General features: G+C 68.5%; 106 protein-coding genes and 1 pseudogene (2 of these 107 only partly in view). 59 read left to right on the top strand and 48 right to left on the bottom strand.

Features of this window, described 5'->3' with window-relative positions; genetic code table 11:
• From nuoE to ACSFBC_RS13810, 13 genes are all read left to right on the top strand, one after another.
• Positions 1-251, top strand: the 3' end of a protein-coding gene (gene nuoE, locus ACSFBC_RS13870) for an NADH-quinone oxidoreductase subunit NuoE (protein WP_435510908.1). The gene continues 274 nt to the left of window position 1, outside the view; the window shows 251 of its 525 coding nt (coding positions 275-525); its start codon lies beyond the left edge, outside the window; its stop codon occupies positions 249-251.
• Entirely contained in the window at positions 248-1,588 is a 1,341-nt protein-coding gene (nuoF, locus tag ACSFBC_RS13865) for an NADH-quinone oxidoreductase subunit NuoF (RefSeq protein ID WP_435510907.1), read from the top strand. Before nuoE ends, nuoF begins: the two co-directional genes overlap by 4 nt.
• A 19-nt stretch (positions 1,589-1,607) precedes the next feature.
• Entirely contained in the window at positions 1,608-3,794 is a 2,187-nt protein-coding gene (gene nuoG, locus ACSFBC_RS13860; protein ID WP_435510906.1) for an NADH-quinone oxidoreductase subunit NuoG, read from the top strand.
• Positions 3,791-4,867: an NADH-quinone oxidoreductase subunit NuoH gene (gene nuoH, locus ACSFBC_RS13855; RefSeq protein ID WP_435510905.1), complete on the top strand. Its 1,077-nt coding sequence runs from the start codon at positions 3,791-3,793 to the stop codon at positions 4,865-4,867. The genes nuoG and nuoH overlap by 4 nt, the downstream gene beginning before the upstream one ends.
• A 15-nt stretch (positions 4,868-4,882) precedes the next feature.
• Positions 4,883-5,395, top strand: coding sequence for an NADH-quinone oxidoreductase subunit NuoI (gene nuoI, locus ACSFBC_RS13850; protein ID WP_219217865.1), 513 nt, complete (start codon positions 4,883-4,885; stop codon positions 5,393-5,395).
• Positions 5,396-5,421: 26 nt separating this feature from the next.
• Positions 5,422-6,093: an NADH-quinone oxidoreductase subunit J gene (locus tag ACSFBC_RS13845; RefSeq protein ID WP_435510904.1), complete on the top strand. Its 672-nt coding sequence runs from the start codon at positions 5,422-5,424 to the stop codon at positions 6,091-6,093.
• Positions 6,090-6,398 (top strand): NADH-quinone oxidoreductase subunit NuoK, encoded by a 309-nt coding sequence (gene nuoK / locus ACSFBC_RS13840; protein WP_183026580.1) that lies wholly within the window; start codon positions 6,090-6,092, stop codon positions 6,396-6,398. Before ACSFBC_RS13845 ends, nuoK begins: the two co-directional genes overlap by 4 nt.
• Before the next feature lie 141 nt (positions 6,399-6,539).
• A complete protein-coding gene (nuoL, locus tag ACSFBC_RS13835; RefSeq protein ID WP_435510903.1) occupies positions 6,540-8,570 on the top strand; it encodes an NADH-quinone oxidoreductase subunit L in 2,031 nt (676 codons plus the stop codon).
• Positions 8,571-8,595: 25 nt separating this feature from the next.
• The gene (locus tag ACSFBC_RS13830; protein WP_435510902.1) at positions 8,596-10,071 is read left to right on the top strand and encodes an NADH-quinone oxidoreductase subunit M; all 1,476 of its coding nucleotides are present in this window, start codon (positions 8,596-8,598) and stop codon (positions 10,069-10,071) included.
• Positions 10,072-10,094: 23 nt separating this feature from the next.
• Complete coding sequence (gene nuoN, locus ACSFBC_RS13825) at positions 10,095-11,582, top strand: NADH-quinone oxidoreductase subunit NuoN (protein ID WP_435510901.1); 1,488 nt, start codon at positions 10,095-10,097, stop codon at positions 11,580-11,582.
• A 6-nt stretch (positions 11,583-11,588) separates the two neighbouring features.
• Complete coding sequence (locus ACSFBC_RS13820; protein WP_435510900.1) at positions 11,589-11,897, top strand: DUF2818 family protein; 309 nt, start codon at positions 11,589-11,591, stop codon at positions 11,895-11,897.
• A gap of 3 nt (positions 11,898-11,900) precedes the next feature.
• Positions 11,901-12,479, top strand: a complete 579-nt coding sequence (locus ACSFBC_RS13815; RefSeq protein WP_435510899.1) for an NUDIX domain-containing protein — start codon at positions 11,901-11,903, stop codon at positions 12,477-12,479.
• 22 nt (positions 12,480-12,501) lie between these two features.
• Entirely contained in the window at positions 12,502-12,942 is a 441-nt protein-coding gene (locus tag ACSFBC_RS13810) for a DUF1178 family protein (RefSeq protein WP_435510898.1), read from the top strand.
• 58 nt (positions 12,943-13,000) lie between these two features.
• Here ACSFBC_RS13810 and ACSFBC_RS13805 read toward each other — a convergent pair whose 3' ends face one another.
• Entirely contained in the window at positions 13,001-14,821 is a 1,821-nt protein-coding gene (locus ACSFBC_RS13805; protein ID WP_435510897.1) for an ABC transporter transmembrane domain-containing protein, read from the bottom strand.
• A 78-nt stretch (positions 14,822-14,899) separates the two neighbouring features.
• Here ACSFBC_RS13805 and ACSFBC_RS13800 point away from each other — a divergent pair, with 78 nt between their 5' ends.
• From ACSFBC_RS13800 to ACSFBC_RS13755, 10 genes are all read left to right on the top strand, one after another.
• Positions 14,900-15,427 carry a MarR family winged helix-turn-helix transcriptional regulator gene (locus ACSFBC_RS13800; RefSeq protein WP_435510896.1) on the top strand — a complete coding sequence of 176 codons (528 nt, stop codon included), beginning with the start codon at positions 14,900-14,902 and terminating at the stop codon, positions 15,425-15,427.
• Positions 15,424-16,905 (top strand): efflux transporter outer membrane subunit, encoded by a 1,482-nt coding sequence (locus tag ACSFBC_RS13795; RefSeq protein WP_435510895.1) that lies wholly within the window; start codon positions 15,424-15,426, stop codon positions 16,903-16,905. The genes ACSFBC_RS13800 and ACSFBC_RS13795 overlap by 4 nt, the downstream gene beginning before the upstream one ends.
• A 57-nt stretch (positions 16,906-16,962) precedes the next feature.
• Entirely contained in the window at positions 16,963-18,336 is a 1,374-nt protein-coding gene (locus ACSFBC_RS13790; protein WP_435510894.1) for an HlyD family secretion protein, read from the top strand.
• A gap of 20 nt (positions 18,337-18,356) precedes the next feature.
• Positions 18,357-19,925, top strand: a complete 1,569-nt coding sequence (locus ACSFBC_RS13785; protein ID WP_435510893.1) for a DHA2 family efflux MFS transporter permease subunit — start codon at positions 18,357-18,359, stop codon at positions 19,923-19,925.
• 184 nt (positions 19,926-20,109) lie between these two features.
• A complete protein-coding gene (locus ACSFBC_RS13780) occupies positions 20,110-20,880 on the top strand; it encodes an ABC transporter ATP-binding protein (RefSeq protein ID WP_435510892.1) in 771 nt (256 codons plus the stop codon).
• Positions 20,881-20,965: 85 nt separating this feature from the next.
• Positions 20,966-21,673 carry an ABC transporter ATP-binding protein gene (locus ACSFBC_RS13775; protein ID WP_435510891.1) on the top strand — a complete coding sequence of 236 codons (708 nt, stop codon included), beginning with the start codon at positions 20,966-20,968 and terminating at the stop codon, positions 21,671-21,673.
• 53 nt (positions 21,674-21,726) lie between these two features.
• The gene (locus tag ACSFBC_RS13770) at positions 21,727-22,923 is read left to right on the top strand and encodes an ABC transporter substrate-binding protein (RefSeq protein WP_435510890.1); all 1,197 of its coding nucleotides are present in this window, start codon (positions 21,727-21,729) and stop codon (positions 22,921-22,923) included.
• Between the two features lie 58 nt (positions 22,924-22,981).
• Positions 22,982-24,178, top strand: a complete 1,197-nt coding sequence (locus ACSFBC_RS13765) for an ABC transporter substrate-binding protein (RefSeq protein WP_435510889.1) — start codon at positions 22,982-22,984, stop codon at positions 24,176-24,178.
• A gap of 135 nt (positions 24,179-24,313) precedes the next feature.
• Positions 24,314-25,189 carry a branched-chain amino acid ABC transporter permease gene (locus tag ACSFBC_RS13760; RefSeq protein WP_435510888.1) on the top strand — a complete coding sequence of 292 codons (876 nt, stop codon included), beginning with the start codon at positions 24,314-24,316 and terminating at the stop codon, positions 25,187-25,189.
• A gap of 109 nt (positions 25,190-25,298) precedes the next feature.
• The gene (locus ACSFBC_RS13755; protein WP_435510887.1) at positions 25,299-26,288 is read left to right on the top strand and encodes a branched-chain amino acid ABC transporter permease; all 990 of its coding nucleotides are present in this window, start codon (positions 25,299-25,301) and stop codon (positions 26,286-26,288) included.
• Between the two features lie 3 nt (positions 26,289-26,291).
• Here the strand turns inward: ACSFBC_RS13755 and ACSFBC_RS13750 are convergent, their stop codons facing one another.
• Positions 26,292-26,900 carry a glutathione S-transferase family protein gene (locus tag ACSFBC_RS13750; protein ID WP_435510886.1) on the bottom strand — a complete coding sequence of 203 codons (609 nt, stop codon included), beginning with the start codon at positions 26,898-26,900 and terminating at the stop codon, positions 26,292-26,294.
• A gap of 149 nt (positions 26,901-27,049) precedes the next feature.
• On the opposite strand from ACSFBC_RS13750, the gene ACSFBC_RS13745 reads away from it, so the two are divergent.
• Complete coding sequence (locus tag ACSFBC_RS13745; RefSeq protein ID WP_435510885.1) at positions 27,050-27,499, top strand: Lrp/AsnC family transcriptional regulator; 450 nt, start codon at positions 27,050-27,052, stop codon at positions 27,497-27,499.
• Here the strand turns inward: ACSFBC_RS13745 and ACSFBC_RS13740 are convergent.
• Together ACSFBC_RS13740 and ACSFBC_RS13735 are read right to left on the bottom strand one after the other, a co-directional pair.
• Positions 27,496-28,563, bottom strand: coding sequence for a lipocalin-like domain-containing protein (locus ACSFBC_RS13740; protein ID WP_435510884.1), 1,068 nt, complete (start codon positions 28,561-28,563; stop codon positions 27,496-27,498). The genes ACSFBC_RS13745 and ACSFBC_RS13740 overlap by 4 nt on opposite strands.
• Entirely contained in the window at positions 28,563-29,639 is a 1,077-nt protein-coding gene (locus tag ACSFBC_RS13735) for a PLP-dependent cysteine synthase family protein (RefSeq protein WP_435510883.1), read from the bottom strand. The genes ACSFBC_RS13740 and ACSFBC_RS13735 overlap by 1 nt, the downstream gene beginning before the upstream one ends.
• A gap of 101 nt (positions 29,640-29,740) precedes the next feature.
• Between ACSFBC_RS13735 and ACSFBC_RS13730 the strand changes: the two genes are divergently transcribed.
• On the top strand, positions 29,741-32,236 hold the full coding sequence (locus ACSFBC_RS13730; RefSeq protein ID WP_435510882.1) for a penicillin acylase family protein: 2,496 nt from the start codon (positions 29,741-29,743) through the stop codon (positions 32,234-32,236).
• Between the two features lie 40 nt (positions 32,237-32,276).
• Here ACSFBC_RS13730 and ACSFBC_RS13725 read toward each other — a convergent pair whose 3' ends face one another.
• Positions 32,277-34,820 carry an FtsX-like permease family protein gene (locus ACSFBC_RS13725; RefSeq protein WP_435510881.1) on the bottom strand — a complete coding sequence of 848 codons (2,544 nt, stop codon included), beginning with the start codon at positions 34,818-34,820 and terminating at the stop codon, positions 32,277-32,279.
• 67 nt (positions 34,821-34,887) lie between these two features.
• Between ACSFBC_RS13725 and ACSFBC_RS13720 the strand changes: the two genes are divergently transcribed.
• Entirely contained in the window at positions 34,888-35,850 is a 963-nt protein-coding gene (locus ACSFBC_RS13720; RefSeq protein ID WP_435510880.1) for a threo-3-hydroxy-L-aspartate ammonia-lyase, read from the top strand.
• A gap of 4 nt (positions 35,851-35,854) precedes the next feature.
• Here the strand turns inward: ACSFBC_RS13720 and ACSFBC_RS13715 are convergent, their stop codons facing one another.
• The 7 genes from ACSFBC_RS13715 to ACSFBC_RS13685 all read right to left on the bottom strand — a co-directional run bounded on the left by ACSFBC_RS13715 (position 35,855) and on the right by ACSFBC_RS13685 (position 43,482).
• Positions 35,855-36,502 (bottom strand): ABC transporter ATP-binding protein, encoded by a 648-nt coding sequence (locus ACSFBC_RS13715; RefSeq protein ID WP_435510879.1) that lies wholly within the window; start codon positions 36,500-36,502, stop codon positions 35,855-35,857.
• Positions 36,499-37,449, bottom strand: a complete 951-nt coding sequence (gene miaA / locus ACSFBC_RS13710; RefSeq protein ID WP_435510878.1) for a tRNA (adenosine(37)-N6)-dimethylallyltransferase MiaA — start codon at positions 37,447-37,449, stop codon at positions 36,499-36,501. The genes ACSFBC_RS13715 and miaA overlap by 4 nt, the downstream gene beginning before the upstream one ends.
• On the bottom strand, positions 37,439-38,686 hold the full coding sequence (locus ACSFBC_RS13705) for a multidrug effflux MFS transporter (protein ID WP_435510877.1): 1,248 nt from the start codon (positions 38,684-38,686) through the stop codon (positions 37,439-37,441). The genes miaA and ACSFBC_RS13705 overlap by 11 nt, the downstream gene beginning before the upstream one ends.
• Positions 38,687-38,738: 52 nt before the next feature.
• On the bottom strand, positions 38,739-39,626 hold the full coding sequence (locus ACSFBC_RS13700) for an alpha/beta hydrolase (protein ID WP_435510876.1): 888 nt from the start codon (positions 39,624-39,626) through the stop codon (positions 38,739-38,741).
• Between the two features lie 108 nt (positions 39,627-39,734).
• Entirely contained in the window at positions 39,735-41,612 is a 1,878-nt protein-coding gene (gene mutL / locus ACSFBC_RS13695) for a DNA mismatch repair endonuclease MutL (RefSeq protein ID WP_435510875.1), read from the bottom strand.
• A 127-nt stretch (positions 41,613-41,739) separates the two neighbouring features.
• Positions 41,740-42,954: a dienelactone hydrolase family protein gene (locus tag ACSFBC_RS13690; protein WP_435510874.1), complete on the bottom strand. Its 1,215-nt coding sequence runs from the start codon at positions 42,952-42,954 to the stop codon at positions 41,740-41,742.
• A 27-nt stretch (positions 42,955-42,981) separates the two neighbouring features.
• Positions 42,982-43,482 carry a GNAT family N-acetyltransferase gene (locus tag ACSFBC_RS13685; protein ID WP_435511179.1) on the bottom strand — a complete coding sequence of 167 codons (501 nt, stop codon included), beginning with the start codon at positions 43,480-43,482 and terminating at the stop codon, positions 42,982-42,984.
• A 47-nt stretch (positions 43,483-43,529) separates the two neighbouring features.
• On the opposite strand from ACSFBC_RS13685, the gene ACSFBC_RS13680 reads away from it, so the two are divergent.
• Positions 43,530-44,192 (top strand): DedA family protein, encoded by a 663-nt coding sequence (locus ACSFBC_RS13680; RefSeq protein WP_435510873.1) that lies wholly within the window; start codon positions 43,530-43,532, stop codon positions 44,190-44,192.
• Positions 44,193-44,337: 145 nt separating this feature from the next.
• On the opposite strand, the gene ACSFBC_RS13675 is transcribed toward ACSFBC_RS13680, so the two are convergent.
• The 3 genes from ACSFBC_RS13675 to tsaE form a co-directional block, all read right to left on the bottom strand.
• Positions 44,338-44,601 carry a glycine zipper domain-containing protein gene (locus ACSFBC_RS13675; protein ID WP_435510872.1) on the bottom strand — a complete coding sequence of 88 codons (264 nt, stop codon included), beginning with the start codon at positions 44,599-44,601 and terminating at the stop codon, positions 44,338-44,340.
• A gap of 136 nt (positions 44,602-44,737) precedes the next feature.
• The gene (locus ACSFBC_RS13670) at positions 44,738-46,183 is read right to left on the bottom strand and encodes an N-acetylmuramoyl-L-alanine amidase (protein ID WP_435510871.1); all 1,446 of its coding nucleotides are present in this window, start codon (positions 46,181-46,183) and stop codon (positions 44,738-44,740) included.
• Positions 46,180-46,689, bottom strand: coding sequence for a tRNA (adenosine(37)-N6)-threonylcarbamoyltransferase complex ATPase subunit type 1 TsaE (gene tsaE / locus ACSFBC_RS13665; protein WP_435510870.1), 510 nt, complete (start codon positions 46,687-46,689; stop codon positions 46,180-46,182). The genes ACSFBC_RS13670 and tsaE overlap by 4 nt, the downstream gene beginning before the upstream one ends.
• Here tsaE and queG point away from each other — a divergent pair.
• Positions 46,675-47,742 carry a tRNA epoxyqueuosine(34) reductase QueG gene (queG, locus tag ACSFBC_RS13660; protein ID WP_435510869.1) on the top strand — a complete coding sequence of 356 codons (1,068 nt, stop codon included), beginning with the start codon at positions 46,675-46,677 and terminating at the stop codon, positions 47,740-47,742. The genes tsaE and queG overlap by 15 nt on opposite strands.
• A 4-nt stretch (positions 47,743-47,746) precedes the next feature.
• Here queG and ACSFBC_RS13655 read toward each other — a convergent pair whose 3' ends face one another.
• Both ACSFBC_RS13655 and ACSFBC_RS13650 read right to left on the bottom strand, forming a co-directional pair.
• Positions 47,747-48,574 carry a siderophore-interacting protein gene (locus ACSFBC_RS13655; RefSeq protein WP_435510868.1) on the bottom strand — a complete coding sequence of 276 codons (828 nt, stop codon included), beginning with the start codon at positions 48,572-48,574 and terminating at the stop codon, positions 47,747-47,749.
• A 129-nt stretch (positions 48,575-48,703) separates the two neighbouring features.
• A complete protein-coding gene (locus tag ACSFBC_RS13650; protein ID WP_435510867.1) occupies positions 48,704-49,282 on the bottom strand; it encodes a PadR family transcriptional regulator in 579 nt (192 codons plus the stop codon).
• Between the two features lie 116 nt (positions 49,283-49,398).
• On the opposite strand from ACSFBC_RS13650, the gene ACSFBC_RS13645 reads away from it, so the two are divergent.
• The 4 genes from ACSFBC_RS13645 to ACSFBC_RS13630 all read left to right on the top strand — a co-directional run bounded on the left by ACSFBC_RS13645 (position 49,399) and on the right by ACSFBC_RS13630 (position 52,783).
• The gene (locus ACSFBC_RS13645) at positions 49,399-50,058 is read left to right on the top strand and encodes a response regulator transcription factor (protein WP_435510866.1); all 660 of its coding nucleotides are present in this window, start codon (positions 49,399-49,401) and stop codon (positions 50,056-50,058) included.
• Positions 50,058-51,437: an ATP-binding protein gene (locus ACSFBC_RS13640; protein WP_435510865.1), complete on the top strand. Its 1,380-nt coding sequence runs from the start codon at positions 50,058-50,060 to the stop codon at positions 51,435-51,437. Before ACSFBC_RS13645 ends, ACSFBC_RS13640 begins: the two co-directional genes overlap by 1 nt.
• 93 nt (positions 51,438-51,530) lie before the next feature.
• The gene (locus ACSFBC_RS13635) at positions 51,531-51,932 is read left to right on the top strand and encodes a YgiW/YdeI family stress tolerance OB fold protein (protein WP_435510864.1); all 402 of its coding nucleotides are present in this window, start codon (positions 51,531-51,533) and stop codon (positions 51,930-51,932) included.
• A 167-nt stretch (positions 51,933-52,099) separates the two neighbouring features.
• Positions 52,100-52,783, top strand: a complete 684-nt coding sequence (locus ACSFBC_RS13630; RefSeq protein ID WP_435510863.1) for a pyridoxamine 5'-phosphate oxidase family protein — start codon at positions 52,100-52,102, stop codon at positions 52,781-52,783.
• Positions 52,784-52,958: 175 nt separating this feature from the next.
• Here ACSFBC_RS13630 and ACSFBC_RS13625 read toward each other — a convergent pair whose 3' ends face one another.
• The 6 genes from ACSFBC_RS13625 to ACSFBC_RS13600 form a co-directional block, all read right to left on the bottom strand.
• Positions 52,959-53,315: a DUF1801 domain-containing protein gene (locus ACSFBC_RS13625; RefSeq protein WP_435510862.1), complete on the bottom strand. Its 357-nt coding sequence runs from the start codon at positions 53,313-53,315 to the stop codon at positions 52,959-52,961.
• A gap of 94 nt (positions 53,316-53,409) precedes the next feature.
• Positions 53,410-54,108 (bottom strand): aspartate/glutamate racemase family protein, encoded by a 699-nt coding sequence (locus tag ACSFBC_RS13620; protein WP_435510861.1) that lies wholly within the window; start codon positions 54,106-54,108, stop codon positions 53,410-53,412.
• Positions 54,109-54,214: 106 nt separating this feature from the next.
• Positions 54,215-55,108 carry a DMT family transporter gene (locus tag ACSFBC_RS13615; RefSeq protein ID WP_435510860.1) on the bottom strand — a complete coding sequence of 298 codons (894 nt, stop codon included), beginning with the start codon at positions 55,106-55,108 and terminating at the stop codon, positions 54,215-54,217.
• Between the two features lie 239 nt (positions 55,109-55,347).
• Positions 55,348-56,442 carry a mechanosensitive ion channel family protein gene (locus ACSFBC_RS13610; protein ID WP_435510859.1) on the bottom strand — a complete coding sequence of 365 codons (1,095 nt, stop codon included), beginning with the start codon at positions 56,440-56,442 and terminating at the stop codon, positions 55,348-55,350.
• The gene (locus ACSFBC_RS13605) at positions 56,439-58,691 is read right to left on the bottom strand and encodes an FUSC family protein (protein ID WP_435510858.1); all 2,253 of its coding nucleotides are present in this window, start codon (positions 58,689-58,691) and stop codon (positions 56,439-56,441) included. The genes ACSFBC_RS13610 and ACSFBC_RS13605 overlap by 4 nt, the downstream gene beginning before the upstream one ends.
• On the bottom strand, positions 58,691-59,755 hold the full coding sequence (locus ACSFBC_RS13600; RefSeq protein WP_435510857.1) for an inositol monophosphatase family protein: 1,065 nt from the start codon (positions 59,753-59,755) through the stop codon (positions 58,691-58,693). The genes ACSFBC_RS13605 and ACSFBC_RS13600 overlap by 1 nt, the downstream gene beginning before the upstream one ends.
• Before the next feature lie 192 nt (positions 59,756-59,947).
• Between ACSFBC_RS13600 and ACSFBC_RS13595 the strand changes: the two genes are divergently transcribed.
• Together ACSFBC_RS13595 and cysE are read left to right on the top strand one after the other, a co-directional pair.
• Positions 59,948-60,697, top strand: a complete 750-nt coding sequence (locus ACSFBC_RS13595) for an RNA methyltransferase (RefSeq protein ID WP_435510856.1) — start codon at positions 59,948-59,950, stop codon at positions 60,695-60,697.
• A 32-nt stretch (positions 60,698-60,729) separates the two neighbouring features.
• Positions 60,730-61,506, top strand: coding sequence for a serine O-acetyltransferase (cysE, locus tag ACSFBC_RS13590; RefSeq protein WP_435510855.1), 777 nt, complete (start codon positions 60,730-60,732; stop codon positions 61,504-61,506).
• Between the two features lie 24 nt (positions 61,507-61,530).
• Here cysE and ACSFBC_RS13585 read toward each other — a convergent pair whose 3' ends face one another.
• Positions 61,531-63,231: an electron transfer flavoprotein-ubiquinone oxidoreductase gene (locus ACSFBC_RS13585; RefSeq protein WP_435510854.1), complete on the bottom strand. Its 1,701-nt coding sequence runs from the start codon at positions 63,229-63,231 to the stop codon at positions 61,531-61,533.
• A 226-nt stretch (positions 63,232-63,457) separates the two neighbouring features.
• On the opposite strand from ACSFBC_RS13585, the gene ACSFBC_RS13580 reads away from it, so the two are divergent.
• On the top strand, positions 63,458-63,880 hold the full coding sequence (locus tag ACSFBC_RS13580; protein WP_435510853.1) for an acyl-CoA thioesterase: 423 nt from the start codon (positions 63,458-63,460) through the stop codon (positions 63,878-63,880).
• Positions 63,881-63,902: 22 nt separating this feature from the next.
• On the opposite strand, the gene ACSFBC_RS13575 is transcribed toward ACSFBC_RS13580, so the two are convergent.
• Both ACSFBC_RS13575 and ACSFBC_RS13570 read right to left on the bottom strand, forming a co-directional pair.
• Positions 63,903-65,264 (bottom strand): ATP-binding protein, encoded by a 1,362-nt coding sequence (locus ACSFBC_RS13575; protein WP_435510852.1) that lies wholly within the window; start codon positions 65,262-65,264, stop codon positions 63,903-63,905.
• Positions 65,261-65,935 (bottom strand): response regulator, encoded by a 675-nt coding sequence (locus ACSFBC_RS13570; protein WP_435510851.1) that lies wholly within the window; start codon positions 65,933-65,935, stop codon positions 65,261-65,263. Before ACSFBC_RS13570 ends, ACSFBC_RS13575 begins: the two co-directional genes overlap by 4 nt.
• Before the next feature lie 125 nt (positions 65,936-66,060).
• On the opposite strand from ACSFBC_RS13570, the gene ACSFBC_RS13565 reads away from it, so the two are divergent.
• Positions 66,061-66,777: a phosphatase PAP2 family protein gene (locus ACSFBC_RS13565; protein WP_435510850.1), complete on the top strand. Its 717-nt coding sequence runs from the start codon at positions 66,061-66,063 to the stop codon at positions 66,775-66,777.
• Between the two features lie 46 nt (positions 66,778-66,823).
• Positions 66,824-68,575 (top strand): phosphoethanolamine transferase, encoded by a 1,752-nt coding sequence (locus ACSFBC_RS13560; RefSeq protein WP_435510849.1) that lies wholly within the window; start codon positions 66,824-66,826, stop codon positions 68,573-68,575.
• A gap of 76 nt (positions 68,576-68,651) precedes the next feature.
• On the opposite strand, the gene ACSFBC_RS13555 is transcribed toward ACSFBC_RS13560, so the two are convergent.
• The 3 genes from ACSFBC_RS13555 to ACSFBC_RS13545 all read right to left on the bottom strand — a co-directional run bounded on the left by ACSFBC_RS13555 (position 68,652) and on the right by ACSFBC_RS13545 (position 70,529).
• Positions 68,652-69,227 (bottom strand): peroxidase-related enzyme, encoded by a 576-nt coding sequence (locus ACSFBC_RS13555; protein ID WP_435510848.1) that lies wholly within the window; start codon positions 69,225-69,227, stop codon positions 68,652-68,654.
• Positions 69,228-69,325: 98 nt separating this feature from the next.
• A complete protein-coding gene (locus ACSFBC_RS13550) occupies positions 69,326-70,252 on the bottom strand; it encodes a DUF6279 family lipoprotein (protein ID WP_435510847.1) in 927 nt (308 codons plus the stop codon).
• Positions 70,253-70,280: 28 nt separating this feature from the next.
• The gene (locus ACSFBC_RS13545; RefSeq protein ID WP_183026515.1) at positions 70,281-70,529 is read right to left on the bottom strand and encodes a hypothetical protein; all 249 of its coding nucleotides are present in this window, start codon (positions 70,527-70,529) and stop codon (positions 70,281-70,283) included.
• Between the two features lie 139 nt (positions 70,530-70,668).
• On the opposite strand from ACSFBC_RS13545, the gene ACSFBC_RS13540 reads away from it, so the two are divergent.
• Positions 70,669-71,073: an FKBP-type peptidyl-prolyl cis-trans isomerase gene (locus ACSFBC_RS13540; protein ID WP_183026514.1), complete on the top strand. Its 405-nt coding sequence runs from the start codon at positions 70,669-70,671 to the stop codon at positions 71,071-71,073.
• On the opposite strand, the gene ACSFBC_RS13535 is transcribed toward ACSFBC_RS13540, so the two are convergent.
• Entirely contained in the window at positions 71,060-72,295 is a 1,236-nt protein-coding gene (locus ACSFBC_RS13535; RefSeq protein ID WP_435510846.1) for an MFS transporter, read from the bottom strand. The two genes, ACSFBC_RS13540 and ACSFBC_RS13535, sit on opposite strands and share 14 nt — an antisense overlap.
• A gap of 242 nt (positions 72,296-72,537) precedes the next feature.
• On the bottom strand, positions 72,538-73,476 hold the full coding sequence (locus ACSFBC_RS13530) for a DedA family protein/thiosulfate sulfurtransferase GlpE (protein WP_435510845.1): 939 nt from the start codon (positions 73,474-73,476) through the stop codon (positions 72,538-72,540).
• Positions 73,477-73,535: 59 nt separating this feature from the next.
• Between ACSFBC_RS13530 and ACSFBC_RS13525 the strand changes: the two genes are divergently transcribed.
• Positions 73,536-74,012 (top strand): ribonuclease HI family protein, encoded by a 477-nt coding sequence (locus ACSFBC_RS13525; RefSeq protein ID WP_435510844.1) that lies wholly within the window; start codon positions 73,536-73,538, stop codon positions 74,010-74,012.
• 18 nt (positions 74,013-74,030) lie between these two features.
• On the opposite strand, the gene ACSFBC_RS13520 is transcribed toward ACSFBC_RS13525, so the two are convergent.
• On the bottom strand, positions 74,031-75,623 hold the full coding sequence (locus ACSFBC_RS13520) for an OpgD/OpgG family glucan biosynthesis protein (RefSeq protein ID WP_435510843.1): 1,593 nt from the start codon (positions 75,621-75,623) through the stop codon (positions 74,031-74,033).
• 101 nt (positions 75,624-75,724) lie between these two features.
• Positions 75,725-76,339, bottom strand: coding sequence for a LuxR C-terminal-related transcriptional regulator (locus ACSFBC_RS13515; protein WP_435510842.1), 615 nt, complete (start codon positions 76,337-76,339; stop codon positions 75,725-75,727).
• Between the two features lie 90 nt (positions 76,340-76,429).
• On the opposite strand from ACSFBC_RS13515, the gene ACSFBC_RS13510 reads away from it, so the two are divergent.
• Together ACSFBC_RS13510 and ACSFBC_RS13505 are read left to right on the top strand one after the other, a co-directional pair.
• The gene (locus tag ACSFBC_RS13510) at positions 76,430-77,242 is read left to right on the top strand and encodes a CoA transferase subunit A (protein WP_435511178.1); all 813 of its coding nucleotides are present in this window, start codon (positions 76,430-76,432) and stop codon (positions 77,240-77,242) included.
• A gap of 92 nt (positions 77,243-77,334) precedes the next feature.
• On the top strand, positions 77,335-77,973 hold the full coding sequence (locus tag ACSFBC_RS13505; protein WP_435510841.1) for a 3-oxoacid CoA-transferase subunit B: 639 nt from the start codon (positions 77,335-77,337) through the stop codon (positions 77,971-77,973).
• Between the two features lie 40 nt (positions 77,974-78,013).
• Here ACSFBC_RS13505 and ACSFBC_RS13500 read toward each other — a convergent pair whose 3' ends face one another.
• Positions 78,014-79,663 carry a glucan biosynthesis protein G gene (locus ACSFBC_RS13500; RefSeq protein ID WP_435511177.1) on the bottom strand — a complete coding sequence of 550 codons (1,650 nt, stop codon included), beginning with the start codon at positions 79,661-79,663 and terminating at the stop codon, positions 78,014-78,016.
• Positions 79,664-80,031: 368 nt separating this feature from the next.
• On the opposite strand from ACSFBC_RS13500, the gene bglX reads away from it, so the two are divergent.
• Positions 80,032-82,320 (top strand): beta-glucosidase BglX, encoded by a 2,289-nt coding sequence (gene bglX / locus ACSFBC_RS13495; RefSeq protein WP_435511176.1) that lies wholly within the window; start codon positions 80,032-80,034, stop codon positions 82,318-82,320.
• Positions 82,321-82,352: 32 nt separating this feature from the next.
• Positions 82,353-83,732 carry a CoA transferase gene (locus ACSFBC_RS13490; RefSeq protein WP_435510840.1) on the top strand — a complete coding sequence of 460 codons (1,380 nt, stop codon included), beginning with the start codon at positions 82,353-82,355 and terminating at the stop codon, positions 83,730-83,732.
• Between the two features lie 53 nt (positions 83,733-83,785).
• Here ACSFBC_RS13490 and ACSFBC_RS13485 read toward each other — a convergent pair whose 3' ends face one another.
• The 4 genes from ACSFBC_RS13485 to ACSFBC_RS13470 all read right to left on the bottom strand — a co-directional run bounded on the left by ACSFBC_RS13485 (position 83,786) and on the right by ACSFBC_RS13470 (position 86,748).
• Positions 83,786-84,295, bottom strand: coding sequence for a hypothetical protein (locus ACSFBC_RS13485; RefSeq protein WP_435510839.1), 510 nt, complete (start codon positions 84,293-84,295; stop codon positions 83,786-83,788).
• On the bottom strand, positions 84,295-84,990 hold the full coding sequence (locus ACSFBC_RS13480) for a C39 family peptidase (RefSeq protein ID WP_435510838.1): 696 nt from the start codon (positions 84,988-84,990) through the stop codon (positions 84,295-84,297). Before ACSFBC_RS13480 ends, ACSFBC_RS13485 begins: the two co-directional genes overlap by 1 nt.
• Before the next feature lie 28 nt (positions 84,991-85,018).
• Positions 85,019-85,390 (bottom strand): hypothetical protein, encoded by a 372-nt coding sequence (locus tag ACSFBC_RS13475; protein WP_435510837.1) that lies wholly within the window; start codon positions 85,388-85,390, stop codon positions 85,019-85,021.
• Between the two features lie 74 nt (positions 85,391-85,464).
• Positions 85,465-86,748, bottom strand: a complete 1,284-nt coding sequence (locus ACSFBC_RS13470) for a hypothetical protein (RefSeq protein WP_435510836.1) — start codon at positions 86,746-86,748, stop codon at positions 85,465-85,467.
• On the opposite strand from ACSFBC_RS13470, the gene ACSFBC_RS13465 reads away from it, so the two are divergent.
• The 3 genes from ACSFBC_RS13465 to ACSFBC_RS13455 all read left to right on the top strand — a co-directional run bounded on the left by ACSFBC_RS13465 (position 86,747) and on the right by ACSFBC_RS13455 (position 89,895).
• Positions 86,747-87,064 (top strand): hypothetical protein, encoded by a 318-nt coding sequence (locus ACSFBC_RS13465; RefSeq protein WP_435510835.1) that lies wholly within the window; start codon positions 86,747-86,749, stop codon positions 87,062-87,064. The two genes, ACSFBC_RS13470 and ACSFBC_RS13465, sit on opposite strands and share 2 nt — an antisense overlap.
• A 187-nt stretch (positions 87,065-87,251) precedes the next feature.
• On the top strand, positions 87,252-88,532 hold the full coding sequence (locus ACSFBC_RS13460) for an acetate kinase (RefSeq protein WP_435510834.1): 1,281 nt from the start codon (positions 87,252-87,254) through the stop codon (positions 88,530-88,532).
• 7 nt (positions 88,533-88,539) lie between these two features.
• Positions 88,540-89,895 (top strand): sigma-54 dependent transcriptional regulator, encoded by a 1,356-nt coding sequence (locus ACSFBC_RS13455; protein ID WP_435510833.1) that lies wholly within the window; start codon positions 88,540-88,542, stop codon positions 89,893-89,895.
• Here the strand turns inward: ACSFBC_RS13455 and ACSFBC_RS13450 are convergent.
• A complete protein-coding gene (locus tag ACSFBC_RS13450; protein ID WP_435510832.1) occupies positions 89,879-90,778 on the bottom strand; it encodes a LysR family transcriptional regulator in 900 nt (299 codons plus the stop codon). The two genes, ACSFBC_RS13455 and ACSFBC_RS13450, sit on opposite strands and share 17 nt — an antisense overlap.
• Positions 90,779-90,885: 107 nt before the next feature.
• Between ACSFBC_RS13450 and ACSFBC_RS13445 the strand changes: the two genes are divergently transcribed.
• The 5 genes from ACSFBC_RS13445 (at position 90,886) to mmsB (ending at position 96,291) form a co-directional block, all read left to right on the top strand.
• A complete protein-coding gene (locus ACSFBC_RS13445) occupies positions 90,886-92,409 on the top strand; it encodes a CoA-acylating methylmalonate-semialdehyde dehydrogenase (RefSeq protein WP_435510831.1) in 1,524 nt (507 codons plus the stop codon).
• A 32-nt stretch (positions 92,410-92,441) separates the two neighbouring features.
• Positions 92,442-92,798, top strand: a complete 357-nt coding sequence (locus ACSFBC_RS13440; protein WP_435510830.1) for a lysozyme inhibitor LprI family protein — start codon at positions 92,442-92,444, stop codon at positions 92,796-92,798.
• A complete protein-coding gene (locus ACSFBC_RS13435) occupies positions 92,795-93,949 on the top strand; it encodes an acyl-CoA dehydrogenase family protein (protein ID WP_435510829.1) in 1,155 nt (384 codons plus the stop codon). Before ACSFBC_RS13440 ends, ACSFBC_RS13435 begins: the two co-directional genes overlap by 4 nt.
• Before the next feature lie 158 nt (positions 93,950-94,107).
• The gene (locus tag ACSFBC_RS13430; protein WP_435510828.1) at positions 94,108-95,223 is read left to right on the top strand and encodes an enoyl-CoA hydratase/isomerase family protein; all 1,116 of its coding nucleotides are present in this window, start codon (positions 94,108-94,110) and stop codon (positions 95,221-95,223) included.
• A 171-nt stretch (positions 95,224-95,394) separates the two neighbouring features.
• A complete protein-coding gene (mmsB, locus tag ACSFBC_RS13425; RefSeq protein WP_435510827.1) occupies positions 95,395-96,291 on the top strand; it encodes a 3-hydroxyisobutyrate dehydrogenase in 897 nt (298 codons plus the stop codon).
• Here the strand turns inward: mmsB and ACSFBC_RS13420 are convergent.
• From ACSFBC_RS13420 to ACSFBC_RS13410, 3 genes are all read right to left on the bottom strand, one after another.
• A complete protein-coding gene (locus ACSFBC_RS13420) occupies positions 96,276-96,845 on the bottom strand; it encodes a hypothetical protein (RefSeq protein WP_435510826.1) in 570 nt (189 codons plus the stop codon). The two genes, mmsB and ACSFBC_RS13420, sit on opposite strands and share 16 nt — an antisense overlap.
• A gap of 106 nt (positions 96,846-96,951) precedes the next feature.
• Positions 96,952-97,884, bottom strand: a complete 933-nt coding sequence (locus tag ACSFBC_RS13415) for a ZIP family metal transporter (protein ID WP_435510825.1) — start codon at positions 97,882-97,884, stop codon at positions 96,952-96,954.
• Positions 97,885-97,963: 79 nt separating this feature from the next.
• Positions 97,964-98,944 carry a ferritin-like domain-containing protein gene (locus ACSFBC_RS13410; protein ID WP_435510824.1) on the bottom strand — a complete coding sequence of 327 codons (981 nt, stop codon included), beginning with the start codon at positions 98,942-98,944 and terminating at the stop codon, positions 97,964-97,966.
• Positions 98,945-99,268: 324 nt separating this feature from the next.
• Here ACSFBC_RS13410 and ACSFBC_RS13405 point away from each other — a divergent pair, with 324 nt between their 5' ends.
• From ACSFBC_RS13405 to ACSFBC_RS13395, 3 genes are all read left to right on the top strand, one after another.
• Positions 99,269-99,844 (top strand): DUF3455 domain-containing protein, encoded by a 576-nt coding sequence (locus ACSFBC_RS13405; RefSeq protein WP_435510823.1) that lies wholly within the window; start codon positions 99,269-99,271, stop codon positions 99,842-99,844.
• Positions 99,845-99,928: 84 nt separating this feature from the next.
• Positions 99,929-100,492, top strand: coding sequence for a sigma-70 family RNA polymerase sigma factor (locus ACSFBC_RS13400; protein ID WP_435510822.1), 564 nt, complete (start codon positions 99,929-99,931; stop codon positions 100,490-100,492).
• Positions 100,489-101,241 carry an anti-sigma factor gene (locus ACSFBC_RS13395; protein WP_435510821.1) on the top strand — a complete coding sequence of 251 codons (753 nt, stop codon included), beginning with the start codon at positions 100,489-100,491 and terminating at the stop codon, positions 101,239-101,241. The genes ACSFBC_RS13400 and ACSFBC_RS13395 overlap by 4 nt, the downstream gene beginning before the upstream one ends.
• A 4-nt stretch (positions 101,242-101,245) precedes the next feature.
• Here the strand turns inward: ACSFBC_RS13395 and ACSFBC_RS13390 are convergent, their stop codons facing one another.
• From ACSFBC_RS13390 to ACSFBC_RS13370, 5 genes and pseudogenes are all read right to left on the bottom strand, one after another.
• Positions 101,246-101,662, bottom strand: coding sequence for a PIN domain-containing protein (locus ACSFBC_RS13390; protein ID WP_435510820.1), 417 nt, complete (start codon positions 101,660-101,662; stop codon positions 101,246-101,248).
• Positions 101,663-101,671: 9 nt separating this feature from the next.
• Entirely contained in the window at positions 101,672-101,929 is a 258-nt protein-coding gene (locus tag ACSFBC_RS13385) for an AbrB/MazE/SpoVT family DNA-binding domain-containing protein (RefSeq protein ID WP_435510819.1), read from the bottom strand.
• A gap of 74 nt (positions 101,930-102,003) precedes the next feature.
• Positions 102,004-102,657 carry a GAF domain-containing protein gene (locus tag ACSFBC_RS13380; RefSeq protein ID WP_435510818.1) on the bottom strand — a complete coding sequence of 218 codons (654 nt, stop codon included), beginning with the start codon at positions 102,655-102,657 and terminating at the stop codon, positions 102,004-102,006.
• A gap of 24 nt (positions 102,658-102,681) precedes the next feature.
• Positions 102,682-103,998, bottom strand: coding sequence for a sulfatase family protein (locus ACSFBC_RS13375; protein ID WP_435510817.1), 1,317 nt, complete (start codon positions 103,996-103,998; stop codon positions 102,682-102,684).
• Positions 103,999-104,236: 238 nt separating this feature from the next.
• A pseudogene (locus tag ACSFBC_RS13370) lies at positions 104,237-105,192 on the bottom strand (Bug family tripartite tricarboxylate transporter substrate binding protein).
• Positions 105,193-105,383: 191 nt separating this feature from the next.
• Between ACSFBC_RS13370 and ACSFBC_RS13365 the strand changes: the two are divergent.
• Positions 105,384-105,884, top strand: a complete 501-nt coding sequence (locus ACSFBC_RS13365; protein ID WP_435510816.1) for a MarR family winged helix-turn-helix transcriptional regulator — start codon at positions 105,384-105,386, stop codon at positions 105,882-105,884.
• 24 nt (positions 105,885-105,908) lie between these two features.
• On the opposite strand, the gene ACSFBC_RS13360 is transcribed toward ACSFBC_RS13365, so the two are convergent.
• Entirely contained in the window at positions 105,909-106,529 is a 621-nt protein-coding gene (locus ACSFBC_RS13360) for a LysE family translocator (protein WP_435510815.1), read from the bottom strand.
• Between the two features lie 116 nt (positions 106,530-106,645).
• Between ACSFBC_RS13360 and ACSFBC_RS13355 the strand changes: the two genes are divergently transcribed.
• From ACSFBC_RS13355 to ACSFBC_RS13340, 4 genes are all read left to right on the top strand, one after another.
• Entirely contained in the window at positions 106,646-107,122 is a 477-nt protein-coding gene (locus ACSFBC_RS13355; RefSeq protein ID WP_435510814.1) for an Lrp/AsnC family transcriptional regulator, read from the top strand.
• An 82-nt stretch (positions 107,123-107,204) separates the two neighbouring features.
• Entirely contained in the window at positions 107,205-107,720 is a 516-nt protein-coding gene (locus tag ACSFBC_RS13350) for a sigma-70 family RNA polymerase sigma factor (RefSeq protein ID WP_435510813.1), read from the top strand.
• Positions 107,717-108,724, top strand: coding sequence for a FecR domain-containing protein (locus ACSFBC_RS13345; RefSeq protein WP_435510812.1), 1,008 nt, complete (start codon positions 107,717-107,719; stop codon positions 108,722-108,724). The genes ACSFBC_RS13350 and ACSFBC_RS13345 overlap by 4 nt, the downstream gene beginning before the upstream one ends.
• Positions 108,725-108,816: 92 nt before the next feature.
• Positions 108,817-110,376 carry the 5' portion of a TonB-dependent siderophore receptor gene (locus tag ACSFBC_RS13340; protein ID WP_435510811.1) on the top strand. 957 nt of this gene lie beyond the right edge of the window, so 1,560 of the gene's 2,517 nt are visible here — the first part of the coding sequence; it begins with the start codon at positions 108,817-108,819; the stop codon falls past the right edge of the window.

Raw genomic sequence — 110,376 nt, 5'->3', positions numbered from 1 at the left:
CCAACCTGCCGTGTCTGCTGCGTGACGGCGCGACCGCGCTGGCCCACCTCGAAAAGAAGCTGGGCATCTCGATGGGCGGCACGACCGCCGACGGCCTGTTCACGCTGCAGCAGAGCGAATGCCTGGGCGCCTGCGCCGATTCGCCGGTGATGCTGGTGAACGACCGCACGATGTGCAGCTTCATGAGCAACGACAAGCTCGACCAACTCATCGACGGCCTGCGTGCCTCGTCGAAGGGAGACGCCGCATGACGCCCGAACAAGTCCTGTCGCAGTTCCAGGCGACCGGTGTCCAGACCTGCTTCCACGATCGCCACATCGGTGCGCAGATCTACGCGGGCCTCGACGGCACCAACTGGCGCCTGGCCGACTACGAAGCGCGCGGTGGCTACCAGGCCCTGCGCAAGATCCTGACCGAGGGCCTCACGCCCGACCAGGTGATCGCCGAAGTCAAGGCCTCGGGCCTGCGCGGCCGTGGCGGCGCGGGCTTCCCGACCGGCCTCAAGTGGAGCTTCATGCCCCGCCAGTTCCCGGGCCAGAAGTACCTCGTGTGCAATTCGGATGAAGGCGAGCCGGGCACCTGCAAGGACCGCGACATCCTGCAGTTCAACCCGCACATCGTGATCGAAGGCATGGCCATCGCTGCATACGCGATGGGCATCAGCGTGGGCTACAACTACATCCACGGCGAGATCTTCCAGAGCTACGACCGCTTCGAGGAAGCGCTGGAAGAAGCGCGCGCCGCCGGTTATCTCGGCGACAAGATCATGGGCAGCACGTACAACTTCCAGTTGCACGCCGCCCACGGCTTCGGCGCCTACATCTGCGGCGAAGAGACCGCGTTGCTCGAGTCCCTCGAAGGCAAGAAGGGCCAGCCGCGCTTCAAGCCGCCGTTCCCGGCCAGCTTCGGCCTGTACGGCAAGCCGACCACCATCAACAACACCGAGACCTTCGCGGCGGTGCCCTGGATCATCCGCAACGGCGGTCCGGCCTACCTCGAGTGCGGCAAGCCCAACAACGGCGGCACCAAGATCTATTCGGTGAGCGGTGACGTCGAACTGCCGGGCAACTACGAAGTGCCCATGGGCACACCGTTCTCCAAGCTGCTCGAACTCGCCGGCGGCGTGCGCAAGGGGCGCACGCTCAAGGCCGTGATCCCCGGCGGATCCTCGTCGCCTGTGCTGCCGGCCGACACCATGATGGCCTGCACCATGGACTACGACTCCATCGCCAAGGCCGGCTCGATGCTGGGTTCGGGCGCGGTGATCGTCATGGACGACAGCCGCTCGATGGTCGAGTCGCTCAAGCGCCTCTCGTACTTCTACATGCACGAATCCTGCGGCCAGTGCACCCCCTGCCGCGAAGGCACGGGCTGGCTCTGGCGCGTGGTCGACCGCATCCACAACGGTCAGGGCAAGGCCAATGACATGGACCTGCTCAACTCGGTCGCGGACAACATCCAGGGCCGCACCATCTGCGCACTGGGCGACGCCGCGGCCATGCCGGTGCGCGCCATGATCAAGCACTTCCGCCACGAGTTCGAGGCGCTGATCCCTGGCTACGTCCCCAAGACGCCGGCCCAAGCCTGAGCACGAAAACGCGACACATATGGTTGAAATCGAACTCGACGGCAAGAAGGTCGACATCGTCGAAGGCAGCATGATCATGCATGCGGCCGACAAGGCGGGGACCTACATCCCGCACTTCTGCTATCACAAGAAACTCAGCATTGCGGCCAACTGCCGCATGTGCCTGGTCGACGTGGAAAAAGCGCCCAAGCCGATGCCGGCCTGCGCCACGCCCGTGACCCAGGGCATGATCGTCCGCACCAAGAGCGAGAAGGCCATCAAGGCCCAGCAATCGGTGATGGAGTTCCTGCTCATCAATCACCCGCTCGACTGCCCGATCTGCGACCAGGGCGGCGAATGCCAGCTGCAGGATCTGGCCGTGGGCTACGGCGGCTCGACCTCGCGCTACGAGGAAGAGAAGCGCGTGGTCTTCCACAAGGACGTGGGCCCGCTCATCAGCATGGAAGAGATGAGCCGCTGCATCCATTGCACGCGCTGTGTGCGCTTCGGCCAGGAAGTGGCCGGCGTGATGGAGCTCGGCATGATCCACCGCGGCGAGCACTCCGAGATCACGACCGTGGTCGGCGAGACCGTCGACTCCGAGCTGTCGGGCAACATGATCGACATCTGCCCGGTCGGCGCGCTCACCAGCAAGCCCTTCCGCTACAGCGCCCGCACCTGGGAACTGTCGCGCCGCAAGTCGGTGAGCCCGCACGATTCCACCGGTGCCAACCTGATCGTCCAGGTCAAGAACCACCAGGTGATGCGCGTCGTTCCGCTCGAGAACGAAGACGTCAACGAGTGCTGGATCGCCGACCGCGACCGCTTCTCCTACGAATCGCTCAACAGCGACGAGCGCCTCACGCAGCCCATGCTCAAGCAGGGCGGCCAATGGCAGACCGTCGACTGGCAGACCGCGCTCGAGTATGTGGCCAACGGCCTGCGCCAGATCAAGACCGACCACGGCGCCGCCGCGATCGGCGCGCTGGTGAGCCCGCACAGCACCGTGGAAGAACTGGCCCTGGCCGGCGCGCTGGTGCGCGGCCTGGGCAGCGAGAACATCGACCACCGCCTGCGCCACGCCGACTTCACGGCGAGCAGCGGCGTCCGCTGGCTCGGCACCTCGATCGCCTCGCTGTCGAACCTGCAGCGCGTGCTGGTCGTGGGCTCGAACCTGCGCAAGGACCATCCGCTGTTCGCGCAGCGCATCCGCCAGGCCGTGCGCAAGGGCGCCGCCGTGAGCGTGATCGCCTCGTCGAACGAACTGGCCTCGCGTGATGCGTGGGCCCTGCCGCTGGCCGGCGTGACCACCGTCGCTCCCGGCGGCTGGCTGCAGGCCCTGGCCGACGTGGCCAGCGCCATCGGTGCAGAAAAGGGCGTGGCCGCGCCTGCCGCAGGCAACGCCACGGACGAGGCCAAGGCCTTCGCCCAGTCGCTGATCGGCGGCGAACGCAAGGCGATCCTGCTGGGCAATGCCGCCGCGCACCACGCCGACGCATCGCGCCTGCTGGCGATCGCGCAGTGGATCGGCGCGCAGACCGGCGCGAGCGTCGGCTACCTGACCGAGGCCGCCAACACCGTCGGCGCGCAGTGGGTGAACGCGCTGCCAGGGCAGGGCGGTCTGAACGCCGGCCAGATGCTGGCAGGCGGCCTCAAGGCCGTGCTGCTGCTCAATAACGAACCCGAATTCGATTCGGCCGCCGGTGCACGCACGGCCGCCGGTCTGGAGCATGCGCAGATGGTCGTGACGCTGAGCCCCTTCAAGGCCAACCTCGCGATCAGCGACGTGCTGCTGCCGATCGCGCCGTTCACCGAAACGCCGGGCACCTTCGTCAACGCCGAAGGCCGGATCCAGAGCTTCCACGCGGTGGTCAAGCCGCGCGGCGAAGCGCGCCCGGGCTGGAAGGTCCTGCGCGTGCTGGCCAACCTGCTGGGTGTGCCGGGCTTCGATTTCGAGACCGCACAGGAAGTGCTGGCCAGCGTGCGCGGCGCCGATGCGGCGACGCACGTGGCGTCCGAGCGCCTGAACAATGAAGCGCCCGCCGACCTCGACCTGGCTGCGCCCGGCAACGCCGCGGCCGTGCCGGTGACCGCCTCGATCTACCAGCTGGACGGCCTCACGCGCCGCGCCACCTCGCTGCAGTTGACCGCCGACGCACGCGGACGCCATGCGGCGACCGGTGTCCGTCCCGGCCCGCATCCCGCGGTGGAAGAGGTGGCGGCATGATCGATTCGATCTTCAACTTCGGCCAGGGCCTGATCTCGGCCCACTGGTGGACGGCGGGCGGCTGGCCCGTCATCTGGGCATTGATCAAGATCATCTGCGTGCTCGCGCCGCTGATGGGCGCGGTCGCCTACCTGACGCTCTGGGAGCGCAAGCTGCTGGGCTTCATCCAGGTGCGTCACGGCCCCAACCGGGTCGGTCCCTTCGGTCTGCTGCAGCCCATCGCCGATGCGCTCAAGCTGCTGACCAAGGAAATCATCAGCCCGACGGCCGCGAGCCAGGGCCTGTTCCGCCTCGGCCCGATCATGGCGATCATGCCGGCGCTGGCCGCCTGGGTCGCGATTCCCTTCGGTCCCGAAGCGATCCTCGCGAACGTCAATGCCGGTCTGCTGCTGATCATGGCCATCACCTCGATCGAGGTCTATGGCGTGATCATTGCGGGTTGGGCCTCGAACTCGAAGTACGCCTTCCTGGGCGCGCTGCGTGCCTCGGCACAAATGGTGAGCTATGAAATCGCGATGGGCTTCTGCCTGGTCGTGGTGATCATGGTCACGGGCAGCCTGCACCTGGGCGACGTGGTCGCGGTGCAGGGCAAGGGCATGGGCGCCGACATGGGCCTGGGCTTCCTGTCGTGGAACTGGCTGCCGCTGCTGCCGATCTTCGTGGTCTACGTGATCTCCGGCGTGGCCGAGACCAACCGCCATCCCTTCGACGTGGTCGAAGGCGAGGCGGAAATCGTGGCCGGCCACATGGTCGAGTACTCGGGCATGGGCTTCGCGATCTTCTTCCTGGCCGAGTACGCCAGCATGTGGCTCGTGTCGATCCTCGCCGCGCTGATGTTCCTCGGCGGCTGGCTGTCGCCGGTCGGCTTCCTCGACTTCATTCCGGGCTGGATCTGGCTGGGGCTCAAGACCTTCTTCGTGGTCTCGCTCTTCATCTGGATTCGCGGCACCTTCCCGCGCTTCCGTTACGACCAGATCATGCGTCTGGGCTGGAAGATCTTCATTCCGGTCACCCTGGTGTGGCTGCTGGTGGTCGGGGGCTGGATGCAGACGCCCTGGAACATCTGGAAATAAGCGGAGAAACACACGATGTCTTCAGCTGTTGCTGCTTCCTCCTTTTCGGTCAAGGACTTCCTCAAGAGCTTCATGCTCGCGGAGTTGTTCAAGGGCATGGTCCTCACGGGTCGCTACGCGTTCCGTCGCAAGATCACGGTCCAGTTCCCCGAAGAGAAAACCCCGCTGTCGCCGCGCTTCCGCGGCCTGCACGCCCTGCGCCGCTACGAGAACGGCGAAGAGCGCTGCATTGCCTGCAAGCTGTGCGAGGCCGTGTGCCCGGCGGTGGCGATCACCATCGAGTCCGAAGTGCGTGACGACGGCTCGCGCCGCACCTCGCGCTACGACATCGACCTGACCAAGTGCATCTTCTGCGGCTTCTGCGAAGAGAGCTGCCCGGTCGATTCCATCGTCGAGACGCACATCCTCGAGTACCACGGCGAAAAGCGCGGTGACCTGTACTTCACGAAGGAAATGCTGCTCGCCGTGGGCGACCGCTACGAACCCGAGATCGCGGCCAACAAGGCCGCCGACGCCAAATACCGTTAACGGCAGACGCCCCAAAGAAAAAATCCATGGACGTCAAGACTGGCTTCTTCTATCTGTTCTCGCTGGTGCTGCTGTTCGCGGCCTTCCGAGTCATCACCGCGCGCAACCCCGTGCATGCGGTGCTCTATCTGATGCTGGCGTTCTCGCAGGCATCGGCCGTGTGGCTGCTGCTGCAAGCCGAGTTCCTGGCCATCGTGCTGGTGCTGGTCTACCTGGGCGCCGTGATGGTGCTGTTCCTGTTCGTCGTGATGATGCTCGACCTCAACATGGACAGCCTGCGGCAGGGCTTCTGGCGGCACTTCCCGCTGGCGGCGCTGATCGGCGTGGTGATCGCGCTCGAGATGGCCTATGTGCTGATGGGCGGCTTCCGCGGACAGCCGGCTGCCGCGCAGGCCGCCATGACCGCGGGCGGTTCGAACACCAAGGCGCTGGGCATCCTGATGTACACCGAGTACGTGTACCCGGTGCAGATCGCGGCCGTCATCCTGGTGGTGGCCATGATCGCGGCCATCGCGCTCACGCTGCGTCAGCGCAAGGACACCAAGTTCATCGACGTGGGCGACCAGGTCCGTGTGAAATCGCGCGACCGCCTGCAGCTGGTCAAGCTCGACGCGACCCAGCCCGCGCCACCGCCGCCCGCGCCTGAACCGGCCCCCACGGTGGCCGGTGCCGCCCCCGCTCCGGAGAAGAAGGCATGACTCTGACCCTCCCTCATTTCCTGTCGCTCGGTGCGATGCTGTTCGCGATGTCGGTCGTCGGCATCTTCCTGAACCGCAAGAACCTGATCGTGCTGCTGATGTGCATCGAACTGATGCTGCTCGCGGTCAACATGAACTTCGTGGCCTTCTCGCACTACCTGGGCGACATGCATGGCCAGATCTTCGTGTTCTTCATCCTGACGGTGGCCGCGGCCGAGTCGGCCATCGGGCTGGCGCTGCTGGTGCTGCTGTTCCGCAACAAGTCGAGCATCAATGTCGACGAACTCAATACGTTAAAAGGATGACCCCCAGTCTTCGCGCACTTCGTGTCGCTTCGCCAACCCCCTTCAGGGGGCGCCACCAGCGGCCCGGCAAAGCCGGTTCCGCGGTGGCTCTGGAATGTGGCGTTTGGCACGATGTCGTGAGCCGCTGAGAAGAAGAATCGCATGAGTTCAACCCTTTCCGCATCCACACTGCTGGCCGTTCCGATGGCGCCGCTGGTCGGCGCCGTGCTGGCGGGCCTGTTCGGCACGAAATTCGGTGGCAACCACATCGGCCGGAAGATCACGCACTCGCTGACCATCCTCGGCGTGCTGGTGGCCTTCATCCTCTCCGCGATGACGCTCAAGAGCGTGGTCGTCGACGGCGCGCGCTTCAACGCCACGCTGTACGAATGGATGGTCGTCGGCGGCCTGAAGATGGAAGTCGGCTTCCTGGTCGACGGCCTCACGGCCATGATGATGTGCGTCGTGACCTTCGTGTCGCTGATGGTCCACATCTACACCATCGGCTACATGCAGGAAGACGAAGGCTACAACCGCTTCTTCTCGTACATCTCGCTGTTCACCTTCTCCATGCTGATGCTCGTGATGAGCAACAACATGCTGCAGCTGTTCTTCGGCTGGGAGGCCGTGGGCCTGGTGTCGTACCTGCTGATCGGCTTCTGGTACAACAAACCGACCGCGATCTTCGCCAACATGAAGGCCTTCCTGGTCAACCGCGTGGGCGACTTCGGCTTCATCCTGGGCATCGGCCTGATCGCGGCCTATGCCAACACGCTGAACTACGGCGAAGCCTTCGCCCAGGCCGACGCGCTGTCGAAGCTGAGCTTCCCGGGCACCGAGTGGATGCTCGTGACCGTGATCTGCATCTGCCTGTTCATCGGTGCGATGGGCAAGAGCGCGCAGTTCCCGCTGCACGTCTGGCTGCCGGACTCGATGGAAGGCCCGACCCCCATCTCCGCGCTGATCCACGCCGCGACCATGGTCACGGCCGGCATCTTCATGGTGGCGCGCATGTCGCCGCTGTTCGAACTGAGCGACACGGCCCTGAGTTTCATCCTCGTGATCGGCTCGATCACCGCGCTGTTCATGGGCTTCCTGGGCATCATCCAGAACGACATCAAGCGCGTCGTCGCGTACTCGACGCTCTCGCAGCTCGGCTACATGACGGTCGCGCTGGGTGCCTCGGCCTATTCGGTCGCAGTGTTCCACCTGATGACGCACGCCTTCTTCAAGGCCTTGCTGTTCCTCGGCGCGGGCTCGGTGATCATCGGCATGCACCACAACCAGGACATCCGCTGGATGGGCGGCGTGCGCAAGTACATGCCCATCACCTGGATCACTTCGCTGCTGGGCTCGCTGGCACTGATCGGCACGCCGCTGTTCTCGGGCTTCTACTCGAAGGACAGCATCATCGAGGCCGTGCACGAAAGCCACCTGTGGGGTGCCGGCTTCGCCAACTTCGCCGTGCTGGCGGGCGTGTTCGTGACCGCCTTCTATTCGTTCCGCATGTACTTCCTGGTGTTCCACGGCAAGGAGCGCTACGACCAGAACCCGGACGCACACCACGACGACCATCACGGGCACGACGACCATGGCCACGGCCATGACGCCAAGCCGCACGAGTCGCCCTGGGTGGTCTGGCTGCCGCTGGTGCTGCTGGCGATCCCGTCGGTGGTGATCGGCTACTTCACGATCCAGCCGATGCTCTACGGCGACTTCTTCAAGGACGCGATCTTCTTCAATCTCGACAAGCACCATGCGATGCGCGAGATGGCCGAAGCCTTCCACGGCCCGTGGGCCATGGCGGTGCACGGCCTGACGACGATGCCGTTCTGGCTGGCGCTGGCCGGCGTGGTGCTCTCGTACTACATGTACATGGTCAACCCGGCGCTGCCGGCGGCGATCAAGCGCGCCTTCGGCCCCGTCTACCGCCTGCTGGAAAACAAGTACTACCTCGACTGGATCAACGAGAACATCGTGGCGCGCGGCGCCCGTGCACTCGGCACCGCCTTCTGGAAGGGCGGCGACCAGGCCGTCATCGACGGTGCGATCGTCAACGGTTCCTGGAAAGCCATCGGCCGCCTCGCCGGCGTGGTGCGCTGGCTGCAATCCGGCTACATCTACCACTACGCGTTCGCAATGCTGCTGGGCATCTTCGTGCTCATGACGTATTTCGTGTGGTTCAACAAGTAAGCGCTCTCGCTGGGGAAAAAGAAAAATGGGTTTGTTGAGCCTTGCCATCTGGATACCGATCGCCTTCGGTGTCCTGCTGTTGGCCTTCGGTCGGGACGATCGCGCGAACCTCGTGCGTTGGACCGCTTTGGTCGGTGCCCTCGTGAGCTTCGCGGTCACGGTGCCGCTCTACACGCGCTTCGAACTCGGCACTGCGTCGATGCAGTTCGTCGAGAAGTTCAGCTGGATCCAGCGCTTCAACGTCAACTACCACCTCGGGGTCGACGGCCTGTCGCTCTGGATGGTGCTGCTGACCTCCTTCATCACGGTGATCGTGGTGATCTCGGCCTGGCAGGTGATCACCGAGCGCGTGAACCAGTACATGGGCGCGTTCCTGATCCTCTCGGGTTTCATGATCGGCGTGTTCTCCGCGCTCGACGGCATCCTGTTCTACGTGTTCTTCGAAGCCACGCTGATCCCGATGTACCTGATCATCGGCATCTGGGGCGGCCCGAACAAGATCTACGCGGCCTTCAAGTTCTTCCTGTATACGCTCCTCGGCTCGCTGCTGATGCTGGTCGCGCTGATCTACCTGTACAACAAGTCGGGCGGCAGTTTCGACATCGCGACCTGGCACCAGCTGCCGCTGGCCGCGAGCGCGCAGACCTTCCTGTTCTTCGCCTTCTTCGCGGCCTTCGCGGTCAAGGTGCCGATGTTCCCGGTCCACACCTGGCTGCCCGACGTGCACGTCGAGGCGCCCACCGGCGGCTCGGCCGTGCTGGCCGCCATCATGCTGAAGCTGGGCGCCTACGGCTTCCTGCGCTTCTCGATGCCGATCGCACCCGATGCCTCGCGTGAATGGGCCTGGCTCATGATCGCGCTGTCGCTGATCGCGGTGATCTACGTCGGCCTGGTGGCGCTGGTGCAGCGCGACATGAAGAAGCTGGTGGCTTACTCGTCGGTCGCCCACATGGGCTTCGTGACGCTCGGCTTCTTCATCTTCAACGAGCTCGGCGTTTCGGGCGGCATCGTCCAGATGGTCGCGCACGGCTTCGTGTCGGCCGCGATGTTCCTGGGCATCGGCGTGCTGTACGACCGCGTGCATTCGCGCGAAATCGCCGACTACGGCGGCGTGGTCAACACCATGCCCAAGTTCGCCGCGTTTGCACTGCTGTTCGCCATGGCCAATTGCGGCCTGCCGGGCACCGCCGGTTTCGTAGGCGAGTGGATGGTGATCCTGGGTGCGGTCAAGGCCAACTTCTGGGTCGGCCTGGGCGCTGCCTCGGCACTGATCTTCGGCGCCGCCTACACCCTGTGGATGTACAAGCGCGTGTACCTCGGCCCGATCGGCAACGACCACGTCAAGGAACTCAAGGACCTCAACGCCCGCGAGTTCCTGATGATGTCGCTGCTGGCGATCGCCGTGCTGTGGATGGGTCTCTATCCCAAGCCTTTCACCGACGTGATGGACGCCTCCGTGGGCAACCTGCTGCAGCACGTCGCCAAGTCGAAGTTGCCCTGATCCACGCTGAACAAGAGAACGAGATGATTGACAAACTCAGCTGGATGGCGATTTACCCCGAAGTGGTGCTGCTGGTCATGGCCTGCATCATTGCGCTGGTGGATCTGTCGACCGCCGGCGCCCGCCGCACCCGCACCTACATCCTCACGCTGCTGACGCTGGCCGTGGTGGCTTTCCTCACCGGCATGGCCGCCGTTCAGGGTCAGACCGTCTACGGCTTTGGCGGCATGGTGGTCAGCGACCCGATGGGCAACTGGCTCAAGTGCTTCGCCAGCATCGCGCTGATGGTGGCGCTGGTCTATGGCCGTCCGTACGCAGCCGACCGCGGCATGCTGCGCGGCGGCGAGATGTTCACGCTGAGCATGTTCTCGCTGCTGGGCATGTTCGTGATGATCTCGGGCAGCAACTTCCTGCTGATCTACCTGGGCCTCGAACTGCTCACGCTGTCGAGCTACGCGCTGGTCGCGCTGCGCCGCGAGAACGCGGTCGCGAGCGAGGCCGCCATGAAGTACTTCGTGCTCGGCGCGATGGCCAGCGGCTTCCTGCTGTACGGCCTGTCGATGATGTACGGCGCCACCGGTTCGCTGGACATCAACGAGGTGTTCAAGGCCGTCGCGAGCCGCAAGGTGGACCACCAGGTGCTGGTGTTCGGCCTGGTGTTCATCGTGGCCGGTCTGGCCTTCAAGGTCGGTGCCGCGCCGTTCCACATGTGGGTGCCCGACGTCTACCAGGGCGCACCGACCGCGATCACGCTGCTGATCGGCGCCGCACCGGAGCTGGCCGCCTTCGCGATCATCATCCGCCTGCTGGTCGAGGGGCTGCTGCCGCTCGCCATCGACTGGCAGCAGATGCTGGCGGTGCTGGCCGTGGCCTCTCTGGTGGTGGGCAACCTGGCCGCCATCGCGCAGACCAACCTCAAGCGCATGCTGGCCTACTCGACCATCGCGCAGATGGGCTTCATGCTGCTCGGCCTGGTGGCGGGTGTGGTCAACGGCAACACCTACAACGCGCAGTTCGCGTACAGCGCGTCGATGTTCTATGTCGTCACCTACGTGCTGACCACGCTGGCGAGCTTCGGCATCATCCTGCTGCTGGCGCGCGAAGGTTTCGAGAGCGAAGAGATCACCGACCTCGCCGGCCTCAACCAGCGCAGCCCGCTGTATGCCGGCGTGATGGCGATCGCGATGTTCTCGCTGGCCGGTCTGCCGCCGCTGGTGGGCTTCTACGCCAAGCTGGCTGTGCTGCAGGCGCTGATCGCCTCGGGCCAGGCCATCTACATCGGCCTGGCGGTGTTCGCCGTGATCATGTCGCTGATCGGCGCCTTCTACTACCTGCGCATCGTCAAGGTCATGTACTTCGACGCGCCGGTGACGGCCACCACCGTGTCGGCGCCGCGCGACGTGCGCTTCGTGCTGACGCTCAACGGCGCGCTGATCCTGATCCTGGGCATCGTGCCCGGCGGCCTGATGACGCTGTGCGCGCAGGCCATCGTGGCCACGCTGGCCAACTGATCCGACGTGTCGCAAAGCGCCTCGGTCTGGCTGGTGCTGCTGCTCACACTGGCGGCGGCCAACCTGCCTTTCGTCAATGAGCGGCTGCTTGCGCTGGTGCCGGTGGGCGCTGCCGCGAAGAAGTCGCTGGCGGTGCGCCTGGCCGAGCTGGTGCTGCTCTATTTCATCGTCGGCGGCATCGGCCTGCTGTTCGAGCGCCGCGTGGGGCAGATCGCTCCGCAAGGCTGGGAGTTCTATGCGGTGACGGCGTCGCTGTTCATCGTGCTGGCGTTTCCGGGCTTCACCTGGCGCTACCTTCTCAAGCACAGGAACTGAGCCATGGACGAGACGCATCTGAGGGAAGAGGGCATCGCCAGCGAGTCGCTGTTCGAAGGCAACTTCCTGCACGCCAAGCGCGACACGGTGCGCCTGCCCGACGGCCATACCGCCACGCGCGAGTACGTGATCCATCCCGGCGCGGTCGTGGTGGTGCCGCTGCTCGACGACGGCCGCGTCGTGCTGGAGCGCCAGTACCGCTACCCGGTGCGCCAGGTCATGACCGAATTCCCCGCCGGCAAGCTCGATGCCGGTGAAGACCCCCTGGTCTGCGGCCAGCGCGAGCTGCTCGAGGAAACCGGCTACACCGCCCGCGAATGGGCCCGTGCCGGCCTGATGCACCTGGCGGTGGGCTATTCGACCGAGATCATCCACATCTACTTTGCGCGCGGCCTGGTGCTGGGCGAGCGCCAGCTCGACCAGGGCGAGTTCGTCGACGTCTTCACGGCCACGCCGCAGGAACTGTTCGACGGCTGCCGCGACGGCAGCGTGACCGACGCCAAGACGCTGACCTGCGCGATGTGGCTGCAGAACGTCCTGTCCGGCGCATGGACGCTCGATTGGTCCCCAGCGGCCACTTGAGACCCCGGTCGATAATGCGCGCATGAAGGTTCTCGACCTGCAATGCGCACACGGCCACGGCTTCGAAGGATGGTTCGCGTCCAGCGAAGCCTTCGAGTCGCAACGCGCGTCCGGCCTGGTCGAGTGCCCGATCTGTTCCGACACCGCGATCACCAAGCTGTTGTCGGCGCCTCGCCTCAACCTGAGTGGCGCCACCGCACCGGTTCCCGCGGCCAGGCCGACCACCCCCGCCATCGATTCCCCCGAAGCCCGCTGGATGCGCGCGATGCGCGAGGTGATGGCCAAGACCGAGGACGTCGGCGAGCGCTTTGCCGACGAGGCCCGCAAGATGCACTACGGCGAGACCGAGGAGCGCGGCATCCGCGGCCAGGCCTCGCCCGAGCAGGCCGAATCGTTGCGGGAGGAGGGCGTGCCCTTCGTTTCGCTGGCGCTGCCGGCAGCGCTGAAGGAAAGCTCGCACTGAGGCGCGCGCGTCCGGGGCCGAGACAGCCCCGGGACCCGCAGATCTTCCGCGGCGCGGATCAGCCGGGAACGGCCATGGCATCGACCGCCGGGGCCGGCGTGGTGAACTGCAAGGCCGCCAGCCGCGCATAGACGCCGCCGCGCGCCACCAGCGCCGCATGCGTGCCCTGCTCGACGATCGCGCCCTGGTCCAGCACGATGATCCGGTCGGCCTTCTGCACGGTGGCCAGCCGGTGCGCGATCACCAGCGTGGTCCGGCCCGTCATGGCGGACTCCAGCGCCGCCTGCACCATGCGTTCGCTCTCGGCGTCGAGCGCGCTGGTGGCCTCGTCGAGCAGCAGCAGCGGCGGGTTCTTCAGCATGGCCCGTGCGATCGCGATGCGCTGGCGCTGGCCGCCCGACAGGCGCACGCCGCGCTCGCCGAGGAAGGTGTCGTAGCCCTCGGGCAGGGCCTTGAGGAAATCGTCGGCGAAGGCCGCGCGCGCGGCTGCGTACACCTCGTCGGGCGTGGCCTCGGGGCGGCCGTAGCGGATGTTCTCGAAGGCGGTGGCCGAGAAGATCACCGCGTCCTGCGGCACCAGGCCGATGCGGTGGCGCAGGTCGTCCAGCGCCAGCGCATCCAGCGGTGTGCCATCGAGCAGCAGGCTGCCGGATTGCGGGTCGTAGTAGCGCAGCAGCAGCTGGAACACCGTGCTCTTGCCGGCACCGCTGGCGCCGACCAGGGCCACGGTCTCGCCGGGTGCGACATGCAGGCTGAAGTCGCGCAGCGCCGGTGTGGCCGGACGGGAAGGGTAGTGGAAGCTCACGCCCTCGAGCGCGATCGTGCTGCCGCCCTGCGTCAGTGGCGCGGACACCGGCCGTGCAGGCGAGGCGATGGCCGAGCGCGCGTGCAGCAGTTCCATCAGGCGCTCGGTGGCGCCGGCCGCGCGCAGCAGGTCGCCATAGACCTCGCCCAGCACCGCGGCGGCGCTGGCCAGGATGATCACGTAGACCACGGTCTCGCCCAGGTGCCCGGCGGTGATGGTGCCCTGCAGCACCGCCTGCGTGCCCTGGTACAGGCCCCACAGCAGCGCGGCCGAGGTGGCGATGATGATGAAGGCCACCAGCACCGAGCGGGCCTTGGCGCGGCGCACGGCGGTGAGGAAGGCGTTGTCGGTCGAGGTGTCGAAGCGGGCCGCTTCGCGCGCCTCGGCGGTGTAGCTCTGCACCACGGGGATGGCGTTGAGCACCTCGGCGGCGATGGCGCTCGAATCGGCCACGCGGTCCTGGCTGGCGCGCGATAGCTTGCGCACGCGGCGCCCGAACCACATGCTCGGCAGCACCACCAACACCAGCACGCCCAGCACCTGGCCCATCACGTACGGGTTGGTCCAGACCAGCATGCCCAGGGCGCCGATGCCCATCACCGCGTTGCGCAGCCCCATGCTGAGCGAGGAGCCGACGACCGTCTGCACCAGCGTCGTGTCGGCCGTCAGGCGCGACAGCACCTCGCCGGTCTGGGTGGTCTCGAAGAACACCGGACTCTGCCGCAGCACGTGCGCATAGACCGCGTTGCGCAGGTTGGCCGTGATGCGCTCGCCCAGCCAGCTCACCGTGTAGAAGCGCGCCGCCGAAAACAGGCCCAGCGCCACCGCCACGCCGAACAGCGCGAAGAAATGGTCGCGCAGCGCCATGGTCTGCGCGCCCTTGTCGGTGCTCACCAGCCCGCCGTCGATCAGGCTGCGCAACGCCAGCGGGAAGACCAGCGTGGCCCCGGCCGCGGCCACCAGAAACACGCCGGCGAGAGCGATCTGCCAGCGGTAGGGCCGCAGAAAGGGGAAGAGCCCGGAGAGGGATTTGGGGGAACCTTTTTCGGAGGTTCGGGAGACGGAAACAGCCATTGCCCGATTCTACCGACCGGTTGCCCCTGCAAAGGTAGCCTTGACAGTAATTGCCTAAGCAACTAATATCCCGCTCCGATGAAAGACCCCACCCAACGACCGGCCGATGCCGAGCCGCCTCCACTGGCCATCCCTGCGTTCTATTCGGCGGATGCGTACCGTCCGGAGGAGAGCGTGGGCTATCTGATGCGCCGCATCATGACGGCCGTGAGCCAGGCCGTCGAAGGCCAGATGTCCGAGCCGGGCGGTCCGACCTATCCGCAATGGATCCCGCTGCACAAGCTGCACATGGGCACGGCCACCACGGTGGCCGAGCTCGCGCGCGAATGCCTGCTCGACGCGGGCGCCATGACGCGCCTGCTCGACCGGCTCGAGACCAAGGGCCTGTGCCGGCGCGTGCGCTCGGTGGCCGACCGGCGCGTGGTGAACATCGAACTCACCGACGAGGGCCGGGCCGCCGCGCAGCAGGTGCCCGAGATCCTCTGCCGGGTCCAGAACCAGCACCTCGCCGGCTTCTCCGAAGCCGAGTGGGAGCAACTCAAGAGCTATCTGCGCCGCATCCTCGACAACGCACAGGTCCTCTCGACCCGTGGAGAAAAGAAATGAACCGCCTCGCTTTCCCCCCTCTGGCCGGCCGCACGCTGCCTGTCGCGGCTGCCGTGCTCGCGCTGGCGCTCGCCGGCTGCGCCGACATGTCCGGCATCGGCTCGACCGCCACGCTGCGCGATGCCGATTCGCTCGGCCTGCAGCGCGCCGTCGCGCAGCATGAAGGCACGCTCGCCGCGAACCCGGTCGACAGCCGCTGGTGGACCGGCTTCGGCAATGCGCAGCTGAATGCCCTGATCGACGAAGCGCTCGCCGGCAATCCCAACCTGGCCGTGGCCCGCGCGCGCCTGGCGCGTGCCCGCGCCGCCATCGCGACCGCCGAGGCCGCCGACCGGCCGCAGGTCAATGGCGCCTTCGACGCGTCGCGCCAGCGTTTCAGCAGCAACTACATCTACCCGGCACCGCTGGGCGGTTCGATCCAGGAGACCGGCGTGCTGCAGATCAACGGCAGCTGGGAGCTCGACTTCTTCGGCAAGAACCGCGCGGCCCTCGACAGCGCGATGGGCACCGCCAATGCGGCCGCGGCCGAGGCCGATGCATCGCGCGTGCTGCTGGCCAGCAACGTGGCGCGCGGCTACGTGCAGTGGGCCCGCCTGAACGAACAGCTGATCGTCGCCAGGCGCACGCTGGCGCAGCGCGAAGAGACGTTGAAGCTGGTGCGCGACCGCGTGTCCGCCGGCCTCGACACGCGGCTCGAGCTGCGCCAGAGCGAAGGCGGCCTGCCCGAAGCGCGCCAGCAGATCGAGTCGCTCGACGAGCAGATCGCGCTGGCGCAGCATGCGCTCGACGCGCTGGTGGCGCGGCCCGGCGCCGCGCAGGCGCTCGAGGCGCCCAGCCTGGCCTCGCTGCACGCGATCGCGGTGCAGTCCGACATCCCGGCCGACCTGTTGGGCCGCCGTGCCGACATCGCGGCCGCGCGCTGGCGTGTCGAAGCGGCCACCGGCGACGTGGCCGGTGCCAAGACGCTGTTCTATCCCAACGTGAGCCTCACGGCCTTCGTGGGCACGCAGAGCCTGGGGCTGGACAACCTGCTCAAGAGCGACAGCCGCCAATGGGGCTTCGGGCCTGCGATCCGCCTGCCGATCTTCGAAGGCGGCCGGCTGCGCGCCAACCTGCGCGGCAAGGCGGCCGACCTCGACGCCGCGATCGAAAGCTACAACGCGAGCGTGCTCGACGCGGTGCGCGACGCGGCCGACCAGGTCAGCAGCGCGCAGTCGGTGGGCCGCCAGCAGACGCAGCAGCGCGATGCGCAAGCCGCGGCCGAAGGTGCCTACGAGATCGCCGTGCAGCGTTACCGCGCCGGCCTGGGCAACTACCTCAACGTGCTGACCGCCGAGACCGCAGTGCTGGCGCAACGCCGCCTCGCGGTCGACCTGGCCGCCCGTGCGCTCGACACGCAGGTCGGCCTGGCGCGCGCGCTGGGCGGCGGATGGCAGCCGAGCGTGGCCGTGGCCGGCACGGCGCCCACACACCCCTGAACCGCTGCACGCGGTTGACGCGTGCATCTCATCTCTCGCATCGGAAGGACACTGAAAATGGACAACAACAATGCAGTCGCCGCCGCCCCCGCTCCGCAAGGCGTGGAAGCAGGCACGCCCGCCGGCAACAACAAGCGCCGCCGCGCACTCACCGCGCTCGCCGCGGTGGTGATCGTCGCCGGTGGCGGCTGGGGCCTCTACGAATGGCTGGTCGCGAGTCATTACGAGGACACCGACAACGCCTACGTGCAGGGCAACGTGATCCAGATCACGCCGCAGATCGCGGGCACCGTGATGTCGATCATGGCCGACGACACCGACTTCGTGAAGGCCGGTCAAACGCTGGTGCAGCTCGATCCGGCCGATGCCCGGCTGGCCTTCGAGCAGTCCGAAGCCGCGCTGGGCCAGGCCGTGCGCCAGGTGCGCACGCTCTACGCCAACAACGGTTCGCTGGCCGCGCAGGTCACGCTGCGCCAGGCCGACATCGTCAAGGCGCAGAGCGACATCGCCCGCGCGCAGGACGACCTGACACGCCGCCAGGCGCTGACCGGCAACGGCGCGGTGTCGAAGGAAGAGCTCAACCATTCCGAGACCGCGGTCGCGAACGCGAAAAGTGCGCTGTCCGCGGCCCAGGCCGGCGTGCTGGCCGCGCGCGAGCAGCTCACCAGCAACCAGTCGCTTACCGAAGGCACCAGCGTCGAACAGCACCCCAGCGTGCTGGCCGCTGCCGCCAAGGTGCGCGAGGCCTGGCTCGCCACGCGACGTGTCGCGATGCCCGCGCCGGTCGACGGCTACGTGGCGCGGCGCACGGTCCAGCTGGGCCAGCGCGTGGCGGCGGGCACGCCGATGATGTCGGTCGTGCCGCTGACCCAGCTGTGGGTGGACGCCAACTTCAAGGAAGTCCAGCTGCGCAGCATCCGCATCGACCAGCCGGTCAAGCTCACGGCCGACCTCTACGGCAAGAAGGTCACGTACGACGGCAAGGTCGCGGGCCTGGGCATCGGTACCGGCGCGGCCTTCGCGCTGCTGCCGGCGCAGAACGCCACCGGCAACTGGATCAAGGTGGTGCAGCGCGTGCCGGTGCGCATCGCGCTCGACCCCGAGCAGCTCAAGGCCAACCCGTTGCGCGTGGGCCTGTCGATGGTCGCCGAGATCGACGTGACCAAGAAGGATGGCAAGTCGCTGGCCGATGCGCCGCGCACCACGGCCTTCGCGCAGACGCAGGTGTATGCCGTTTCCGACCGCGGCGCCGATGCCGAAGTCGACCGCATCATCTCGGCCAACCTCGGCCGTCCGGTGCAGGCGCGCAGCGAAGCGAAGAAGCCGGTGGCCGATGAGGCCGATGAGGCCGACAAGGCCGGCACACCGCACCCCGCCGCACAGAGCGGTCGCGGCGCCACGCTGGCGATGCGGCAGGCCGCGCACGGCTGAGCGCCACGGACACACGCGCAATGGCCACCGCTCCCGCCTCTGCCGCTCCCATGGCCCATCCGCCGCTCGAGGGCTCGGCCCGCATCTGGGGCACGATCGCGCTCTCGGCCGCCACCTTCATGAACGTGCTCGATTCGTCGATCGCGAACGTGTCGCTGCCGGCCATCTCGGGCGACCTGGGCGTCAGTTCGACCCAGGGCACCTGGGTCATCACCAGCTTCGCGGTGGCCAACGCCATCGCGGTGCCGCTCACCGGCTGGCTCACCCAGCGCTTCGGCCAGGTGCGCCTGTTCATGGCCAGCATCATCCTGTTCGTGATCAGCTCCTGGCTGTGCGGACTCGCGCCCAACATGACCACGCTGATCGCGTTCCGCGCGCTGCAGGGCTTCGTCGCGGGGCCGATGATCCCGCTGTCGCAGACGCTGCTGCTGGCGAGCTACCCACGCGCGCTGGCCGGGCTCGCGATGGCGATGTGGGCCATGACCACGCTGGTCGCGCCGGTGATGGGGCCGCTGCTGGGCGGCTGGATCACCGACAACATCTCCTGGCCCTGGATCTTCTACATCAACATCCCCGTCGGCCTGGCCGCGGTGAGCATCGCCTGGGCGATCTACCGCAAGCGCGACAGCCCCACCAAGAGCCTGCCGATCGACACCATCGGCCTGAGCCTGCTGATCCTCTGGGTCGGTGCGATGCAGCTGATGCTCGACAAGGGCAAGGAACTCGACTGGTTCCACTCGGCCGAGGTGGTGGCGATGGCCGTGGTCGCGGTGGTCGGCTTCGCCTTCTTCATCGTGTGGGAGCTGACCGAGAAGCATCCGGTGGTCGACCTGTCGCTGTTCAAGCGGCGCAACTTCTGGTCGGGCGCGGTCGCGACGGCGGTGGCCTACGGCCTGTTCTTCGGCAACGTGGTGCTGCTGCCACTGTGGCTGCAGCAGTACATGGGCTACACGGCCACGCAGGCCGGCATGGTGCTGGCACCGGTCGGCGCGCTGGCCATCGTGCTGTCGCCGCTGGTCGGCATGACCGTGGCCAAGGTCGATCCGCGGCGCTACGCGACCTTCTCGTTCCTGGTGTTCGCGCTGGTGCTGTGGATGCGTTCGAACTTCAACACGCAGGCCGACATCGGCACCATCATGATCCCCACGATCATCCAGGGCGTGGCGATGGCGTTCTTCTTCATCCCGCTGGTGACGCTCACCTTGTCCGGGCTCACGCCCGACCGCATCCCGGCCGCGTCGGGGCTGTCGAACTTCCTGCGCATCACCGCGGGCGCGATGGGCACCTCGATCGTGACCACCGTGTGGGACGACCGCGCGACCACGCACCATGCGCAGCTCGTGGAATCGATCAACCTGGGCAACCCGACCGCGACCGCCGCGATCGCGAACCTCGGCAACAGCGGGTTGAGCAGCGACCAGGTGCTCGGCCAGCTCAACCGCATGATCGATCAGCAGTCCTTCATGCTGGCGGCCAACGACGTGTTCTATGCCTCGGCGGTGCTGTTCATCTTCCTGATTCCGCTGATCTGGCTGGCGCGTCCGCAGATGGGCGGCGGCGCCGCCGACGCCGCGGCCGGCGCGCATTGAGCGTGAACTGACACGGCGCTGACAACCCGGGTGCCACAACGCATCTGGGTTGCAGTGCAGCATAGGCATTTGCCCCAGTAGGCAAGGGAAGGGGGCCCGCGAACAATGCGGTCGCGCTCACAGTGGGCGCACGGACCGATCGCATGACCGAATTTCAATGCCTCCCCCTGGAAGCCCGCACGAGATGAGCGACATCATTCTCGAGACCCGCCAGCTCACCAAGGAATTCAAGGGCTTCACTGCCGTCAGCCAGGTCGACCTGAAGGTCGTGCGTGGCTCGATCCACGCGCTGATCGGCCCCAACGGCGCGGGCAAGACCACCTGCTTCAACCTGCTGACGAAGTTCCTGGAGCCCACCAGCGGCACCATCCTCTTCAACGGCGAGGACATCACCCGCGAACGGCCCGCGCAGATCGCGCGGCGCGGCATCATCCGCTCGTTCCAGATCTCGGCCGTGTTCCCGCACCTCACGCTGCTGGAGAACGTCCGCCTGGGCCTGCAGCGTTCGCTGGGCACCTCCTACCACTTCTGGAAGAGCGAGAAGTCGCTCAAGCCGCTCGACATCCGTGCGCGCGGCCTGCTGGCGGAGGTCGGACTCGACGACCTGGCCGACGAGCTGACCGTGAACCTGCCCTACGGCCGCAAGCGCGCACTCGAGATCGCGACCACGCTGGCGATGGAGCCCGAGCTGATGCTGCTCGACGAGCCCACGCAGGGCATGGGCCACGAGGACGTCCACCGTGTGGCCGAGCTGATCAAGCGCGTGTCGGTGGGCCGCACCATCCTCATGGTCGAACACAACATGAGCGTGGTCTCGACCATCGCCGACACCATCACGGTGCTGCAGCGCGGCGCGGTGCTGGCCGAAGGCCCGTACGCCGAAGTCTCGAAGAACCCGCAGGTCATGGAGGCCTACATGGGCACCACCGACGGTCAACTGCAAGGAGCACATTGATGAGCGCAGCGCTGGGCCGCCCCAAGCAAGCTCGCGGCCCCCTCGGGGGGCAGCGAGGACACGAAGTGCCGAGCGTGGGGGCCCCATGACCGCTGCATTGGAAATCAAGGGTCTGCAGGCCTGGTATGGCGAGTCGCACGTGCTGCACGGCGTCGACATGGTGGTGCAGCCGGGCGAGGTCGTCACGCTGCTGGGCCGCAACGGCGCGGGCCGCACGACCACCATGCGCGCGGTGATGGGCCTGACCGGTGCGCGCAAGGGCAGCATCCAGGTCAACGGCGTGGAGACCATCGGCATGGCCACGCACCGCATCGCGCACCTGGGCATCGGCTACTGCCCCGAAGAGCGCGGCATCTTCGCGAGCCTGTCGGCCGAGGAGAACCTGCTGCTGCCGCCCGCGCTCAAGGGCATGCCGCCGGGCATGTCGATCGACGAGATCTATGCGATGTTCCCCAACCTGGCGGAGCGCCGCCACAGCCAGGGCACGCGGCTCTCGGGTGGCGAGCAGCAGATGCTGGCGGTGGCGCGCATCCTGCGCACGGGCGCGCGGCTGCTGCTGCTCGACGAGATCTCCGAGGGCCTGGCACCGGTGATCGTGCAGGCGCTGGCGCGAATGATCCAGATGCTGCGCAGCAAGGGCTACACGGTGGTGATGGTGGAGCAGAACTTCCGTTTTGCCGCGCCGCTGGCCGACCGTTTCTACGTGATGGAGCATGGCCGCATCGTCGAGACCTTCGGCGCCGCGCAGCTCGAAGCCAAGATGCCGGTGCTCAACGAACTGCTGGGCGTCTGAGCCCGCCGGACACTCGCATCCTTCCCATGAATATTCCTTCAGGAGACAACCGCATGAACAGAAAAATCGGGCTCATCGCCGCCGCCGTCGGCATCCTCGTCTTGGGCGCAGGCGCCGCGCAGGCCCAGGAAAAAGTGAAGATCGGTTTCGTCACCGACCTGTCGAGCCTGTACGCCGACCTCGAAGGCAAGGGCGGTGCCACCGCCATCCAGATGGCCATCGACGACTTCGGCGGCAAGGCGCTGGGCCAGCCCATCGAACTGCTGGTGGCCGACCACCAGAACAAGGCCGACATCGCCGCCTCCAAGGCCCGCGAATGGATCGACACCGCCGGCGTGACCATGGTCTTCGGCGGCACCAACTCGGGCGTGGCGCTGGCCACTGCCAAGGTGGCGGCAGAAAAGAAGCGCGTGTACTTCAACAACGGCGCGGGCAGTTCGGTGCTCACCAACGAGCAGTGCAGCCCCTACACCATCCACTACGCCTACGACACCGTGGCCCTGGCCAAAGGCACGGGCGCGGCCGTGGTCGACCGTGGCGGCAAGAGCTGGTTCTTCCTGACCGCCGACTACGCCTTCGGTCACGCGCTCGAGGCCGACACCACCAAGGTGGTGAAGGAGAAGGGCGGCACCGTGGTGGGCTCCGTGCGCCATCCGCTCAACGCCTCGGACTTCTCGTCCTTCCTCTTGCAGGCGCAGAATTCCAAGGCGCAGATCCTGGGCCTGGCCAACGCGGGCGGCGACACCGTCAACGCGATCAAGGCGGCCCGGGAATTCGGCATCAACAAGACCATGAAGACCGCCGGCCTGCTGGTGTTCCTGAGCGACATCCACAGCCTGGGCCTGAAGAACACTGAAGGCCTGCTGCACACCACCAGCTGGTACTGGGACCTGAACGACGACACGCGCAAGTTCGCCAACCGCTTCTTCGAGAAGACCAAGCGCATGCCGACGGACGTGCAGGCCGCCGATTACTCGGCGACCATGAACTACCTCAAGGCCGTGGCCGCCGTGAAGACCACCGATTCCGACAAGGTGATGGCGCAGCTCAAGAGCATGAAGATCGACGACTTCTACGGCAAGGGCCAGATTCGCGCCGACGGCAGCTTCATCCACGACATGTACCTGGTCGAAGTGAAGTCGCCCGCCGAATCCAAGAAGCCCTGGGACTACCTGAAGGTGCTCAAGACGCTGCCGGGCGAGCAGGTCTTCACGACCAAGGCCGAGACCAAGTGCGCCCTCTGGAAATGAGCCGCCGACGCGGCACCGGACCCTTTACTCCCACACAGTCAAACCAGAGAACCATCCCATGAAACGCACGCTCATTGCCTCCGCCTGCTTCGTCGCCACCTGCCTCGCGACCGCCGGCGCCGCGCAGGCCCAGGAGAAGGTCAAGATCGGTTTCATCACCGACATGTCGAGCCTGTACGCGGACGTGGAGGGCAAGAACGGCGCCCTCGCGATCCAGATGGCCATCGACGACTTCGGCGGCAAGGTCAACGGCATGCCCGTCGAACTGCTGCAGGCCGACCACCAGAACAAGGCCGACATCGCGGCCTCCAAGGCGCGCGAGTGGATCGACACGCAGGGTCTGACCATGCTGTTCGGCGGCACCAGCTCGGGCACCGGCCTGGCCATGGCCAAGGTGGCGCAGGAGAAGAAGCGCGTGTTCATCGTGAACGGCGCCGGCAGCTCGGCGCTCACCAACGAACAGTGCAGTCCCTACACCGTGCACTACGCCTACGACACCGTGGCGCTGGCCAAGGGCACGGGCAGCGCGGTGATCGCGCGCGGCGACAAGAGCTGGTTCTTCCTGACCGCCGACTACGCATTCGGCCAGGCCCTCGAGGCCGACGCCTCCAAGGTCGTGAAGGAGAAGGGCGGCACGGTCGTGGGCAGCGTCAAGCACCCGCTCAACACCTCCGATTTCTCGTCCTTCCTGCTGCAGGCGCAGAACTCCAAGGCCCAGGTGCTGGCGCTGGCCAACGCGGGCGGCGACACCATCAACGCCATCAAGGCGGCCAGGGAATTCGGCATCAGCAAGAGCATGAAGATGGTCGGCCTGCTGGTGTTCGTGACCGACGTGCACAGCCTGGGCCTGAAGAACACCGAAGGCCTGCTGCTCACCACCAGTTGGGACTGGAACCTCGACGACAAGACGCGCGCCTTCGGTCGGCGCTTCTTCGAGAAGACCAAGCGCATGCCCACCGACATCCAGGCCGCCGACTACTCGGCCACCATGACCTACCTGAAGGCCGTGCAGGCCGCCAAGAGCACCGATGCCGACACGGTCATGGCACAGATCAAGAAGACGCCGATCGACGACTTCTACGCCAAGGGCACGGTGCGTGCCGATGGCCGCTTCGTGCACGACATGTACCTGATGCAGGTCAAGTCGCCGGCCGAGTCCAAGGAACCGTGGGACTACTACAAGGTGGTCCAGAAGCTCAAGGGCGAGGACGTCTATACGACCAAGGCTGAGAGCAAGTGCGCGTTGTGGAAGTAACCCCCCAGGCTTCGCGCACTGCGTGTCGCTGCGCCTTCCCCCCTTTGCAAGGGGGACGGGCCGGCCGCTTCGGGCGGCCGTGCGCGGCGGCCCCCGCGAAAGAGAAAAAATGGCCGACGCCTTCTTGACGCATCTATGACCATCTCCCTTCCCGGCCTGCTGAGCCAGCTCCTCCTGGGGCTGGTCAACGGCTCCTTCTATGCCATCCTGAGCCTCGGGCTGGCGGTGATCTTCGGCCTGCTCAACGTCATCAACTTCGCGCACGGCGCGCTGTTCATGCTCGGCGCCGTCCTGACCTGGATGGCGATGGAGTACCTGGGCATCAACTACTGGGTGATGCTGATTGCGGCCCCCATCGTCGTCGGCGCCTTCGGCGTGCTGATCGAAAGGTTGCTGCTGCGCTGGATCTACAAGCTCGACCACCTCTACGGCCTGCTGCTCACGCTGGGCCTCACGCTGCTGATCGAGGGTGTGTTCCGTTCGGTCTACGGCGTCTCGGGCTTGCAGTACGACGCGCCCGACGCCTTGTCGAGCGCCACCGACCTGGGCTTCATGGTGCTGCCCAACTACCGCGCCTGGGTGGTCGTGGCCTCGCTGGTCGTGTGCTTCGCCACCTGGTACGTGATCGAGAAGACCCGCCTGGGCGCCTACCTGCGCGCGGGCACCGAGAACCCGCGCCTCGTGGAGGCTTTCGGCGTCAACGTGCCGCTGATGATCACGCTGACCTACGCCTTCGGCGCCGGCCTGGCGGCCTTTGCGGGCGTGCTCGCCGCACCGGTGATCCAGGTCTCGCCGCTGATGGGGCAGAACCTGATCATCGTGGTGTTCGCCGTCGTCGTGATCGGCGGCATGGGTTCGATCATGGGCGCCATCCTCACCGGGTTGGGCCTGGGGGTCATCGAGGGCTTCACCAAGGTGTTCTATCCCGAGGCTTCGTCCACGGTCGTGTTCGTGATCATGGTCATCGTGTTGCTCATCCGCCCCGCCGGCCTGTTCGGTAAAGAGAAATGACGCTCGCCCCCAGTCTGCGCGCACTTCGTGTCGCTCCGCCAACCCCCGACCGGGGGCGGGCCGGCCGCTTCGGGCGGCCGTGCGCGGCGGCCCCCACGAGTAAGAATCCATGAAGAAGCTATCTCTTGCCATCTACCTGCTGCTGGTCGTCGCGTTGATCGCGGCACCGTTCTTCGGCGCCTACCCGGTGTTCGTGATGAAGCTCATGTGCTTCGCGCTGTTCGCCGCGGCCTTCAACCTGCTGCTGGGCTACACCGGGCTGCTGTCCTTCGGCCATGCGGCCTTCCTGGGCGGCTCGGCCTATGTCGCGGGCCATGCGATGAAGGTCTGGGGCCTGACGCCCGAACTGGGCCTGCTCGCGGGCACGCTCACCGGCGCCTTGCTCGGCTGGTTGTTCGGCATCCTGGCCATCCGGCGTCAGGGCATCTACTTCGCGATGATCACGCTGGCGCTCGCGCAGATGATGTTCTTCGTCGCGCTGCAGGCCAAGTTCACCGGCGGCGAGGACGGCCTGCAGGGCGTGCCGCGCGGCAAGCTGTTCGGGCTCGTCGATCTGTCCAACGACCTGACCATGTACTACGTGGCGCTGGTCGTGGTCGTGCTGGCCTTCCTGCTGATCGTGCGCACCATCCATTCGCCCTTCGGCCAAGTGCTCAAAGGCATCAAGGAGAACGAGCCGCGCGCACTCTCGCTGGGCTACGACGTGAGCCGCTTCAAGCTGCTGGCCTTCGTGATCTCGGCGGCGCTCTCGGGCCTGGCGGGCTCGCTCAAGACGCTGGTGCTGGGTTTTGCGACCCTGTCGGACGTGCACTGGACCGCCTCGGGCCAGGTGATCCTGATGACGCTGGTGGGCGGGCTGGGCACGCTGTCGGGGCCGCTGGTGGGCTCGGCCGTGGTGGTGCTGCTGGAGAACAAGATCGGCGAGCTGGGCAATTTCCTCGCGCGCCTGACCACGGTGGACTGGTTCAACACGCTGGGCGAGTCGGTGACCATGGTCACGGGCCTGATCTTCGTGATCTGCGTGCTGGCCTTCCGCAAGGGGATCATGGGCGAGATCATTGCGTTCATCGATCGGCGCAAGGGGACCGCGCGCGGCTGACCTCTATGCGAAGGGCGCGGCCAGGAAGGCATCCAGGCCTTCCGCGGCCTGCGCGTGGCGGGCCGTCGCCGGATGCGCGAGCGGGTCGACTTCGCCGGGAACCAGCGCCTGCGTGAAGCGCCAGGCGACGGCGGTCGTCACACCGGCCTGGGTGATCGTCGATGCGGCCACTGCCAAGGGCTGGGCCGCGAGTTCGGCCTCGAGTTCCGCGCAGGCCGCGGCCAGCTGTTCCTTCACTCGCGCCATCCAGGGTTCGTGCAGCTTCTCGGGCGGACGGAGATTGCGCTCGTAGACGATCTGCACCGATTTCTCGCAGACCGCGAGGCCGAGTCCGACGACGCGCAGCGCGCGCTGACGCTCCGCGCGGTCGGCCGGCATCAGGCTGCGTCCGGCGACGGTCTCGGCGTAGTCGATGATCAGCGTCGAGTCCATCAGCGTCCGGCCGTCGTCGCAGACCAGCGTCGGTGCCTTCACCACCGGATTGATGGCGCGAAACTGCGCGAAGGTGCTGAAGACCGAGACCGGCCGATGCACATAGGGCAGCTTCAGCAGTTGCAACGTGACCGCCACGCGCCGCACATAAGGCGAGTCGAGCATGCCGACGAGTTCCATGTCTGTGTCCTTCGGAGATGGCCGTCGCACCACGTGGCGAGGCAGGCTCGACGATAGAGAATAGGCGCCGCGCCTCCAAGTGCAAGCCATCGGAATTCGGCCCCCCGGACCGATGGATCATCGGCCTCGCGCCTTCATCGCATCACCTCATGAAACTGGACAACAAAGACCGCCTGATCCTCGAAGCGCTGCAACTCGACGCACGGCAGAGCCTGGCCGCGATCGGCAAGCGCGTCGGCCTGTCGCAGCCCGCGATGAGCGAGCGCGTGCGCAAGCTGGAGGACGCGGGCGTGATCGAAGGCTATGGCGCACGCGTCAACCTGCGCGCGATCGGCGTCGGATTGCAGGCGATCATCCGCATCCAGACCACGCATGCGGGCATCCGCAAGTACCTGAAGCTGTTCGAGGAGATGCCCGAGGTGCTCGAGGCCGACCGCGTGACGGGCGAGGACTGCTTCATCGTGCGCTGTGCCATCGCCGAGCCGCAGGACCTCGAGCGCGTGGTCGATGCGCTCGCGATGCAGGGCAGCGTCACGACGTCGCTGGTGCTGTCGAGCCCGGTTCGCAAGACGGCCACGGTGCTGGCGGCCAGGCCCTAGAGTCGCAGCGGCGCCGCGTAGCCCGTCATCTCCAGATAGCCGCGCCCCACGCGACGTCCCTGCGCATCCCGCAGGTCGCTCAGGCCTTCCCAGTACACGCCGCCGGTCGAGCCGCGGCTGTCCAGCTCCTGGTCGTCGAGCAGGGCACGCACCTCGAAATCGCCCGCTGGCGTCTGCACGCGCCAGTGCGTCGGGTACTTCGCCTGCGTGCGCGGGCTGGTCCACGCCTTGACGATGTCGAAGCGCACTTCGTCGTTCCTGAAGATGCGCGCCGCGCCGTCACGCGGCCGGAACGAGCCACCGCCCCACAACGCGCTGCCATCGGCGCGCCGCAGATGGAAGGCCGTGAGCGCGCCGCCGTCGTCGAGGTTCATGCCGATCCAGTCCCAGCCCACGGCCTCGGGATGCATCAACGCTTCGCTCCATTCGTGGTCGAGCCAGGCCTTGCCCGTGATCTCGAAGGGCTGGCCCTTGAGCGTGAGTCTGCCCTGTGCTGCGAGCTGCGGTTCGCTGTAGTAGTAGCTGGCCTGCGATGCGTCGGGGCCCTTGCGCGAGAGGCCGGCCCGGCCTTGCAGCAGCACCGGTTGCGTGGGCGTGAAGCGCAGGTCGAGCGCGAACTCGCCGGCCGGGATGCGCGCGCGGTAGACGCCGTTCTCGCGCACCAGCGACCAGTCGCGGATGTGCACGTCGGTGTCGGATTCGCTGGCCGATGCAATGCCGAAACCCGCGCGTGCGATGCGCTGGTCGTGCAGCAGGACGCGCCCTTCGAGGTCGGTCACGGCCGCGTGCGCGAACACCAGTTGCTTGGCGGCAAAGGCCGAACGCATGGCCTGCGTCGCGTCGACACGTGAGCGGAAGAAGGTGACCTGGAAGCCGAATTCGCGGCCCGCTGCGTTCTTCGCATGGCCGGTGATGTACCACCACTCGGTGTGCAGTTCGGGATGGCTGCCGAAGTCGCGCGGAAATTCGAGCGTGCGCTCGGGCAGCGCCCAGGTCGCCAGCGGGCTGGCAGCGAGCGCCGCGAGCAGCAGGCTTCGGCGCGACAGCGAGGATGGCGAGAACATCAGGCGGCCAGCAGCGCGTCGATGCGTTGCCGGGCCGGGCCGATGTCGCCGAAGGCCTGCTGCACCCAGGCGGCATCGTGGTAGCTGGGCAGGTAGCGCTCGCCGGCATCGCAGAGCAGCGAGAGGATCGAGCCCTGCCGCCCCGCCGCGCGCATTTCCTGCGCCAGGGCCAGCATGCCGACGAAATTGGTGCCGGTCGAGGGTCCGACCTTGCGGCCCAGCAGCGCCGACAGCGCATGCATGGCCGCCACCGACTCGAGGTTGGGCACATCGATCATGCGGTCGACCAGCGTGCGGATGAAGCTGGGCTCCACGCGCGGCCGGCCGATGCCTTCGATGCGCGAACCCACGGCGGTCAGCGCGGCGTCGCCCGTGCGGTGGTAGGCCGAGAACACCGAGCCTTCGGGGTCGGGCACGCAGACCTGCGTGTCGTGGCAACGAAAGCGCAGGTAGCGCCCGATGGTCGCGCTGGTGCCGCCCGTGCCCGCGCCCACCACGATCCACTTCGGCACCGGATGCCGCTCGCGCGCCATCTGCTGGAACATGCTCTCGGCGATGTTGTTGTTGCCGCGCCAGTCGGTCGCGCGCTCGGCGTAGGTGAACTGGTCCATGTAGTGGCCGCCGCTGAGTTCGGCGACCGCACGCGCCTCTTCATAGACCTGAGCCGCATGGTCGACGAAGTGGCAGGTCGCGCCGTAGAAGGCGATCTGCGCGATCTTCTCGGGGGAGGTGCTGCGCGGCATCACCGCGATGAAGGGCAGGCCCAGCAGCCGCGCGAAATAGGCTTCGCTCACCGCCGTCGATCCGCTCGAGGCCTCGACGATGGTCGTGCCTTCGCGCATCCAGCCGTTGCACAGCGCGTAGAGGAACAGCGAGCGCGCGAGCCGGTGCTTGAGGCTGCCGGTCGGGTGCGTCGATTCGTCCTTGAGGTACAGGTCGATGCCGTGCGCGGCCAGCGCGGGCAGCGGCAGCGGGATCAGGTGCGTGTCGGCGCTGCGCTGGTAGTCGGCCTCGATGCGGCGGATCGCGCCGCCGAGCCAGCCGCTGCAGAGGGAGGAGGAAGAGGGAGACTGCATATCGGCGCGAGTCTACAAGTCATGGTTTGTGCGGAACGCGCAGGCGCGCCAAATCGGGATACTGTGCCCTGCCGTCCACAAAGCAGGAGACAGAGACAGACATGAAAAAAATCGAGCTGAGCGCCGTGGCGCTCGCGGCCCTCGCGTTGGTCGGTTGCGCCAGCAACCCCTCCGGTGTCGATACACCGAACCGACCTTCTTCGTCCTTCGTCATTCCGGGCCTCGAGAAGCCGGCCGAAGTGCTGGTCGATCGCTGGGGCGTGCCGCATCTCTACGCAGGCACGCTCTACGACGCCTTCGTGGCGCAGGGCTTCATCGCCGCGCGCGACCGGCTCTGGCAGATGGACCTGTGGCGCAAGCGCGGCCTGGGCGAGATGGCCAAGGACTTCGGGCCCGGCTGGGTCGAGAGCGACCGCGCCGCGCGCGCCGTGCTCTATCGTGGCGACATGTACCGCGAGTGGCTCGCCTACGGCTCCGACGCCAAGCGCGTGGCCGAAGCCTTCACCGCCGGCGTCAACGCCTATGTGGCGCAGGTGCAGGCGCAGCCCGCGCTGCTGCCGACCGAGTTCGCACTGCTCGGCTACCAGCCGGCGACCTGGTCGGCCGAAGACGTGGTGCGTATCCGCCACCACGGGCTCACGCTCAACTTCACTTCCGAGATCGAACGCGCGCGTGCGTTCTGCGCCGGCGCGGCCGGCGTCAAGGCCGACTGGCTGCGCCGTGAGCTCGATCCGCCGGTCACGCCGCAACTGCCGCCGGGGCTCGATCCTTGCGACATTCCTGCGGCCGAACTGCGCGCCGCCTACCTGCGGGCGACCGAATCGTCGCAGTTCACCAAGGCCAACACGAGGGTGGGCTTGAACACCGGCGCAGCCTCCACGCCGGTCGCCTTGCTGCCCGGCAGCGCCGAGTCGGCTGCGGCGAGGGCGGAGCAGGAGCAGGCCGCGCAAGGCGACCCGACCGGGGCCTATGGCAGCAACAACTGGGTCATCTCGCCGAAGCTCACCTCCACCGGCCGGCCCATCCTGGCCAACGACCCGCACCGCGCCCATGGCGCACCCAGCCTGCGCTACATGACGCACCTGAGCGCGCCCGGCATGGACGCCATCGGCGCGGGCGAGCCTTTCCTGCCGGGCCTGTCGATCGGCCACAACGGCACCATCGCCTTCGGCCTCACGCGCTTCTACATGGACCAGGAAGACCTGTACGTGTACCAGCTCAACCCAGGCAACCCCAAGGAATATCGCTACCAGGACCGCTGGGAGCCGATGACGCAGGTGACCGAACGCATCGCGGTCAAGGGCGAGAGCACGCCACGCGAGGTGGTCAACAGCTTCACGCGCCACGGCCCCGTGTTGCTGACCGAGCCCGGCAAGCAGCGTGCGTACGCATTGCGTGCCGCCTGGCTGGAGCCCGGCATGGCACCGTACTTCGGTTCGATGGACTACATGCGTGCGCGCAACTGGGACCAGTTCCGCGCCGCCATGAACCGCTGGGGCGCACCGGGCGAGAACCAGGTCTACGCCGACACCAGCGGCAACGTCGGCTGGATTCCGGGCGGGCTCACGCCGATCCGTCCCAACTGGGACGGCCTGATGCCGGTGCCGGGCGACGGGCGCTACGAGTGGTCGGGCTTCCGCAACGGCGACGAGTTGCCGTCGGAGTTCAACCCCGCACGCGGCTACGTGGTGACGGCGAACGAGAACAACATTCCGCCCGACCACCCCGCCGCGAAGAAGGGCGTGGGCTACGAGTGGAGCGATGCGGCGCGCGCGCGCCGCCTGAAGGAACTGTTCGCGGCCAAGGTGGCGGCGGGCACGCGCTTCACCGTCGAGGACTCGGAGCGCATGCAGAACGACATCGTCGCCACGCCCGCGCAGCGGCTCCTCAAACTGCTGGCCGGCCTGCGCAGCGACGATCCGCAGACGGCTTCGGCCTTGCGCCTGCTGCAGGGCTGGAACGGTGCGATGGACCGCGACAGCGCTGCCGCGGCGCTGTACGAGGTCTGGAGCAGCAAGCCCTTGCGCGCGGCCGTGCTCAAGGCCGGCGCGGGCGATGCTGCCGCCGCGCTGGCCACGCCCGGCGACAACACGCGCATGGTGCTGCTGCTCGAGAACCCCGCCGGCTGGGTCACGAACGAACAGCGCGATGCCCTGTTGTTGACGACCTTGCCGACGGCGATGCAGGAGCTCACGGCCAGGCTCGGGCCCGACATGGCGGCGTGGAAGTGGGGCACCTTGCACCGCGCCGAATTCCGCCATCCGCTCGGGGGTGTGGTCGATGCGGCCGCGCGCAAGAAGCTCGAAGTGGGCGACTGGCCGATGTCCGGCTCTTCCTTCACGCCGATGGCGGCGAGCTACCGGGCGACCGACTACAAGCTGACGTCGGGGGCTTCGTTCCGCATGGTGCTCGACGTGGGGAATTGGGACGCGTCCCGCGTGATCAACGCGCCGGGGCAGTCGGGGAATCCGGACAGCCCGAACTACCGGGATCTGGCGCCGCTGTGGCTCGAGGGCAAGTACGTGCCCTTGGTCTATTCGCGTGCTGCGGTGGAGAAGGAGACGGTCGAGCGGATTCAGTTGTCGCCTGGGCGTTGACGGGTCGAGGGCCGGTGCCTGCCTCGGGCGCAAGGGTGGGCTACCAGTCTTCCTTCACCGCCAGCACGGCATCCTTGCCCGCCGCGGCGCGCCCGGCCAGCCAGGCGGTCAGCGTGCCGGCCGCCACCACCGCGGCGCACAGGGCCAGCAGGCGCAGCCAGGGCACCAACAGGTCCATGCTCCAGTGGAAGCTCTGCGGGTTCACCACTTTCACCAGCACCACCGACACGGCCAGCCCCAGTCCGAGCCCGGCCACGGCGCCGATGGCGGTCCAGGCCGCGCCTTCGCCGGCCACCACTGCCAGCACCTGGCGCCGCGTGAAGCCCAGGTGTGCCATCAGGCCGAACTCCTTGCGGCGCGCCAGCACCTGCGCGCTGAAGCTGGCCGCGATGCCGAACAGGCCGATGGCGATGGCCACGGCCTGCAGCCAGTAGGTCACGGCGAAGCTGCGGTCGAAGATGCGCAGCGAAGTCGCGCGGATCTGGCCGACCGAGGCCAGCTCCAGCGCATCGGACAGGCCGGGCTCGGCCGACGCCAGCGTGCGGACGGCGGACTGCACCTCGGTGTCGACCGCATCGGGCGCGAGCCACAGCGCGACGTCGCTGGCGCCGGCGTCGCCGGTCAGGCGCTCGAAGTCGCGCGCGTCCATCGTGATGGCGCCGAACTGGCGCACGTAGTCGCGCCACACGCCGGCCACGAAGAAGCGCTGGCCGGCTGCGGGCGTGCCGAGCGCCAGCGCCAGCGGCGCGAACACCGTGCCCGGCGTCGCGCCGTAGAGGTCCACCATCGCCTCGCTCACGTAGATGCCGATCTGCCCCGCGGGCACGGCCAGCACGTCGCCGACCAGCGGTAGCGTGCGCGCGGCGCCATCGTCGAGGCTGCGTGCGATCAGCGTCACGGCCGGCCGCGCGGGGTCGAGCAGCAGCGGGCGAAGCCGCTGCGTGCCGGTGCGCGCCACGCCGGGCAGTTGCGCGAGGCGGTGCACGAAGGCCGGCGTGAAGGCCGCATCGTCGGCCGCGCTGGCGCCGGCCACGCGCAGATAGAGGTCGGCCGGCAGCACCACGTCGAGCCAGCGCGTGACAGAGTCGCGGAAGCTCGCGACCATCACGGTCAGCGCCACCGCGAGGCTCAGGCTCGCGACCACGCCGCTGACCGCCACCGCGGCCGTACCGCGCATGCGCCGCGCGCGCTCGATGGCCAGCATCGGCAGCACGCGCTGCGCGAACAGCGGCGCGATGCGGTCGTAGAGCAAGGCGATCAGCCAGGGCAGGGCGGTGATGCCCCCCACCAGCAGCAGGCCCACGGAGAAGTACGCGGCCACCGGGATGTCGAACAGCGGCGGCATCTGCGCGAGCGCGACACCGGCCAGCAGCAAGGCGAAGGGCACGACGCGCGCGCCCTGCCGCGTGGGGGCGGCGCCCAGCCCCTTGAGCGTCTGTGCTTCGGGCAGCGACTGGGCCGCGCGCGCGGGCCACCAGCCGCCGACCAGGGCCGCGGCCACGCCCAGGCCGCCGTAGAGCAGCGCGGCGCCCGAGCGCCAGTGCAGGGTGGGCGCCACGCCCGCGAAGTAGCCGCCGCCCAGGTCGCCGCCCAGCACGCGCAGCGCGAACACGGCCAGCCCCGCGCCCAGCGCGATGCCCGCCAGGCTGCCGACCACGCCGAGGATCAGCGACTCGGCCAGCACCAGCGCGAGCCGGCCGCGCGGCGTGAGGCCCAGCACGCCCAGCAGCGCGAACTGCTGCGCGCGCTTGGCCACGCTGAGCGCCAGCACCGAGAACACCAGGAAGGCGCCGGTGAACAGCGCGACCAGCGCCAGCACCGTGAGGTTGACGCGGTAGGCGCGCGAGAGGTTGCTCACGCGCTCGGCCGCGTCGCCGGGTTCGGCGATGCGCACGTTCGACGGCCAGTCGGCTGCGCCTTCCAGCGATCGGATGAAGGCCGCGCGGTCGGTGCCGCTCTGCAGGCGCAGATCGATGCGCGTGAGCTGACCGAGCCGGCCGAAGCGCTCCTGCGCGGCGCCGATGTCCATCACCGCGAGCGCACTGCCGCCGGCCGCCACGGTGCCCGCGATCTGCAGGGGGTGGCGCTGGGTGCCGACCTGCGCATCGAGCTGCGTCGCGGCCGGGCCGAGCGCACTGCGCGCCGCGGCGTTGAGGAAGACCTGGTCGGGCGCGAACAGTGCGAAGCGCGTCGCGCCCGCGGACGGCGCGGGCATCAGTGCGGGCGCGAGCGTGGGCAACGCGAGCGCATCCACGCCCACGATGCGCAGCGGCAGCCGGGCGCCATCGGCGATCGCGCTCGCGGGGATCTCGACCACCGGGCTGGCCAGCGCCACCTGCGGATGGCGCGCGACCTGCGCGAACAGCGCTTCGTCGAAGCTGCCCTGCGCGGCGCGCAGCTCGAGGTCGGGCTGGCCGTTGACCGAGCGCACCGCGCTGGAAAACTCGTCGAGCGCCGAGGCGTTGATCAGGTGCACCGAGAAGGCCAGCGCCACCCCGAGCATCACAGCGACGACGGCGGCCGCGTTGCGCCACGGGTGGTGGCGCAACTCCTGCCAGGAGAAAGTGAGGAGCAGCGCACGCATGGCGCGATTGTCGGCCACGTGCGGTCCTGTCGTTGCGGCCAGGGCCAGCTGCCTTAAGCTGTGCAGCATGACTGCACTCCCTACCTACGACGACGTGGTCGCCGCCGCGGCGCGGCTCGAAGGCCATGCCCATCGCACCCCCGTGCTGCGCTCCGCCACCGCCGATGCGCGCTGGGGCGTGCAGTTCTTCTTCAAGTGCGAGAACTTCCAGCGCATGGGCGCGTTCAAGTTCCGCGGCGCCTTCAATGCGCTGTCGCGCTTCGACGCGACCCAGCGCAAGGCCGGCGCCATCGCCTTCTCCTCGGGCAACCATGCGCAGGCCGTGGCGCTGTCGGCCCGGCTGCTGGGCATGCCCGCGCTGATCCTGATGCCGCAGGACGCCCCCGCCGCCAAGCTGGCCGCCACGCGTGGCTACGGCGCCGAGGTGGTGCTCTACGACCGCTTCACCGAAGACCGCGAGGCGCTCACGAAGCGCCTGGCGGCCGAGCGCGGCATGACGCTGATCCCGCCCTACGACCATCCGGACGTGCTCACCGGCCAGGGCACGGCCGTGAAGGAACTGATCGAGGAATCGGGCCCGCTCGATGCGTTGTACGTGTGCCTAGGCGGCGGCGGGCTGCTCAGCGGCTCGGCCCTGTCGGCGCGCGCGCTGTCACCCGATTGCAAGGTCTACGGCATCGAGCCCGAGGCCGGCAACGACGGCCAGCAGTCGCTGCGCGCGGGCCGCATCGTGCACATCGACACGCCGCGCACCATCGCCGATGGCGCCCAGACCCAGCACCTGGGCGAGCACACCTTCGCCATCATCCGGCGCGACGTGGACGACATCCGCACCGTGAGCGACGCGCAGCTGGTCGACGCGATGCGCTTCTTCGCCGAGCGCATGAAGATGGTGGTGGAGCCCACGGGGGGCCTGGCGTTTGCCGGCGCCTGTCAGGACGCGGCCGCCATGCCGGGCGCGCGGGTCGGCGTGATCGTGAGCGGGGGCAACGTCGACCTGTCGCGCTACGCGACGCTGCTGGCGTCGTAGCGCTTCAGCCGCGGATGCCGCCGGCCGTGAGATGCAGCACCCGATCCGCCCGCGCCGCCGCTGCTTCGGAATGCGTGACCAGCACCAGCGAGGCGCCGTGTTCGCGCGTCTGTGCGAGCAGCACGTCCATCACCTTGGCGGCCGTCGTGGGGTCGAGGTTGCCGGTGGGCTCGTCGGCCAGCAGCAAGGCGGGGCGATGCACCAGTGCCCGCGCGATGGCCACGCGCTGCAGCTGACCGCCGCTCAGTTGCTGCGGCAGCCGCGCCCCCAGCCCGGCCAGGCCGACCACTTCCAGCATGCCCGCCACGCGCGCGTCGTCGCGCCGGCCCAGCAGCATCAGCGGCAGCCCCACGTTCTGCGCCACGTCCAGATGCGGCAGCACATGGAAGGCCTGGAACACGAAGCCCACCTGGCTGCGGCGCCAGATCGCGCAGGCTTCGGCGTCGAGCGCGCCGATGTCGGTGCCGTCGTGCACGATGCGCCCGGCATCCCAGGTGTCGAGGCCGGCCATGCAGTTGAGCAGGGTCGATTTGCCGACGCCCGATTCGCCGACGATGGCGATGAACTCGCCGGCCGCCACCGTGAGCGAGACCTCGGCGAAGACGGTCGCGTCGCCATAGCGCTTGGCCAGGCCTTCGATGTGCAGTGTCATGCGATGCCCATGATCCGGTCGACCACCTGCGCGATGGCATCGGGCGCCTCGGCCGCGATCACCTGGCGCTGCGGCATGCTGCGCAGCCAGGTCATCTGGCGCTTGGCGAGTTGTCGCGTGGCGGCAATGCCGCGTTCGCGCAACTCCGCCATCGGGTAGTCGCCATCGAGCGCTTCCCAGGCCTGGCGATAGCCCACGCAGCGCATCGAGGGCAGGTCGGCCACCAGGTCGCCGCGCGCGCGCAGCGCCTCCACCTCGGCCAGGAAGCCGCCGGCCAGCATCGCGTCGAAGCGCTCGGCGATGCGGCCGTGCAGCCAGCTGCGTTCGGTGGCTTCGAGCGAGACGAAGACCGCGGCCTGCGGCCCTCGGACCTTGTCGGCAGCCGCATGGAAGTGCGACAGCGGCAGGCCGCTGCTGTGCCAGACCTCGAGCGCGCGCTGCAGGCGCTGGCTGTCGTTGGGCGCGAGCCGTGCGGCCGTGACCGGGTCGACCTCGGCCAGCCGCGCATGCATCGCGGGCCAGCCGTGGGTCGCGGCGTCGGCCTCGAGCATCGCGCGCACCGCGGGGTCGGCCGATGGCATGGCGTCGATGCCGTCGGCCAGCGCCTTGAAATACAGCATCGTGCCGCCCACCAGCAGCGGCAGCCGGCCGCGCGCGTTGATCTCGCCGATCAGCCGGGTGGCGTCGGCCACGAAGGCGGCGGCGCTGTAGGCCTCGCGCGGGTCGCGGATGTCGATCAGGTGGTGCGGCGCCTCGGCGCGCTCGGCCGCGCTGGGCTTGGCGGTGCCGATGTCCATGCCGCGGTAGACCAGCGCCGAGTCGACACTGACGATTTCCACCGGCCGACGCCGCGCCACCGCGAGCGCGGCCGCGGTCTTGCCGGCGGCGGTGGGGCCGGCGATGGCCGCGAAACGCGTGGCCGGCAGCGCTTGCGTGTCATTCGCCACGGGCTTCTCCATACTTTTGCACCAGAGTCCAGCCGATCAGCGCGATGCAGACGCTCCAGAACCACATGCCGTAGGCCAGGGGCTTCACCGTGCCGTCGAGGTGCGTGCCCAGCCAGCCGCCGATGCCGAAGGCCGCCAGCATCATCACGAAGCCGTTGAGCGCCGACGCGGCACCCGCGGCCTGCGGAAAGGGCCCGACCGCGCCGCTCTGGCCGCAGGGCTGGTGCACGCCGTGGCCCAGCATCACCAGGGTGAGCGGGCCCACGATCGCGGCCACCGACTGCACGCCGGCCAGCGCCAGGCCGCCCATCAGCGTGCCACCGGCGAGCGTGAGCACGGCGCCGCGCGCGATGCTGCCGCGCACGCCGTGGCGCGGCAGCCAGTGGCGGCAGACGAAGGTGCCGGCGATGTAGGCCAGCGAGTTCCAGAGCATCACCAGGCCGTACTGCGTCTTGCTCAGGCCGAGCACCTGGATGAACACGAAGGAGGAGGCCGCGAGGAAGGTGAAGAGCACCGCGTACGAGGCCGTGGTGAGCGCGCAGAAGGTCAGGAAGGTGGGATGGCGTAGTACCGTGGCCCAGGTACGCAGCAGGGTGCGCGGCGCGAGCGCCTGCGGGTTGCGCCGTGCGAGCGATTCCTCGAAGCGCAGTGCGACCAGCGCCAGCGTGCCCGCGCCGAACAGGGCCGGGGCCAGCAAGGCCACGCGCCAGCTGGCCAGGTCCGACAGCAGGCCGCCCAGCGGCGCGCACAGGCAGGCGATCACGCCCAGGCCGGTGAGCGCACGCGACATCACGCGCGCGCCCTCGGCCGGCAGGTACAGGTCGCGCACGATGGCACGGGCCGCCATCACCGCCGCGCCCATGGCTGCGCCCTGCAGGACGCGCCAGCCGATCAGCAGTTCCATCGACGGTGCCGTCGCGCCGCCCACCGCGGCCACCACATAGGCCGTTAGGCCCCCGAGCAGCACCGGCCGGCGGCCGTAGCGGTCGGACAGCGGGCCCAGCAGCAGCTGCGACAGCCCGAAGGCCAGCAGCAGCGCGGTGAGCGTGAGCTGGGCGTGGGCCACGGGCGCGCCGAAGCCCGTGGTCAGCGCGGGCAGGGCCGGCAGGTAGAGGTCGGTGGTGACGGGCTGGATGCCCAGCAGCAGGGCCAGCGTGAGGACGATCAGCGCGGGCGGCATGCCGAGGGTGCGTGCTCCGGGAGCCGTGGCCGCGGGTGCGATGGAGGAAGGCGGCATGCGCCCGAGGGTAACAAAAGCCGGCGCCGGATTTCCGGGGCGCGCGGGACGCTCAGAGGCCGTGCGTCCTGAGTTCGGCGACCTCGGTGCCCGGCGGCTTCATGCGGAACAGCTGCGACAGCGCCGCGCGGTACTGCGCCGCACCCACCGAATTGGTGTTGTGGTGCGAGCCGCCCTCGACCAGCACGAACATCTTCGGCACCCGCGCGGCTTCGTAGAGCTTGCGGCCCAGCGTCGGGTTGATCAGGCTGTCGGCGGTGCCATGCACCACCAGCAGCGGGGCGCCGATGTCCTTGACCTTGGTGATGGCCTCGAAGCGCTGCGTGATGAAGGGGCCGAAGGGCAGCCAGCCCCACTTGAAGCTGCTGGCCACGTCGGCGATCGAAGTGAAGGTGCTCTCGACGATGGTGCCGCTCTCGTCCGGCACATGCGCGGCCAGGTCGATGCCGATCGCGCCGCCCAGCGAATGGCCGAAGATGTAACGACGCTGTTGCGGGTGGCGCGCGGCCAGCCAGGTCCAGGCGGCACGGGCGTCCTCGCGGGCGGTTTCCTCCGAAGGGAGACCGGCCGAGCTTTTGCCGAAGCCCCGGTAGTCAATGGCCAGCACCGCGAAACCCAGTTCGTGCATCCGGCGCATGCGCGGCGCCGAGCCGGCCACGTTGTAGCGCGCACCGTGCAGGTACAGCAGCACGGGCGTGTCGACCGATTCCGGGGCGCCGCCCAGCCACAGGCCGTGCAGCCGGGCGGGTTCGCCGGTCACGGAGGAGCTGAAATCGATCCAGACGTCCTCCATGCCCTGGGTCATGGCTTCCGAATTGCCCCAGCTGCGGTCGCTGGGCTGGAAGATCCATTCACGCTGGCGCTCGTCGAGCGTCGAGCAGCCACCGGCCAGCAGGGCGATCAGGGCGGTGGCCGAAGCGAACAGGGACCAATGTTTCATGCGTGGGGTGACAGACAGGTCAGGTAGGCGGAAAGTTCCGACCACAAGGCCATGCAACGTGCGTGCCCGGCGCTTCGCTGACGCTCGGAAACCCTTGTATTGGTTCTGTTACCTGCCGCGCAGGAACAGCGCGTCCAGTTCACGCACGCTCAATTGACGCCAGGTGGGCCGGCCGTGGTTGCATTGGTCGGAGCGCTCGGTGGCCTCCATCTGGCGCAGCAGGGCGTTCATTTCATCCAGCGTGAGCTTGCGATTGGCCCGCACCGCGCCGTGGCAGGCCATGGTCGACAGCAGCTCGTTCTGGGCCCGCTGCACCACGGTGCTGGCATCGTGCTGGGCCAGTTCGGCCAGCACGCTGCGGGCCAGTTCCACCGGATCGCCGTCGGCCAGCGTGCCCGGCACCGCGCGCACCGCCAAGGTGCGCGGCGAGAAAGGCGCGACCTCCAGGCCCAGCGTGGCCAGCACCTCGGCGCAGGCTTCGGCGGTCGCCACTTCCTGCGGCGTGGCGGCGAAGGTGGCGGGGATCAGCAGCGGCTGGCTGGTGATGGCCGCGCCGTCGAGCTGGACCTTGAGCCGCTCGTAGACGATGCGCTCGTGCGCCGCGTGCATGTCGACGATCACCAGCCCCTGGCTGTTCTCGGCCAGGATGTAGATGCCCTGGAGCTGGGCCAGCGCGCGGCCCAGCGGCCAGACGGGTTCGCTGTCGGCGGCAGCCGGGCTGGGTGCGCGGGGCTGCTCCGGCGCGGATGGCCGCGGTGCCGACCAGGGCGGGGGCGCGTCGATGGCCGTGTCGGCTGTGGTTTGCAGCGTGGTCGCAGGTGCCGAAGGCCACATCGCCGCCAGGTCGCCCGTGCCGCGCTCGGCCGCGAAATGCATGCGCGGCTGGGTCCAGGCGGGCAGGCTGGGCGCCGGTGCGGCCGGCGTCGAATGGAACAAGGGCACGGCGGCCGGCGCTTCGGCGTCGCCCGCGCGCGGTGCCGCCAGCGCGTTCTCGACCGCATGGCGCACCGCCTGGTGCACCTCGCGGCCGTCGCGGAAGCGCACCTCGATCTTGGTCGGATGCACGTTGACGTCGACCCGGGCCGGATCGATGGTCAGGTACAGCGCATAGACCGGCTGGCGCTGGCCGTGCAGCACGTCTTCATACGCGCTGCGTACCGCGTGGTTGAGCACCTTGTCGCGCACGAAGCGGCCGTTGACGTAGAAGAATTGTTGGTCGCCGCGCGAGCGCGCCGCATCGGGGATGCCGGCGCGGCCCTCGACGCGCACCGCGCCGCGCTCGTGGTCGACCGCGACGCTGCGCGCCACGAAATCCTCGCTCAGCGCATCGGACAGCCGCGGGTCGCGCGTGCCGGTGGCGCGCCATTGCTCGACCAGCTTGCCCTCGTGCCAGACCGAGAAGCCGACGTCGGGCCGCGCCAGCGCGTGGCGGCGCACCGCCTCCACGCAATGCGCGAGCTCGGTGGCGTCGGTTTTCAGGAACTTGCGGCGCGCGGGCGTGGCATAGAACAGCTCCCGCACCTCGACCGTGGTGCCGTCGGCACGCGCGACCTGGCGCAGTTCGCCGGTGCGGCCGTCGAGTGCATAGGCCGCGTCGGCGCCGCGGGCGCGCGAATGCAGCGTGAGCTCGGCGATCGAGTTGACGGCCGCCAGCGCCTCGCCGCGGAAGCCCATGGTGCCCACGGTTTCCAGGTCGCCGAGGCTGGCGATCTTGCTGGTGGCATGGCGGCGCAGGGCCACGCTGAGTTCCTCGCGCGGAATGCCGCTGCCGTCGTCCTCGACCGAGATCAGCCGCACGCCGCCGGCCGACAGCCGCAGCGTGATCTGCGTGGCGCCCGCGTCGAGCGCGTTGTCGACCAGTTCGCGCACCACCGAGGCGGGTCGCTCGACCACCTCGCCGGCCGCGATCTGGCTGATCAGTTCGTCGGGAAGCTCGCGGATCGGGCGGCGTTCGGGGAGGGGGCTGGAAGAGGGAAGGGCGCTCACCGGGGCATTCTAGAAGCGCAGGGTAGCCGGGGTGCGCAGCGGGTTGTCGAGGCCAGACGCTTGCGGATTTTTTCAGCGGGCGTGGTCGCAGGGTTCGGCGGCGTGGCCGGTCGCCGAACCCTGGCGCTCACGCGAGCAGCGTGTTCGACGGCAGCTTTTCGTCCAGCAGCTTGCGCGCCGTTTCGATACCCGCCACCGGCAGCAGCTTCGGGTCGAGCAGGCCGACCTGCACCAGCACGCTGGCCTGGTCCCAGTAGATGTGCTCGTGGTAGAGCTTGTTGCCGCGGAACTTGATGACCGCGAGCAGAGGAATTTCCACGCGCTTGCCGGTGGGTTTCACGCCCGGCAGCATCCACGGAATTTCGGTGGTGTGCGTGAAGCTGAAAAGCAGTTCGTCGACCACCTGCGTGGCGCCGACGGTGCGCGAGATCGAGGTGAGCGTGGTGTCGGGCGGGTTGCTGTTGACGAAGTGGTTCGTATAGAAGGCGTGCAGCGCCTGGTAGCCCACGCCGCCGGTCATGGTCGGGATGTGGTTGACGTAGGGCTCGGCCACCATGGTCGACATGGTGTCGTCGACGTTGCGCGTGCCGAACTCGTACTCGCAGTGCTTGTCCCACAGCGCCGACAGGTCGTAGTGCGGGCCGATCGCGGCCTTGAGCGTGGCGATGCTGCGCTCGTGCGCCATCAGCGCCGAGGGCTTGTGGAAGTGCTCGCCGCCGGCACGCGCGAAAGCGTGGTCCATGCCGGGGTAGACGTACAGCGAGACGCCGGCGCGACCCTTGAGCGTCTGGACAATGCGGTCGCGCGCTTCGGGCGGGCAGAAGGTGTCGAGCTCGGCGATGTGCAGCGTGAGCGGGCACTGGATCCGGTCGGCCTCGTCGAGCGCGGCGTCGATGCCGACGCCGTAGTAGCCGACCACCGCATCGGCGTCGGTGCGGCAGGCCGACAGGTAGGCCAGCTTGCCGCCGAGGCAGAAGCCGAGCACGCCGACCTTCCTGTCGATCACTTCGGCGCGGGCGCGCAGTGCATCGATGGCGGTCTGCATGTCCTGCATGCCCTTGGCTTCGTCGAAGCCGCCGTAGAGCGCGAAGGCGCGTTGCCAGTCGGCCTCGCTGTAGCCAAGTTCGACGTCGGGCTCCTGGCGCCAGAACAGCTCGGGCACCAGCACCACGTAGCCTTCTTCCGCGTAGTAGTCGGCCACCTCGCGCATGGTGTGGTTGACGCCGAAGATCTCCTGTGCGATCACCAGCCCCGGGCCGGTGCCGCCTGCGGGCAGGGCGAGGTAGCCGCGAAACGTGCCGCTGCCGTCGGCGGCCTTCATCTGGATGTGGGAACCTGTCATCGCGTGTGTCTCCGGGTGGGTTGATTGTCAGTGGGGGTGCTGCAGCTGCTTGAACATGACGAAGGCATCGACAAAGCCGAGTTGCGGATGCCTGAACGCGCCGGGCAGGGTGCCGACGATGGAAAAGCCCATCTTGCGCCAGAGCCTCACCGCGCCTTCGTTGGTCGACACCACGAAATTGAATTGCATCGCGAGGAAGCCCATGCGCAGCGCTTGCTGCTGCGAGTGCTCGCACAGGGCCGAGGCGACGCCCAGACCACGCGCAGCCTCGGACACCACGTAGCCGCAGTTGCTCACATGCGCGCCCTGGCCTGGCTGGTTGGGCCGGATGACGTAGGTGCCGAGCACCGTGCCAGCGTCGTTGCAGGCCACGAAGATCGCGGTGGGAACCTTCATCCAGGATTGGCGCGCCTGTTCCTCGGTGATGTCGGGTGGATAGGTGTAGGTGTCGCCACGGCGGAAGGTCGGCTCGAGGACGGCCCAGAGGGCGGGCCAGTCCGCATCGAGAGCGGCGCGGATGTGCAGCATGGGGTGATTCACGGAGGGTTCGGTTTCAACAAGGATAATCCGCGCCCATGGAAATCATCAGCTTTCTCGTCGACTTCATCCTTCACATCGACAAACACCTCGAGGCCTTTGTGATCGCCTACGGCCCGTGGGTCTATGCGCTGCTCTTCGCCATCGTGTTCGTGGAGACCGGCGTCGTGGTGATGCCTTTCCTGCCCGGCGACTCGCTGCTGTTCATCGTGGGTGCGCTGTGCGGCATCGGCCTGATGAGCTTTCCGATCGCCTGCGGGATCCTGATCGTGGCCGCGATCCTGGGCGACCAGTGCAACTTCACCATCGGCCGCTACCTGGGACCCAAGGTCTTCCAGTGGGAGGACTCGCGCTTCTTCAACAAGAAAGCCTTCGACCAGGCGCATGGCTTCTACGAACGCTACGGCGGTGTGACCATCATCCTCGCGCGCTTCATGCCCTTCATCCGCACCTTCGCCCCCTTCGTGGCCGGTGTGGCCGCCATGGACCGCGGCAAGTTCACGCTCTTCAACGTGGTCGGCGCCCTGATCTGGGTGCTGGGCATCGCCACCGCCGGCTACTTCTTCGGCAACCTGCCGCTGGTGCGCGAGCATCTCGAAAAGATCATCTGGGGCCTGATCCTGGTCCCCGGCCTTATCGCCATCTTCGGCGCCTGGCGCGCCGGCCGCGCCGAGAAGGCAAGAGCACAAACAGCCAACTGACCTCCCAACGGAGAAAGCGCGCCAAAGCGCGCTTTCGACTGTTCCAGGGATACCGAGGAACCGGCTTCGCCGGGCCTCAGGTATCGCCCCCGGAAGGGGGAAGGCTAAGCGACACGAAGTGCGCGACGCCTCGGGGGTGAACTAGCTAGTACCGTGGTCCGTTGTTGGGGTAGTAACGCTGCTGATTGCGCTGGTCCGCATTGCGACCCACTTCGTTGCCGATCAGGCCGCCGATGGCGGCACCGCCCACGGTGGCTGCGGTGCTGCCGCCAATCACATTGCCCAGCACGGCGCCGCCGACGGCGCCACCGGCAACACCCAGGTTCTGATTGGGACCGTTGGCCGCACAGCCGGCCAGGGTCATGACAGTGGCAGTCAGCGCTGCCGTGGTCCAGAGACGTGTCTTCATGATGTGCACCTTTCAAGGAGTGATGGGTGTATTTTCTGGACCCCTCCGTCTGGCGCTGTAGGCGCAGACCGCGCACCTCTGCGCGAGAGTGCGTGGCATCGTTGCGAGACTCGGCGGGGCGCGGGGCCCACCGGTCCTACAACTGGCGGCTGCGCGCCAGTGGCGGGTTCTGCGCGAAGTAGCGCTGGATGCCGCGCATCAGTGCATCGGCCAGGTCTTCCTGGTACTTGGTGCTGCGCAGGTTCGCTTCCTCTTCCGGATTGCTGATGAAGGCCGTTTCGACCAGCACGCTGGGAATGTCGGGCGCCTTCAGCACCGCGAAGCCGGCCTGCTCGACCTGCGGCTTGTGCAGCCGGGCGCCGATGCCGCGGATCTCGCCCAGCATCGCGCTGCCCAGCTTGAGGCTGTCGTTGATCTGCGCGGTGGTGCTCATGTCGAGCAGCGCGCGCTGCACCTGCACCTCGTGCGCGCCCACGTTGAGTCCGCCCACCTTGTCGGCCTGGTTCTCCTTGTTGGCGAGCCAGCGCGCCGCGCTGCTCGAGGCGCCCGACTGGCTCAGCGCGAACACGCTGGCGCCGCGCGCGGCGGGCGTGGTGAAGGCGTCGGCATGGATGCTCACGAACAGGTCGGCCTGCACGCGCCGCGCCTTCTGCACGCGCACGCCCAGCGGCACGAAGAAATCGGCATCGCGCGTGAGGAAGGCGCGCATCGGGCTGCCGTTGACGTTGCCCGCGTTGATGCGGTCGCGCAGCCGGTGCGCCACCTGCAGCACGATGTCTTTTTCGCGCGTGCCGTTGGGGCCGATGGCACCGGGGTCTTCACCGCCGTGGCCGGGGTCGAGCGCCACGATGATGATGCGGTCGGTGCGGCTCGCGGTGGCGTTCACGCGCGGCGGTGGTGGCGGTGGCGCCACGGGCGGCGGCACAGGCGCGGCCGGCGGCCTGGCGGGCGCGGCGGCGATCACCGGCGGCGCCGTCGAAGTCGACGGCGGCGAAGGCCGCGTGGACTGCTGCGCCATCAGGTCGCCCAGGGGATCGACCAAGGGCGGTGGCGGTGCGGCCGCGACGGCGTTGCCACCGCCACTGCCCACGCGCGGCGCGTCGCGCAGCCGCTCGGCGATCAACGCCTCCATCGGGTCGACGGGTTGTTCGGGGTAGAGATCGAGCACCAGCCGGTGCCGGTAGGCCGCGATCGGCGCCAGCGAGAACACCTGCGGTTGCACCGCCTGCTTGAGGTCGAACACGATGCGCACCACGTTCGGCGCGTACTGGCCCACGCGCAGGCCGTTGATGTACGGATCGCCCGGCTTGATCTGGCCCACCAGGTCGCGCAGCGCCGGATTGAGCTGGATGCCCTCGATGTCCACGGCCAGCCGCGGCGGGCTGCCGACCACGAGCTGCTGCGTCTGCAGCCGGCCATCGGATTCGATGGTGACGCGGGTGTAGTCGTTGGCGGGCCACACGCGCACCGCCATGATGGTGGCGCCGCGGGCGATCTCCTGCACGCCCAGCAGCAGCACCAGGCTGCCGGCCTTGAGGAAGGTGCGGCGCGGTGCGCCGTCGGGGTTCTGTGCCTTCTTCATGCAGCGGCGGCGGCCAGCAGGGCGTTGCCGCGCGGTGTGCCGGCGCGGAGGTTCACGGTGCGGGTGTCGTCGGTCATGGTGTCGATCCTAAGGGTGAGGTCTGCCGGCGGCAGCCGGCCCGCCGCGTTGTCGGGCCATTCGGCCAGCTTGAGGCCGGGGCCCGCGAAGATGTCGCGAAAACCCGCGTCTTCCCATTCGCGCGGGTCGCTGAAGCGATAGAAGTCGAAATGGAAGATGGCGAGCCCGTCGGGCGTCTCGTGCGGCTCCACCACGGCGTAGGTCGGGCTCTTGATGCGTCCGGCAATACCGAGCGCGCGCAGCAGGTGGCGAACGAAAGTGGTCTTTCCGGCCCCCAGGTCGCCGTGCAGCGCGATGAAGGCATCGCGCAATTCAGGCATCGCCGCGAGGGCGCGTGCAAAGGCTTCGGTGTCGGCTTCGCTGCGCCAGGTCAGCGTGGCCCCCTTCGCCTGGGGCGTTTCTACAATCGGCAGGTGATCGGCAGCCATCCACTCGTTCTTCGTATTCAGGCCTTGGCCCGGGAATTGGGATTCTCCCAAATCGGCATCGCGGGCGTCGATCTGTCGAGCGCCGAGCCGGGTCTGATGCAATGGCTGGCCCAAGGGTTCCATGGCGAGATGCATTACATGGCCACCCACGGCACGCGCCGCGCACGTCCGGCCGAGCTGGTGCCGGGAACGGTGTCGGTCATCACCGCGCGCATGAACTACCTGCCGCGCGAGACGCCCGCCGAATGGCAGGCCGTGGAATTCGCGCGGCTCGAGCGGCCGGGCGAGGCCATCGTGTCGGTCTATGCGCGGGGCCGCGACTATCACAAGGTGCTGCGCAACCGGCTCGCCACACTGGCCGCGCGCATCGCCGAAGAAGTCGGCCCTTTCGGCCACCGCGCCTTCACCGATTCGGCGCCGGTGCTCGAGGCCGAGCTGGCCTCGCGCAGCGGCCAGGGCTGGCGCGGCAAGCACACGCTGGTGCTGGACCGCGACGCGGGCTCGATGTTCTTCCTGGGCGAGATCTATGTCGACATGGCGCTGCCCGAAAGCGCACCGGTCACGCCGCACTGCGGCAGTTGCAGCGCCTGCATCGACGTCTGCCCCACGCAGGCCATCGTCGCGCCGCAGCGGCTCGACGCGCGGCGCTGCATCTCCTACCTGACCATCGAGCATCCGGGCGCGATCCCGGCCGAGCTGAGGCCGCTGATCGGCAACCGGATCTACGGCTGCGACGACTGCCAGCTCATCTGCCCCTGGAACAAGTTCGCGAAGAAGAGCACGCTGCCCGATTTCGATGCGCGCGAGGGCCTGACCGGTCGCGCGCTGGGCGCGCTGTTCGCCTGGAGCGAGGAAGAATTCCTGCGCCACACCGAAGGCAGCCCGATCCGCCGCATCGGCCACGAGCGCTGGCTGCGCAACATCGCGGTCGCACTGGGCAACGCGGTGCGCGCCGGTCAGGCCGACGCGGGCGTGGCGCTGGCCTCGCGTGCCGAGCACCCGAGCGCGCTGGTGCGGGAGCACGTCGAATGGGCGCTCGCTCAGGCCGACTGAGCCGTTATTCGTCGTGGGAGTCGTGCGTGCCGGCGCTGCCGTCGCGCCAGTAGCCCGACGCACGAATCCACTTCGGATTGGCGCGGCACTCGTCGATCAGGTGCGCGCGCAGCGCCTTCGCATGCGCCGATTCGCAGCCGATCCAGGCGTGGAAGGCGCCCGTGGGCAGGCGCGCGGCATGCAGTGCCGCCAGCAGCGGCGGCGTGCCGCGGGCCGCGCGCTGGCGGTGCACCCAGGTGATGGCGACGTCGGCTTCGCTCGGCAGGTCGACGTGATCGGCTTCGCTCTCGACCTCGGCCAGCACGACGGCGCGCGCGCCCCGGGGCAGTTCCGCGAGGCGGCGTGCGATCGCGGGCAGGGCGGTGTCGTCACCGATCAGCAGGTGCCAGTCGAAGGCCGTGGGCACGATGAAGGAGCCGCGCGGGCCGCCCACGCCCAGCCGATGGCCGGGGGCTGCGCGCTCGGCCCAGCGCGTGGCCGGGCCGGCCTCGTGCAGCGCGAAGTCGATCTCCAGCGTGCGTGCGGCGGCATCGAAGCGGCGCGGCGTGTAGTCGCGCATCGTGGGCTTGCGGCCCTCGGGCCAGATCGGGCCGTCGGGGCCGGCGGCCGGCAGCGTCAGCACGCCGGTCTGTTCGTCGGGGAAGAAGAGCTTCACATGGTCGTCGAAGCCCGGGCTCGTGAAGCCCTCGAGCGCGTCGCCACCCACGGTGACGCGCACCAGGTGCGGCGTGATGCGCTGGACCTGGCGCACTTCGAGTTCGCGGAAGCGCAGTGTGTGGCGCACGCGTTGGGGCGTGCGGTCGGGGGAGGAGGTGTTGGTGGTGTCGTTCAAATCAGAACTCCATGAAAAGCGAAACAGTTCTTGGCCAGACACACCGCGGAACCGGCTTTGCCGGGCCGCCGGCGTGGCCCCCTTGAGGGGGGAGGCGGCCACACGCAGTGGGCAAGCAACGGGGGTGGGTCAAATCTGTTCCAGTTGTTGTGCGGCGTGGTCGAGCACCGCGGCGAAGGCATTGGCTTGCGCCGGCGTCAGCGCTTCACGCGCGAGTCGCATTCGCATGGCCAGCTTGAGGTTCTCGATGGCCCGCATGACCTGCGGCGGCCGGCCGGCCCGCGGGCCGGCGCCATCGACGCCACCGTTCATCCGCGCCAGCATGGCGTCGACGGTGGCGCGGTTCTCGGCCAGGAAAGCCTGGCCGGTGTCGGTGATGCGGTAGCGCTTGCGGCCGCCGGCATCGGCTTCCTCGACGGTGAGGTAGCCCAGTTCTTCCATCAGCGTGAGCGTGGGGTAGACCGTGCCCGGGCTCGGGCTGTAGGCGCCGCCGAGCCGGTCTTCGATCGACTTGATGAGTTCGTAGCCGTGGCTCGGCTTGTCGGCGATCAGTTGCAGCAGTACGAAGCGCAGGCCGCCGTGGCCGAAGATGCGGCCACCGCCGCCGCCCCGGGGGCCGCGTCCGCCGCCGAGGCCGTCTTCGTGTTCGCTGCGGGCCATGCAGGCGGGGTGGTGGCCGTGGGAATGGGGAGCGTGGGAATGGCGCATGGGGTTTCTTTCGTTCTATCTAATTGCATAACGATATATCTAAATAGAGTCTAAGTCAAACAGGTTGCCCGCCATCGCCTCAGATTCGCTTCATCGCGCTGCGCTAGCCTTGCGCCATGCGCATCCTGTTGGTCGAAGACGATCCCTCCCTTGGCGCCACGCTTCAGTCGTGGCTGCAGCTCGACGGCTATGCGGTCGACTGGCTGCGCCGCGGCGACCAGGCCGACACGGCGCTGCGCACCCACGACTACCAGTGCCTGCTGCTCGATCGCGGCCTGCCCGGCATGGCGGGCGAGGCGGTGCTGGCGGCGTTGCGGGCACGCCGCGCCGCGATCCCGGTGATCGTGATCACCGCGCGCGACACGCTCGAAGACCGCGTCGAAGGCCTGGACCTCGGCGCCGACGACTACCTGGTCAAGCCCTTCGACCTGGAAGAGCTCTCGGCCCGCATCCGGGCCGCCTTGCGTCGCGAGGCGCGCGAGCCGGCGCCCACGCTGCGCCACGGCGGCGTCGAGCTCGATCCGGCCGCCAAGCGCGTGACGCGCGACGGCGTGCCGGTGCAGCTGACCGCGCGCGAGTTCGCGGTGTTGCTCGCGCTGATGCGGCGCAGCGCCCAGGTGCAGAGCCGCGCGCAGCTCGAGGAGGCGCTCTATGGCTGGGGCGAGGAGGTCGAGAGCAATGCGATCGAGGTGCATGTCTACAACCTGCGCAAGAAGCTGGGCAGCAAGTTCATCGTGACCGTGCGCAACCAGGGCTACGGCCTGGGTGCGGCGTGATGCGCGCCCGCCTCCAGCGCTGGCGCGCCGAGCGCCGTGCCGCGCGCGGCGCCTATTCGCTGCGTCGCCGGCTGATCGCCTCGGTCCTCGGCGCCAGCGTGGCGGTCTGGCTCGTGAGCCTGGCGGTGGTGGTGCACGTGGCCTGGCGCGAAACCAGCGAGGTGTTCGACGATGCCTTGAAGGAGGGCGCCCGGCTGGTGCTGGTGCTCGGCACGGCGCAGGCGCCGAGCAGCGCGCCCGGCGATCTGGACGAGCGGCGCGAGGCCGCCAAGCTCGAACTGCACTACCAACTGGTGTCGCGAGACGGTCGTGTGCTGCACCGTGCCGACGACGCGCCCGCGCAGCCTTTCTCGCGCGCCTTCGATCGTCGCAAGGGCTACGAGAACGTCTGGGTCGACGGTCGTGCCTGGCGCGTCTACCTGCTGCGTGCCGACTACGGTGGCACGCAGGTGCAGATCGGCCAACCCTGGGACGAACGCCTCGAACTGCTCGAGGAGATGGCCGAGGACCTGGCCTGGCCGATGCTGGGCCTGCTGGTGCTGCTCGGCGGCTTCTGCTGGTTCGCGATCCGGCGGCTGCTGCAGCCGGTCGAACGCACCGCCGAACGCATCGCGGCCAAGTCGCCCGACGACCTGCGCCCCGTGGCCGCCGATCAGGAGCCGCGCGAACTGCTGCCGATCGTGCAGGCGCTCAACCTGGTGCTCGGCCGCCTGGGCCATGCGCTGCAGGCCGAGCGGCGCTTCACCGCCGATGCCGCGCACGAACTGCGCACGCCACTGGCCGCGCTGCGCATGCGCATCCAGCTGATGCAGCGCCAGCAGGCCTTGCCCGACGGCGCGCCCATCGATCTGCAGGCCCTGCGTGACGAGGTCGACCGCTGCACCGCGCTCACCGAGAGCCTGCTTGCGCTGGCGCGGCTCGATCCCGAGCGGCCGGAGGCGCTGGGCAAGGAAGCGGTGGACCTCGATGCGCTCATGCGCCGGCTGGCCGCCGCGTGGCCGGGCGCGGCCTTGCACTGCGACGGCGGTGGCCTGGTGCTGCAGGCGCATCCCGCGCTGCTCGAGAGCGCGCTGCGCAACCTGGTCGACAACGCGCTGCGCTACGGCGCCGCAGAAGGCCGTGTGCAGGTCGAGGCCACGCCGATCGGCGACGGCCGCGTACGGATCGCGGTGCGCGACGACGGCCCGGGCGTGTCCGATGCCGATCGCGCAAGACTCACGGAGCGCTTCTACCGCGTGCTGGGCAGTGGGCAGACCGGCAGCGGCCTGGGCCTGTCCATCGTGGCGCGCATCGCGGCGCTGCACGGCGCGGCGCTGCACTTCGAGGCCGGGATCGAAGGCCGGGGGCTGGGCGTGGTGATGGCGTTTCCGGCCGATTGAGAGACATCAGAAAGCCTTCAGCTTCCAGTGCTTCAATGCATCCATGCCTTCGATGCATCCGGCACCGGGCATACAACCTCAAGGAGTGAAACCATGAAAAAAACCGCCACCGCCCTCGTTCTCGCGCTCGGCATCCTCGGCGCCGCCGCCCCTGCGCTGGCCCAGTACACCGGTCCGACGCCCGCTGTCGCAGGCCAGGCCGCATCGCCCTACACCGGGCCGAGCACGGTGCCGCTGATGACGGTGAAACAGCTGCTCGACACTGGCCGCGACGACCAGCACGCGCGCCTGCAGGGCCGCATCGTCTCGCACGACGGCGGCAAGAACTACACCTTTGCCGACGACAGCGGCCGCATGACGGTCGAGATCTCGGCCAAGCGATTTCCGCCGGGCCAGCCCATCGGCGCGGAGCAGCGCGTCGAGCTGACCGGCGAGATCGACAAGGACCTGCGCAAGATGGAGTTCGAGGTCGAGCAGGTGCGCCTGCTGCCTTGACCCCGGGGCTCGGTGTTCCTGGCCAGTGAAGTCCGAGACAGTGCATTCATCAAGTCTGATACGACAGGAATACCAGCCCTTCGCGGCAGATGACAGGTGCGCTCTGGGCGGACTGCTTCGGCCAGGCCGGACCTTCACTGCCGGCTCCAGATGCCCCAGCCTGCACAATGGCCGCTTTGATCATGTTGCCGGTGGAACAGATGACCCCAACCTCAGCACGCCCCGCTTCTTCCCAGATCATCGAAACCGAGTCGCAACTACGCGCCCTCATCGGTGAACCCGCCGACTTGACCCGTGCCAAGGTCAGCAATCGACTGAACTCGATGACTCGCTTGTTCGTCGAGCGCTCGCCTCTGGTTTGCGTTGCCACAAGTGATGGCTCAGGGAACTGTGACCTCAGTCCGAGGGGTGATCCAGCAGGATTCGTGCGCATCCTTGACGATCGTACTTTGCTCATTCCGGAGCGCCCCGGAAATCGCCTTGCGGATTCACTGCGCAATATTCTGGCGAACCCACGGACAGGGCTGCTCTTCATCGTGCCTGGCATCACTGACACGTTTCGGGTGAACGGTCATGCCGTACTCACCGTCGATGCAGATTTGCTCGCCCCATGCGCCGTCGATGGCAAACAACCGTTGCTCGGTATTTTGGTCGAGATCGACGAGGCTTACACGCAGTGTTCAAAGGCGTTTCTACGCTCCCACCTGTGGGATCCGGAACGCTTTGTCGTGCCGGCGACGATGCCCACAGGTGGTCAGGTCCTCCGAGCCATCCAGGGTGAGCAGTTCGATGCTGAACAGTACGACGAGCAGCGCGCGGAACGCTATCGCCACCGAGTTGGTTTCTACTGAAGACAGCCCCCGGCACCAAGCATAAGGGCGACTTGGGCGTCTGCTTCCGGGAGCCGCGACTGACTGCTGGGGGCACCGAAGCGGACGCTGGACTCTCCCCGGAAGCAGTCACACAACGCGCGGCAGGAGCAACGGCCAAAAGTCGCGGGCGTCGGGAGATCCGTTCGAGAAAGGCTCAGGCTGCATCGTTTGCTGCCTTCACTGCCAGCGGAACGTATTCGACCAACCGCTTGCTTTCGATGTCGGCTGGCGAAGTGAGCTTGAGATGTCTTCGCAACTTGCCACCGCCTTCCAGGTGCGCGAAGGGATCGATGATGGCCGCACCCATCGAGAACTCCACCGACACGTGGTCCCTGTAGGCAAAGACGCCACCAAACTGTTCGCCCGAAGAGAACAGGATGCCGCCGTACTTGACCTCTTCGGACAGAGGCTCGACAAGTTTCCCGATCAGCGTGCGGACTGCCTGGACGGTCTCGTAGCGTTCTTCGCTCACCAAACGAATGTCTTCCACCAATGCTTCAACAGATTTCATCGACATGCTTCACTTGAAGGCGCCTCACGCAGCCTCGGCTTCTGGCTGCTTCGAGTCGGCCAGGATGATTTTTGCGGCGCTCAATCGGGTGACCTTAGCCGACCGCACGATCCAGCGCCGCACGGGCCAGCAGACGCGTTGAATCCAATGTCGGCAGCACCGAGTTCCTGTCGTCGATGATCAGCGGAATCTCGGTGCAGCCGAGCACCACGGCATCGCAGCCCTGGTGATTCTTGAAATGGTCGATGGCAGAGCGGAACACCGCCACCGATTCAGGCCGGATCACGCCATTCACCAATTCCTCCATGATGATGCGGCTCATTTCATCGCGCGCCGCATCGGACGGACGCACGGCCTCAATGCCCCGTGCGGTCAGTTGCTCCGGATACACATCGCTTTGAACCAACCAGCGCGTGCCGGTGACGCCGACGCGCTGGAAGCCTCTTCGCTCGGCCTCGGTCGCCACCACGTCGGCAATGTGCAACCAGGGAAGCGGCGAGCGCGGCGCAACGCGCGAGAACGCGGCGTGGATGGTGTTGTCGGGGCAGATCAGGAAGTCGGCGCCCGCGCGCGCCAGCTTGTCGGCCGATGCCAGCATCAGTGCCGCCACGCCATCGAGGTCACGGCGATCGAGGCACTCGACGTACGCTGCCAGCGATGGCGTGTGCATGGAGACTTCGGGGTGTGCGTGCTGGCCGAGCCGCATGGCGCCTTCAGCGCAGATGGTGCGATAGCACAGCGCAGCCCCTTCGGCCGAGCAGCCGACGATGCCGATGTGGGCGATAGGTCTCACTCCAGGTTCCTCCACTCTACGTAGGCGCCGTAGCGCGACAGGCCAGCACTGAATCGTGCAGGCGAGCGACTGCTCCTGGATGACTGTAGCCGGTCACTTCAGCCGATCAGGCGGATTGCCGCTTTTTCTGTGCGGACCTTGGCGCCTCGCTTCGCGCCAGCCACAGTCCGCTCGCAACGATCAACGCCCCGCCGCCCAGCGTCCATGCATCGGGCGCGGCCTGCCAGAACACCCAGTCCAGCAGAAGTCCCCAGGCGAGGGCGCTGTATTCGAAGGGCGCGATGGCAGCGGCCTGGCCGTGGCGGAAGGCCTCGGCGATGGCCAACTGACCCAGAAAACCGCTGATGGCCAGACCTGCAAGCACCCACGTGTGCTGGGCCTGGATGGGTACCCATTGCGGTGCCGACAACAGGCTGCCGCCGACAGCCATGCCGGCCGTGGTCCAGAAGACCAGCGCGGCGCTCGATTCGGTGCGGCTGATGAGCCGGCCCAGCATGTTCGACAGCGCGTAGCAGACTGCGGCCACCAGGATCGCCAGAGCGCCCGTCGAGAGGAAAGCGCCCTGCTCGGGTCGCAGTGCGATCACGACACCGATGAAGCCCAGCCCGATCGCGATCCAGTGCCGCGGCTGGACCGACTCGCCCAGCATCGGCACGGCGATGAGCACCATCAGCAGCGGAGCGATGAAAGTGAGTGTGTAGGCCTCGGCCAGGCCCAGGGTCTTCAGGCCATGGACAAAGAGGACGAGCATGGTCATGTTCAGCGCGGTGCGCAGCAGATGCAGGCGCCAACGCAGCCGGCGGTTGAAGACGCCAGCTGCCTCGCGCCGCCAAGCGATGTACAGGCACACCAAGGGCAGGGCCGTGAGACCGCGCATGGCCATCACCTGCACCGGCGGGTAATGAGCGGCCAGATTCTTGAGCAGCGCGTCCATGCAGGCGAAGAAGGCGCAAGCCAACAGCATCGCGGCGATGCCGCGCAGGGTTCCGGTCGGGTGCATGGTCGGGTTGTCTCGCGGCAGTGGCCGGGAGGGGGCTTATTCTTGACTGCCTGGCATAGGCGCTACGAACGTCTGGTCCTGCGACTGTAGCCGGTCGTGCTGACGTCGCGAAGGAGCCCGAACCAAGCCGGTCAGCGCTTTCCAAAGAAGTCGTTGCAGGCGCTGCGTGCGCACCTGCCCGACAACGTGCACCCCCCAGAACCCGGTCAAGGGTTCTCGGACTTTGTCGTGCAGAACACTCAGATCGGCTGCGGTTGCGGTACCAGCGCCGGTGCACCTGCCGGGGCGGGCGCATCGCCGTCCTCGACGCGCAGCCGCGGCAGGAACTGCGGGTAGTCGCGCTGCATGAACGCGATCAGGCCTTCGCGCACCGAGCAGCGCAGGTCGAAGGCGAGGCTCGAGTTGGCCGCGGTGCAGAGCACGCGGATCTGCATCGCGCGCTCGGTGGTGTCGACCACGCGCAGGTTGAAGAAGCGTCCGTCCCATTCGGGCGCGGCCTTCACGATGCGCTCGACCTCGGTGCGCAAGGGTTCGAGCGGCATGCCGTAGTCGGCATAGACGAACACCGAGCCCAGCAGCTGCGCGCTGTGCCGGGTCCAGTTCTGGAACGGCTTCTCGATGAAGTAGCTCAGCGGCAGGATCAGCCGGCGGTCGTCCCAGATCTTGAGCACGACGAAGGTGCCCGTGATCTCCTCGACGCGGCCCCATTCGCCCTCGACCACCAGCACGTCGTCGATGCGGATGGGCTGCGCCAGCGCGATCTGCAGGCCCGCGATCAGGTTGCTGAACACCGGCTTGGCGGCCAGACCGGCCACGATGCCGATCACGCCGGCCGAGGCCAGCAGGCTGGCGCCGACCTGGCGCGCACCCGGGAAGGTCATGAGCATCATCGCGCCGCCGGCCACCAGCAGCATGCTGTTGGCGGTGCGCGCCAGCACGCGCGTCTGCGTGAGCACGCGCCGCGCCTGCAGGTTGTCCGCCGCATCGTAGGGGTGCTTGGCGATCAGGCCGTCGGCAAAGCCGTTGACCGCGCGGATCGCAAGCCAGCTGGCCGCGGCGATCAGCAGCAGTCCGTTGAGATGCCGCACGCCCGCGATGAAGCGCAGGTCGTCGGGAGCGGCCTGCCAGACCATCTGCAGTGCGAGCAGCGGCAGCACCAACCGTGCCGCGGGCTTGACGTTGACCAGAAGCGCATGCAGCACTGGCGCGTGGCGCGTCACCCTCTGAAGCACCACCGAGGCCACGCGGTGCACGAGCAGCGCGAGAACGACGGCGATCAGCGCGGAAAGGGAGGGAGCGAACCAGGGGTGGCCGAGCAGCATGTCTTTGTTCATCGTTCAGGGGTTCCTTGAAAGGAAGGGTGGAGGGAATCGTCGGAAAGGGACTGCAGGATGCGTGCCGCGTCGTCGCGCAGCTGCACCGAGATGCCGGTGGCGAGGTCGAGCCGGCGCAGCAGCCAGGGGCTGATGTCGTTGTCGAAGGGATCGGGCAGCGGGATGGGGCCGGCCAATGCGGTGGCCGGCGCGCCGGAAGGCAGGTCGCTGCCGGCGATGGGCATGCTGCCGATCGCGGCCTCGATGCGCTCGGCGGTGCGTTGCAGCGGCCCCTCGATGTCGGCGGGCGTGAGCCGGTCGCGGCGCAGCACGAGCATCGACTTGACCGCGCTCAACTGGGCCAGCAACTGGTAGCTGTGGGCCTGCAGCTGCTCCAGCGGCACGATGGGTGGACGCACGGCGCGCGGCTCCGACAGCGAGCGCTGCGTGGCCTGCACCAGCGCCGAGAGGCTGTCGAAGGCCTCCTTGCGCGCCAGGCGCCATTCGAGTTCGGGGCTGCTGTCGATCGCATGCAGCTGTCCCAGGCCCAGCGCGAGCCGCGCGTGAAGGGCCTGCGCACGCAGCGTGCGCGCCACCAGGGCCGGGATCTGGCTGCGCTCCCAGGACGGCAGCACATAGCAGAAGGCCCAAGCCAGCGCGGCGCCGATCAGCGTGTCGGCGATGCGTTCGAACAGGGCGAAGGTCGGGGCCGCACCGGTGTTGAGCAGGTGGGCCTGCACCAGGCCGAGCACCGTGGCCGCGACGGCGGTGACCAGGTAGCGCCGCACCGCAAAGCCGTGCGCGATGGCCTGCGCCACCACGGTCGCCGACAGCAGCCCGAGGGCCGAGGGGTGCGCCGACAGCAGGCCGACCGCCAGCACGCAGCCCAGCAGCGTGCCCGCGACCCGCGCGTTGCGCCGCTCCAAAGTCTGCGACAGGCTGCCGCGCAGCACCACCACGATGGTCAGCAGGATCCAGTAGTCGTGCGAGCCCCAGGGCAGCAGCAGCGCGATGCCGTAGCCCGCCGCGATGGCGAGCGAGGCGCGGATCGCATGGCGCAGCGGCGGTGCATCCCAGCGCCACAGCGTGAGAAAGGGGCGCCACGACCAGGCCGTGGGGCTCACGAACATGTGCCAGTTGGCGCGCACCACGGCCAGGTCCGGGGCCACCTCGCCGCGCGCCATGGCCGCCAGCCTTAGCACCTCGTCGTTGATGTGGCCGATGCGGCTGGCCAGGCCGCGTGCCAGCATGGCCGCCGAAGGGCCGGCCGCGGCACTGGCGGGGCGGATGTCTTCGGGCGGGCGCACTGCGATCAGCTGCGGCCGGCGGTCGGCCACCGCGTCGGGGCGTCGTCCCAGCAGCAGCGCGTCGGCCAGTGCGGCGGTGTCGTCGGCCAGCGCCTCGAGCACGCGGCGCATCTCGGTCAGCGCCGGGGAGTGCGAAGGGTTGGCCTGCAGGGCTTCGAGGTCGAGTTCGCTGGCCAGCAGCTGGTCGCGCATCTCGAGCACGACCACCAGCATGCCCGCGAGCCGCTGCCGTTGGGGTGTGCGCGGCGACTCGAGCACGATGTCGCGCGTGGCCTGCAGCTGGTCGGCCAGCGCGGCTTGCTCGCTCAGCAGGCGGCCGAGCATGGGCGCGGGGACTTCGCGCACGTCGCCCGACTCCTCGCGCGAGCTGAACTGGCTGGCCTCGGTGCGCATCAGCGCGGACAGCGACAGCAGCACGTCGGCCATGGCCTGCACGCGGTAGCGGCCGTTGAGCGCGAGGTTGGCCAGCGTCGCGTAGATGACGTAGAGCCCGGCGCCGAGGCCGAAGATCAGAGTCCGGTAGATCGCCTCGTCGATGTTCTCGGGCTTGTGCGTGGCCATCGAGAAGATCATCGAGAACATCACGGCGATCGCGATCGGGATGCCGCGCTTGCCCCAGGCCATGGCCGTGAAGGCCAGAAAGGTGGCGGGCACCATCAGCAGCCCGAGCCGGATCGGCGCACCGTGCAGCATCTGCACCGCGAAGAACAGCGGCAGGCCGATCAACGGGGCCGGCAGCATCTGCAGGAACTTGCCGCGGCGCGGGCCGGGCAGGTCGGGCGGCGCGGTGACGATCACGCCGACCGCCGCCGCGGCGGACGCGAGCGCGCCCAGCCAGAAATGCACGCCGGCCGAGATCAGGAACAGCCCGAACGCGACGGACAGGCCGTTCGTGATGTAGTGGCTGAGCGCGACCCGCAGCGCGGCGCGGGTGCGTGAGACGGCGGCGCGCGGCGCCAGCATCAGCGGGCGGTGGGGTCGCCCTCTGCGGGCGGCGTGGCGGCGTCGCGCCGGATGCGCGTGAGCTTGCGCGGGGCAGCCGCTACGGGCGCTGCTGCGGGTGCCGCGGTCGTCTCGTCCGCCGCATCGGCCGCTTCGGCTTCCAGGCCCGAGGTGGTGGTGCGGGCGTACAGGTCGGCCGAGGTGTCGGCGTCAGGGGTGGCGGTGGCCGCGACCTGGCGCATGCGATGGCTGGCGCGCATCTTTTCATCGACGCCTGCGAATTTCGAGTACTTGGCGAGCATCGGCACCAGCTGACCGTAGATGCGCGGCGCACCGGCCAGGCATTCGCGCTGTTCGAGGAAATCGGGTTCGCCGGTGAAGTTGCCGACCAGGCCGCCGGCCTCGGTCACGAGCAGCGAGCCCGCGGCCACGTCCCAGGGGTTGAGGCCGGTCTCGAAGAAGCCGTCGGTGAAGCCGGCCGCCACGTAGGCCAGGTCGAGTGCCGCGGCGCCGGGACGGCGCAGGCCGGCCATCTTGGGCATCAGGTCGGCCATGATGGCCAGGTACTGCTTGAAGTTGTCGCCGGTACGGAAGGGGAAGCCGGTCGAGATCAGGCAGTCGCTGAGCTTGACGCGCTTGCTCACGCGGATACGCCGGTCGTTCATGTAGGCGCCGCGGCCCTTGGTGGCGGTGAACAGGTCGTTGCGGCTCGGGTCGTAGACCACGGCCTGCTCGACCTTGCCCTTGACCGCCAGCGCGATCGACACGCAGTAGACCGGGAAGCCGTGAATGAAGTTGGTGGTGCCGTCGAGCGGGTCGATGATCCAGACGAAATCCGAATCCTTGGCGCCGAACTCGCTGCCCGACTCTTCCGCGAGGATGCCGTGGCCCGGGTACGCGGTGAGCAGGGTCTCGATGATGACCTTCTCGGCGGCGTGATCCACCTCGGTCACGAAGTCGTTGACCTGCTTTTGCGAGATGCGAACGGCTTCGACGTCCAGCGCGGCACGGTTGATGATGGCACCGGCGGCGCGTGCGGCCTTGACGGCCACGTTGAGCATGGGATGGAGATTGGGCGACGACATGGATTGTGGAAGAGCGGCGGGGGCAGGGGCCCTGAAGAGGCGTCCGGGCGATGCGGGACGCAGGAAGGCCGCGATTTTACAGGTGCGGCGCGATCCGGTGCATTTTTCGGGCCTTGACGGCGCCCGCGCGAGCGGGAGTGGCAGCGCTTCCGTTCTAATCGGGGCCCCTCCCGCACGCCCATCCGTTCGTCCATGCGCACCCGTTTCATCCTGATCCAGACCAGCCACGCCGGCAACGTGGGCGCCGCCGCGCGCGCCATGAAGACCATGGGCTTCGACGACCTCGTGCTGGTCGCGCCGCGCTGGGCCAACGTGCTGCGCCGCGAGGAAACCATCCAGCGGGCCAGCGGCGCGCTCGACGTGCTGGCCAACGCGCGCATCGTCGACACGCTCGACGAGGCGCTCGACGGCGTCACGCACCTGTGCGCCACCGCCATGATCCCGCGCGATTTCGGCCCGCCCACGCGCACGCCGCGCGAGCATTTGGAGCCGCTGGGCAAGGTCGACCCGCCGCAGCACGTCGGCTTCCTGTTCGGCTCCGAGCGCTTCGGCATGCGCAACGAGGACGTCTACCGCTGCAACGTCGCGCTCAGCATTCCCGCCGATCCGAAGTTCGGCTCGCTCAACCTCGGCGCCGCGATCCAGCTGATCGCCTACGAATGGCGGCTGGCGCTGGGCGGCTTCCCGGTGACCGAGTCGGTGGTGCCCACGCAGGCGGCCGATGCCAAGGCCGTGGCCGGCATGCTCGAGCACTGGGAACGCTCGCTGGTGCAGATCGGTTTTCTCGACCCCGACGCGCCCAAGAAGCTGATGCCGCGGCTGCAGCAGCTGTTCAACCGCGCGCAGCCCACGCCCGAGGAGATCCACATCCTGCGCGGCATCGCCAAGGCCATGGCCGACGCCAAGACTCCGCCCGCCTCGCGCAAGGACGACGCGGCTTAGACTTCCGCCGCTTTCACATCACCACCACATCCATGCTTTCGCGCCTGCGTTCCGACATCCAGTGCATCCTCGACCGCGACCCCGCGGCGCGCACGCGCTGGGAAGTGGTCACCCTGTACCCCGGCTTCCACGCCGTGGTGCTGCACCGCGTGGCGCACGGGTGTTGGAACCACGGCTTCAAGTGGGTAGGGCGCTGGGTGTCGCAGTTCTCGCGCTGGGTCACGGGCATCGAGATCCATCCGGGCGCCAGGCTGGGCGAGCGGGTGTTCTTCGACCATGCGATGGGCGTCGTGGTGGGCGAGACCGCCGAAATCGGCGACGGCTGCACCATCTACCAGGGCGTGACCTTGGGCGGCACCTCGCTCTACAAGGGCACCAAGCGGCACCCGACGCTGGGGCGCGACGTGGTGATCGGCGCCGGGGCCAAAGTGCTCGGCGGCTTCACGGTGGGCGACGGCGCCAAGGTCGGCTCGAACGCGGTCGTGACCAAGCCGGTGCCCGCGGGTGCCACCGCCGTGGGCATCCCGGCGCGCATCATCGTGTCGACCAGCGGGGCCAGCGCCGACGTGAGCGAAGCGGCGCGTGGCTTCTCGGCCTATGGCCTCACGGCACAGGACGATCCGCTGTCGCAGGCCATGCGCGGCCTGATCGACAGCGCGGCCGGCCAGGAGCACCAGATCGCGCTGATCTGGCAGGCGATCGAGAAGTTGTCGGCGCGTCAGCCGGAAGAGGCCGACTGCGTGCCGGGCGACGCGGCGCGCGCAGAATGCTTCGAGGCCGACAAGCTGGTGCAGCTGGTCGGGAAGTAGGCTTCCCGAGTCGCACCGCTCAGCTCACATGCCGACGTAGTTCGGCCCGCCGCCGCCTTCGGGCGTGACCCAGACGATGTTCTGCGTCGGGTCCTTGATGTCGCAGGTCTTGCAGTGCACGCAGTTCTGCGCGTTGATCTGCAGCCGTTCCTTGCCCGCGTTCGCCTCGTCGGGCACGAACTCGTAGACGCCGGCCGGGCAGTAGCGCGCCTCGGGGCCCGCGTACTCGGGCAGGTTGATGCGCACCGGCACCGAGGCATCCTTCAGCGTCAGGTGCGCGGGCTGGTTTTCCTCGTGGTTCGTGTTGCTGATGAACACGCTCGAGAGCCGGTCGAAGGTGAGCTTGCCGTCGGGCCGCGCGTAGCTGATCTTCTTGCAGGCGGACGCCGGCTTGAGGCGCGCATGGTCGGCTTCGGTGCGGTGGATGGTCCAGGGGATGTGGCCGCGCAGCACGAACTGCTCGATGCCGGTCATCACCGTGCCCACTGTCAGACCCTTCTTGAACCACTGCTTGAAGTTGCGCGCCTTGTTGAGCTCGGTGTGCAGCCAGCTCTTCTCGAAGGCGGCCGGGTAGGCGGCCAGCTCGTCGTGCTGGCGGCCCGCGGTCACGGCGTCGAAGGCGGCTTCGGCCGCGAGCATGCCGGTCTTGATCGCCGCATGGCTGCCCTTGATGCGGCTCGCATTGAGGTGGCCGGCTTCACAGCCGACCAGCGCGCCGCCCGGGAACACCGTCTTGGGCAGCGAGAGCAGGCCGCCGGCCGTGATCGCGCGCGCGCCGTAGCTCAGGCGCTTGGGCGCCTTCAGGCCCTTGTCCTGGCCTTCGAAGTACCAGCGGATGTTCGGGTGCGTCTTGAAGCGCTGGAACTCCTCGAAGGGGCTCAGGTGCGGGTTCTGGTAGTCGAGCCCGACCACGTAGCCGATGATCAGCTGGTTGTTTTCCGCGTGGTAGACGAAGGAGCCGCCGTAGACGTCCGAGGGCAGCGGCCAGCCGGCCGTGTGGATGGCCAGGCCGGGCTGATGGCGCGCGGGGTCGATCTCCCACAGTTCCTTGATGCCGATGCCGTAGCTCTGCGGGTCCTTGCCGTCGTCGAGCTTGTACTTCGCGATCAGCTGGCGGCCCAGGTGGCCGCGCGCGCCTTCGGCGAACACGGTGTACTTGCCCAGCAGCTCCATGCCGAGCTGGAAGTTCTCGGTCGGTTCGCCGTCCTTGCCGATGCCGAGGTTGCCGGTGGCCACGCCGCGCACCTTGCCGTCTTCGGTGTAGAGCACTTCGGCGGCCGGGAAGCCGGGGAAGATCTCCACGCCCAGTTCCTCGGCCTGCTGCGCCAGCCACTTCACCACATTGCCGAGGCTGACGATGTAGTTGCCGTCGTTGTGGAAGTTGTGCGGCAGCATGAAGTTGGGCGTGCGCGTGGCGCCGCTCTCGCTGAGCATCAGGAAGGTGTCGGCCGTCACGGGCTGGTTCAGCGGCGCGCCGCGTTCCTTCCAGTCGGGGATCAGCTCGGACAGCGCACGCGGGTCCATGATCGCGCCCGACAGGATGTGGGCGCCGGGCTCGGAGCCCTTCTCGAGCACCACGACCGAGATCTCCTTGTCGTTCTGCGCCGCCAGTTGCTTCAGGCGGATGGCGGTCGAGAGTCCGGCCGGCCCGCCGCCGACGACGACGACGTCGTACTCCATGGCTTCGCGGGGACCGAACTGGGCAAGGATTTCGTCGTGGGTCATTGTGGGGAGTCTCGTCGATAGGTGGGAGTGGCCCGGCACCGCAGCGCAGCGGAGTTCTTGCAACATTTTATGCGGCTGGTTGCACGCTTCCTGATCGGGCTGCGCACAGCGTATGCGTCACCTGTGCGCCCGGCAGTCCCCGTGGGGACGCGTGGACAATGCACGACGCGCGCCCGGCGGGGCGCCCCCTGGCCCCGAGCCTCCTGTTTTCTCAAGGCGCTACCCGATGAAGATTGAAATCCCCGAGCACAAGAAGCTCGTCTACGAGACGTCCATTGCCATCCGCTGGGGCGACATGGACGCCATGGGCCATCTCAACAACGGAACCTATTTCCGCTACATGGAGACGGCGCGCATCGACTGGATGCGCTCGATCGGCTTCGAGCCCGACCCCAAGGGCGAGGGCATGGTGATCGTCAATGCCTTCTGCAACTTCTACCGGCAGATCGAGTATCCGGGCGACGTGCTGCTGAAGATGTACGTGAGCGATCCGGGCCGCACCACTTTCGAGAGCTGGGCCACGATGGCGCGCGCCGATGCGCCCGACACGGTGTGCGCCGCGGGCGGCGCCACCACGATCTGGGTCGACTTCCCGAAGCAGAAGGCGATGACGCTGCCCGACTGGCTGCGCGAGATCGTCACGGTCTGAGGGCGAAGGCCCGCAAGCGCCTTCAGGCCGGCTGCAGCACGATGCGGGCCTCGAACCCCGTGGCGGCGCCCTCGGGCGGCGAGCGCAGCTCGAGGCGACCCTCGTGCTTCTGCACGATGGTTGCGACGATCGACAGGCCGAGCCCGTAACCGGCGTGTTCCGCGCTGTGGCGCACATGGCGCTTGCGCAAGGTGCTCAAGGCGGCCTCGCTCACGCCCGGTCCGAAGTCGCGGACCACCAGCGAGCCATCGGCCTCGACGGCGAGCTGCACCGGACCGTCGCCGCCGTAGCGCAGCGCGTTCTCCACCAGGTTGCGCAGTGCGATCGCCAGCACGTCGAAGTCGCCCAGCGTCACGGGCGGTGCGCCGCTGTCGGGCACGCTCAGGCCGAGCCGGTCGAGCGCGCGTGCGTCCTGCCAGAATTCCTGAGCTACCGTCGCGGCGAGCTGGGTCAGGTCGACGCGGTTCCGCGAGAACGACGCACCCGACTCGGCGCGCGAGAGCTGCAACAGCTTCTCGGTCCGGTGGCTGAGCACGCGCAGGGCATCGAGTGCCGCTTCGACGTCCTCGCGCCGCAATGCGTGCTCCAGCGCGGTCTGCAGCCGCAGCCGCGCCGACGCGAGCGGCGTGCGCAACTCGTGGGCCGCATTGGCAGCCAGCGCGCGTTCGACGTCGAGCGATTGCGACAGGCGATCGAGCAGACGGTTCACATGGTCGCCCACCGACTGGAGTTCCTGCGGCAGGCCCGGCAGGGCGATGGGTCGCAGGTCGGCGCCGCTGCGCTCGCCGATTTCCGCAGCCAGGCGCTGCAGCACCTGCAGTTCCTCGCGCGCGATCTTGCGCAGCACCAGGGCCAGGAGGGGCAGCACAGCGCCCAGCGGGATGATCAGCCCGAACAGCGTCCGGTTGAGCGCCACGCGGCGCTCGTCGAGCGGATCGGCCACCTGCAGGTACAGGTCGCGTTCGGGGTGCCGCACCGTGTAGATGCGCCACGCCTCGTCGTTGGAGAAGCCCGCCGCCAGCGGCACGTCGAACACGTTGCCGGGTGTCTCGGCCGATCGCAGCAGCACGCGCTCGTTCTTGTCGACCACCTGGAACATGACCGCGGCGTCGGCGAAGGTGGGGGTCGGTGCGATCAGCATGCGGCCGTTGGACGCCTCGCCGGCCCGGCGGTCGAACTCGTCGAGCGCGATGTCGAACATGCGGTGCGACACCTCGACCAGTTCGCTGTCGAAGTTGTAGTTGATCTCGCGGTCGACATACCAGACCACGCCGATCACGCACAGCAGCCAGACCCCGCCGACCCACAGGATCAGCGTCTGGATCAGGCGGCCGGCCAGCGTCTGGCGCGCGACCGGCGCCCGGACGTCCGCCGCGGCGCTCATTCGCTGTCGCCCACGGCGTGCACCAGCCGATAGCCCAGGCCGCGCAGGGTCTGGATGTGGTTGCGGCCGAGCTTGCGGCGCAAGCGGCTCACAAAGACCTCGAGCGTGTTGCTGTCGGCCTCGTCGTCGAAGCCGTAGAGCGCGTCCTGCAGGTTCTCGCGCGTGTGGATGCGGTCTGGCCGCGTGGCCATCACGCGCAGCAGCGACCATTCCTTCTGCGTCAGCGCGACCGGCACGCCGTTGCGCCGCACCATCTCTTGCGACAGGTCGATCTGCAGGTCGCCCAGCTCGATCAGGGGGGCGCTGGACGCGCTGCGTCGCCGTTCCACGGCACGCAGCCGGGCCAGCAGTTCGCCGGGGTCGTAGGGCTTGATGAGGTAGTCGTCGGCGCCGGCGTCGAGGCCCCGGATGCGGTCGGTCACCTGATCGCGCGCCGTCAGCACGATCACGATCGGACGCTCCTTGATCGCGCGGATCTGCGGCAGCAGCGACAGGCCGTCGCCATCGCCCAGATGGAGGTCGAGCAGCACTGCCGCGTACTGCGCCGCGTGCAGTGCGGCCGAGGCCTCGGCCAGGCTCGCACAGGCATCCACCACGAAGGCCTTGGCCCGCAAATAACCGCAGACCGCTTCGGACAGCGTGGCATCGTCCTCGACCAGCAAAACGCGCACGTCAGCGTCTCCAAAAATTGAACGAGTCTATCGAAGGCAGGGCTTCAGGCTGCGTTCATTCTGCTGTCCTACGCTCGTGGCCTCCGTCGATCGGTTTCCATGGGCGGGCCCCGTACCCGTGTCGCATGTCACTTCGCACCAGCGCTCTCTCTTCACTCATCCCACGGGTTCTCGCTGCCACCCTGGCCGGCCTGCTCCTTGTCCTGTTGTGGGATGCGTCCGGCCTCGACCTTCCGCTGGCCCGTCTGGCCGGCGGCCCCGACGGATTCGCGCTGCGTGACAACACGGCGTTCGTGCTGTTCTTCCACGAGGTTCCGCGCCTGCTGAGCTGGGCCTGTCTGACAGGCCTGTTCGCCGCCATTCGTTGGCCCTGCGGCCCGCTGCGCTGCCTGACGCGCGGCGAACGCGTCCAGCTCGCGCTCACCGTGCTGGGGTCGGTGCTGGCCGTGTCGCTGCTCAAGCATGCGAGTCACACCAGCTGCCCCTGGGACCTGCGCGACTTCGGCGGCAAGGCGGTCCATCTTTCGCATTGGGCGTGGGGCCTGAACGACGGCGGCCCCGGCGGCTGCTTTCCGGCCGGGCATGCCTCGGCCGCCCTGGCCTACATCGGTGGCTGGTTCGTGTGGCGGCGGCACCTGCCGCGGGCGGCGATGTACTGGTTGGCTGCGTCGCTCGGGCTGGGCTTGGTGCTGGGCATCGCACAGCAGTGGCGGGGTGCGCACTACATGAGCCACACGCTCTGGACCGCATGGGTGTGCTGGGCGGTGGGCTGGCTGGCGGATGGCCTGGCCCATGCCCGTTGGCAGACGCATGAGGTGCCCCCCAAGCTGAACGAAACCTGAGGCGGTCGTTCAGGGAGGTTTCAGTCCCGCCTTTCACCATCGGTGGATGACCACGACTTTCGACACGATCGCGCCCTTGGCTGGGCGCGGCACCTCCACGCAGGCGTTCGCTGCGTCGCGCCTGCCGGCCTGGCTGCTTGCCCTCGATGCCTGGATGGCGCGCCCGCGGTCCGCCCGTGCGGTGGTGATCGGCCTGGCGCTCTATCTGCTGGTGGCCGCCAATTGGGCGCTGTGGTTCGAGCTCGCGCGCATCGGCGGTGCGCCCAGCGTCTACATGCGCTCGGTCGGTGCGATGGCCGTGATGATCGGCTTCGGCACCGTGGCGCTGCTGTCGCTCACGGCCTGGACGCGATGGATGAAGCCGCTGTGGTTCGCGCTCGTGCTGATCGCGGCCATCGCCCAGCATTTCATGCTCACCTACCACGTGGTGATCGACCCGACCATGGCCGCCAATGCCATGCAGACCGACATGCACGAAACGCGCGACCTGCTGAGCTGGCGCCTGCTGTTCAACGTGCTGCTGGTAAGTGCGTTGCCCGCGTGGTGGCTGCTGCGCGTGCGCGTGCTGCCGATGCGCGCCTGGGGGCAGGTCTGGCGCAATGCCGCGCTGGTGGCCGCGACGCTGGCAGTGGGCATTGCCGCCACGGCCGCGATGTCGCGCGAAGTCGCGCCGCTCATGCGCAACCACGTCACGCTGCGCTACATGATGAATCCGCTGGCCAGCGTCTACTCGGCCGGCACGGCGGCGATTCGGCCGCTGTTCAAGCGCAGCCACAAGCTGATCCCGATCACGGCCGGCGCGGCGCTGGGCCCGAGCTATGCGGCACAGACCAGGCCGCCGCTGTTCGTGATGGTGGTGGGCGAGACGGCGCGGTCCGATCATTTCGCGCTCAACGGCTATGCGCGCGACACCACGCCCGAACTCGCGGCACGTCAGGTGCTGAGCTGGCGCAACGTGCATTCCTGCGGCACCAACACGCTGGCCTCGGTGCCCTGCATGTTCTCGTCGCTGGGCAAGCAGGGCTACGAGGGTCGCAAGGACGACTACGAGAACCTGCTCGATGTGGCGCAGGCTGCGGGCCTGGCCGTGCTGTGGATCGACAACCAGGCCGGCTGCAAGGGCGTGTGCGACCGCGTGCCCCACACCTCGGCCGATGCCGACCTGTCGGCCGAGGCCAAGGGCGCGCTGTGCGACGGCGACGAGTGCCTCGACGACATCATGCTCAAGAACATCGACCAGCGCATCGCCGCGCTGCCGGCCGAGCGGCGCCAGCGCGGCGTGCTGCTGGTGATGCACCAGATGGGCAGCCATGGTCCGTCGTATGCGAAGCGCTCGTCGGTCGAGACCAAGCGCTTCGTACCGGAGTGCAGGACCAACGTGCTGGCCGACTGCAGCCATGGTGAGCTGCTGAACGCCTATGACAACTCGATTGCCCACACCGACCGCTTCCTGGCCCGCACCATCGACTGGCTCAAGACCCAGTCGCCACACTTCGCCACCGGCCTGCTCTACATGAGCGACCACGGCGAATCGCTGGGCGAGTACGGGCTGTTCCTGCATGGCCTGCCCTACAACATCGCGCCCGAAGTGCAGAAGCACGTGCCGATGGTCGCGTGGTTCGACGACGGTCTGAAGGTGCGCGAGCGCCTGTCGACGGCCTGCCTGCAGAAAGATCGCGAGGCCGAGCTCACGCACGACAACCTGTACCACACGCTGCTCGGCGTGCTCGACCTCGAGACGCCGACCTACCAGCGGACGCTCGATGCCTTCGCGCACTGCAAGGGCGCAGGCGCCTGAGCGACCCGATCTTTCTTTTCCAGGGACACCGCGGAACCGGCTTGCCGGGCCGCTGGTGTCGCCCCCTGGGGGGAGCCTACTTCTGTCGGGGGAGGCGGCCCATGAGAAAGAACTCTGGATTGGGCTGCATCCCGGTGAAGCTCGCCATGCGGTTCGACAGTCCGAAGAAGGCCGTGATCGCGCCGATGTCCCAGATGTCCTCGTCGTCGAAGCCGTGCGCATGGAGCGCGGCGAAGTCGGCGTCGTCGACCTCGTGCGAGCGGTCGCAGACCTTCATTGCGAAATCGAGCATCGCGCGCTGACGCGGCGTGATGTCGGCCTTGCGGTAGTTCACCGCGACCTGGTCCGCCACCAGCGGCTTCTTCTCGTAGATGCGTAGCAGCGCACCGTGCGCCACCACGCAGTAGAGGCACTGGTTGGCCGCGCTGGTGGTGGTCACGATCATCTCGCGATCGCCCTTGGTCAGTGAACCTTCTTCCTTCAGCATCAGCGCGTCGTGGTAGGCGAAGAAGGCGCGCCATTCGGCCGGGCGGCGCGCGAGCGCGAGGAACACGTTGGGCACGAAGCCGGCCTTCTCCTGCACCGCGAGCACGGCGGTGCGGATGTCCTCGGGCAGGTCTTTCAGTTCGGCCAATGGGTAGCGTGATGTCATGGGTGTCTCCGTCGTTGATCGCCCATCATAGGCAGCGCGTGGGCGCCGAGCGATCTCGCCGCCAACGGCCGCTGAGGCAAGGCGCGTACCGCGGCGCGTCAGGGCGCGAACTGCTCCGACGGCATGCGTGACGGGGTTGCGCCTGGCGTGGCGATCAGATCGCGCACGTCCTGCGCATAGCCTTGCAGCCGGCGTGCGGCCCGTTCGCGCTGGGCCGGACGCGTGATGTTGTGCAGCGCCGCGATGTTGGCACAGCTCTCCGTCAACAGGGCCTGCTGATAGGCCTGCCACGGGCCGGTCGGTGGGTATGCAACGCGTCGTGCATAGGCGTCGATGGCGGCACTCACTTCTGGCACCGGCGCACTGCGACTGAAGCGGCGCAGCAGGGCCAGCGACTCCTGCTGCCGCTGGCGCCGTTCGGCATCGACGCGCCGTGGATCGAAGATCGAACGGTCCACCAATTCGCGCAGCAATTGGCGCTGGGTGCCGTCGAGCGAACCGTAGAAATCCTCGCTGCGGTCGAGGAACTCCGTGTAGCGCTTCTGGTGCTGCTGCTCGGCACTGCGCTCCAGCCAGTCGCGCGCATAGGCGGCATTGTTCTTCGCGTACTTGCTTTCGACCTGGCGCAGTTGCGCGTCGTCGAGGCTTGCCACCAGTTCGGCGCCCGGCTTCGAGGCCTCGAGCGCGGTGGCGAGCAGGCGATCGCGGATCGCGTCGCCGACCGCGCAGACCTCCGAGGCCGTGACGTCGGCCTGCGCCTTTGCCGCAGCCCCTTCGATCAGCCGCTGGAATTCAGGCAGCTCGTTGCGCCTGTGGCTTTCCAGCAGCGCCGCGAGCTGTGCCCGAACCTTCGGGGTCTGCACGGTGTTGAATTCCACATAGCCGTCGAGCCACCAGTAGCCGAGTTCGGGCAGGTTGTTGTAGGCCAGCTTGACGGCGCTGCAGCCCGCCAGCGCCGCACCCAGAAATACGGCGCAGGTCGCCCTCGACAACCGGGGCAGGGACGAGAGCCACGGGCGCTTCAAGGGCGTGCCTGACAGGGGGAGGGAGCGCTCAGCCCGCGTCCTTCAAGGCCTTCTTGGCCTTGTCGGCGGAGTTCTGCGAACGGTTCTTGTGGTAGCCCGACTTGACGTTGTTGACCGCCTTGCCCACCGGTCCGCTCTTCTTGGCTTCGTTGTCGGCGCGCTTCTCGTCGATCTTGTGCTTGGCGGCGTCGGTGGCTTCCGAGGCGGCCTTGCCGACCTGTGCGCCGGCGGTCAGGACAGTGAGGGAGGCAGCGAGCACGAACAGCATCTTCTTCATCGGGTTCTCCATAAATTGATTCAAGCCTCGACTAGACACGGCCTTTCGACCTGGCCCTGTCAGTCGCCGCCGCGCCTGCCTGTGGTGGGGCAGCACCAGCCCGCAATAATGGCGCTTTCATCCCTTCAAGGACAACCCTGTGCGATTCCTGTTGTGTGCTTCCCTCCTGTGCCTTTCGTCGGCCGCTTTCGCCCAGAGCGCGCCGGTCACCACGCCCAGCGGCCTGATCTACCAATCGCTCAAGGACGGCACCGGCGCGTCGCCGACTGCCAGCGACACCGTCAAGGTGCACTACCGTGGCACCTTCCCCGACAGCGGCAAGGAGTTCGACAGCTCCTACAAGCGCGGCGAGCCGATCGAATTTCCGCTGTCGGGCGTGATCGCCTGCTGGACCGAAGGCGTGCAGAAGATGAAGCCCGGCGGCAAGGCCAAGCTGGTGTGCCCGCCGGCCATCGCCTACGGTGCGCGCGGTGCGGGTGGCGTGATCCCGCCCAATGCCACGCTCAACTTCGAAGTCGAGCTGATCTCGGTCAAGGGACGCTGACCGCGGCGGCGCGCGGCGCGCGCCCCAGCACGGCCGCCACCGCCGCGGCCGCGAGCACCAGCACGCTGCCCAGCAGCATCGCGCTCGCGATGCCCCGGCCATCGACCGCCATGCCGCCCAACAGCGCGCCAGAGGCGATCGCCACCTGGAAGGCCGTCACCAGCATCGCCTGGCCGGCCTCCGGTGCCTCGGGCAGCGCCTTGAGCATCCAGCCGGTGGCCGAGACCGGCACCATGCCGAAGGCCACGCCCCAGGCCAGCACCACCACCGCGCCTGCCGCCACGCCCGAGCCGATCAGCGTCGAGACGGCCAGCGAGCCGGCCAGCAGCAAGGTGGTGGCCATCACTGCCGTCAACGGGCTGCGCGCCACGATGCGTCCGCCGATGAAGTTGCCCGCGAAACCCGCCGCGCCATAGACCAGCAGCAGGGCCGTGACCAGCGCCGGCGAGAGGCCGAAGATCTGCTGCAGCAGCGGCTTGAGGTAGGTGTAGGCGGCGAAGTGTCCGGCCACCATCAGCACCACCGCCGCCAGGCCGACCGCCGCCATGCGGTGCGTCAGCGGCGTGAGCAGGTCGCGCGGCCGGATGGCGCGCAGCGCCGGCAGCGCGGGCAGCAGCCACAGCTGCACCACCAGCACCACGGCGGTCAGCAGCGCCGACGCCGCGAACGCCGAACGCCAGCCCGCAATGCTGCCGAGCAGGGCGCCGGCCGGCACGCCCAGCACGGTGCCCACCGAGATGCCGGCCAGGATCATCGACATCGCGCGCGGCTGGTCGGCCGGCGGCACGAGCTGCGTGCCCACGGCCGGCGCGAAGGACCAGAAGCCGCCGACGCACAGGCCGAGCAGCAGGCGCGCCACCAGCATCGTCGAGAAGCTCGGCGCGAAGGCGGCCAGCAGGTTCGACACCAGCAGCAGCGCGGTCAGCGACAGCACCACCGTGCGGCGGTCGAGCCGGCCCGCGGCCACGGTCAGCGCCGGCGCGGCAAAGGCCGCCAGCACGCCGGGCATCGTGACCATCAGGCCCGCGGTGCCGTCGGACACGTCGAGCCCGCGCGCGATGTCGGTGAGCAGGCCGACCGGCAGGAACTCGGTCGTGACCATCACGAAGGTGCCCACGGCGACCGAGCCGACGGCGAGCCAGGCCGAGCGGGGCGTGACGGCGGCGGGCGCGAGCGCCGGGGTCGCGACGGCGTCGTCGCAGGTGGTGCAGGAAGAGGACACGGGCAGGGACTCCGAGGGCGCAGGTGCAAACCCTGGAGTGTGGGCACCTCGACGCTTCGGACAAAGCCGTCGGGCGGACCCAATGTGTTTCCATGGCGCCAACAATGGCGCCGTCGGCCACGGGCCGTTGCCGCCGCCGATCGCCATCCGGGCACCATCGATGCGATCGCCGAGAAGGTCATGCAGGCTGGCGGGCAAGGCATTGCCGTGGCCTGCGACGACGCGCTCGACGCCCCGTGGCCTCAACCCGACTCGGTCGCCCGCCCCGAGGCCAGCCACGCGTCCAGCCCGCCCGCCAGCGGCCTGGCGCGCTTCGCGCCGCGTGTCTGCAGCAGGCGCGCGGCCACCGCGGCCGAGACCTCGTTGGGGCAGTTGCAATACAGCACGATCTCGTGGTGCGCCGAGAAATCGGGCAGGCCGCGCTGGGCCTTCATGTCCTGCAGGTGCAGCACGATCGCGCCCGGGATGCGGCGTGGCTCGAGTTCGGCACCGGCCGGCGAACGCACGTCGATCACCAGCGGCGGCACGGCGGAAGACATCAGCGCATGCAGCTCGTCGACGCTCACGCGCGGGATGTCGATGCTCGACAGCATCGCGCGGCGGCGCCAGTAGCGCAGGCCCATGCCGGCCGCCACGGCGATCGCCAGCACCACCAGCGCGGCCGCGCCGGCATCGGCCATGGCGTCGAGCACGGCCTGGATCTGGCTGCTGAACACCCAGCCCGGGATCAGGAAGGCGGCCGACCAGATGGCCGCGGCCAGCGTGTCGAAGCCGAGGAAGCGCGCGGTCGACATCTGCAGCGCGCCGGCCATCGGCGGCGCCACCACCGACACGCCCGGCACGAACTTGGCGGCGATCAGCGAGGTGCCGCCCCAGCGCGTGATCAGCGATTCGCTCTGCCGCACGCAGGTGTCGGGCGAGAGCGAGACCTTGCACAGCAGCCGCATGATCCGGTGGCCGAAGCGGCGACCGGCATAGAACCAGGCCGCGTCGCCCAGCAGGTTGCCCGCCAGCGCGACCGCCACCGTGGCCCACAGCGGGATCTGTCCCATGGCCGCCAGCCCGCCGGCCACCACCAGCACGGCCGAAGCCGGCACCGGCACCCCGAGCCGGGCGGCGAGCGTGGCCAGGAAGACCACCGTGATGCCATGCGCGGTGGCCAGGGACAGGAGTTCTTGCATGCGGGCAATCTAACCGTTCCGTGCGCCGGCTGCCCGACGTCCATCTGGTAGCGTGGCGCATGGCCGTTCTCGACTCAGATCTTCCTCATTGGACCGTTCACTGCGATGGCAGTGCGGTCCCCAACCCCGGTCGCATGGGCCTGGGCGCGGTGCTGGTCGCGCCCGACGGGACACGTCAGACGCTGTCGCGCGCCACGCACTCGATCGGCTGCAACAACGAGGCCGAGCTGCGGGCACTGACCGACGCGCTGCAGGCGGCCCAGGCGCAGGGCGCGAGGGTGGTGCAGGTCTACAGCGACAACAGCATCCTGGTCGAACAACTGAGCGGTCGTGTGACCAAGCCGATCGCGCGGCTTGCGGATCTGTTCGACGCGGCGCGCGTGCTGCTCGCGTGCTTCGACCGCGCGGCGCTGCAGTGGATTCCGCGGCACCGCAACGGCGAGGCCGATGCACTGGCCCGCGCGGCGCTGGGCATGGCGCCGAAAGTCAGCGGCAAGTTGCGCGGCAAGGCCGGCCGGCGCAAGGCCCGCGCCTGAACGACGCGCCCTGCGCCGTCAGGCGGGATGGTGCTGGTAGAGCCAGGTCTCCGACAGCGTCTGATCGCCGCTCTTGAGGAAGAGCCGCATGTCCACGGTCTCCTTGCCTTCGGCCGTGAAGTCGAACTGCGCCCGCCAGTGGCCGGGCACGCCGTTCGGTACGGCTTCGGCGAACAGATAGGAGAACCTGCCGCGCGAGGTGGTGAGCACGAGTTCGGGCTTGGTGCCTGTCGGCAGCGAGGCCAGCGGGCCGCCGAGAAACTCGACCATGAACTTGCGCACGCCCTGCGGTCGCGGCTGGCCCGGCTGGCCGCCGCGGCCCGTGCGCGTGGCCACGCAGCGCGCCAGCGGCGAGGGGTAGGGCTCCACGTCGGTCCAGTGCAGCCGGTAGCGCAACGCGATCCGCGAGCCCGCGGTGGCCGGGGCCTTGGGCACCCAGAACGCGACCGTGTTGTCGTGGATCTCGTCGTCGGTCGGGATCTCGATCAGCTGCACCGCGCCTTCGCCCCAGTCGCCCAGCGGTTCGACCCAGAGGCTGGGCCGCTTCTCGTAGTGCACGCCGTCGAGGTAGTGCGCGAAGGCGCGGTCGCGCTGCAGCAGTCCGAAGCCGCGCGGCCGGGTGTCGGCGAAGGCCGAGGCGGTGGTCTGGCCCGGGTTGTTGAGCGGGCGCCAGATGCGTTCGCCACCGCCGCTCCACATCGCCAGGCCGTCCGAGTCGTGCACCTCGGGCCGCCAGTCGATCCCGCTGGACTTGGTTTCCGAGAACCAGTACATCGAGGTCAGCGGCGCGATGCCCAGCCGCGCCACGTTGCGCCGCAGGAAGAGTCGGCATTCGATGTCCATGCGCACGGCCTTCGTGCGCTCCATCACGAAGCGGTAGGCGCCGGTGAGGCTCGGCCCCTCGAGCAATGCATGGACCGTGACGCTGTGGCTGCCCGGCGCCGAGGGCTCGAAGTAGAAGCGGGTGAAGGCCGGGAATTCCTCGGGCCGGTCGGCTTCGGCCACGTCGATCGCGATGCCGCGGGCCGACAGGCCGTACTGGTAGAGCTCGCCGATGGCGCGGAAGTACGAGGCGCCGAGGAACGCGACCCAGTCGTTCTTCTTCCAGTCCAGCTGCTTCGGGTCGCCCAGCCGGCTCTCCTGGAAACGGAAGCCGGCGAAGCCCGCCCCCTGCTGCAGCTTGCGTGCCGGGCTGTCGGCGGGCATGTCGAAGTAGCCCGGCTCGTAGAGGATCTCGCGCGCGAAGCTGTCGCCCGCGGCGGTCTCCAGCAGATGCATGCGCACCGGCGCCGGGAAGAAGCGCCCGAGGTGGAAGAAGGTCACGGGGAAGTTGCCGGGGCCGTCACGGAACAGCGCACTGTCGGGGTCGAAGCGGATTTTGCCGTGCGCCTCGTAGTCGATGCTGTTCAGCACACCGGCCGGCAACGGCGTGGCGGCGGCCTGCGGCTGGCCCGCCAGCGACTCGGCCAGGGCCGTGAGCCGTTCGAAGGAGAAGGGTTGGGGCTGGCCGAGCTTGAGCGCGGTGGCGGCCAGCGAGTCGGCGGGAAGTCCGAGAGAGGCGAGGGCCAGCGAGGTGCCCCCGGCGGCGAGGAAGTGTCGTCGATCGAGCATGGCCCCGCATGGTGCACAGGCGGTCCGCTCGCGCCGTGTAGGTGAAGGACGCCCGTGGAAACCGTTGCAATCGATGCAGCTTGTTGCAGGACTGCGCGCGCTCAGCCTGCCATCAACTTCTGCACCAGTTCCGCCGTGGTGGCGGCCGCGTACTTGCGCATGAGTCGCGCGCGGTGCAGCTCGACCGTGCGGTGGCTGATGCCCAGCACGCGGCCGATCTCCTTCGAGGTCAGGCCTTGCATCACCTGCGCCGCGACCTCGCGTTCGCGCGGCGTCAGTTCGGCCTTGGCGCTGCGGCGCGAGCCCAGGTCCTCGAATGTCCAGATGCCGGCCTCGTGCGGTGCGGCGCGGTTGAGCGCATGGCCGGTCACGTGGCACCAGAAGGTCTCGCCCGCGAAGGCCCCGTGCAGGTCGCCCAGCCGCCGCATCATGCGGTTGTCGGCGTAATGGCCGACGTGGTTGAGGATCGGCACCATGCGTTTGCCGATACGCTCGAATTCGGCGACGCTGGGGTAGAGCACCTGGAAGGACTGTCCCACCAGCGCCTCGCGCGCGGCGCCGAACATCTCGCACAGGCGCTGGTTGCAGTCGACCATGGTGCGGTTGCGCGACAGCACCATGCCCACCGGCGCGTGCTCGAAGGCCAGCCGGTAGTCGACCGGCCCGAGGCCCGGGGCGGTCGGCTGCGTGGTTTGGGTCTTCTCAGGTGTCTCCATTACGAAATACTACGTATGCGGGTACGTAGTATCGTCGGAGGCTCTTTCTTCCTACTTTCTTTCACTCAGCTCGCGAGGATCACGCCCATGGTGAACAAGATCTATGCCTCCGCCAAGGAGGCGCTGGCCGGCGTCGTCGCCGACGACCAGATGCTCGCCGTCGGCGGCTTCGGCCTCTGCGGCATCCCTGAAGCGCTCATCGATGCGCTCAAGGACAGCAACGTGCAGAACCTGACGGTGGTCTCGAACAACGCAGGCGTCGACGGCTTCGGCCTCGGCAAGCTGCTCGAGACCCGGCAGATCAAGAAGATGATCGCCAGCTACGTGGGCGAGAACAAGGAGTTCGAGCGCCAGTTCCTGGCCAAGGAGCTCGAGCTCGAGTTCACGCCCCAGGGCACGCTGGCCGAGAAGCTGCGCGCCGGCGGCGCGGGCATCCCGGCCTTCTTCACCAAGACCGGTGTGGGCACGCAGGTGGCCGAGGGCAAGGAACTGCGTGAGTTCGACGGCGAGACCTACGTGATGGAACGCTCGCTGGTGCCCGACGTGGCACTGGTCAAGGCCGACGTGGCCGACAAGTCGGGCAACCTGCGCTTCCGCCTCACGGCACGCAACTTCAACCCGGCCGCCGCGATGGCCGGCAAGGTCTGCATCGTCGAGGTCGAGAAGATCGTCGAAGTGGGCGAGATCGCACCGGACGACATCCACCTGCCGGGCATCTACGTGCACCGCATCGTGCTCAACGCGACGCCGGAAAAGCGCATCGAAAAGCGCACCGTGAGCGCAGCTGCACCGGTCGATGTCGCGGCCGCCAAGGTCGAAGCCCAGGCCGCCATCGCGCAGGCCGCCGCCGGCAGCGAGATCCCCGTGCCGACCGTTCCCGCGAACAAGAAAGAAGGAGTCTGAGATGAAATACCCCCACGTTCGGCACTGCGTGTCCTCTCTGCCCCCCGAGGGGGCGCAAGCCTCCCTTGAGGCGGCTCGGCGGGAGGCTTGAGATGCCCTGGACCCAAGACCAGATGGCGGCCCGTGCCGCGCAAGAACTCGAAGACGGCTTCTACGTGAACCTCGGCATCGGCATCCCGACGCTGGTGGCCAACCACACCGGCACCAAGGAAGTCTGGCTGCAGAGCGAGAACGGCATGCTGGGCATCGGCGCCTTCCCCACCGAGGACAACGTCGACGCCGACCTGATCAACGCCGGCAAGCAGACGGTAACGACCATTCCCGGCTCGGCCATCTTCGGCAGCCACGACAGCTTCGCGATGATCCGCGGCGGCAAGATCAACCTGTCGATCCTGGGCGCGATGCAGGTCAGCGCCAAGGGCGACCTGGCCAACTGGATGATCCCGGGCAAGATGGTCAAGGGCATGGGCGGCGCCATGGACTTGGTGGCCGGCGTGAAGCGTGTGATCGTGCTGATGGAGCACGTCGCGAAGAAGAAGGACGGCACCGAGGACCTGAAGATCCTGGAGCAGTGCACCCTGCCGCTGACCGGCGTGGCCGTGGTCGACCGCATCATCACCGACCTGGCCGTGATGGACGTGACGCCCGAGGGCCTCAAGGTCGTCGAGCTTGCCGACGGCGTGAGCTTCGAGACCCTGCAGGCCAAGACCGGCGTTCAGCTCATTCGCTGATCCCGCCCCGGAACCGCCGCGTGGCGGTTCCCGAAGCCCTTCAGGGCGCGGCCTGCGGCGCCACGGTGGCTGCGGGTGCTGCGGGTGCTGAGGCCGGCACCGCAACCGGCGCGGTGGCCGCCTGCGGATTCGGCGGCACCTGGTAGCTCCAGGTTTCGCTCAGCGGCTTGTCGCCCTGCATCAGCGCGGCGCGCATCTCGACCGGCAGCGCCGGATTCTTCACCTTCACCCGCAGCACCAGGCGCACGCCCTTGATGGCGGGGTTGCGCTGCACGGTGTTCTCCAGCAGCTCGGCGTTGTCGCCCACGCTCACTAGTGCGCTGACCGGCGTGTCGGGTGGCAGTTTGGCGAGCACCGGACCCTCGAAGTCGACCAGGAAGGCGCTGCTGCCGTCGAGCGCGCGGATCAGGTTGGCCTGCAACTGCTCGCCATCGGTGTGGAAGGTCTGGCGCACCCAGGCGTTGTCCTGGCCGTGCAGCGCGGGCTCGTCGGTGGTCCAGTGCATGCGGTAGGCGAACTGCAGCGCCTGGCCCTTGCGTGTGGGCTCGTCGGGCGTCCAGAACGCCACGATGTTGTCGTTGGTCTCGTCGGGCGTGGGGATCTCCATCAGCGTGACCTTGCCCTTGCCCCAGTTGCCCTGCGGCTCGATCCATGCGCTCGGACGCAGGTCGTAGCGGTCCTTGAGGTCTTCATAGCGCCAGAACTCGTGGCCGCGCTGCAGCAGGCCGAAGCCCTTCGGGTTCTCGACGGTGAAGCTGCTGATCGCGAGGTTCTTCGGATTGTTCAGCGGACGCCACAGCCATTCCCCGCTGCCGGTCTGGATCGCCAGCCCGTTCGAGTCGTGGATGGCCGGGCGGAAGTTGCGCTTGAGCTCCGACTGCTGGTTCGGGCCGTAGAGGAACATGCTGGTCAGCGGCGCGACGCCCAGCGTCTTGATGTCGCCGCGCACGAAGACGTTGGCCTGCACGTCGACCACCGCATCCTTGCCGCCGGGGGTCAGGATGAACTGGTAGGCGCCGGTGGCGCGCGGCGAGTCGAGCAGAGCGTAGATGACGATCTGCTTGTCGGTGCCCGTGGGGCGCTGCACCCAGAACTCGCGGAAGTCGGGGAACTCCTCGCCGCCGGGTGGCGCGGTGTCGATGGACAACCCGCGCGCCGAGAGCCCGTAGACCTGGCCCTTGCCGACCACGCGGAAGTAGCTTGCGCCCAGGAAGCTCATGATCTCGTCGTTCTTGCCCACCTGGTTGATCGGGTAGAGCACGCGAAAGCCCGCATAGCCCAGCGTGCTGGTCGCGCCCTTGTCGAAATTCAGGTTGCCGAAGTCGAAGCGCTCGGGGTCGTACCTGATCTCCTGCACCGTGTCGCCGTCGATCTCGTTGATCCGCACGGCGGCGTTGAAGTGCATGCCCTGGTGATAGAAGTTCAGCCGGAAGGGCGTGGTCTGGTCGCGCCACTCGAAGCGGTCGGCGCGCGGCTGCATCTTCTGGTAGTCCGCGAACTGCATGCCGCTGAAGACCGGCGGCAGGTTGTTCACCGGCGCCGCGTAGGGCTTCTCCATCAGCGCGCGCGCCTTGGCGGTCACATCGTCGAGCGAGAAGGCCTGGGCCTGGCCGGCGCACAGCAGGGAGGCGAGGGCACCGGCGCACAGCAGGGGAATCGACGGCTTCTTCTGGGGTTGGGCGGTGGGCATGGAGGTCATGAAGTGATGTCTGCGATGCAGGTGGAAGGCAGGGGGAATGACGGTGGAACGCAGAGCGCGGCACACCCCGGTGCAGGCGCGGTGCGATGAACTCGCGGTGATTCCCGACAAGGATCTGCGGGAGGCTCGTCCACACTCGGGGCCGTGGCGTTCATGCGTCGTGAGCCCTGGCTGCGACGCGCAAAAGGCCCGACTGTGTAGGAAGAATTGCGCGGGCGATGAGCATGAAATGCGAAGGCTTCGGCAACGAGGCGTGATCGTCTCGCCAACATGTGCTTAGCTTAGCATCGCCGATTGCGCGAGCCTGTCGGCAAAGACCGGCTTTGCGGCTCACCCTCTGAAAGGTACTGAAATTGAAGATGTCGTTTCTGCTGGCCGTCGCGGCCGGCCTGGCCAGTCCGCTGGCCTTTGCCCAGCACGATCCCGCAGCGCTGAACAACAAGAGCACGTTCATCGCCGACATCGTGGGAAAGATGAGCCTCGATGAAAAGATCGGCCAACTGCGCCTGATCAGCATCGGCCCCGAGATGCCCATCGCCCAGCTGGCGAAGGAGATCACCGCGGGCCGCGTGGGCGGCACCTTCAACTCGGTGAACCGCCCGCACAACCGGCTGCTGCAGGACGCGGCCATGAAGGGCCGGCTCAAGATCCCGATGTTCTTCGCCTACGACGTGATCCACGGCCATCGCACCACCTTCCCGATCGGCCTGGGCCTGGCTTCGAGCTGGGACATGGAGGCCGTGGGCCTGATGGCGCGCACCGCCGCCAAGGAAGCGGCCGGCGACTCGGTCGACATGACCTTCGCGCCCATGGTCGACATCGCGCGCGATCCGCGCTGGGGCCGGACCTCCGAGGGCTTCGGCGAAGACCCGCATCTCGTGTCCGAGATCGCGCGTGCCACGGTCAAGGGCTTCCAGGGTTCGCTGCCGGTGCCGGCCGACCGCATCATGACCAGCGTCAAGCACTTCGCGCTGTATGGCGCGGTCGAGGGCGGGCGCGACTACAACACGGTCGACATGAGCCCGATGCGCATGTACCAGGACTATCTGCCGCCGTACCGCGCCGCCATCGATGCGGGCGCGGGCGGGGTGATGGTCGCGCTCAACTCCATCAACGGCGTGCCGGCCACCTCGAACACCTGGCTCATGCAGGACCTGCTGCGCAAGGACTGGGGCTTCAAGGGCGTGACCGTGAGCGACCACGGCGCGATCGTCGAACTCATGCGCCACGGCGTGGCCAAGGACGAGCGCGAGGCGGCCAAGCTCGCGATCAAGAACGGCATCGACCTGAGCATGGCCGATTCGGTCTACCTCGCCGAACTGCCTGGCCTGGTGAAGTCGGGCGAGGTCACGACGGGCGAGATCGACAGCGCGGTGCGCGAGGTACTGGGCGCCAAATACGACATGGGCCTGTTCCACAACCCCTACCTGCGCATCGGCGTGGCCAAGGACGATCCGGCGGACCTCGACGCCGAGAGCCGCCTGCACCGCCCGGCCGCGCGCGACGTGGCGCGCAAGTCGATGGTGCTGCTCGAGAACCGCAACAACACCCTGCCGCTCGCGAAGTCGAAGGCCATCGCGCTGGTCGGTCCCTTGGCCGATGCGCCGATCGACATGCTCGGCAGCTGGTCGGCCGCGGGCAATTCGAAGAACGCGGTCACGCTGCGCGCCGGACTGGCCAAGGCCATGGGTTCGCAAGGCCGGCTGTTGCTGGCGCGCGGCGCCAACATCACCAACGACGAGGCGATCGTCAAGTACCTGAACTTCCTCAACTGGGACACGCCCGAGGTCACGCAGGACAAGCGCAGCCCGGCCGCGATGATCGAGGAAGCCGTGGCCGCGGCGCGGCAGAGCGACGTGATCGTCGCCGCCGTGGGCGAGGCGCGCGGCATGTCGCACGAATCGTCGAGCCGCACCAGCCTCGACCTGCCCCAGAGCCAGCGCGACCTGATCACCGCGCTCGAGGCCACGGGCAAGCCGCTGGTGCTGGTGCTGATGAACGGCCGACCGCTGGCGCTGCAGCGCGAGCAGCAGGAAGCCGATGCCATCCTCGAGACCTGGTACACCGGCACCGAAGGCGGCAATGCCATCGCCGACGTGCTGTTCGGCGACTACAACCCCTCGGGCAAGCTGCCCATCTCCTTCCCGCGCTCGGTCGGCCAGATCCCGACCTACTACAACCATGCACGCCTGGGCCGGCCCTTCACCGAAGGCAAGCCGGGCAACTACACCTCGCAGTACTTCGAGGAAACGAACGGCCCGCTGTACCCCTTCGGCTATGGCCTGAGCTACACCGACTTCGCGCTGTCGGACGTGGTGCTGTCGGGACCGACCATGGCCCGCAACGGCAAGATCGAAGCGGCCATCAACGTGAAGAACACCGGCCAGCGCGCGGGCGAAACCGTGGTCCAGCTCTACATCCAGGACGTGGCCGCGTCGGTGGTGCGGCCGGTCAAGGAGCTCAAGGATTTCCGCAAGCTCATGCTGCAGCCGGGCGAACAGCAGACGGTGCGCTTCAGCATCGACGAGTCCAAGCTGCGCTTCTTCAATGCGCAGCTGCAGAACGTGGCCGAGCCCGGCGCCTTCAATGTGCAGATCGGTCTGGATTCGCAGGCCGTAAAGCAGCAGGGGTTCGAGCTTCGGCCATAAACTTCGGCCTGCACACAGCAGGAGCACGAACGATGGATGCAAAGCGGGCACTCGAAGGTCTTTGGCGGCAGGCGGCGCTGCCCGACGATGCGCTGCAATGCGTGCAGCTCTCGGGCGCCGACCCGGTGCTGCCATCTTCGTTCGCCGTGGGCGCCGCGGCGCAGAGCACGATCGCCGCGGCCGCGCTGGCCGCCTGCGAACTGGGCCATCAACGCGGCGTGCCGCGCCAGCGTGTCGCAGTCGACATGGCGCATGCGGCCCTCGAATGCACCGGCTGGTTCAGCCTCGACGGCCGCGTGCCCGACCTGTGGGATGCCTTCTCCGGGCTGTACCGCTGCGCCGACGGCCACGTGCGCATCCACGCCAATTTCAAGCACCACCGCGAGGGCGCGCTGCAACTGCTCGGGCTCGATGCGGCAACGGCCACGCGCGCCGATGCCGAGCAGGCGCTCATGGCCTGGCGCGCCGTCGATTTCGAGACCGCCGCGGCCGAACGCGGTCTGGTCGCCACCGCGCTGCGCCGCTTCGCCGACTGGGACGCCACGCCGCAAGGGCGTGCGATCGCGTCTCAGCCGCTGTTCACCATCGAACGCATCGGCGATGCCGCGCCTCGCAGCCTGCCGCCGCTGCGCGAGGACCAGCGCCCGCTGGCCGGCCTGCGCGTGCTCGACCTCACGCGCATCCTGGCCGGTCCGGTCGGTGGCCGCGCGCTGGCGGCCCATGGCGCCGACGTGCTGCTGGTCAACTCGCCGAACCTGCCCAACATCGAGGCCATCGCCGAGAACAGCCGCGGCAAGCTGTCGGCCCATGTCGATCTGCAGACCGACGCGGGCCGCGCCACCTTGCGCGGCCTGGCGGCCGAGGCCCATGTGTTCTCGCAGGGCTACCGGCCCGGCGGCCTGGCGGCGCTGGGCTTCGGTCCGGCCGAACTCGCGGTGCTGCGGCCCGGCATCGTGTACGTCTCGCTCACCGCTTATGGCACGCAAGGTCCCTGGGCCGGGCGGCGCGGCTTCGACTCGCTGGTGCAGACCGCGATGGGCTTCAACGATGCCGAAGGCGAGGCCGCCGGCGATGGCAAGCCGCGGCCCTTGCCGATGCAGATCCTCGACGAGGCCACGGGCTACCTCATGGCCTTCGGCGCCGCGACGGCCTTGCGCCGGCAGCAGCAAGAAGGCGGCAGCTGGCATGTGCAGGTGTCGCTGGCGCAGACCGGCCAGTGGCTGCGCAGCCTGGGGCGGATCGAAGGCGGGCTCGCCGCGGCAAAGCCCGACATCGCGCCGCTGCTCGAGACCTCGGCCTCGGGTTTCGGCGCCTTGCGCTCGGTGCGCCACAGCGCCGTGCTGGCGCGCACGCCGGCCGACTGGCCACAGCCGTCGATGCCGCCCGGCAGCCACCCCGCGGCCTGGCCCTGACGCGGCAGGGCCGATCGCGGGCAGGGGCGCCTGCCGTCGCTTCGGCACGGGGCTCAGCGCCCGCGGATCAGCGCGTCGCGCAGCACACCCGCGGCATTGATGCTCTTGGCCAGGCTCATGGCGTTGGTCGTGGCATCGATGAGCGTGCGCGTCTGGATCGTCTGGTTGTCCAGCGTGTTCTGGACGACGGTCGCGGCCGTCGGCAGGCTGGTCGCCGACGCCACGCTGTTGTTCGGGCCGACCTGCACCAGGTTGACGCTGTTCATCTGGCGCTCGAGGGCGGCGGCCTGGACCGGCGTGATGCGTGCGATATCCGGCACGTTGAAGGTGGTCGCGGCCAGCAGCACGCCGTTGACCGTGATCGCGCGGCTGATGCCGAAGGACACCATCAGCCCGCCGCCCAGGTCGAAGCCGCCGCGCATCGTCTCCAGCGTGGTGTCGCCGACGGTCATCCACGCCGTGCGCGCGGCCGGCGCCTTGCCGGTCTGCGCGCCGGCCGTGGCGGCAACGGCCAGCATCAGCAGGGCCAGCGTGAGGCGGCCGGTGGGGTGTGCGGTGGTCATCAGAACTGTCCTGGCCCGTTGCGGGGCATCTGGTTGACGAATGCGTCGCGCAGCACGCCCGCGGCCAGCGGTGCGGCGGGCGCGGCGCGCCAGTCGGCCGCAAGGTTGAAGCGCGCGATGTCCATCCGGTTGTGGACCACGAACAGCAACTTCTGCTTCCACTGCGCCTCGAAGGCGGCACGCGGCATGGCACGCGTGCCGTTGGCCGGGTCGCCGATCAGCACGCGCTCGCTGTCGAGGCCTTTCACGACCACGAAGTGGTGATAGCCGTTCTCCGCGATGAGGGCGATGGCCGGCACGCGCGCTTCGTTCAGCTTGTCCAGCGGCTGCTGGAAGCCGTCGGCCTCGAAGCCCCGCGTGTGCAGGAAGCGCTTCATGTCGAGCAGCGAAAAACCTTCGCGCCGGATCTTGTCCTGGTTGCCGGCCGCGTACATCTGTTCGAAGACCTCCTGCTCGGAGGTCGGGCGGCCGTAGTGGTGTGTCAGCAGGGTCGCGATCGCGGCCGAGCCGCAGCTGAAGTCGTACTGCTGCAGCAGCGTGCCGGCCCGCTTGATCTGCTGCAGGCTGCGCACCGGTACCGCATAGCTGGTGCCGCCCATCTCGGGCAGCGACACCGCGCGGTCCTGGGCCAGGCCGGTGCCCGCGCCTGCCAGGCAGAGCAGGGCGGCGGGACACAGAAGGCGCAGAGGCGACATGGGGCACTCCAGGCGGCGCGTCAGGCCGCTATTGCATCTTCACGTTGACGATCACGGCGTTCTGGATCAGCACGTTCGCGCCCGAGTTCTGCACCACCAGCGGCAAGCCGGCCATGCCCGAGAACGCGCCCGTGGCGATGGTGTTGGCGCCGGTCGTGACCTGGCTCGCGACGTTGCCGGCGGTCACGCCGTCCAGCCGCATGTCGTTCTGCGTGAGCTCGTGGCCGCCACGCATCGTGGCCAATGCCGAGGCATCCACCGGCGCGGCGAACGCAGCGCCGGCGGGTGCCGGTTCAGGCGCGCGTTGCCCGGTCTGGGCCGCGAGCTGGAAGGGCAGCAAGGCCGGCAGCAGCGCGATCGCCGCCGTTGCCAGGCCGCGCCGCAGAGACGTGGTACGCATGATGGCTCCTCGAGAGGAAAGACACGGTCCACGACGGCGCGCGGTGGGCGCGCCGCCATGGACCCGGCAGCGACTCAGCGCACGCTCAGATTGGCCTGGACGTTCACGCTCTGCTGCACCAGGCTGCTGATCCCGCTCTGCTGGTTGGCGATCATGATGCCGGCGGCCGACTGCCCGACCGAGGTCATCGTGTTGGACATGTTGAAGGTCCCCGCGCTCACGGTGTTGGTGCCGCCGGCGCCGCCGGTGCCGCCCTGGCCGACACCGCCGGTGCCGCCCATGGCGGTGTTCGTCCCGCCGCTGCCCGCGCCGCCCGCGCCACCCGTGCCGCTGCCGCCCGCACCGCCGTTGCCGGCCGTGTTGTTGCCGTTGCTGGCATTCCCGTTGGTGGCACTGCCGTTGGTGGCTGCGCCGCCTGCGCCGCCGGTGCCGTTGCCGGCCGTGCGCGGCCCGGTGTTGGCGCTGGTCGGCGTGCCGCCGGCACCGCCCGCGCCACCGGCTGCGCCCGTGCCCGTGCCCGTGCCGCCTGCGCCCCCGGTGCCGGTGTTGCCGCTGGTGCCGCCGTCGCCGCTGGCGATCAGGCCGCCACCGTTCGCGCTGCCGCTGCTGCCGGTCAGGCCGCCATTGCCGCCACTGCCGCTGCCGCCACCGCCGCCGCCGCCGCCGGCACCGTTGGCAGTGGCCGAGCCGCTGGAGTTGCTGCCCGAGGCGCTGCCACCGGAGCCCCTGCCGCCGTCGCCGGCCGACGCGCTGCCGTTGGTCGCGCTGCCGTGGCTGATGGCACCGTTGGTGGAACTGCCGCCGGTCGCGCCCACGGCCCCGGTGCCCACGGCACCGTTGCCGCCGACGCCCGCGCCGTCGGCCGTGCCGCCCTTGCCCGTGCCACCGTAGCCGCCCGAGCCCTTGCCGCCGGCCGCCGAGCCGGTGTTGTAGGCGTAGTTGCCGATGCCGTGCACCGTGTTGCCTGTGACCACGCCGCTCAGCGTGCTGCTGGCTGTGGCGGTGGTGACGTTGAAGGCATTCGAGAAGGTGCCGGTGGAGCCGTTGTTGAGCGCCACCGAGCGCTCGGCGGCCGCGCGAGCGGCGCCGGAGTTGCGGTTGGTGCTCTGGTCACGGCTGTCGCTGGTGCGCAGGTTCGTGCTGGAGTCCGTCTTGGTGGTGGTGGTGGTCTTGGTGTTGGTGTACGTCTTGGTGTCGGTATCGGTTTTGGTGCTCGTGTTCGTGCTGTTGTCCTGCCAGGCCCGCGCGTCGTCGGCCGCGTTCGCACCGCTGCCCGACTGCGTGATGTCCGCCTGGACGGCCGTGGTGGCGAATCCCAGGCCGAGCGCAATGGCCGAAGCCAGAAGTGTCTTGTTCATGAAGTCTCCAGAAAGTTGGTTGAAGTTCGAGCCAAGCGTTGTGCTGACGCGCAACAGCTCGCTCAATGCAAATTCAATGCCAATACTTTTGGCTGCAGGTAGCGAAGAAAACTGGGTTGTTTTACAGCTTCAAACATCCTTAAATTTGTGGTGTTTGTCACATCGATGTGACAGTGAAATTTCGAAGTCGAAAATGAAATGTAGAAAAATCAACGGCTTAGCGTGTAGCGTCTGTCCAATATTCTGTCTCGCACTTGAGGCTATTGCGTTCGTAATAGGCCGAATTGCCAAGGAAATAGGGTTTTCAGCAACATGATGGATTGATCCTTTCATCCCTTAAAAAAGACACTGAAAGTAATAATGAACAAAAGTTAACAATTATTTCTAAAAGAAATCAATACGTGGGAACGCGACTCGATAGCATCCGTTGCAACGAAAGTTCCAAAAAGAAACGAGGGGCCGGCATGAGACAACCAAGAGCCGTCAAACACCTGGCCCTCTGCATGAGTGCCGCGACCGCCTGGGGGACCGTGGGTGCACAGCAGGCTCCACCGTCGGCGCCGCCTGTGCCGCGCCGGGCGCCCTCTGCACTGACGGAACTCCAGCGGCAGGTGGCCGATCAGGCCCGCGAGATCGAGTCGCTGAAGCAGTCGATGGCGCAGCAGGCATCGCGTTACGACGAACTCGAGCGCTCGTTGGCGGAAAACAGGAGCGCTTCCGACCGGGCCACGGCTGCGGCGACCGCTGCCACGGCGGCCGTCGACACCCGTCCGGTCGCGAGCGCGCCCCCGCGTTCCATTCAGGTCGGCCAGGCGCCGAGCCAGGACACGCGCCTCAACGTCGCGCCGCTGTTCGAGCAGCCGGGCATCCTCACGCCCAAGGGCACGATGGTGCTCGAGCCCTCGCTCCAGTACGCCTATTCGTCCAGCAACCAAGTGGCGTTGGTCGGCTACACCATCATCCCGTCGCTGCTGATCGGCCTGGTCGACGTCCGGCAGGTCAAGCAGAACACGCTCACCAGCGCGCTGACCGGTCGCTTCGGCATCAGCAACCGCTTCGAGATCGAAGCCCGGGTGCCCTATGTCTACCGTTCGAACTCGACCGTCAGCCGGGAGATCTTCACCGGCTCGGCCATCGACAACGTGTTCGAGACCAGCGGCCGCAGCCTTGGCGATGCCGAGGTCACGGCGCGCTATCAGCTCAACGAGGGCGACGCATCGACGCCCTACATGATCGGCACGCTGCGCTTCAAGTCGCGCACCGGCAAGGACCCGTTCGAGGTGGTCACCGACTGCGTCACACGCTGCATCGGCAACACCACCGGCACCGGTCTGCCGCTCGACCTGCCCACGGGCTCGGGCTTCTACACGCTGCAGCCCGGGCTCACCTGGCTGTTCCCGTCGGACCCGGTGGTGTTCTTCGGCAGCTTCAGCTATGCGCACAACTTCAAGCGCAGCAACGTGAGCCGCGAAGTGCGTGACGGCGCGCGCGAGTTTCTCGGCGACTTCAAGGCCGGCGACATCCTGGGCATGAACTTCGGCATGGGGCTGGCGCTCAACGACAAGTCCTCGTTCAGCATCGGCGTCGACCTGAACTCGGTCGGCCGCGTCAAGCAGAACGGCCAGCCGGTGCCGGGCTCGGTGCGCACGCAGCTCGCCACGCTGATGCTGGGCTACTCTTATCGCTACGACCTGAAGCGAACGGTGAACATCTCGGTAGGGGCCGGCCTGACACGCGACACGCCCGACCTCACGCTCACCGCACGCATTCCCTTCACCTTCTAGTGCGGCCATGGTCGCGCGACGACTCCTCTGCGTGGCGCCGGGCGGTCGGCAGCAGGCCCTGCGCGAGGCGCCACTGCGCGCCGAGGCCTGGGAGGTGCACTGGGCCGCCGACCTGGCCTCGGCGCGGCGCCTGCAGCAGCGCCAGGACATCGGTTTCGGCCTGCTGCTGCTCGAGCGGGTCGATGCCGCGCTCGTCGAGGAGGTCGCCGCACTCGTCGCGCCCGGCACCGGTGCGCAATGGATCGCGCTTTTCCCCCCGCAGGCGCTCGAACTGCCGTCCTTCCAGCAACTGATGTTCGAGGCCTTCTTCGACTACCACACCGAGCCGCTTGACCCGGGCGGCCTGCTGCAGATCCTGGCGCGGGCGCATCGCCATGCCTGCCTGCGCGAGGCCTGCCGGAGCCCGACCGTCGTCGGCGCGCCCGACGGGCTCGGCATGGTGGGCGAGAGCGAGACCATGGCGCGCCTGCGCCGGCAGATCCAGAAGGTGGCCGCGACCGAGGCGCCGGTGCTCATCGGCGGCGAGAGCGGCAGCGGCAAGGAACTGGCCGCGCAGGCCATCCACCGCGGCTCGGCCCGTTTCGGCGGCCCCTTCGTGGCGGTGAACTGCGGTGCCATCGTCCCGGCGCTCGCGCAGTCGGAACTGTTCGGCCACGAGCGCGGGTCTTTCACCGGCGCCATGGCCGACCGGCGCGGCCTGATCGCATCGGCGCAGGGCGGCACGCTGTTCCTCGACGAGATCGGCGATCTGCCGATCGAGTTGCAGACCAACCTGCTGCGTTTCCTGCAGGAGAAGACCATCCAGCGGGTCGGGGGCACGCGCAGCCTGGCGGTCGACGTGCGCGTGGTCGCGGCCTCGCACGTCGACCTGGCCGAGGCCGTGGCCAGCGGCAAGTTCCGCGAAGACCTCTACTACCGGCTGAACGTGCTGTCGATCACCGTGCCGCCCTTGCGCGAGCGCAAGGAAGACGTGCCGATCCTGGCCCAGCATTTCTACCGGCGCTGCATGGCCGAGCTGAGCCGCACGCGCGTCGACGGCTTCAGCCGGCAGGCGATCGGCGCCATGCTCGCGCACGACTGGCCCGGCAACGTGCGCGAGCTGTTCAACCGCGTGCAGCGTGCGTTGGTGATGACCGACAGCCGCCTCGTCTCGCCGGCCGACCTGGAGCTCGCGGGCGACGAGCGCGAGACCGGTGTCTGCCTCGATGCGGCCCGCACCCTGGCCGAAAGAGATGCCATCCGCTTCACGCTCGATCGCGTCGGCCGCAACGTGACGCATGCGGCGCGCGAACTGGGTGTCTCACGGATGACGCTCTACCGCCTGATGGAGAAGCATCGCATCGGCCTCATCCGGGCGCTTTGAGCTGCAGCACGCCGCGCTGCGTCTCGACCGTTTCGCGCAGGAAGTTCCACACCGCCTGCATGCGCGCCAGGTGCTTGGTCTCGGCCGGCATCGACATCCAGAAGGTGCGGGTGAAATGCGCCTGCGCCGGCAGCACCGGCCGGAGCGAGGCGTCGCGTTCGGCGACGAAGGCCGGCAGCACCGCGATCCCGTGGCCCGCCGCGGTCGCCGCATGCTGAGCCAGGATGCTGGTGCTGCGCAGCGCGAAGGCATCGGGCTTGTGCAGTTCGTCGAGGTACTGCAGCTCCTTGCTGAACAGCAGGTCGTCGACATAGCCGATGAAGCTGTGGCCCTGCAGGTCTTCGCGCGTCCTGATCGGGCCGTGCTGGGCGAGGTAGGTCTTCGCGGCGTAGAGCCGCAGCGTGTAGTCGGTGAGCTTGCTCGCCACCACCGGACCGCGCGCGGGGCGCTCGAGCGAGATCACGATGTCGGCCTCGCGCCGCGACAGGTGCACCACCCGCGGCATGGCCAGCAGGTCGATCACCAGCCGCGGATGCTGCCGCGCGAACATCGCGAGCTGCGGCGCCAGCACCACGGTGCCGAAGCCCTCGGTGACGCCGACCCGCACCACGCCCGACAGCCCCTCGTGCGAGGCCGGCGCCGCGCGCTCGACGGTGCGGAACGCGCCCTCCATCGCCTCGACCTGCGGCTGCAGCCGCCGGCCCGCCTCGGTGAGCCGATGGCCGCCGGCTTCGCGCGAGAACAGCGGCGAACCGACCTGCTTCTCCAGCGCCTGGATGCGCCGGGCCACGGTGGTGTGGTCGACCGCCAGCCGGCGGGCCGCGCTCTGCAGCGTGCCCGAGCGCGCGAGTTCGAGAAAGAAGCGCAGGTTGTCCCAGTCCATGCGTTGCGATTATGCAGATGGCGAGTGCAATTTTGTCTATTGCCATTGCAAAAGTGCAAAGCTAGGATGGCCGGCTGCAACGTACGCATTCACCCGGAGACAACACCATGGACGCCACCACCACCCCGACCACCCAGGTCGCCACCGTCAAGCTGCTGATCGGCGGCAAGCTCGTCGAATCCAAGACCACCGAATGGCGCGACGTCGTCAACCCTGCGACGCAGCAGGTGCTGGCACGCGTGCCCTTCGCGACGCCCGACGAGCTCGACGCGGCCGTGGCCTCGGCCAAGGAAGCCTTCAAGACCTGGCGCAAGACGCCCATCGGCGCGCGCGCCCGCATCTTCCTCAAGCTCCAGCAGCTCATCCGCGAGAACATGGGCGAGCTGGCCGCGATCCTCACGGCCGAACAGGGCAAGACCCTGCCGGACGCCGAAGGCGACGTGTTCCGCGGCCTCGAAGTGGTCGAGCACGCATCGAACATCGGCAACCTGCAATTGGGCGAGCTGGCCAACAACGTGGCCAACGGTGTCGACACCTACACGCTGCTGCAGCCGCTGGGCGTGTGCGCGGGCATCACGCCCTTCAACTTCCCCGCGATGATCCCGCTGTGGATGTTCCCGATGGCCATCGTCACCGGCAACACCTTCGTGCTCAAGCCTTCCGAGCAGGACCCGATGGTCACGATGCGCCTGTGCGAACTCGCGCTCGAAGCCGGCATTCCGCCCGGCGTGCTCAACGTGATCCATGGCGGCGAAGCCATCGTCAACGGCATCTGCGACCACGCCGACATCAAGGCCATCAGCTTCGTCGGCTCGACCAAGGTCGGCACGCACGTCTACAACCGCGCCACGCTGGCCGGCAAGCGCGCGCAATGCATGATGGGCGCGAAGAACCACGCCATCGTGATGCCCGACGCGAACAAGGAGCAGACGCTCAACGCCCTGGCCGGCGCGAGCTTCGGTGCCGCGGGCCAACGCTGCATGGCGGTGTCGGTGGCGGTGCTGGTGGGCGAGGCGCGCAACTGGGTGCCCGAGCTGATTGCCAAGGCCAAGACGCTGAAGATCGGTGCCGGCACCGACAAGGGCGTGGACGTGGGCCCGCTGGTGTCCTGCGCCGCCTTCGACCGCGTGAACAGCCTGATCGAACGCGGCGAAGCCGACGGCGCCAAACTGGTGCTCGACGGCCGCAAGCCCACTGTGCCCGGCTACGAGAAGGGCAACTTTGTCGGCCCGACGATCTTCACGGGCGTGAAGCCCGGCATGACCATCTATGACCAGGAAGTGTTCGGCCCGGTGCTGTGCATCGCCGATGCCGAGACCATCGACGAAGCCATCGCGCTGATCAACAGCAACCCGAACGGCAACGGCACGGCCATCTTCACGCAGTCGGGCGCAGCGGCACGCCGCTTCCAGGAAGACATCGACGTGGGCCAGGTCGGCATCAACGTGCCGATCCCGGTGCCGGTCCCGATGTTCTCGTTCACCGGTTCGCGCGCTTCCAAGCTCGGCGACCTGGGCCCGTACGGCAAGCAGGTCATCATGTTCTACACGCAGACCAAGACGGTCACGGCACGCTGGTTCGACGACAGCACCGTGAGCCAGGGCGTCAACACTACGATCAGTCTCAAGTGAGGGGCGCGTTTCGCATTGCGGCCTGGGGCGCGATGGCGACGGTCGCTCTGCTCGCCGGCGGGGCGCAGGCCGCCGCCGACCCGATCGACTGCAATCCCAACGGGAACCAGCAGCAGATGAACGACTGCGCGCTGCGCGATTTTCGTGCGGCCGATGCCATGCTCAACATCCGGTACGGTGAGGTGATGAACACGCTGTCGCCGCAGATGCGCGTTGCGTTGCGGACCGAGCAGCGGGCCTGGCTCAAGGGCCGGGATCCCGCCTGCAAGCGGGCTGCGAAAGCGAACGAGGGCGGCTCCATCTGGCCGCTGGTGTTCAACGCTTGCCTGGAGAAATCGACCCGGAAACGAAGCGCCGAACTGGACCGCTGGAAGGGTCGCGAACAATGAACTTCGAACTGTCCGAAGAACAGAACGCCTTTGCGCAGACCGCGCGCGACTTTGCTGCGGCCGAATTCGCACCCCATGCCGCGCGCTGGGATGCCGAGTCCTTTTTCCCCAGGGACGCCATCGCCCAGGCCGGCGAACTGGGCTTCTGCGGCCTCTATGCGCCCGAGCGCGTGGGCGGCCTCGCGCTGCCGCGGCTCGACGCCACGCTGGTGTTCGAGGAGATGGCCGCGGTCGACCCCTCGACCACGGCCTTCATCACCATCCACAACATGGCGACCTGGATGCTCGGCACCTGGGGCACCGAAGCCGTGTGCAAGACCTGGGGCGAAGACCTGACCAGCGGCCGCAAGCTGGCCTCCTACTGCCTGACCGAACCCGGCGCGGGCTCCGATGCCGGTTCGCTCAAGACGCGCGCCGAGCTGCAGGGCGGCGAGTACGTGATCAACGGCGGCAAGGCCTTCATCTCGGGCGCGGGCGCGACCGACGTGCTGGTGCTGATGGCGCGCACCGGCGGCGGCGGCGCGGGTGGCATCTCGGCCTTCGCCGTGCCGGCCGACGCACCGGGCGTGAGCTACGGCAAGAAGGAGCACAAGATGGGCTGGAACAGCCAGCCCACGCGCACCATCAGCTTCGACAACGTGCGCGTGCCGGCCGACCATCTGCTGGGCGCCGAAGGCGAGGGCTTCCGCATCGCGATGAAGGGGCTCGACGGCGGGCGCATCAACATCGCGACCTGTTCGGTGGGCGCGGCGCAAGGCGCGCTGAACGCGGCACGCGGCTACCTGCACGACCGCCAGCAGTTCGGCAAGCCGCTCGCGAGTTTCCAGGCGCTGCAGTTCAAGCTGGCCGACATGGCGACCGAGCTGGTGGCTGCGCGCCAGATGGTGCGCATGGCCGCGAGCAAGCTCGACGCCGCACATCCCGACGCCAGCACCTACTGCGCGATGGCCAAGCGCTTCGCGACCGATGCGGGCTTCAATGTCTGCAACGAGGCGCTGCAGCTGCACGGCGGCTACGGCTATCTGGCCGAATTCCCGCTGGAGCGCCTGGTGCGCGACACGCGCGTGCACCAGATCCTCGAAGGCACCAACGAGATCATGCGGGTCATCATCGCCCGCAAGCTGCTGGAGGGCGACAGCGACATTCGCTGAGAAAATTCGGACTTCCGGACGCAGAGGACGCGAAGATCTCGCAGAGGACGCAAAAGAACGCAGGGAATGAAACCAGGCGATTCTGATTTCCTTTGGGCCTCTTTCTGCGAAACCTCTGCGTCCTCTGCGTCCAGTCCCCGTATTCAATCACCTTGCTTATGACCGACCCTGTAGTTCTGTTCAAAGAAATCCCCACCGCCAACGGCCAGCGCTTCGGCATCGCCACGCTCAATGCACCGGCCTCGCTGAATGCGCTGTCGGTCGACATGGTGCGCCTGCTCACGCCCCAGCTGCGCGCATGGGCGGCCGATGCCGGCATCGTCGGTGTGCTGATGGACGCGGCCGGCGAGAAGGCCTTCTGCGCGGGCGGCGACCTGCGCCAGCTCTACCAGACGCTGCTGGACTGCAAGGCCGAGCGCAACGAATACGCCGAGCGCTTCTTCGGCGAGGAATACGAACTCGACCACCTGATCCACACCTTCCCCAAGCCGCTGGTCTGCTGGGGCCACGGCATCGTGATGGGGGGCGGCGTGGGCCTGATGGCGGGCTGCACGCACCGCGTGGTGACCGACGGCAGCCGCGTCGCGATGCCCGAGGTCAACATCGGCCTGTACCCCGACGTGGGCGGCAGCTGGTTCCTGCGCCGCGCGCCGGGCCGCACCGGCCTGTTCCTCGCGTTCACGGCCGCGCAGGTGAATGCATCCGACGCGATCTTCGCGGGCCTGGCCGATGTGCTGGTGCCGCATGCGGCCAAGGCGCAGGTGCTCGAAGCCATCACCACCGCAGCCTGGAAGGGCACGCCCGAGGCCGACCGCGCGCTGATGTCCCAACTGCTGGCGCAGGCGGGCGAGGGCGCCGCGGCGCCCGCATCGAAGCTGCGCGAGCACTTCGACCTCATCAACGCCACGCTGGCCGGCGAGGACCTGCTCGCCATCGACCGGCGCCTGCGTGCGCTGCAGAGCGAGGACCCGTGGCTGCAGACGGCCGTGAAGACCTACGCCAAGGGCGCACCGAGTTCGGTGGCGCTGTCGTGGGCGCTGTGGCAACGCGTGCCACGCATGTCGCTGGCGGAGGTGTTCCGGCTCGAGTACTGGGCTTCGCTGGGCTTCTGCGCCCACGCCGACTTCGCCGAGGGCATCCGCGCGGTGCTGGTCGACAAGGACCGCAACCCGAAATGGAACCCGGCCACGCTGGCCGAGATCACGCCGGCCTTCGTCGAGGACCACCTGCGTGTGCGCGGCGAGATGGCGCCGGAGCTGGTCGCGCTGGTCTAGAAACTGCCGGATTGCGTTCGCGGGTACGCCCCCGGCGAAGCGCAGCGTTGACCCTTCGGGAAACACCGTGGAACCGGCTCTGCCGGGCCACCGGTGTTGCGCCCTTGAGGGGGGAGTCGGCTACACGAAGTGAGCAAGGTACGGGGGTGGGTTTATTTCAGGAGACAAGCAATGAAGATCGCATTCATCGGACTCGGCAACATGGGCGGCCCGATGGCCCTCAACCTGCACAAGGCCGGCCACACGCTCAGCGCCTTCGACCTGTCGAAGGAGGCCTGCGCCAAATTCGCGGCCGACGGCCTGCCGATCGCCGCGTCGGCGGCGGCCACGCTGGAAGGCGCCGAAGTCGTGGTCAGCATGCTGCCGGCCAGCGCGCACGTCGAAGGCCTCTACCTGGGCAGCAACGGCCAGCCCGGCATCCTGGAAAAGATCGCGGCGGGCACGCTGGTGATCGACAGCAGCACCATCGCTGCTGCCACCTCGCGCAAGGTGGCTGAAGCCGCTGCGAAGCGCGGCGTGGCAGTGATCGATGCACCGGTGTCGGGCGGCACGGGTGGCGCCATCGCGGGCACGCTGACCTTCATGGTCGGCGGCAGCGAGGCCGACCTCGAGCGCGCGCGCCCGGTGTTGGAGAAGATGGGCGCAAACATCTTCCATGCGGGCGCCGCCGGTGCCGGCCAGACCGCGAAGATCTGCAACAACATGCTGCTGGGCATCCTGATGATCGGCACCTCGGAAGCCATCGCGCTGGGCGTGGCGAACGGGCTCGATCCGAAGGTGCTGTCGGAGATCATGCGGCGCAGCTCGGGCGGCAACTGGGCATTGGAGAAGTACAACCCGCTGCCGGGCGTGATGGAAGCCGCGCCCGCATCGAAGCACTATGCGGGCGGCTTCGGCACCGACCTGATGCTCAAGGACCTGGGTCTGGCCCAGGAGAACGCTGCGGCGGTGCGCGCATCGACCCCGCTGGGCGGACTGGCGCGCAGTCTCTATGCGGCGCACAGCCTGGCCGGCCATGGCGCGCTCGATTTCTCGAGCGTGATCAAGTTGGTTCAGTCCAAGGGCTGACGCTGCGCCACCAGCTGGTCGTTGACACGCACCGCTTCGATCACACGGCCGCTGCCGGTGGCAAGCGCGCGTGCCGTGCCTTCGGCGGTGACCCAGTCACCGATCTTCAGCCCCAGCACGCTCAGGCCTCCGGGGCGCGTGTGCACGAAGTCGCCGTTGTCCAGCACGACGCCGTTGGCTTCGCCATGCCGGGCGTAGTTGAAACGAGCCACCGTGCCCATGGTGCCTTCCTGCGGAGGCACCGCCTGCGGCGGGTGGCCATCGATGCTCACCAGCCGCTCGAAGCGGTACACGGTGTGCGGCGCATCCCCATTCGCATGCTTGGGAGAGGGGCCGGCTTCGGTGCCTTCGACGACCAGCTTCTGCCCGACCTGCAGGGCGCCGAACAGCGCCACCGTGCCCGGGTCCTGGGCGTCGGTGACGAACTGCGTCGGCACGCCCTGGGTGTCGATCATCAAACCTTCGACGGCGCCCTTGGGGCTGAAGATCAGTTGCTGGAAACGGCCTTTGACCGACCAGACGTCGATCTCTTCCGTGGGATGGTGGGCTGGCATGGCGAGTGTCGGTAAAGGAGAAGAATCGAACATAGCTGCCGCGCCGCGACCGGCTTGCAGGAAAAGAGCCTGAGGCCGCGTCGTCGCCGCTCGGGATGCCGGCCGATCAGGCCAGCGCCGTGTCCAGCAGCATCATCACGACGAAGCCCAGCATCAGCCCGCCGGTCGCATGGGCCTCGTGGCCCTTGCGGTGCGATTCGGGAATGATCTCGTGGCTGATCACGAACAGCATGGCGCCGGCCGCCAGCGCCAGGCCCCAGGGCAGCAGGCTCGCGGAAATGCCGATGACGGCCGCGCCGAACACGGCGGCGATCGGCTCGACCAGGCCCGAGAGCACGCCCAGCCCCGCCGACATCCAGCGACCGTAGCCCACGCTGCGCAATGCGAGCGCGACCACCATGCCCTCAGGCACGTCCTGGATCGAGATGCCGGCCGCGAGCGCGGTCGCGCCCACCGGGTCGGAGCCCGCGAAGGCCACGCCGATGGCCAGGCCCTCGGGCAGGTTGTGCAGCGAGATCGCAAGCACGAACAGCCACACGCGCTTGAGCGCGCGCGCCTGCGGGCCTTCGAGTCCCTTGACGAAATGCTCGTGCGGCACGAGCCGGTCGATGGCCAGCAGCATCGCGGCACCGAGCAGGATGCCCATGCCCACGATGCCTCCTGCACCCCAGCCGCCTGCACCCTGGGCCTTGGCGGCGGCCAGCGCGGGGATCACGAGGGAGAACGAACTCGCCGCCAGCATCACGCCGGCGCCGAAGCCCAGCATGCTGTCGTAGGTGCGTTGGGAAAACCGCTGCGACAGCAGCACCGGCACGGTGCCGAGCGCGGTCGCGAAGGCGGCGAACAGCCCGCCGAGAATCGCGCCGCGCATGCGCGGGTCGCTGCCGTCGATGGCCTGCGCGGCCTGCCAGGCCAGCGCCGCGGCACCGGCCAAGACGATGGCCAGACCGAGCCATCGTCGCCAGCTGCGCCGCGGCCGTGCAGGACGCGGCGCTTCGATCGGTTCAATGGAAGGCGCAGGCAACGAAGACAGGTCCATGGTCGACTCCTGGGGACAGCGGAATGGCAAGCGGAGCGTTGACGCCGAACGCGCGTGGAGCGTGTCCGGCGCCGATGGCTCAGGCGAAGGCCGAGCTCAGGTTGAGCGTGCCGTTCACGCCGCTCGGGAAGAAGCCGCCCTTGTCGGCCGCGGCGGGCGTGAGGTAAACGATGTTGAGCACATCGCCCGGGCTGCGGCTGTAGGCGATGCCGTTGTCGTCGAGCGGCACGATGTTCGACATGCCCGCCGTGCCGCTGATGCCCTGGTCGACCTCGGTCGAGGCGTCCAGCGAATCGCGCGCGTTCGAGATTGCATCGGCGCCGGTGCGCAGCGAGGGCGTCTCGATGCCCTTTGCGTACAGCACCGTGCGCACCAGCCCCGCGTGGTAGGCCTCGGCCGCGAGGATGCCGGCCGCGGCCTCGAGGTAGGTCTTGTTGGCGATCAGCGGCGCGGCACCCTTGTATGCGGTCACGCCCACGTCCTCGAAGATGAAGGCGCCGAACAGGAAGGCTTCGTCGCTCGCGTAGGGGTCGAAGGCCTCGCCCGCCTTGATCAGCCCGGCCGCGCGCGCCGCCGACGAGAAGGCGCCGCTCATGTCGGCGCTCACGTCGATGTCGGGCTGCGCCACCGCGGCACTGCCCAGCACGCTGCGCAGGAAGCGCACGTGGTCGGCCTCGTCCTTGGCGATCTCGCGGGCGTACTGCGCCACCACCGCGTCCTTGAAGGGCACGGCATGGCCGCCCCGCACCGCGCCGCGCTTGCCGGTGCCGCCCAGCTGGCTCTCGGGCAGGCCGGTCCCGAACACCGCGTACTGGTAGAACTGGGCCTCGAGGTATTCGAGGTTCAGCGCGAAGTTGAGGATGTCGATATCGCTCGGCCCGCCGCCGTTCGGCGTGGCCTGGCCAATGGCATTGCCGCCACCTCCGCCGCAGGCCGCGAGGATCGCGCCGCCCGCCATGCCCACCGCGAAGCCACCGCCCTTGCGGAAGAAGCGTCGCCGGTCGGCGAGCTTCTCGGTGCGTTTCTGCAAGAGGTCCAGAGTCACAGGAATTCCAAGCATCACATCTCCTGAGCGGCACGCTTCGTTTCCGACGCAGTCACCGCAACAACGTTGACCACCGCGGTGCGACATGCACCGCGGAGCGGGTGGGGCGATCGACAGGAAGCCGTTCGCCCTGCAGGAGGTACGGCGCGGGGTGCACGAACGGATGCAGCCATAGGTAAGCAGGCGTTGCCGCGCGCCGAGGGTTTACGCGCGAAGTCCCAATGGGAAGCGGTGCAGAAAAATATTTACAGGGCGCTGCATCCAAAGCGGTGTCTGGCGGGTAGTACCTGCAGCAGCAAAGAAAACGGCTGCCTACCCGAAACCTTCAAGGAGCTTCCCATGCGTCAACTGACTTCCTTCCGTCCCGTCGCCCTGACCGCGCTCGTCGCTTCCGCCGCCGTCCTGGCCGCCTGCGGCTCGATGAGCAACAAGAGCGCGATGTCCACCTACTCGCAGACCAGCCTGCCGCCGAGCATCCAGGTGCCGGCCGGCAACAAGGTGGCGTGGGAAACCGTGGGCGTGGGCGACATCAGCTACGAATGCCGCGACAAGGCCAACATGCCCGGCCAGACCGAATGGGTCTTCGTCGGCCCCAACGCCGTGCTCAACGACCGCTCGGGCAAGCAGGTCGGCAAGTACTACGGCCCGCCGGCCACCTGGGAAGCGAACGACGGTTCCAAGCTGACCGCCACGCAGCTCGCGGTCGCGCCCTCGGGCCCGACCAGCCTGCCGTTCCAGTTGGTCAAGGCCAATCCCGCCATGGGTTCGGGCGCAATGACCGGCGTGACCTACATCCAGCGCGTGGCACTGAGCGGCGGGGTGGCACCTGTGGCCACGCCCTGCACGCCGATGAACAAGGGCCAGAAGACGACCGTGAAGTACCAGGCCGACTACATCTTCTGGAAGGCGTCCTGATCGTCCGGGGCGGCAAGGGCTTTCGCGCCTGACCGCGATGGGGTCGACTAACATGCCGGCTCCTTCGATCCTCACCCCAAGCCCTTGCCCGCTCCCGACGATTTCGACTACGAATCCGCGCTCGTCGCCTGTGCGGGAGGCGACCAGGCCGCGCTCGCACGGATCTATGCGCGCGAGAGCCGCTACCTGCTGGGCGTGGCGTTGCGCATCGTGCGGCAACGGCAGTACGCCGAAGACGTGCTGCACGACGCCTTTGTCGCGATCTGGCAGCGCGCCGGCACCTTCGATGCGGCGCGCGGCGCCGGCCGCGGCTGGATCTACAGCGTGGTGCGCAACGCCGCGCTGAGCTGGGTTCGCAACAACGCGCGCGACGTGCCGGTCGATGAAGAAGCCGGTGCGGCGCTCGAGGACGAAATGGCGGTGGACCACCATGCGACGACACGCGATGCGGCCGAGACCCGCGTCGAGCTTGGCCGTCTCGACGGCTGTCTCGACCAGCTGGAGCCCGGGCGGCGCGAGTGCATCGTGCTGGCCTATGTCGATGGCTGTTCGCACGGCGAGATCGCCGAGCGCACCAAGACCCCGCTGGGCACCGTCAAGGCCTGGATCCAGCGCGGCATGCGCGCGCTGCGCGAGTGCATGACATGAACCCGAACCACCCCTTCGACGCTGCGAACGACGACGACGCCCTGCAGTCGCTGGCCGGCGAGTACGTGCTGGGCACCCTTTCTGCGGCAAGGCGGCGCGAGGTCGAGTCCCGCATGGCGAGCGATCGTGCGCTGCGCGACGCGGTCGATGCCTGGGAACAGCGGCTGCACCCCTTGACCGCGTTGGCCGAACCGGTGGAGCCGTCGGCTTCGCTGTGGCAGCGCATCGAGGCCAGCGTGCGCCCGTCGGCCGCCTCGGTCTCGGCGAACACCCGCCGCGCCGTCTCGGGCGTGCAGGACTGGTGGAACAACCTGAACCTCTGGCGCGGCCTGGCCGGCACGGGCTTCGCCGCCGCGGCGGTGATGGCCGCCGTGCTGGTGCTGCGTGTGCAGGCCCCTGCGGTGCCGCAGTACATGGTGGTGCTGGTCGCACCGCAGGACAAGGCGCCTGGTTGGGTGGTGCAGACCGGCGGCCGTCAGCAGGAACAGTTGAGCCTGATCCCGCTGGGCACGGTCGTGGTGCCCAGCGACAAGTCGCTGCAGTTCTGGACCAAGGCCGACGCCTGGCGCGGCCCGGTGTCGCTGGGCCTGGTCACGCCGGGCCAGCCCTTGCGCGTGGCGCTCGACAAGCTGCCGCCGCTGGAGGCGAATCAGTTGTTCGAGCTGACCCTCGAACCCGCCAATGGCTCGCCGCTCGACCGGCCGACCGGGCCGATCCAGTTCATCGGGCGCGCGGTCAAGGTGCTGTAGGCCCTCAGGTCAGCAGCGTCATGCCGGCGCTGCGCACTGCGGCGCGGTCGAAGCTCATGGTCGACGAGCAGCCCTCTTTCAATGCGACTTGTGCAATCACACGGTCTGCAAAGCCTGCGCCCTGCGCCTTGGTGGTCCGCGCCGTGAGCAGTTGTCGAGCTGCTTCGTGTACGGCTTCACGGTGCTGCAGATGGAAGGTCGGTGTGTTCAGCAGGTCATTGACCATCTCGCCGATTTCTGCTGCCGTCACGTCGTAGATTCGCTCCAGCACCCAGCACAGCTCGACAAGAACGACCAGGCTGATGAAGCCTGGCACGCGCTCGTCGAGTTGGGTTTCGATGAATCGCGTGGCGATGGCCGACTGCTTGGGGTCATCCTGCGCCAGGTAGCGCACGAGCACGTTGGTGTCGAGGCCGATCATGTGCCGGTCTCAGCGCGGCGGTTTGCGATGGCCCGACGATGAGGCCTCGGCGATGGCCCGGTTCATCGTTTCGATGCTAACGGGCTTGGCAACGCGCCCTGCGAACCGACCCTTGAGCGTTGACACATGCGTATCGAGTGCAACGACCTTGAAGCCGTCACCTTGTGCGATGAAGTCCACTTTGGCGCCCGGCTGCAGGCCGAGCGCTTTGCGCACAGACAGGGGCATCGTGATCTGTCCCTTGCTGGTCATGGTGGCAATGGCCATTTCTTGCTCCTTACAACAGGTAAGGAATTATAGGAGCTGCCCAGCGCTGCGGGTTGCTGGAGGGCGGCGCGCGCTCAGCGCGCGGGCAGGATCAGCGCGAGCGCCTGGGCGATGCCCTGGAGGTGACCGAACTCCTCGTCGCTCAACGGCTGCATCTGCACGTCGAAATGGCACAGCGAGCCGAAGAGTTCGCCTGCCCCATCGATCACCGGCACGCCGTGGTAGGCCACCATCACGCCCTTGTAGGGGTGGCCGTCGAGCCGGTCGTCCTGCGCCGAATCCTCGGTCAGGAACACGCCATCGCGCAGCACGAACTGGCAGAAGCTGTCGGTCAACGGCACCGACGCCAGGAACTCGGGGCGCAGCTCGCCGGCCTTGTCGACAAGTTCGACGTTCTTCAACTGCGCATCCTCGAGCCGGTAGAGCGCCGTGTAGCGGTGCGGCACGCGGCCATTGAGATCGGCCAGCGCAGCCTTGAGGCCCTGGCCGGCACAACGGTCGAGGAAGGCCTGGACCTCCGGGCTGGGCGGCGTGGCCGGCAGCTGCTGCGCCAGTTGCAGGTAATGCCGGTCGATCTCGGCGTCCCAGGAGGCGCAGGCGTCGAGAAAGCGCCGATCGGCCGCAGCCTGCGGCTCATCGTCGATGCGCGCCGGCGAGGGATAGGGCTGCACCGGCACGCCGGCCGCCCGCAGTGCGCGCTCTTTGTGGAAACGGGTGGGCATCGGCATGAAGCGAGTCTAGGGCCATGACGCTCAGCGTTGTGGCATGTCCTTGACCGAGTACCCCAGACTCACCGTCGCATCCGCCGGAATCGCCGGCATGCGCGCGTTCCAGGCCTCCCAGTCGGCGCGCATCTGTGCCAGCCGCCCGGGCTCGCGCCGCGCGAGGTTGGCGCGCTCGCGTTCGTCGGCCGGGATGTTGAACAGGTACTCGTTGCCGTCGACCCGCAGGTATTTCCAGTCGCCGTGGCGCAGCGCCTGCTGGCCGCGGTGGTTCATGCGCCAGTGCAGCGGGCGATCGAAGCTGTGTGCCGCATCGCGCAGCACCGGCATCAGCGACACGCCGTCGAGCGCGTAGCCGGGCGCGGCCGCCACACCGGCCGCGTCGAGCATGGTGGCCGACCAGTCCATCGTCATGCAGAGCTGCCGGCTCTCGCCGCCCGGCGAGATCACCGCGGGCCAGTGCGCGATCCAGGGCACGCGGATGCCGCCCTCGGTCAGGTCCATCTTGCCGCCCACCAGCGGCCAGCTGTCGGAGAAGCGTTCGCCGCCGTTGTCGCTGGTGAAGACCACCAGCGTGTCCTCGGCCAGGCCGTGCTTCTCGAGCGCGGCCATCAATCGGCCGATGCCTTCGTCCATGTGATGGACCATGCGGCGGTAGACGTGGATGTTGCCGCCGGCCAGGTCGAACAGGTTGTCCTTCACCGCGGGCGCCTTGGCCGCGTCGTCGCGCGTCTCCCAGGGCCAGTGCGGCGCGGTGTAGTGCAGGCTCAGGAAGAAGGGCGCGTCCTGCTTGGCCATGCGCTCGACATAGTCGACCGCGCGCTGCGACAGCAGGTCGGTGAGGTAGCCCTCGTGCTGCGCGTCTTCGTCACCGGACCAGAGGTCGTGGCGGCCCGAGGAGTCGCAGTGCGTGAAGTAGTCGACGCCGCCCGACAGCGGCCCGAAGAACTCTTCGTAGCCCGAGCGCAGCGGCCCGAAATGCGGCGGGTAGCCCAGGTGCCATTTGCCGATCAGCGCGGTACGGTAGCCGCCGTCCCGCAGCAGCGAAGGCAGCGTCGGGTGCTCGGGCGGCAGGCCCAGCGCGGTGCTGCCGCGGCTGTCGCTGCGGATCGGCTCCTCGGCCGCGCCGCGCAGCCGGTACTGGTAGCGCGCGGTGATCATCGCGAAGCGCGTGGGCGAACACACCGGCGAGTTCGCGTAGCCCTGCGTGAGCTTGAGTCCCCGGGCCGCGAGGCCGTCGAGCACCGGCGACACGGGCCCGAACACCGCGTCGCGTCCGCCGTAGCAGCCGAGGTCGGCATAGCCCAGGTCGTCGGCCACGATGAAGACGATATTGGGTTTCTTCATGGAAAGACCCGCGCAGCAAGTCCGCAAAACCCTTTCGAGGAACACCGCGGAACCGGCTTTGCCGGGCCGCTGGTGTTGCCCCCTGGAAGGGGGTTGGCGTAGCGACACGAAGTGCGCGAAGACTGGGGGTGAGACCAGTGACACCGCGGAACCGGCTTTGCCGGGCCGCTGGTGTTGCCCCCTGGAAGGGGGTTGGCGTAGCGACACGAAGTGCGCGAAGACTGGGGGTGAGCCGTCTTCATGGCTGGTAGCCGGACTTCTGCACCACCGGCGCCCACTGCGCGCGGTAGGCCTTGAGCATGGCGGCGGTCTGCGCCTGCGTGCTGACCACCGGCGTCATCAGCGGTCCTTGAAGCGGCGCGTGGTGTCCGGGTCCTGCATCACTTCATGGATCAGCCGCGACAGCTTGTCCACCTTGTCCCCGGGCATGCTCGCGGGCGCGAAGAAGGTGTTCCAGCCGGTGGCGGCCAGGTCCAACCCGGCCTCCTTGAAGGTCGGGATCTTCGGCGCGAAGGGCGAGCGCTGCGCGCCCGACAGCGCGAGGATGCGCAGCTTGCCGGCCTCGTGCTGCGGAAGCACCACGTCGGAGGTGTCGATGGCCACCGGCACCTGGCCGCCCAGCAGGTCGTTGAGCAGCGGCGCCGAGCCGCGGTAGCCGATCACCTGCGTCTGCACCTTGGCCTGCTCGCCCACCATCAGCGCGAAGAAGTGCGGCAGGCTGCCGGTCGCGGGCACGCCGACGTTGGCCTGCCCGGGGTTGGCGCGCATCCAGGCCAGCAGATGGCTCAGCTCGCGCACCGGCAGCGTGGGCGACACGGCCAGCGCGAAGTCGTAATCGTTGACATGCGAGACCGGCACGAAGTCGCGCTCGGCGTCGTAGCCGTTGTCCTTGAAGACCAGCGGCGCCACCACCATCACCGCGGGGTTGGCCAGCATCAGCACGTTCTGGTTGGCCGGCGTGTTCTTCACCTGCTGCGCGGCCAGGCGGCCGCCCGCGCCGGGCTTGTTGTCGACCACCACCGGCACGCCCAGCTTCGCGGCCAGCTTGTCGCCCACGATGCGCGCCACGCGGTCGGTCGCGCCGCCGGGTGCATAGCCCACGACGATGCGCAGCGGGCTGTCGAGTTGGGCCTGCGCGTGAACGCTCGTCATGCCTGTGGTGAACAGGCCGGCAACGGCCACGAGGCCGGCCATGCGGCGCGTGAGGCGCCGGGTGGAAGAGAAGGGCGTGGTCATGGGGGAGATCTCCGTGGTGGGGGCGAGGCCGTCGTGGACGCAAAGCCGACGCTGACGATTCTGGCGACGCTACAGTCGATGGATCAAATCAACCATCGTCGGGACTAACCCCTAACCCCTAACCCGTCACCGCCGCGTTCTTGTCGACCATGACCTCGCCACCGCTGGAAGCACTGCTTCTGTACCGCCTCTCGCGCCTGATGGCCGTGACCGGCCGCATGGTCACGCGCCTGTGCGAGGGCCGCTTCGGCATCACCCGGCGCGAGTGGCGCATGCTGGTCACGCTGGCGAGCCGGGGCGCGCTGAGTTCGTCGCAGCTGGCCGAGCATGCGCAACTCGACCGCGCGCGCACTTCGAAGGCGGTCGGCTCGCTGGTCGCCAAGGCGCTGGTGTCGCGCGTGGCGCTGGCCAGCGACCGGCGGCAGGTCACGCTGTGCCTGACCGAGCGCGGCCGCGCGCTCTACGAAGAACTGTTCCCGCTGGTGAGCGCGATCAACACCGAACTCGCGGCCGCGCTGTCGCCGGCCGAGGCCGAGTGCTTCGACGAGGCGCTGCAGCGCCTGCAGGCGCAGGCCGAGCGCATGGCCGATGCGGCCGTGCTGCCCAAGGCGGATCGTGGGCGGCGTGGGACCAGAGGCGCAAAGGCATAGAAGCGTCGGCGCCGGGCCGTTTCCTCAGCCGATGTCCACCGCCAGCCGGATGCCCAGCCCGATCAAGGCCAGCCCCGCGAGCCGGGTCGCCACGCGCCGTGCACCTGGAAAGGCGACCAGGCGACGCGCCACGGCATGGCCCGTCAGCACCAGCGCGCCCTGGTAGACCAGGCTCAGCACGGTCACGTGCAGCATCATCACCGGCAACGTGAGCGCGGACGCACCGGGCCGAAGGAACAAGGGAAAGAAGGCCACGAAGAACAGCATGACCTTGGGGTTGGTCAGGCTCACCATGAAGGCGCGGCGAAAGTACGCACTGGCGCTCTGCGAGCGTGCGGGCCCCGCGCCTTCGGCCTCCGGTCGACTGCGCAGCAGCTGCACGCCCAGCCACAGCAGGTAGGCCACGCCGAACCAGCGCAGCGCCTGGAAGAGCAGGGGCTGGCTCTGCAGCAGCGCGGCCAGGCCGGCGGCCGCGGCGAGCATGAACAGGAAGTCGCCGGCCAGCGTGCCCAGCACGGCGGCCATGCCCGCGCGTCGGCCGTCGCGGGCCGTGGCGTCGAGGATCGCGATCGTGCCGGCGCCCGGCACGGCCTGGAATACGAGGATGGCGGCGATGAAGCTGCCGTGGTTCTGGATGTCGAGCATCGGGCAAAGAAAGTGGTGGAAGCGCCGTCGATCATCCGTGGGGCGCGTCGACCGATCCAGCGCATCCTTCCGGAAAATTCCGATTTCAGCAATTGCATTTCTGGTGAAATGCGCCGATGGCAAGAACACCTCTGCACGAATTGGACGACGCGGCCTGGCGCCTGCTGCGCGCCCTGCAGCACGATGCGCGCGCGCCGCTGAAGACGCTGGCCGAGGCCGCGGGCCTCTCGGTGGCCGCGACCGCGGAGCGGCTCAAGCGGCTGCAGGAGGCGGGCATCGCGCAGCGCTTCACGGTCGAGCTCGATGCGGCGCGGGTGGGCTATCCGGTTCGCGCCATCATCGGCATCACGGCCACCCAGCCCGGCAAGAAGGCGCTGCTGGAGCGCCTGCGCAAGGCGCCCGAAGTGCTCGAATGCCACCACGTCGCGGGGGCCGATTCCTATGTCATGACCGTCGTGGCCACCAGCCTCGCGGACCTCGAGCGCTTCATCGGCACCATCAACGGCTATGGCGAGACACGCACGTCCATCGTGTTCTCCACGCCCATCGCGCGGCGCGAGCTGGTGCCGCCCGGGTCCGCGAAGCGCGCTTGACGCGGGGCAGGGCGGCCACCGTCCAAAGCCCTCTAGAATGCGAACGATTCTTATCCCCCGGTTTGGCCGGGTCGTTCGCACCGTGTCCGTCACCTCGCCTTCGTCCACCCCGGCCTCCATCGACGCCATCTACCGCGCCCACCATGGCTGGCTGCTCGGCTGGTTCCGGCGGCGCCTGGGCGGCGCATCGTGCGCGGCGGACCTGGCGCACGACACCTTCGTCCGGCTGATGCTGTCGCGCGATGCGCTCGCGCTGGGCGAGCCGCGCGCTTTCCTGCGCACGCTGGCGCACGGCGTGGTGGTGAACCACTGGCGCCGCCAGGACATCGAGCGCGCCTGGCGCGAGGCGCTGGCCGTGCTGCCCGAGCCGATGGCGCCTTCGCCCGAGGAGCGGCTGATGGCGCTCGAGGCCCTGTGCCGCATCGACGCCATGCTCGACCGCCTCAACCCCAAGGCGCGCTCTGCCTTCCTGTTGTCGCAGCTCGACGGCTTGACCTATGCCGAGATCGGCACGCAGCTGAAGGTGTCGGAGCGCATGGTGAAGAAGTACATGGCGCAGGCGATGCTGCAATGCCTGCTGCTGGCCGAGCAGCCATGAGGGCGACGCCACCGTCGTCGTCGAGCGCGCCGGCCTTCGAGGACCTGCAACAGGCCGCTGATTGGTTCGCCGTGCTGCAGGCCGGAAGCCTCAGCGAAGCCGAGCGCCTGCAGTGGCAGCGCTGGCTCGACACCGGCCCGCGCCAGCGCGCCGCCTGGCAGCGCGTCGAAGCGGTGGCGGGCGAGTTCGCCGGACTGGCCGGGCTGCCGGCACGCCGGGCGCTCGAAGGCCGCGGCGCGGCCGCGAGCGCGCGCCGTCGCACGGCGCTGCGTGCGCTGGCCGTCGCGCCGGTCGCGGGCCTCGTGGCCTGGCTGGGCGCGGGGCCACTGCCCTGGCGCGGTTGGGTCGCGGCGCACCGCACCCAGACGGGCGAGCGACGCGAGATCGTGCTGGCCGACGGCAGCCGGCTCTGGCTCAACACCGCCACGGCGCTCGACGTCGACTTTTCGGGCAGCCTGCGCCGCATCGTGCTGCACCAAGGCGAGGTACTGGTCACCAGCGGCCATGACGACACCCATGCATCGCGGCCGCTGGTGGTCGACGTGCCGCAGGCGCGGCTCAGGGCGCTGGGCACGCGCTTCGCGGTGCGGCACGCCGAGGACGGCGATGCAGTGCGGCTCGCGGTGTTCGACGGCACGGTCGAGGCGCGGCCGACCGCCGGCGGTGTGCCGCGCACGCTGGCCGCGGGCCAGCAGGCCCGGGTGTTCGCCGACCGCGTCGACGCGCCGGTGCCGGTCGCACCCGAGGAAGACGCCTGGACCCGCGGCATGCTGGTTGCCGACGGCATGCGACTGGGCGACTTCATCGCCGAGCTGGGCCGCTATCGCCCGGGCTACCTGGGCTGCGCGCCCGAGGTGGCCGGGCTGCGCATCGTCGGCGCCTATCCGCTGGCCGACACCGAGCGCATCCTGGCCGCGCTGCAGGCCACGCTGCCGGTCAAGGTGCACCGGCCCATGCCTTGGTGGACCGTGGTCGGGGCCGGGCCGGCGCCGGTGAAACGCTGAAGAAAAAAATTCGCACCTGGAGGTTCCCTTTTGGCGCCGTCGATTGGCATCACAGGAGACAACCCTTCTGTCTTGCCTGAAAGCCGCCCGCCATGCCTGCGTTCCAGAACCGATCGACTTCCTTTCTTGCCCTGCGCGTGCTCGCGCGTTCCCTGCAGGCCGTGCTGGCCGCGTTTCCGGTGGCGGGTGCGATGCACGCCGCACCTGCGCTGGCGCAGGCCCCCGCGGCCGAGGCGCGCGACTACGCGATCGCGCCGGGCCCGCTGGGCACGGTGCTGAGCCAGTTCGCGGGCCAGGCCGGCATCCTGCTGTCGACCGATGCCTCGGTCACGGCAGGCCTCTCGAGCGTCGGCGTGCGCGGCCGCTTCACGGTCACCGAAGGCCTGTCGGCCGCGCTGGCCGGCAGCGGCCTGCAGGCCACGCGCACCGGCAATGTGTACGGCGTGGCACGCCTGCCGGCCGCGCCCGCGCCCGCGCCCGAGGCGCGCTCGAACGGCGACGCGTCCTCCCTGCTTACCGTGGTGGTCACGGCCCGGGCCGGCGAAGAGACCGGCAAGAGCCCGGTCGCGGGCTTCGTCGCGCGGCGAGCCACGGGCGGCACCAAGACCGACACCCCGCTGCTCGAGACCCCGCAATCGGTCTCGGTCGTCACGCGCGACCAGATGGATGCGCAGGGCGCCACCACGCTGGTCGAGAGCCTTCGCTACACGCCCGGCATCGTCGCGCAGTACGGCAACACCGACCTGCGCTACGACTGGCTCACGCTGCGCGGCTTCACGCCACCCGCGCGCTACCTCGACAACCTGCGCCTGCCCTTCGGCGCGCGCGGCTATTCGCAGCCACGCATCGAGCCCTGGGGCCTGGAGCGCGTCGAGGTGGTCAAAGGCCCGTCGTCGGTGCTCTACGGCCAGGCCACGCCGGGCGGGCTGGTGAACATGGTGAGCAAGCGCCCCACGACCGAGACCGTGCGCGACGTCGAGATCCAGGCTGGCAGCCACAACCGCCGGCAGCTGGCCTTCGACCTCGGCGGCGCGCTCGATGCCGACGGCGTCTGGAGCTACCGTCTGGTCGGCCTGCACCGCGAGGCCGACACCGCCTATGACTTCGTCTCGGAGCGCAAGACCTACGTCGCGCCTTCGCTGACCTACCGTCCCTCGGAGGCCACGCGCATCACGCTGCTCGCGCACTGGCAGTCGCTCGACTCGCCCGGCGGCGGCGGCGCGCCTTCCCTGCCGGCCGCCGGCACGCTCGACACCAGCCGCTATGCGGCGCTGCCGCGCAGCGCCTTCGTGGGCGAGCCCGGCTTCGACCGCTACGACAACCGCCAGCGCTTCATCGGCTACGAGGCCGAACACAAGCTCGACGACACCTTCACCGTGCGGCAGAACCTGCGCTACGGCAAGGTCGATGCGCTGAGCCAGCGCGTGCAGGCCTTCTGCCTCGCGGCGTGCAACCCGGCATCGCTGCAGCGCTATGCCTGGGCCTTCCCCGAACAGGCCGACATGCTGACCGTCGACACGCAACTGCAGGCCGACTTCCGCACCGGCGCGCTGCGCCACACGCTGCTGGCCGGCGTCGACTTCTCCAACGAGAAGGCGGCCTTCGACGAGACCAACCTGCGTGTGCTTGCCACACCCTTCAACGCCTACCAG

Origin of the sequence: Variovorax frigidus (assembly GCF_051216515.1) — a bacterium.
Lineage (GTDB): Bacteria > Pseudomonadota > Gammaproteobacteria > Burkholderiales > Burkholderiaceae_C > Variovorax.
The sequence above is the reverse complement of the archived record's forward strand: the minus strand, read 5'-3'. Positions and strand labels throughout refer to the sequence as shown.

Bases quoted from the DNA above. Each gene is read 5' to 3' on its own strand.
- nuoF (WP_435510907.1), top strand. From the start codon at position 248: ATGACGCCCGAACAAGTCCTGTCGCAGTTCCAGGCGACCGGTGTCCAG.
- nuoG (WP_435510906.1), top strand. From the start codon at position 1,608: ATGGTTGAAATCGAACTCGACGGCAAGAAGGTCGACATCGTCGAAGGC.
- nuoH (WP_435510905.1), top strand. From the start codon at position 3,791: ATGATCGATTCGATCTTCAACTTCGGCCAGGGCCTGATCTCGGCCCAC.
- nuoI (WP_219217865.1), top strand. From the start codon at position 4,883: ATGTCTTCAGCTGTTGCTGCTTCCTCCTTTTCGGTCAAGGACTTCCTC.
- ACSFBC_RS13845 (WP_435510904.1), top strand. From the start codon at position 5,422: ATGGACGTCAAGACTGGCTTCTTCTATCTGTTCTCGCTGGTGCTGCTG.
- nuoK (WP_183026580.1), top strand. From the start codon at position 6,090: ATGACTCTGACCCTCCCTCATTTCCTGTCGCTCGGTGCGATGCTGTTC.
- nuoL (WP_435510903.1), top strand. From the start codon at position 6,540: ATGAGTTCAACCCTTTCCGCATCCACACTGCTGGCCGTTCCGATGGCG.
- ACSFBC_RS13830 (WP_435510902.1), top strand. From the start codon at position 8,596: ATGGGTTTGTTGAGCCTTGCCATCTGGATACCGATCGCCTTCGGTGTC.
- nuoN (WP_435510901.1), top strand. From the start codon at position 10,095: ATGATTGACAAACTCAGCTGGATGGCGATTTACCCCGAAGTGGTGCTG.
- ACSFBC_RS13815 (WP_435510899.1), top strand. From the start codon at position 11,901: ATGGACGAGACGCATCTGAGGGAAGAGGGCATCGCCAGCGAGTCGCTG.
- ACSFBC_RS13810 (WP_435510898.1), top strand. From the start codon at position 12,502: ATGAAGGTTCTCGACCTGCAATGCGCACACGGCCACGGCTTCGAAGGA.
- ACSFBC_RS13805 (WP_435510897.1), bottom strand. From the start codon at position 14,821: ATGGCTGTTTCCGTCTCCCGAACCTCCGAAAAAGGTTCCCCCAAATCC.
- ACSFBC_RS13800 (WP_435510896.1), top strand. From the start codon at position 14,900: ATGAAAGACCCCACCCAACGACCGGCCGATGCCGAGCCGCCTCCACTG.
- ACSFBC_RS13795 (WP_435510895.1), top strand. From the start codon at position 15,424: ATGAACCGCCTCGCTTTCCCCCCTCTGGCCGGCCGCACGCTGCCTGTC.
- ACSFBC_RS13790 (WP_435510894.1), top strand. From the start codon at position 16,963: ATGGACAACAACAATGCAGTCGCCGCCGCCCCCGCTCCGCAAGGCGTG.
- ACSFBC_RS13785 (WP_435510893.1), top strand. From the start codon at position 18,357: ATGGCCACCGCTCCCGCCTCTGCCGCTCCCATGGCCCATCCGCCGCTC.
- ACSFBC_RS13780 (WP_435510892.1), top strand. From the start codon at position 20,110: ATGAGCGACATCATTCTCGAGACCCGCCAGCTCACCAAGGAATTCAAG.
- ACSFBC_RS13775 (WP_435510891.1), top strand. From the start codon at position 20,966: ATGACCGCTGCATTGGAAATCAAGGGTCTGCAGGCCTGGTATGGCGAG.
- ACSFBC_RS13770 (WP_435510890.1), top strand. From the start codon at position 21,727: ATGAACAGAAAAATCGGGCTCATCGCCGCCGCCGTCGGCATCCTCGTC.
- ACSFBC_RS13765 (WP_435510889.1), top strand. From the start codon at position 22,982: ATGAAACGCACGCTCATTGCCTCCGCCTGCTTCGTCGCCACCTGCCTC.
- ACSFBC_RS13760 (WP_435510888.1), top strand. From the start codon at position 24,314: ATGACCATCTCCCTTCCCGGCCTGCTGAGCCAGCTCCTCCTGGGGCTG.
- ACSFBC_RS13755 (WP_435510887.1), top strand. From the start codon at position 25,299: ATGAAGAAGCTATCTCTTGCCATCTACCTGCTGCTGGTCGTCGCGTTG.
- ACSFBC_RS13750 (WP_435510886.1), bottom strand. From the start codon at position 26,900: ATGGAACTCGTCGGCATGCTCGACTCGCCTTATGTGCGGCGCGTGGCG.
- ACSFBC_RS13745 (WP_435510885.1), top strand. From the start codon at position 27,050: ATGAAACTGGACAACAAAGACCGCCTGATCCTCGAAGCGCTGCAACTC.
- ACSFBC_RS13740 (WP_435510884.1), bottom strand. From the start codon at position 28,563: ATGTTCTCGCCATCCTCGCTGTCGCGCCGAAGCCTGCTGCTCGCGGCG.
- ACSFBC_RS13735 (WP_435510883.1), bottom strand. From the start codon at position 29,639: ATGCAGTCTCCCTCTTCCTCCTCCCTCTGCAGCGGCTGGCTCGGCGGC.
- ACSFBC_RS13730 (WP_435510882.1), top strand. From the start codon at position 29,741: ATGAAAAAAATCGAGCTGAGCGCCGTGGCGCTCGCGGCCCTCGCGTTG.
- ACSFBC_RS13725 (WP_435510881.1), bottom strand. From the start codon at position 34,820: ATGCGTGCGCTGCTCCTCACTTTCTCCTGGCAGGAGTTGCGCCACCAC.
- ACSFBC_RS13720 (WP_435510880.1), top strand. From the start codon at position 34,888: ATGACTGCACTCCCTACCTACGACGACGTGGTCGCCGCCGCGGCGCGG.
- ACSFBC_RS13715 (WP_435510879.1), bottom strand. From the start codon at position 36,502: ATGACACTGCACATCGAAGGCCTGGCCAAGCGCTATGGCGACGCGACC.
- ACSFBC_RS13705 (WP_435510877.1), bottom strand. From the start codon at position 38,686: ATGCCGCCTTCCTCCATCGCACCCGCGGCCACGGCTCCCGGAGCACGC.
- ACSFBC_RS13700 (WP_435510876.1), bottom strand. From the start codon at position 39,626: ATGAAACATTGGTCCCTGTTCGCTTCGGCCACCGCCCTGATCGCCCTG.
- ACSFBC_RS13690 (WP_435510874.1), bottom strand. From the start codon at position 42,954: ATGACAGGTTCCCACATCCAGATGAAGGCCGCCGACGGCAGCGGCACG.
- ACSFBC_RS13685 (WP_435511179.1), bottom strand. From the start codon at position 43,482: ATGCTGCACATCCGCGCCGCTCTCGATGCGGACTGGCCCGCCCTCTGG.
- ACSFBC_RS13680 (WP_435510873.1), top strand. From the start codon at position 43,530: ATGGAAATCATCAGCTTTCTCGTCGACTTCATCCTTCACATCGACAAA.
- ACSFBC_RS13675 (WP_435510872.1), bottom strand. From the start codon at position 44,601: ATGAAGACACGTCTCTGGACCACGGCAGCGCTGACTGCCACTGTCATG.
- ACSFBC_RS13670 (WP_435510871.1), bottom strand. From the start codon at position 46,183: ATGAAGAAGGCACAGAACCCCGACGGCGCACCGCGCCGCACCTTCCTC.
- tsaE (WP_435510870.1), bottom strand. From the start codon at position 46,689: ATGGCTGCCGATCACCTGCCGATTGTAGAAACGCCCCAGGCGAAGGGG.
- ACSFBC_RS13650 (WP_435510867.1), bottom strand. From the start codon at position 49,282: ATGCGCCATTCCCACGCTCCCCATTCCCACGGCCACCACCCCGCCTGC.
- ACSFBC_RS13645 (WP_435510866.1), top strand. From the start codon at position 49,399: ATGCGCATCCTGTTGGTCGAAGACGATCCCTCCCTTGGCGCCACGCTT.
- ACSFBC_RS13640 (WP_435510865.1), top strand. From the start codon at position 50,058: ATGCGCGCCCGCCTCCAGCGCTGGCGCGCCGAGCGCCGTGCCGCGCGC.
- ACSFBC_RS13635 (WP_435510864.1), top strand. From the start codon at position 51,531: ATGAAAAAAACCGCCACCGCCCTCGTTCTCGCGCTCGGCATCCTCGGC.
- ACSFBC_RS13630 (WP_435510863.1), top strand. From the start codon at position 52,100: ATGGCCGCTTTGATCATGTTGCCGGTGGAACAGATGACCCCAACCTCA.
- ACSFBC_RS13625 (WP_435510862.1), bottom strand. From the start codon at position 53,315: ATGAAATCTGTTGAAGCATTGGTGGAAGACATTCGTTTGGTGAGCGAA.
- ACSFBC_RS13615 (WP_435510860.1), bottom strand. From the start codon at position 55,108: ATGCACCCGACCGGAACCCTGCGCGGCATCGCCGCGATGCTGTTGGCT.
- ACSFBC_RS13610 (WP_435510859.1), bottom strand. From the start codon at position 56,442: ATGAACAAAGACATGCTGCTCGGCCACCCCTGGTTCGCTCCCTCCCTT.
- ACSFBC_RS13605 (WP_435510858.1), bottom strand. From the start codon at position 58,691: ATGCTGGCGCCGCGCGCCGCCGTCTCACGCACCCGCGCCGCGCTGCGG.
- ACSFBC_RS13600 (WP_435510857.1), bottom strand. From the start codon at position 59,755: ATGTCGTCGCCCAATCTCCATCCCATGCTCAACGTGGCCGTCAAGGCC.
- ACSFBC_RS13595 (WP_435510856.1), top strand. From the start codon at position 59,948: ATGCGCACCCGTTTCATCCTGATCCAGACCAGCCACGCCGGCAACGTG.
- cysE (WP_435510855.1), top strand. From the start codon at position 60,730: ATGCTTTCGCGCCTGCGTTCCGACATCCAGTGCATCCTCGACCGCGAC.
- ACSFBC_RS13585 (WP_435510854.1), bottom strand. From the start codon at position 63,231: ATGACCCACGACGAAATCCTTGCCCAGTTCGGTCCCCGCGAAGCCATG.
- ACSFBC_RS13580 (WP_435510853.1), top strand. From the start codon at position 63,458: ATGAAGATTGAAATCCCCGAGCACAAGAAGCTCGTCTACGAGACGTCC.
- ACSFBC_RS13575 (WP_435510852.1), bottom strand. From the start codon at position 65,264: ATGAGCGCCGCGGCGGACGTCCGGGCGCCGGTCGCGCGCCAGACGCTG.
- ACSFBC_RS13565 (WP_435510850.1), top strand. From the start codon at position 66,061: ATGTCACTTCGCACCAGCGCTCTCTCTTCACTCATCCCACGGGTTCTC.
- ACSFBC_RS13560 (WP_435510849.1), top strand. From the start codon at position 66,824: ATGACCACGACTTTCGACACGATCGCGCCCTTGGCTGGGCGCGGCACC.
- ACSFBC_RS13555 (WP_435510848.1), bottom strand. From the start codon at position 69,227: ATGACATCACGCTACCCATTGGCCGAACTGAAAGACCTGCCCGAGGAC.
- ACSFBC_RS13545 (WP_183026515.1), bottom strand. From the start codon at position 70,529: ATGAAGAAGATGCTGTTCGTGCTCGCTGCCTCCCTCACTGTCCTGACC.
- ACSFBC_RS13530 (WP_435510845.1), bottom strand. From the start codon at position 73,476: ATGCAAGAACTCCTGTCCCTGGCCACCGCGCATGGCATCACGGTGGTC.
- ACSFBC_RS13525 (WP_435510844.1), top strand. From the start codon at position 73,536: ATGGCCGTTCTCGACTCAGATCTTCCTCATTGGACCGTTCACTGCGAT.
- ACSFBC_RS13520 (WP_435510843.1), bottom strand. From the start codon at position 75,623: ATGCTCGATCGACGACACTTCCTCGCCGCCGGGGGCACCTCGCTGGCC.
- ACSFBC_RS13515 (WP_435510842.1), bottom strand. From the start codon at position 76,339: ATGGAGACACCTGAGAAGACCCAAACCACGCAGCCGACCGCCCCGGGC.
- ACSFBC_RS13505 (WP_435510841.1), top strand. From the start codon at position 77,335: ATGCCCTGGACCCAAGACCAGATGGCGGCCCGTGCCGCGCAAGAACTC.
- ACSFBC_RS13500 (WP_435511177.1), bottom strand. From the start codon at position 79,663: ATGCCCACCGCCCAACCCCAGAAGAAGCCGTCGATTCCCCTGCTGTGC.
- bglX (WP_435511176.1), top strand. From the start codon at position 80,032: ATGTCGTTTCTGCTGGCCGTCGCGGCCGGCCTGGCCAGTCCGCTGGCC.
- ACSFBC_RS13490 (WP_435510840.1), top strand. From the start codon at position 82,353: ATGGATGCAAAGCGGGCACTCGAAGGTCTTTGGCGGCAGGCGGCGCTG.
- ACSFBC_RS13485 (WP_435510839.1), bottom strand. From the start codon at position 84,295: ATGACCACCGCACACCCCACCGGCCGCCTCACGCTGGCCCTGCTGATG.
- ACSFBC_RS13480 (WP_435510838.1), bottom strand. From the start codon at position 84,990: ATGTCGCCTCTGCGCCTTCTGTGTCCCGCCGCCCTGCTCTGCCTGGCA.
- ACSFBC_RS13475 (WP_435510837.1), bottom strand. From the start codon at position 85,390: ATGCGTACCACGTCTCTGCGGCGCGGCCTGGCAACGGCGGCGATCGCG.
- ACSFBC_RS13465 (WP_435510835.1), top strand. From the start codon at position 86,747: ATGAAGTCTCCAGAAAGTTGGTTGAAGTTCGAGCCAAGCGTTGTGCTG.
- ACSFBC_RS13470 (WP_435510836.1), bottom strand. From the start codon at position 86,748: ATGAACAAGACACTTCTGGCTTCGGCCATTGCGCTCGGCCTGGGATTC.
- ACSFBC_RS13460 (WP_435510834.1), top strand. From the start codon at position 87,252: ATGAGTGCCGCGACCGCCTGGGGGACCGTGGGTGCACAGCAGGCTCCA.
- ACSFBC_RS13455 (WP_435510833.1), top strand. From the start codon at position 88,540: ATGGTCGCGCGACGACTCCTCTGCGTGGCGCCGGGCGGTCGGCAGCAG.
- ACSFBC_RS13450 (WP_435510832.1), bottom strand. From the start codon at position 90,778: ATGGACTGGGACAACCTGCGCTTCTTTCTCGAACTCGCGCGCTCGGGC.
- ACSFBC_RS13445 (WP_435510831.1), top strand. From the start codon at position 90,886: ATGGACGCCACCACCACCCCGACCACCCAGGTCGCCACCGTCAAGCTG.
- ACSFBC_RS13440 (WP_435510830.1), top strand. From the start codon at position 92,442: ATGGCGACGGTCGCTCTGCTCGCCGGCGGGGCGCAGGCCGCCGCCGAC.
- ACSFBC_RS13435 (WP_435510829.1), top strand. From the start codon at position 92,795: ATGAACTTCGAACTGTCCGAAGAACAGAACGCCTTTGCGCAGACCGCG.
- ACSFBC_RS13430 (WP_435510828.1), top strand. From the start codon at position 94,108: ATGACCGACCCTGTAGTTCTGTTCAAAGAAATCCCCACCGCCAACGGC.
- mmsB (WP_435510827.1), top strand. From the start codon at position 95,395: ATGAAGATCGCATTCATCGGACTCGGCAACATGGGCGGCCCGATGGCC.
- ACSFBC_RS13420 (WP_435510826.1), bottom strand. From the start codon at position 96,845: ATGCCAGCCCACCATCCCACGGAAGAGATCGACGTCTGGTCGGTCAAA.
- ACSFBC_RS13415 (WP_435510825.1), bottom strand. From the start codon at position 97,884: ATGGACCTGTCTTCGTTGCCTGCGCCTTCCATTGAACCGATCGAAGCG.
- ACSFBC_RS13410 (WP_435510824.1), bottom strand. From the start codon at position 98,944: ATGCTTGGAATTCCTGTGACTCTGGACCTCTTGCAGAAACGCACCGAG.
- ACSFBC_RS13405 (WP_435510823.1), top strand. From the start codon at position 99,269: ATGCGTCAACTGACTTCCTTCCGTCCCGTCGCCCTGACCGCGCTCGTC.
- ACSFBC_RS13395 (WP_435510821.1), top strand. From the start codon at position 100,489: ATGAACCCGAACCACCCCTTCGACGCTGCGAACGACGACGACGCCCTG.
- ACSFBC_RS13390 (WP_435510820.1), bottom strand. From the start codon at position 101,662: ATGATCGGCCTCGACACCAACGTGCTCGTGCGCTACCTGGCGCAGGAT.
- ACSFBC_RS13385 (WP_435510819.1), bottom strand. From the start codon at position 101,929: ATGGCCATTGCCACCATGACCAGCAAGGGACAGATCACGATGCCCCTG.
- ACSFBC_RS13380 (WP_435510818.1), bottom strand. From the start codon at position 102,657: ATGCCGATGCCCACCCGTTTCCACAAAGAGCGCGCACTGCGGGCGGCC.
- ACSFBC_RS13375 (WP_435510817.1), bottom strand. From the start codon at position 103,998: ATGAAGAAACCCAATATCGTCTTCATCGTGGCCGACGACCTGGGCTAT.
- ACSFBC_RS13365 (WP_435510816.1), top strand. From the start codon at position 105,384: ATGACCTCGCCACCGCTGGAAGCACTGCTTCTGTACCGCCTCTCGCGC.
- ACSFBC_RS13360 (WP_435510815.1), bottom strand. From the start codon at position 106,529: ATGCTCGACATCCAGAACCACGGCAGCTTCATCGCCGCCATCCTCGTA.
- ACSFBC_RS13355 (WP_435510814.1), top strand. From the start codon at position 106,646: ATGGCAAGAACACCTCTGCACGAATTGGACGACGCGGCCTGGCGCCTG.
- ACSFBC_RS13345 (WP_435510812.1), top strand. From the start codon at position 107,717: ATGAGGGCGACGCCACCGTCGTCGTCGAGCGCGCCGGCCTTCGAGGAC.